This is a genomic window from Flavobacterium rhamnosiphilum (genome assembly GCF_004349195.1).
Taxonomy (GTDB): domain Bacteria; phylum Bacteroidota; class Bacteroidia; order Flavobacteriales; family Flavobacteriaceae; genus Flavobacterium; species Flavobacterium rhamnosiphilum.
This window is the reverse complement of sequence record NZ_SMLG01000002.1, coordinates 230,687-335,441: the sequence shown is the minus strand read 5'-3', so window position 1 is coordinate 335,441 and position 104,755 is coordinate 230,687. Positions and strand designations below refer to the sequence as shown.

Here is a 104,755-nt window from a genome sequence, read left to right as displayed (position 1 = left end):
ATGGCTTTCCCGAAGTATCGGGAGGAAAGTTGATTTTGTATTTGGGATGATTTGCTTCGCCTGTTCGCTATCGCTCGGGTGGCAAATCCGAATAATGGGCTTAATTTAGCCCCAAACCCGCTGTAGCAGATGGGCATTATGTGCAGTTTAAACCAAATTAGTCTTATAAAATATATGCTAAAAACACTAGAAAGACCAATCATAAAAAGATTTAATGAAACTGATTGGGAGTTTATCAATCCAGAATCATATGATAATGAAATTGTAGCTGACGAATTTTGGAAAGCGGTAGAAATATTGGACTATGATGACAAGAGGGCTGAAGATGTTTTCAAAAAATTAATCGAAAAATATCCATTTTACATTGATGCCTATGTCCATTTAAGTATTGCTTTTAGAAATCAGAAAAAGACATTTGAAAGTTTATTGACTGCAGAAAAAGCATATAATATTTCAAGAGAATGCCTTCCTAAAGAGTTCAATTCAAAAAAACATAAAATAATATGGTCTTGGCTAGAAAACAGACCATTTTTAAGAGCATATCTGAACTACGCTTTAGAAAGTATTGAACACAAAAATTATGAAATTGCAATTTCGGTATTAAAAGACATTTTGAACTTTAATGAAAATGATAATCAAGGTATACGATATACTCTACTTGAAACATATTTAAAACTAAAGAATTTCGATAAAGCAAAAAAAATAATAAAGAAATATAAAGACGACTTTTCTATAGAGTTCAAATTTGGAGAAGTTGCTTTAGCTGTGTTAGATGGAAATACAAAAAAAGCAGATATCCTTTTAAAGGAAGCGATACAAACGAATAATTTTTTTATAGACGAAATAAAAAAAGAAAAGCATATAAAACCAGCACCTTATCGAATTCCAGGTGAGCCATTTTTTGACGCAGGAATTCCTATTGGTTCTGTCCAACAAGCATATGAATATTGGAGCAGAAACAAAGATTTGTACAAAAACAAAAAAATAATTGAGTATTTTAAGTACAAATAAAAACCTGCACATAAGAGCTAAGAGTTTCGTTGCGTGCGTAACACGAACAATGAAACTCGTGTTAAGCGGAAGTGGAGGTAGTTTTAATAAGAAAGATAATTGTAGTTTAAATCATATATATTTACTTCTAAATAACAAAATAAAGTTCGTTTGGAGGTTTTTAGACGAACTGACGTTGTGCGTCATGCAGGGAACATTAAAAAACATTGAGCATATCAAAATTTTAAAACAGTAAAAATTATAATTATGGCATTGAACAAAATATTACTTTTTAGCTTTTTGACAATTTTTACTTCCTGCAACGGACAAGAAAAAACAAACACACTTAAAGACCCAAATACTTCCAAACCAAGTCCAACAGTAATAAGAAACTTTAAGGCAGTTGGTATGGCTCCCGATTTTGACACTACCTTAGTCAGTCAATATATCCGAAGTATTTTTCAGGATTCGAAAGGGAATTTATGGTTTGGTACCTTAGGCGAAGGCGTAGTGAGGTATGATGTAAAAACGTTGACCTACTTTTCCAATCCTGATGGTTTTAATAACAACACTGTTTATGCTATTAACGAAGATAAAAATGGTAATCTTTGGTTTGGGACTGACCAGGGCGTTTATAAATATGATGGAAAAACCTTTAGAAATTATAATCAAAAAGATGGCCTGAGCCGTATAGATATAAGTCGAAAAAGCATCCTTGTTGACAAATCGGGTACTATTTGGGTAGGCACCCATGGTGGCGTTTTCCGATATGACCCATCTGCCGATAGCAAAGGTGGTCAAAGTTTTTCATTATTTCAACAGCTTCCTCCTATTAATGTTGCTGGCATCATGGAAGACAAAAGTGGAAACATTTGGTTTGCTTCTTCTGAAAATGGTGTCTTTCGCTATGACCCTTCGGCTTCACTCATGGCGGGTGGAAAAACAATTACCAATATTGCAGAAAAGGAAGGTTTGGGAGAGAACTATGCGGGAGGTATAGCACAGGATAAAGCTGGGAATATGTGGTTTACTATGAAAAACGGCATTTGCAAATATGATGGAAAAACTTTAACTGAATACACCGCCAAAGACGGATTAGGTGGAACTGAATTTTGGGGCATATATATAGAACAGTCGGGTATTATTTGGGTTACAGCCCGAGGCAGTACTACGAGATTTGACCCTTCTATCGACATTTTAAATCCACAAGCATTTACCGTGTTTACAGTAAAAGACGGGCTTAATTGTTGTGTTCAAAGTATGTATCAAGACAGGTCAGGAAATATGTGGTGGGGTACTGGACAAGGACTCTATCGATTTGATGGCAAACGCTTTTATCAAGTTAAACAGAATGGCCCGTGGTAGTATTAACAAAATGAAGTTCGTTTGATTGGTTTTTGGACTCAGCAAGTTTTTATCTCTGGAACCGTAAAACACCCTTTTCTATTTAGATTTAACATTTTCAATTCGTAATTTTATCTAAAGGAAAAAAAATAAAGTTATGGATGCTAAAATGATATGGGCAAACTTAGTCTCAACTGATTTAGATAAGACTGCTAAATTTTATACTGATTTAGGCTTTAAAGCAAATGGTAATTGCACCGATGAATCTGCAAGTTTCTTTTTTGGAAAGGATAATTTTGTAATCAATTTTTTCACTAAACAAAGGCTCGAAAATAAAGTCAATGGTAATCTTACAAATCCAAAAAATGGGAATGAGATTATATTCTCTCTGTCTGCAGAGAGCAAAGAAGAGGTAGACAAATGGTTTGAAAAAATAAAAGCATTAGGCGGAATGATATTTTGCGAGCCACAAAATTATGAGAAAGGTTATACTTTTGGCTTCGCGGATCCAGATGGACATAAATTCAATGTTTTATATTGGCCAGGGATGCAACTTTAATAAACATGTTGATAACAGCCAGGATTTCGTTGCGTGCGCAGCACGAACAATAAAACCTGTGTTGAACAGAACCAATTTAGTCAGTTATTGATAGGATATTATTTTAAAGTTGTTACAGATAATATAGGAGAATTTAACATCCTCATTTTTTGTAGCTTAGGTAAGTTTATATGAAAATCACAGTATGTAATTCGCGAATTATACACTGTGATTTTTGCTTTTGATAAAAAAGATAAATGTAGGAGCAGCTTGGGATTTGAAGCCGTTTAAGTCTGAATTTAAAGTATTCAATCCCAGAATTACACGCTGTTTTTTTTTAGTAGTGCTTTATTTTTGGCTCATAGGAGAAAATATTTTTGTGTTTTGTGAGAAATATTTAAATATGAAAATATTTTATTCGAGTATCATTCTTAAATAGAAAGTTCTGAAATGAATCGAGATTTTCACTATATTTGTTATCAAATAAATTTTATTATTATGAGTACAAAGAGGGCTTTTAGAAAAGACGTTTTGCAAACAAAATCTCTTGTGAAAGCAGGCAAGGTAAGTGCAACAAATGCCCTTCGTGCCTCTAGAGCTTTGGGTTTGACAGTATCTTTTATTGAGAATGGGGTGCTTTATGAAGAACTACCTGACGGCACTAAAATAATTATAGAAACGATAGCAACTGCTAAAGAGTCTCCATTTACTTTAACTAAAGGAATGGTATTGCATGCCAAGTAATAAAAAAATAAGAATATTTGCAGGACCTAATGGTTCCGGTAAAAGCACGTTATTTAAAGAATTTTCCAAGAACTACAACACAGGTTTTTTTATCAATGCCGATGAACTGGAACAAAAGCTTTCAGCATCTGGTTTGATAGATTTAAAAGAAATTGGACTTTCTGCTACCCAAGAAGATTTAGACCATTTTAAATTATTGCCATCTTCACAATCTCTTATCCAAAAAGCGGCTCTTGAAGGTCGCAACATCGATGTTTTTATCAAAGAAAATTTTATTGTTGATACTTCTAAAGTCACTCACAGCTATGAAGGCTCCTTTACCGCATCATTTATCAGGGATTTATTGATGAAACAAAGCAAATCTTTCAGTTTTGAAACCGTAATGAGTCATAAATCGAAGATTGATGAAATAAAAGCTATTGTTGCCCATGGTTATCATGCTTATTTATATTTTGTTTGTATTGATAGCCCTGAAGTGAATATTTCCAGAGTTTCCAACAGGGTGGATAAAGGGGGGCATTTTGTAGCTGAAGACAAAATTGAGAACAGGTATTACAGGACACTTGAGTTTTTACATGAAGCATTGCCTTTATGTTACAGAGCGTATCTATTTGATAATTCGGGTAAGAGTCAGGAGTTAGTAGCAGAGTTGTACAATGGTGCTATGGAATTAAAGACAGAAAATCCACCACATTGGTTTATTAAATATGTATTGCCTTATTATAACTAGTTTGTTTTGTGTATACAATCATCATTTTGGTTACGACAATTGATTGCTATAAGTGTAGAATTATTATAATTTCACTCCATTTGAGATTTCACTATTCGGTTTAAATAATTCCATTTCATCAATTACTTTTATCTAGGATTTTGGAATAATGTTATTTAGGAAAGATGCTGATGAGGTGTCTTTTTTTATTTTGTAGGTATACCGGATACTTATAAATTCGAAATTAAAACTTATCAAAAACGAGGAATTAATTTTATGCTAAAAGAGTAACTCTCTATATCATATAAAATTTTCGTTTTGCCCCGATCCGCCACGGCGGAAGCCGAAAATTGGGACGTTATTTTTTAATTTTTACCCAAACCCTAAAGGGAGAAATTAAAAAATGAGATAAAAAGAATTCGTTTTGCCCCAGCCCTAAAGGGAGCCGAAAATTATAGTTCAGGTCTTTTGCGTTAAATGAATAAAAACTCATTCCCAAAAAGAATTAATCTACTTAGTGATTTTTAATGTAATACCAAATGCAAATTATTATATTTGTTTCGTAATGATACTATTTAGTTAATAAAAAGGAAAAGGTCTCTCGACTGCGCTCGAGATGAAGTGCTTGAGAACACAAAACTTATACCAGTATTTTAACATCAATCCATGAGCCAATCCGAACATACCAATACCACGTGGCTGTTTGAAATAACACCTAAAAACAAATTCTTCTCGCTTAATCTTAAGGAAGTTTGGCAATACCGTGATTTGCTTATGCTTTTTGTCAAGAGAGACGTTGTGACCGTTTATAAACAAACCGTTTTGGGACCACTTTGGTATTTGATACAACCCTTGTTTACCTCGATTACTTTTACCATTATTTTTAATACTGTGGCTGGAATTGATACCGGAACGGTACCGCCTTTTTTGTTTAATCTGGCTGGAATCACGGTTTGGAATTACTTTACAGCCTGTCTCAATGGAACTTCAGATACGTTTAGAAGTAATGCAGGGATTTTTGGAAAAGTGTATTTCCCTCGCATTATAGTACCGCTGTCTATTGTAGTTTCTAATTTGTTAAAATTTGGAATTCAGTTTTTTATCTTTATTGTCTTTTATCTTTATTTTTACTTTCAAGGAGCTGCAGTAAGCTTAAACGGATCTATATTGTTTTTTCCTTTACTGATTGTTATGATGGGGGTTTTAGGATTGGGCTTGGGAATGTTGATTTCCTCTTTAGTAACTAAATACAGGGATTTTAGTAATCTAATCGGTTTTGGTGTGCAATTGTTGATGTATCTTTCGGCAGTAATGTATCCCATGGCATTAATCAAAGAAAAATTGCCCAGTTACGGTTGGCTTGTGGAATACAATCCGCTGGCTTATGTGATAGAAACTACGCGTTATATGTTGCTGAATGTAGGTCAGATTTCGGTATTAGGATTAGGCTATACTTTTTTGGTTACTATAGTGGTGTTTTTAGTGGGTGTGTTGATCTTTAATAGGACGGAGAAGAGTTTTATAGATACGGTTTAAAAAACAACAAAAATCAATGTCAATGTCAAAAATCAATAGTAATAATAGCAAATTCAAAACGGACCAATTAACCCATAACCTTCCTTGAAAGACATTATATTAAAAGCCGAGAATATTTCCAAACAATACCGCTTGGGTCAAGTGGGTACTGGGACTTTGAGCCATGACTTGAACCGTTGGTGGCATCAGGTGCGTGGTAAAGAAGATCCGTATTTGAAAATAGGCGACACCAATGATCGTAGTACCAAAGGCGAAAGTGATTACGTTTGGGCACTACAAGACATTAATTTTGAAGTAGAACGTGGTGAAATTTTAGGAATTATAGGTAAAAATGGAGCGGGGAAATCTACTTTGTTAAAAATTTTATCCCGGGTTACTGCACCCACCACAGGAAGTATTAAATTTGGTGGTCGTGTGGCTTCTTTACTTGAAGTGGGAACTGGTTTTAATGGCGAAATGACTGGGCGTGAAAACATCTATTTGAACGGTGCCATTTTAGGGATGACCAAAAAAGAAATCGACAGCAAGATTGATGAGATTATTGATTTCTCGGGATGTGAGCGGTATATTGATACTCCTGTGAAACGTTATAGCAGTGGCATGTATGTGCGATTGGCTTTTGCAGTGGCTGCTTTCTTGGAACCTGAAATTTTAATTGTTGATGAAGTTTTAGCTGTTGGTGATGCTGAGTTCCAGAAGAAAGCCATTGGCAAGATGCAGGATATTTCCAGAGGTCAAGGGAGGACGGTGTTGTTTGTGAGTCATAATATGGCGGCAGTGAAAAGTTTGTGTACAAGGGGAATTGTGATGGAGAATGGGAAGGTGAAATTAATTGGGGCAATTGATGAAATTGTTGATTATTATTTAAATTCTAATCAAGTTTATAAAGATTTAAATTTGTTGAAGCCTGGTTTTTTTGATATTAATGAAAATGTTAATAAAAAAAATAAAAATGAAGGGATATTGAATGTGGAAATATATTGCAATGGGCAAAGAACGAATTCGTTATTGACTGGAAAAAATGTAGAATTTAAATTTTCCTATTCAACAAAAGTAAAATATGAGGAGCCGGTTTTAGGGATTGTTATAAAAGATATTGATGAAATACCTATTTTAGGATTAAATAATAGAAATACAGGTGATAGTTTAAAACATAAAAATGAAGATGGAAATATTACTATAATTTTTCCTGTTTTTAGATTAATCAAATCAAAAAGTTATAGTGTAGATGTCTACTTTGGTGATAAAGAAAATAATATAGATACTATTTTAGATGCATTTTATTTTAATGTTCTTCCAGCTTTAGATGATAGAAAACCAATTCAAGAGAAATTAAATTATTATTATGATTCTGAAATTAAATTTTATTAAAATGGGCAATAAAAATATTAGATATGTACACGAGGAAATTGTACATAATTTTAAAGCAGCTAATGAAGTAGTTCCTTTTATTGTAAATTTATTAGATCCTAAATCTGTTGTTGATGTTGGTTGTGGAATTGGCACATGGCTGAAAGTTTTTAGGGATAATGGGATAAATGATATTTTAGGGGTAGATGGTGACTATGTTGATAAAAAATTACTGAAGATAAGTGTAGAAAACTTTATTGATTTTGATTTAGAAAAGTTATATAAATCAGAAAAAAAATATGATTTAGCAATTTCTTTAGAAGTTGCTGAACATTTAAGTTTTGAATCTTCAGATATATTTGTAAAAACTTTATGTGATTTAAGTGATACCATTATTTTTTCGGCTGCTATTCCTGATCAAGGAGGACAAAATCATATTAACGAGCAAGAGCCTAAATATTGGATTGAAAAATTTGAAAATGAAGGGTTTAGACTTTTTGATATTTTAAGACCTGTTTTTTGGGATAACCAAAACGTTGATTCATGGTATAGGCAAAATATGCTTTTGTTTACAAAGAATGTAGATTTAAAAGCAAAGTTAAATTCTTTAGAAAGTTTTACAGGCAAGCATCTGGTTCATCCAGTTTTATCAAAAGGGAAGGACGGTAGTTTAATCCATTATAAAAATCAATTGGAAAGAATTAATTCGGGAAATAAAGATGTTAGATTCTATTTGAATTTATTATTAAAAGTATTAAAAAGAAAGTTTAGATAATATTTCTCACATGGTTGATTTTAAATTTCCTAAAATAACAGTTTTAATGCCAGTCTACAACTGTGAATTGTACATCAAGGAGGCGGTTGATAGTATTTTGAGTCAAACTTTTGATGATTTTGAATTTTTGATTATTGATGATGCATCAACTGATAAAACTGTTGGTATTATTAAAACATATAATGATTCAAGAATCAAATTAATTGAAAAAATAGTAAATACGGGTTACACAAATAGTTTGAATTATGGTTTAACCATTGCTCATGGAGAGTATATTGCTCGAATGGATGGGGATGATATTAGCTTACCTACACGTTTTGAAAAGCAAGTTAATTTTCTTGATGCTAATACTGAAGTAGTGGTTTGTGGAACGCTATACAGCATAATTGGGAGTGGTAAAGTTGTTAAATATCCTGAAGCTCATGAACAAATTAAATTGGGAATGTTAAAAGAAAATTGTATTGTACATCCTTCAGTAATGATGAGAAAACAGCTGTTAGATGAGTTTTCTATTATTTATGATATTACAAAAGAACCCGCTGAAGATTATGATATGTGGGTACAATTAATTTCACTAGGGAAATTTTATAATATACAAGAGGCATTGTTAAATTATAGATTTCATGAATTTCAGGTTTCGGTAAAGCGGACAGACCAACAAAAAAAAGTAGCTATAGATACTAGGTTAAAGTTATTAATTGGCAGATGTGACGGGATAAAATTAGAGGAAGAAGAAGTTTTGAGAAAAATTTTAGCGAATGAGTTGTTATATGATTTTAACGAAATAGAAATATTTAATAAAGCAAAACAGAAGATAATTAAATCCAATGCACTATTTTTTTTCGAACCCAATGAACTTCATAAATATTTTTTTCAATTGGAAAAAAAAATTGTTAAAAACTATTTTTTGAGTAGAAAAAAATTCACGCATAGGGTTTATCTTGATTATTTTAAAATTAAAGAAAATTTAGCTTATAAAATTTCTGTAAAAGATGAAATTAAATTATTGGTCAAATCTTTTATTTATTGGAAAATTAAAGAAATTAGTTAAGTCATAGCTTTTTTTAATAAGCACTAATATGAAATTAAAAAAAATTTGTTTTGTAACCGATGAATACGACCATCCTGATTTTCATGCAACAGGAGGAATCGGCACATTCATAAAAAATTTAGCTTATCAATTAACTGAGAGGGGGTACGAAGTTCATATATTTACGTATTTATATGAACCTGGTAGAGAAAGTTTGATAATCGATAATGGAATAAAGATTCATACTATTAGTAGGGTTAATTTTTTAACTGAAAATCTAAAAAGATTAATTCATAAACTATCATTTTTAAAATCTAAAAGAAAATTGATAGATGCTTTTATTTACAAAGTTTCTTTCACTGTGCAATTGTATCTGTTTTCATTTAAAAATAAATTTGATTTATACGAGTTTAATGATTATTTAGGAGATTCTTGTTTTTTTTTCAAAAAGAATGTTGTTATTCGATGCCATGGCAATGCAAAAACATTACATGAGCATATGGGGTATCCTAGGAGTGATATTCCTGTTTTTTTTGAAAAAATTGCTTTCAAATTTCATAAAAACATCGTTTGTGTTTCCGAATATTGTAAAGATACAATTAGCGAATCATTTGATTTAAAAGTGAAGCCTCAAGTAATTTATAACTCTGTAAAGTCAGACTATTCTTTAATTGAGGATTTAGAAAGAGAAAATCGTATCACGAAGTCAATTTTTTTCTTCGGTTCGTTGCGAGAACGTAAAGGATTAAAAATTGCTTGTTTAGTGGTTAATAGACTTATTGAAAAATTTCCCGAAGTGAGTTTTCATATTATAGGGAAAAATGAAGCAAATAATTATGAAAATATCTGCCTGAATTTACTAAGTTCACAAGCTCAATTAAGGACTAAATATTATGGAGCAATGGAGCAATCTGAGGCTTTAAGAAATTTAAAAAATGCGCATGTCGTAATCTTTCCTTCGTTTGGAGAGAATTTTTCTTTAGCCCTATTAGAAACTATGGCGTTAGGTAAAATAGTCGTGACTTCAAATATTCCGTCTTTTAATGAGGTAATTGTGGATAATGAAAATGGTTTTCTTGCTAATTCTGAAGATGAATATGTACAATCTATACAGGAAATTTTTCTAGGGAAAAAAAATATTAATATTGAGCAGATTGAGATAAATGCATATAATACAATTGTTAATAATTTTGACAATAGGATATTAGTCAATGAGAATATAAAGTATTACGAAAGTATTTTGAATTGATAATTAATTTTTACGAATACCTTTTTAAATGATTAATCATGTTTCTGTAATTGTACCATGTTACAATCAAGCACAGTATTTAGATGAATGCTTGCAATCAGTCTTGGATCAAACCTATTTTGATTGGGAATGTATCATTGTCAATGATGGTAGTTCTGACCATACCGAAGCAATTGCCCAAAAATGGATTGCAAATGATACTCGGTTTAAATATGTTTACAAAGAAAATGGAGGTTTAAGTAGTGCCAGAAATGCAGGATTAAAAGTAATTAAAGGAGATTATATTCAGTTCTTAGATGCAGATGATATTTTGGATGTTAATAAATTGGAATTATCATTAGCAGAATGTGAAAAGGTTATTAATAGCAAAAGTAAAGTAGTGATTTCTAATTTTAGAATGTTTACTACTGATAAGAATTCATCAACAAATCCATTTTGTGAATTGAAACAAGAGTATTTTACTTTTAAAGAATTACTTTTTGGTTGGGATTATGAATTTAGTATTCCAATACACTGTGGTTTTTTTCAAAAAAGTCTTTTAGATGGTTTTAAATTTCCGGAAGAATTAAAAGCTAAAGAAGATTGGATAATGTGGTTAAGTATTTTTAAAAGAGAACCCTATGTTTTTTTTATAGATTCTACTTTAGCTTTTTATAGAATTCATGAATATAGTATGACAAAGGATTTAAAGCTTATGGAAGCTAATTCTTTGAGGGTAATAAAATGTATAAGAGAGGTTGTTTCGGAAAAATATTTTATTGATTATTTATGCTTTGTTTTAGAAAAAAAATATTCTGAAGTTATTGATCTTAGTTTGAAAATTTCGAAGATAGAGAATTCAAGAGGTTTTAAAATATTGAAAAAAATAAAAGAAACGAGTGTTATTAGATTTATTTTTAGTAATTCTAAATAAGAAAATTACAAGTATAATTAGCCAATATAAATTGTTTTTTGAAGAGGTATTGGTACTCTTGAACAGTCAAATTAATAAGTATAATGAGGTTAAATGAGAGATTTTAGTTTAATGTACTGATAAGAATTGAATAATTAATTTAGAAGTGTTTTTGGTAAATTGAGTGATAATTATCAAAAGATAATACAACTTAATTTTTTGTTTTTTTTAATTGTATAATGGGTTTAGGAAAGCAGTTTTGTTTATCTTTTTTTAATTTAAGGGAGTTTATATTAATTTAGAATATCGATTTAATGAAGTTTTTAGTTTCTATTATAATTCCCTGTTTTAATCAAGCCCAATATTTAGATGAGGCTTTACAATCCGTTTTGGATCAAACTTATGAAAATTGGGAGTGTATTATTGTCAATGATGGTAGTCCCGATAATACTGAAGCTATTGCCCAAAAATGGGTGAGAAAAGATAGCCGATTTATTTATTTATATAAAAAAAATGGAGGGGTCAGTAGTTCTAGGAATTTAGCGCTAGAAATGGTTAAGGGTGATTATATACAGTTTCTAGATTCTGATGACTTCTTGAATAAAGAAAAATTGGAATTATCATTGAATTTGATTAATGAAGGTCATGAAAATGATATAAAAATTATTGTTTCCGATTTCAGGAGGTTTATAAACAATCCTAATAAGACTTTAAATCCGTATTGTAATTTGAATAGTGAGTTATTGAATTTCGAGAGTTTGCTTTATTCATGGAACGCCACTTTTTCCATACCAATTCATTGTGGATTTTTCAAGGCTTCTCTATTCGAAAATATTAGATTTCCAGAAAACATGACAGCGCATGAAGATTGGATTGTTTGGGTTTCTATTTTTAAAACTGGTAGCAAAGCTCTTTTTTTAGATAAGATTTTGGCTCTTTATAGAATGAATCCTTCTAGCAGAGTGATGACCAAAAGTTTGTATGAAGATCAGATAAAAGCTTGTGAGTATTTTAAACATTATTTATCAGAGCAAGAATTTTATAAACTTTCAATGCTCTTAATTTCCAGATATTATAAATCAAATGATGATTTGAAATGCAGATTAAAAGCTACTAAAAATTCAAATAGCTATCAAACAGGTTTGATGATAAAAAAAATTTTAAAGACATTTGGTGTTTTGAAACTATCCAAAAGTTTATTTCCTATTATTTTAAAATTAAAATCTAAATAGGTTAATCCTTTTTTGCTTATGCTCGCTATAGTTATCCCATATTACAAACTCATATTTTTTGATGCAACCTTGCAATCGTTAGCCTATCAAACGGATAAACGTTTCAAGGTGTATATTGGTGATGATGCTAGTTCTGAAAATCCAACAGATTTATTAAATAAATATAAAGGAAAGTTTGATTTTGTTTATCATCGTTTTGAGAGTAATTTAGGGGGGGGGTCACTTATAAGACAATGGGAGCGTTGTATTGCTTTATCGAGTAATGAAGAGTGGATAATGATCTTGGGAGATGATGATATTTTGGGGAATAATCTGGTTGAGTCATTTTATAATCAATATAAAGAATTCAATGAGCTATGTAATGTTGTAAGGTTTGCATCTGTTGTATTAAATGAGCAAGATTATACTATTTCAGAAATCTATGAGCATCCCAGATTAGAAAAAGGAATAGATTTTTTTATCAGAAAATTAAAATGGGAAACAAGAAGTTCTTTGTCTGAATATTTTTTTAAAAGAGAAGTATATTTAAAATATCATTTCAAAGAATATCCTTCTGGCTTTTATAGTGATGATAGAGCTTGGATTGATTTCTCGGAGGATAAACCTATTTATACTATAAATGAGTCGGTTGTTACTATACGAATCTCAGATTCTAGTCTGTCAGGGACTGCAGATAAAGATATTCTTAAACAAGCAGAATATCTTTATTTGAAATATTTTTACGAAAATAAGTTGTCTTCTTTATTAAAGAAAAATAGACTTTTTGTTTTGAAAAAGATTGAGTTTTATTATTATTTTAGTCATACTGTCAATTTTAAGTCTTGGTTTTATTTATATACAAAGTATTGGAGTAATTTTGATATTCGTGAATTGTATAGGTTTCACAAAAGAATATTATTGAAGATATTAAAGAATTAATCTAAAAAAACAGAAGATGAAAAAAATACTCTTTATTATTCATGAAGCATCAGAAACAGGAGCGCCACTTGTAATCAATAATTTATTGAATACTAGCTATTCTAAGGGAAATAAGTGTTTCGTTTTGAGTATTTATGGAGGTAAAATAGAGGATAATTTAAGAAATAATGCACAGGTTTCTGTTCTTTATGTAAAGGGACAAAGCAATGGTTTTTTTCATAAAGTAATTAGGAAGTTTTTTAAGCCTAAAAATGATTATCTTAAAAAATTAGATAGCGGTTTTTTTGATTTGGTTTATATAAATAGCATAGCTAGTTTGACCAGATTGCCTTCATTGAAGTTTTTAAAAAAAAGCAAAACCGTTTTGCATATTCATGAAGGGCCAGTTCTTATAAGAAATTTAGATGCTGAAGTTTTACTTCAGAAAGAAATTAATAATTTTTCAAAATTGATTTTTGTTTCGGATTTTGTAAAAGAGGCAATAATTTCAGAACATAGGATTGATTCGTCAAAATTTGAAGTCATTCCTCCCGTAATTAGAGAGTTAAATAATTTCAATTCTGAATCAAATTTTTTAAAACTGGCTGAAAATTCATTTGTTGTTTGTTCTTCAGGTTCAATGAATCATACCAAAGGAGTTGATGTTTTTTTGCAGATAGCTAAAAATGTGATAAATAAAGCCAATGTAAATAGACCAATTTATTTTATATGGATTGGTACAAATGGCAGTGCTGAAATAAGAAACCATTTACTAGCTGACATAAAGAAAATGTGCCTTGAAGATAATGTGAAGATTTTACCTAATACGGAAGCTATTATTAGCTATTTTAATGAATCAGATGTTTTTTTATTGTCATCAAGAGAAGAATCGTATTCAATGGTTGCTATGGAAAATGCAATGTTAGGTAATCCTGTTGTTTGTTTTGATAAAGGTAACGGTACTAAGGAATTTATAAATAATGAAAATGGAGCTGTAGTGCCTTATTTAGATATTCAGGAAGCAGCAACAGCAATTTTGGAAATGTATGATAATCCTGCAGTTTTGAAACGAAAATCAGCGGCAATGAAAAAAAGTGCACTTGAGTTTTCAGCGGATAATGGTGCTGTAAGAATTTTCAATCTAATAGAAGAAGTTATATATGAGCGATAATAATTTAAAAATTTTAACTATTATAATAACGTATAATGGTAGTAAATGGATTAAAAAGTGCATTGACTCTTTACAAATTTCAACTATTTCTACAGCTATTTTTGTAGTTGATAATGCTAGCTCAGACGACACTGTTTCCATATTAGAAACCTTTAAAGATATTAAAATATATAGAAGTTCCGAAAATTTAGGGTTTGGGCAAGCCAATAATTTAGGTCTCAAATATGCATTAGATAATAAATATAATTATGTTTTTTTATTAAATCAAGATACCTGGATTGAAAAAAATACTATAGAGGTTTTATCAGTAGTTGCAGAAAAGAATAAGGAGTATGGTATTATATCTCCAATGCATTATTTTTCTGACGAAAAATCGCTGGAATATTTTTTTAGTACTAGAATTTCACCTCAATATTGCAAAGATATTCTTTCTGATTTTGTCATTAAAGGAGTTGAAAAAATGGAGGATATTTATCCATTAAATTTTATTAATGCAGCTTGCTGGTTAATTCCTCGAAAAACATTAGAGATTGTTGGCGGTTTCGATCCTATTTTTTTTCATTACGGAGAGGATAATAATTACTGCGATCGCGTTAATTATCATAATATGCAAGTAGGTATTGTGCCTGCTGTTAAAATTTATCATGATTGCTATAATGCAAATAACAAAAAGGAACAAGACATTAAGGAGCAACTGAGAAAATTTGAGTTAGATGCTAAAACAATCTATGCCAATATTAATTTAGATGTTAGCAAACGAGATATATTAGCTTTAGCATTTAAAAAACTTTTGTTTAGCTTATTGTTTATATTTCGTTTTAAATTTTTAGAGGCTAGAAAGTATTGGTTGTCAGCTAAAATAATATTTAAAAATTGTAACAAGATAATTGAAAGTAGAAGTAGGAATTTTATTCCAGGAGAAAACTATTTGATTAATGAAAATAAAAGTTAAGATTATAAAAAAAATATTTAAATTAATAACAATAGTTTATGCATATCGTAATCGAGATCTTAAAAGAATTAATACTTTTAAATGTCTATAAAGAAAATTAATATATTTAATAGAATCATATATTGGAATGAAATATTAATGGAAGTATCAATACTCATCGTAACTAAAAATAGACCCGATGAACTGGAAATCACATTAAACAAACTATTTGGTTTGCTTGATTTGTCTATTCACGAAGTTTTGGTTTTTATTGATGGGTGCAAAAAAACGGAAGTTTTAATTGCAAAATATCCATGGGTGCACTGGGAGAATTCAGCAATTAGTATTAGTGCTTCTCCGGCAAGAAATAAGTTGTATAAAAAAGCAAAAGGCAAAATTTTTATAGGATTAGACGATGATGCACATCCCCTGAATACCAACTTTATCACAATTTCGGAAAAACTTTTTAAAGAACTCCCCAAAGTTGGTATTCTTGCTTTTGAAGAAATAAAAGGTATTTTTAATTCTGATACCGATGTTTTGACTCTCAAGCAAGATGTTTTACAAGAGTATTTGTGTAGTGAATTCGTAGGTTGTGGTTTTGCTATTCGGAAAGATGTTTATGAGATAACTAATGGATTTCCCGTTTGGGTAGATATATATGGGGAAGAATCTTGCTTGTCAATGGAAGTACTGGCAAAAGGGTACGACATTCTTTATACTAATAGGATTACGGTAAATCATAGGATCAATAGAGCACAGCGAATGCAAACTAGAAGGAATTATTATAGATTCGGGAAACAATTAAAGAATACGACCTTTTATTATTTGGTTTATTATCCTTTTCCTTTATTTAAAATTGCAAAGTTATTTTGGCATAATTTCAAAAAGTATGCTTGTAGTGATTGGAAATATTTTAAAACTTATTTTAAAGCTTTGTTTGCCATAGTATTATTTTTGCCACGATTAATCCCATATAGAAATCCCATTGATGCCATAACTTTGGAAAAAATCAGTCAATTGCCCAATCCCAAATTTTAAAAATATTTTTAGTTTTTTACTAAAATGAAACAATCATTTTAAAAAGAACCAAATTAGTATATTTGGGTTCCAATTAAACAATCATGAAATGAAAAAAATAGGTATAATTCCGCTTCGTAAAGATTCCAAAGGAATTCCTGGGAAAAACAAAAAGAAAATGGTGGGGCGTCCCTTATTTTCATGGATACTTACTGAAGCTCTGTTTTCTGATTTGGATGTCGTTTATGTGTTTACTAACGATACTGAAATTATTGACTTTATAGAGAGAGAATATCATTGGACAACAAAGGTAAAGGCGATGCTCCGAAACGAAGAAAATGCCAATGATACTGCTTCAACCGAAAGTACGATGCTAGAGTTTTCTGAGAAAATCAATCATGAGTATGATATTTTGTGTTTGCTTCAAGCTACTTCCCCGTTAACATTGGCAACGGATATTAATAATGGATTGGAGAAAATCAGTAAAGAGAAGTATGATGCTTCATTGAGTGTAGTAAAAACGCATCGTTTTACTTGGAACGGAAACGGTACTCCTCAAAATTACGATGTGTTTAACAGGCCCAGAAGACAAGATTTTGAAGGATTGTTGATAGAAAATGGAGCGGTGTACTGTACTACAAAAGACAGCTTTCTTAAATCAAAAAATAGGGTGAGCGGAAACATTGGATTAGTCGAAATGCCAGAAGAAACCCTGATGGAAATAGACAGCCTTTCCGATTGGCAAATTGTAGAAAATCTATTGATGGAACGACAAAAATCGATGAAAAGCAATCAAAGAATCCAATACTTGGTTCTGGATGTGGACGGTGTTTTTACCGATGGAGGTATTTATTATAATGAAGAGGGAGAATTTGCCAAAAAGTTTGACATGCGAGACGGCATGGGATTGGAGATTTTAAGGCAAAATAATGTGGAAGTAGTGGTGCTGACTTCAGAAAATTCTAAACTGGTTGCACAACGTATGAAAAAACTTCAAATTCAAGATGCGTTTTTAGGGGTTAAGGATAAATATGCTTTTTTAAAACACTTTCTTGTGACTAAAAATAGTAGTTTTGAAGCCGTTGCTTATGTAGGGGATGATGTCAATGATTTGGCTAATATTTGTAGTTCGGGCTGGTCTTTTGCTCCAGCAAATGCAACCCCCATAGTGAAGTTAAATGCTGATTTTGTGCTTGGTGCTGCTTCAGGTGCAGGAGCGATTAGAGAAGTTTGTGAAACGATATTAAAGTATAATAAAAGATATGACTGAGTTTAAAAAGCCTTATGTAATTGCTGAAATTGGCTGCAATCACAAAGGAGATATAGCAATAGCAAAAGAACTGATAAAAATTGCTAAGATATTTTGTAATGTTGATGCGGTTAAGTTTCAAAAACGTAATAATAAAGAATTATTGACCGAAGCGCAATATAATGCGCCACATCCTAACACCAATAACTCTTATGGGGATACGTATGGTGCGCATAGGGAGTTTTTAGAATTTGATGTGAATCAACATCAAGAATTAAAGGATTATTGTGAGGAAATAGATATCGTTTATGCTACATCGGTTTGGGATACCACCTCGGCCAAGGAAATAGCTTCGCTTAATCCAGAATTTATTAAGATTCCTTCTGCTTGTAACAACAACTATGAAATGTTGGGATGGTTGTGCGCTAATTATAAAGGAGAAATTCATATTTCGACCGGGATGACCACTAAAGACGAAACAACTGATTTAGTAGCTTTTTTTGTGTCCAAAGGCAGAAATAAAGATTTAGTATTGTACAATTGTACCTCAGGTTATCCGGTTCCCTTTGAAGATGTCTGTTTATTAGATATTAATTTGCTCAAGCAAAAATATGGTGACACCGTAAAACATATTGGGTTTTCCGGGCATCATTTAGGCATAGCTGTAGATGTTGCAGCTTACACTTTGGGAGCCAATATCATCGAAAGACATTATACCATAGACAGGACTTGGAAAGGAACCGATCATGCTGCCTCATTAGAGCCTATGGGTTTGCGAAAACTAGCACGGGACTTAAACGCGGTCCATAGTGCTTTGACTTTTAAATTAATGGATATTTTGCCTATCGAGCAAGTACAAAGAGATAAGTTGAAGAATAGGAAAGGATAAGTCAAGTTATTTTGTCATTGCTTCGCCAGTTTGGGCGTAGCTCTTTTGTCCGAGGCAGGAGGAATCACATAATGAAGTAAATAGTATTAAAAGTCTAAGTTATGTATGAATTAAATGAAGGTTATCATACCTGCTACATTTATATTATTACGAATAGTTACAGAAGTACTTTTTATATTGGAATGACTAATAATTTGACAGAGCGATTGCAGCAACATCATCAGAATATAGTGGAAGCGAATAAAGCATTTGCGGCAAAATACAATTTGGTATGAAAAATTCACTTGGGTACAGCAGGCAATTCTTAGAGAAAAAGAGTTGAAAGGCTGGAGGAGAAGTAAGAAATTAGAATTGATTCGTTCTTTTAATTCTGATTTTGAATCTTTAAATTCTCGTTTTGTCAAAGAAGAAGATAATGTGATTCCTCCTACGTCGGAATGACACAAGGAAAAGTTTTTTTATCATCGTCCATTTTTTACTTTCAACAAAAAAGCAGTGTTTGTTTTTGTCATTGCTTCGCCAGTTATAGCTCTCTTGTCCGACATAGGAGGAATCACATGGAGTATATCATCGGGAACAGCTGGGGTATATTTTCACAAATTGAAGTTCTAATACTTAAAACTCCTTTTTTTTTCTCAAATTTGCCCTATAATGCTGTAGGAATAACATAATGCAAATTGGTGGGAAATGACTATAGGATATAAATATTCGAAATCATAATTACTACAATAGACGGATACTAAATTTATGAGTAAAAAAATATTTGTTTTTTTTCCCGATGGAGTGGGGTTGCGCAATTTTGCCTTTACACAATTTAAAGCATTGGGAGAGCAAAAAGGATACGAAATTGTATATTGGAATAATACTGTTTTTTCTCTAAAAGCAGCACTGGGTTATGATGAGGTTAAAATAGAAAATCATAGTATCCATCGCTTTACCCCAATCTATTCCCGAATTAGAAAACACATCGAACTTAATGTTTCTCAAAAGAAGTTCAATGATGATGTGTATCCGACCTATAAATTCCCTTTTAGCTGCAACGGAATAAAAAATACGGTAATAACGCTCTATACGAAGTTCTTAATAGGGTTTAATTCTTCTGAAAAAGGGATTGTCCGCATCCGTAAACGAATTAATAGTTTAGAACGGTCAACTGGAAAATACCAGTATTGTAAGGCACAGTTACAAGAGCATCAACCGGATTTGGTTTTTTGTACTACACAACGTGCTACGCAATCCATAAGCGCTTTATTGGCAGCCAAAGATTTAGGAATTCCTACCGTGGCTTTTGTATATTCCTGGGACAATGTGCCTAAGGCTATGCAAGTGGTGGAAACGGATTACTATTTTGTTTGGAGTGATTTAATGAAATCAGAAGTTTTAAAATACTACCCATTTGTCAATGAATCTCAAGTTATCGTGACAGGAACTCCTCAATTTGAACCGCATTATGATAAAAGCTTATTAGAAAAGAGAGAAGATTTTTTTGCGCAATATGGTTTAGATACCACTAAGAAATACATTTGCTATTCCGGTGATGATGAGACCACTTCGCCTTTGGATCATTATTATTTAGAAGATTTGGCTCATGTGGTACGAAGCTTAAATGCAAAAGGCAAAAATCTGGGAATTATTTACAGAAAATGTCCCGTTGATACTACAACCAGATATGATGCGGTTCTTGAAGCCAATACAGATATTATTGCTGTTTTAGATCCTATCTGGAAACCCTTGGGGAAGCAGTGGAATGAAATTTTGCCTACCAAAGAAGATTTGGCCATGTTGCACAATGTTTGTGCCCATTCTGAATTGGTGACCAATGTGTGTTCCTCTACTGTTTTTGATTTTCTGGCACAGGATAAATCCTGTATTTATTTCAATTACGAGCAACCCCAATTAAAAAAAGGCATTCGGGATATAGGACAAAATTATAAATACGTTCATTTTAGAAGTATGCCCAGTCAAAATGCAGCTGTGTTTTGTACGGATAAAAAAGATTTAGAACATTTGGTAAACCAAATCCTAGAAGGAAAATTATCGAATGTTCCAGACGGGAAAAAGTGGTATGAAATTGTGGCTGGTACAACTCCAACACAAGCTTCAGAGACTATTTGGTCTGCAATTGAAAATTGTATAAAAAAGTAGTATGTTTTTTAACTCCTTATCCTTCGCCCTTTTTCTACCCGCAGTATTTCTATTGTATTGGTTTGTTTTTAATAAAAACAAAAGCACTCAAAACCTGATTTTGATTCTAGCCAGTTATTATTTTTATTCCTGTTGGGATTGGCGTTTTTTGTTTCTGTTGGTTTTCTCCACTTTTTTGGATTATTATACCGGAATTCGAATTGAAAAGGCCAAGACTGTAACAGGTCGAAAATTTTGGTTTTGGTTGAGCATCGGTATAAATCTTGGTTTCCTGGGGATTTTTAAATATTATAATTTTTTTGTGGATTCTTTCTCCCAGTTATTGAATGGGTTTGGATTGCAAACCAGCCCCTTATTACTAAATGTGGTTTTGCCAGTAGGGATATCCTTCTATACCTTTCATGGTTTATCGTATGTTATTGATATTTACTTAAAAAGAATCAAGGCTGAATATAACTTCGTGGATTATTCCTTGTTTGTCAGTTATTTTCCATTGCTGGTCGCTGGACCCATAGAGAGAGCCACCCACTTGTTGCCACAAGTAAAAGTGAAACGCAGTTTTGATTTCGAAAAAGCTAAGGAAGGAATATATCAATTTGTTTGGGGATTGGTTAAAAAAGTGGTGATAGCCGATACCTGTGCGACCTATGCCAATGCTATTTTTGATAATTATGAATCCATGAATTCCCTGTCGTTGTTGTTGGGAGCAGTTTATTTTGCCTTTCAGATTTATGGTGATTTTTCAGGATATTCGGATATGGCATTGGGAATGTCAAAATTATTTGGTATCGATTTGTTACGCAATTTTAATTATCCCTATTTCTCTCGTGATATTGCTGAGTTTTGGCGTCGTTGGCACATTTCGCTGTCGTCCTGGTTCCGAGATTATCTGTACATCCCTTTGGGAGGAAGCAGTGGTGGAATGGCGATGAAAATCCGCAATACCTTTGTGATTTTTTTGGTCAGTGGTTTTTGGCATGGCGCCAATTGGACTTTTATTGCCTGGGGTTTCATCAATGCGTTGTATTTTTTACCGTTGTTGCTTCTCAAAAAAAACAGGTCTAATATGGAAACGGTTTCTTTGTATTGGAATTGGAGCTCCTTGAGAATAATTTTAAGCATGATTAGTACTTTTGCATTAACCTGTTTGGCTTGGGTATTTTTCAGGGCAAAATCGATAGAAGATGCTTTTGATTATATTGGACGTATTTTTACCAATCAAAGTTTTTTACCGCAGTATTTGGAAAATGAACGGTACAGTTATGAAATCATAATTCTGATAGTGGCTTTTATCTTGGTCGAATGGAATAGCCGAACTCAAGTGGAACCGATTTCAGGAAGATACAGTACCTTAAAACTAGCTTTAAGCATTGCAGCAATTATGGCGCTGGGAACCTATTCAGATTATAAAGAATTTATATATTTTCAGTTTTAAGGAGCAATTTTCGTTTTACCCCAGCCCTAAAGGGAGCCGAAAATTTTTAAATAAGTAGGATTATTTTGAATTAAAACTATTTTATAAGTTTATGGATAAGAATCCTCTTAAATCAGATGATATGTGGAAAGGAGCATCTCCACAGATTTTTTCAAATGCTAAAGAATTAAGAGAAAATTCAACAGAAGCTGAAGAAAAGCTGTGGTTAGCGGTAAGAAATAATCAGATAGAGGGATGTAAATTTAGGAGACAACATCCTCTTAGTATCTATGTTGCTGATTTTTATTGTCATGCCCTAAAGTTAGTAATTGAGATAGATGGAGGATATCATCTTGACGAGGAACAACGGCTTTTAGATGAAAAAAGAACAAGTGATATCGAATTTCAAGGATTAAAAGTAATTCGATTCACAAATGAGGAAATAATGTTGAAGTTGCCGGAAGTTATAGATAAAATTAAAACGGTTATTAAGATAGTATCGTAAATTTTCGTTTTTCCCAATCCTAAAGGAGCCAAAAATATAGAACAGTCTTTTAGTGTTGCGGCATAAATAATAATTAGAATGAATTCATAAATATAAAAGAGAATAAAATTACCATGAAGCAGTTTTTAATTTTTACAGTCAAAACCCTCTTGCTGCTGTTTTTACTGTTAGTCGTATTGGATTTTCTTTATACGACTGTTTATTTGCAGTCTTCGAATAGAGGAAAAATAGAGTATGTTTACAACTCAGAAGCCCGAAATTATGATGTAGTGATTTTAGGTTCTTCCAGAGCGAATAATCATTTTGTTGCTCCACTATTTGAAGAGAAGGGATTGAAAACCTTTAATTACGGGATGAGTGGAGGCCATTTATTTGAAGCGGCTCTCCTGTTGAAATTAATGGTAGCGCGTAAATACAACATAAAAAATGTAATACTCGAAGCTGATTTAAATTTGTCTAATGCCCATAGGGACGATGGTGTTTCTGCCAGATTTATGCCTTATATTTATGATTCGAAAATAATAAAAGATCATTTTTCCGGAGAAGAAGACTTTAAATCCTTGTATTATATTCCTTTTTATCGGTATGTGGCATTTGACTCTAAAATAGGGCTCAGGGAACTGTATAAAACAGTAACAAAAGAGCCCACTGCTTATTTAGCGCATTTAGGCTATTATCCTTTAAAGAAGAAAAAAGGAAACATGAAAAATGATATACGCGCTTTGAAGCCACTTCAAAACAAGTATTATGAAGAAATTAAGCAAATTTGTGCAGCCAATAATATCCATTTTATTGCAGTGATGACGCCCATGTGTACCAATACAAAAGGATTGGATTATTTTGAAAAAGTAAAACAAATTTATCCCGAAATTCATAATTATGAATCCATAGTAGAAGAGGATCAGTATTTTTCGTCCTGTGGGCACATGAATGATGAAGGGGCAAGAAAATTTACAGCAATTATTTTAAATGATTTTTTTAATAAGTAGAGAATGCATATAGCTTTTTTAACTCCCGAATATCCACATGCTAAAGTAAAGCATGCCGCTGGTTTAGGAACCAGTATAGGAAATCTTGTTTCGGCTTTAGTCAGGCAGGGTGTTTCGGTGACCGTAATTGTGTACGGTCAGGAAAAATCAGAAATTTTTACAGAAAACGGTATCACTTTTCATTTAATTGGCGATAAAAAATACCGTTTTGGTAAATGGTATTTCTACAGAAAGCATATTCAAAAGTATTGCAACAGGATTATAAAGGAAGAAAAAATTGATGTCCTGGAAGCTCCCGATTGGACTGGGATTACCGCCTTTATGAACTTTAGGATTCCATTAGTGATTCGGTTTCATGGCAGCGATACCTATTTCTGCCATCTCGAAAAAAGGAAGCAGAAATTGAAAAATTTTTGGTTCGAAAAACTGGCGGTTCAAAAAGCACAAGGCTACATTGCACCAACCGCCTTTGCGGGGAAACTATCTGCAGCATTGTTTGGGATTCAACCCGAAAAAATAAAAACAATACATCACGGATTGAAATTGGATCAATTTGAAAATGATTCCCCCAATCAATTTGAAAAAGGATTAATAGTATATATTGGAACTATTATTCGAAAAAAAGGAGTTTTGGAACTTCCTGCTATTTTTCATAAAGTGAGAGTAAAATGTCCCAATGCCAGATTGGTGCTTATAGGTTCGGATTCCTCTGATATTGCAACGGGAAAAACGTCTACTTGGGAATTGCTTCAACAAAAAATAACGCCAAACGACATGCCTTCTGTGGCATATTTAGGCAAAATCCCGTATAGCGAAGTGAAAAATTACATTCAAAAAGCGCATCTTTGTGTCTTTCCCACTTTTGCCGAAACATTAGGAATGGTAACTATTGAATCTATGGCGATGCAAAAACCGGTGGTCAACAGTAATATGGGCTGGGCACAGGAACTTATGGTAGATGGTGTAAGTGGTTATTTGGTAGATCCTAAGAATCATGAGGAATCTGCCCAAAAAATGATTCAAATACTTTCGAGCGAAAAATTGGCATCTAAAATGGGAGTAGCCGCCAGAAAACAGGTTCAAAATAAATTTGACATCAATGTAATTGTTAAGGAGAACATGGACTACTACGAAACTATTATTTCAAATTAATGTTAGTTATAGCACATAGCAACTATAAAGTAACGCACGTTACCATCAGTTCAATTGAAAACACGGAGTTTTTAGGTCAAAACATTGGATTTGTTATTCGTGCTATTGCTGAAAAATATCCGAACACAATTGTAGGTTGGTATGATGAGCAAGTTAAAGATTCGGTAAACTTTGAAAAAATACCGGAATTATTGAATTTGAAAAGAAAACTGATAAGCTATAATCCCAGTTCCAATTATTTTTCTCCCAGAATTGGGTATATAGAAGAATCGCCATTTATAAATGTAAATAAAAAGGTTACTTACCCCACTTGGCAAATGAGTAGTTGTGTAGGCGCTATTCATACCGACACTATATTACAATTTGATTTTAATTTTTTTAAGATTCAAAATTTTGATTACACACTCAATAGTATTGCCAAGCATTATCAACCGTTAGGATTGTTTTGCTATTCAGAACCACAATTGCTACACGGTGAAGTAAATTATAAAGCTGTTGAAGCGTCTAATTGCGTTTTGTTTCAGTTTGTGAAGCAGCATTATAAGTTTGTTTGGAAATATCTGTTGTTTTTGAATGTTTTATTAGATGAAAAAAAAATTGTATTGCTTCCTTTTTTAAAATCCTGTTTTATTAGAAAAATAAATTATAATACATTACTACAATTTGAAGAAGGTTTGACTGAAAGAATAGGTCTCAAGAATGAAACCATAGACGTGATAATTCCTACCATTGGAAGAAAAAAATACTTATATGACGTACTTTGCGATTTGCGAAATCAAACCCATTTGCCCAAAAACGTAATACTAGTGGAGCAAAACCCACTGGAAGGGAGTGTGTCAGAATTGAATTTTATTACTGCCGAAAAATGGCCATTTGTAATAAAACACAGTTTTACGCATCAGGCCGGAGCTTGTAATGCAAGGAATGTCGCATTGAATCAAGTTGAAAGTGAATGGGTTTTTCTAGCGGATGATGATATTCGGATCGAGAATAACTTTATTAAGGAAGTGTTTGTATCTATTTCTAATTATAGAACGAAATCAGTCTCAATTAGTTGTTTGCAAAAAGGGAAAGAACAAGTTTTTAAGAATGTTATTCAATGGGGAAGTTTCGGTTCCGGATGTAGCTTTGTTGCGACTGAAGTTTTAAATAATTGTAATTTTAATATGGGTTATGAATTTGGATATGGAGAAGACTCAGATTTTGGGATGCAATTGCGAAATCAAGGTTGTGATGTTTTGTATTTACCTGAACCTGAGATAATTCATTTGAAGGCTCCAATTGGAGGTTTTCGAACAAAACCAATTCTGCAATGGCAAATGGAATCTATACAACCCAAACCATCGCCGACCGTTATGTTGTACATCATTTCGCATAATTCAAAAGAACAACTTAAGGGGTATAAAACCACTTTGTTTTTTAAATATTATAAACATCAGAGGATTAAAAACCCATATGATTATTTTAAAATGTTTCAAAAAAAATGGAATCAAAGTGTTCTATGGGCAAATGAATTAAAAAAGGCATCATGAAATTTTCCTTAATAATTTGCACTTATATGCGTCCAGAACCCTTACTTCAACTGTTGCAATCGGTTCGGGAACAATCGCTATACCCTGACGAGGTTTTGATTGTTGATGGTTCAACCAATAGTGAAACGGAAATGATCTTAAATGAAAATCCATTCCATAATTTAAACTATTTTCTTGTCCCAAAGGAACAACGAGGTCTAACCAAACAGCGAAATTACGGTATTGAACGAATGGGGGATGAAACGGAGATAGTTTGTTTTCTTGACGATGATACCGTTTTAGGGAAAGATTACTTTGAGCAAATAATGAAAACCTACGAAGTTCATCCCGAAGCTTTGGGTGTAGGAGGGTATATCATTAATGAGTCTGAATGTGAATTTGTAGAAGACAATTACCAACCGAAAATTGATGAATATTATTTTGACGGTTGGAAACGAAAAGACGGCAGTCGATTTGTTTTGAGAAAAAAGTTAGGCTTGGATAGCGATTGTCCACCAGGGTATTCGTCTTTGTTTTCGCATGGGAGAAGTGTGGGTTTTTTACCACCCAGCGGTAAAATATATGAGGTCGAAATGCTGATGGGAGGCGTTTCGTCTTTTAGAAAAAAAGTATTTGAAACCATGCAATTTTCCACTTATTTTGAAGGCTATGGCTTGTATGAAGATGCCGATTTTACATTGCGGCTAGCCAAAACAGGCAAGCTATACGTGAATACTGCCGCACAGCTAAATCACTATCACAATCCATCAGGAAGACCCAACCAATACCAATACGGGAAAATGGTGGTGCGAAACGGTTGGTATGTTTGGAGGGTGAAGAACCCTAAGCCTTCCTTTAATGCAAAATTAAAATGGCATTCCATCACGATACTGTTGACAATAATCAGATTTAGCAATACATTTACAACAAGTAAAAGGACAGCAGCCTTTACAGAAGCTATGGGGCGAATGATGGGGTGGTGGAGCTTAATGATTGATAAACCAAAAATAACCCAATGAAAACAACAGAGGCTATTTTAGAAACCAATAAAAAGCAAAAGGAATTTTATAATAACAATAGTAAGCAGAATTTTTTTACCACAATCTGGGCGAAATTCAGAAACGGACTTCTCAATACGATTAGGAAAACCATTGGTATTCAAGACCAAGCCTATCTCTTGCATAAAGAATGGTTTGGTGATTTGTCCAATAAAAAAGTACTTGATTTGGGATGTTATTCAGGGAATTACTGGTCATTGTATCTTGCCGAAAATGCCAAAGGCTACCTGGGTATTGATTTGAGCGATGTGGCCATTGCAAAACTGAACGCAAGGTTGAAACCTTTCCCTCATGCTAAAGCCGAAGCCGTTGATTTCCTTTCCGATGATTTTACAGAGAAAGACTTTGACTTAATTTATGCTTATGGGGTATTGCATCATTTTGAAAACACCAACATTCTAATTGACAAATTGAATGAAAAATTAGCTCCAAAGGGTGAAATAATAAGTTATGATCCGCTGCAAACGAGTTGGCCCATAAAAATCATAAGAACCCTTTACCGTCCTTTTCAATCGGATGCGGCTTGGGAATGGCCATTTACTAAAAAAACATTTTACCAATACCAAAAAGCTTTTACAATCCTTGACAGACGCGGACTTTTAGGAAAATCCAAATGGAATGTATTTGTAGCTTTTTTGCCTATTTCTGAAGAAAAGAAAAAACAAATTGGGCAACAATGGCATCAGCACGATTGGGAAAAATCCAGAACTTCTAATCGAGTTTTATTCCGTTGCATGCATTTGACCATGCTAATGAAAAAGAAATAAAAGTAAGAATTATAACAAAACTTTCTAAATGAACCATAAATCCAAAACAGTCCTGTTTAAATGCCTTGATGTTTTGCCTAAACAATTTGGGTTTTATTTGTACCACAAATTGCAGGAGTTATTTGCCAAGGATACGATTGACTATAAGATCGAATCCACCAGGAAATCATTGGAAACTATTTCAAGAATACTTGACAGAAATGGATTTGAATTAAAAAACAAGCATATAATAGAGTTGGGATCCGGTTGGTTGCCCATACTTCCTTATTTGTTAAAGTATGATTCCAATGCCAATAGGGTTGACACTTATGATATTAACAAGCATTATAAGTTGTCTGAAATTGTAAAATTGAATGTGCTGTTTTCAAAAAAGTACGGAGTTCCATCAAGTGCCTTTGAAGGTGTTTTTCAATTGCCAAAGGACATACGCTATTTTCCGTATACCGACATTTGTAATGGCAATTTTATAAATGCAGATCTGGTGGTGTCCCGATTTGTATTAGAACATATACCTCTAGAAAGTATCATTAAAATTCATGAAACATTCAGAAAAAAATTAAAGAGCGGGAGTTATATAGTACATCTAATTTCACCAAGTGATCATAGAGCTTACTCGGATGACAGTATTTCTCTGTATGATTTCCTTAAATACAGCAATGAGGAATGGGACAGGATTCAAACGAAATTCGATTATCACAACAGACTTCGATTACCTCAGTACCTGCAACTTTTTGAAAAAGATTTTGAAATTGTTTCTCTTGAATTTGATAGCTGTAAAGAGGGAAGCGAGCAGCATAGAAAATTCAAGAAATTAAAGATTAACGAATTATATAAAAATTATTCTGATGAGGAATTAACCGCCGGAAGCATTGCTGTTTTATTAAAGGTTAGGTAATAATGCGAATCGGAATAAGGTGGAATTGCTTTCTCTAACTGTTATACCGTTTATAATTACAAATACGTCCGACATTTTTATATCGCATCGAGCGGAATGTTAATAAGGTTTCGTCAGTTCGTCCCGACGCTTCAGGAAAGTAATAATTTGCGATAGAAAATTTTTACGAACCCCGATAGCTATCGAGGGAGAATCTTTACGTTTTGAAGGCTTCTCGATACAATTTTGAACATTAAAGCTGTCGCATTAATGTTCAAAATCACTCGAAGTGACGATTAAAATAGCTTAACCTTAATGACATTGCGATTGAACTAATAACCAGATTGTTTCATAAATATAAATGGTATTCGTTGAAAATAATATACTTTGATTCAGATTAATAATTAACTTTCCGTAAATTTTTCAAACGAAATCATTTTTCATTTTAACCATAACATGACTTTTTTAATAATCACCCATGTTCCTCATAGCATTGAGCAAAAGAATTATTTTGCTTATGCACCTTATGTGGTCGAAATGAATATTTGGTCTAAGTATGCAGATGAATTGATTTTGGTCGCTCCAATAGCGCATTCTTCCAAAACTTCCATTGATATTGATTATAGACATAAAAAAATTCAATTTGTAGGTGTTGAGCCTATCGATTTATTGGGTCTGAAATCAGTTTTGAGAACGGTTGTAAAACTGCCTAAAATCAGTTGGCAAATTTACAGAGCGATGCAACAAACGGATCATATTCATTTGCGTTGCCCTGGAAATATAGGATTGTTGGGATGTCTGATTCAAATGCTTTTTCCAAATAAACCTAAAACAGCCAAATATGCCGGCAATTGGGATCCAAAATCGAAGCAACCTTGGAGCTATGGGTTACAAAAAAGAATACTAAGCAATACATTGGTGACTCGGAATATTCAGGTGTTGGTGTATGGGGAATGGGAAGGCAGGACTAAAAACATCAAACCCTTTTTTACCGCCACCTATACCGAAGCAGATAAATTGCCATTTATCCAAAAGGATTTAGAGGGAAAAATTAATTTTGTTTTTGTGGGGACTTTGGTCAAAGGGAAAAATCCTTTGTATGCTATACAGTTAGTAGAATCATTGTCAAAAAAAGGACTCGATGTAATGTTACGTTTATTTGGAGATGGAATAGAAAGAAACAAATTAGAAAACTATATTGCAAAAAATAATCTAGAAAAAATCATTTCATTGGAAGGAAATCAAACAAAAGAAATTTTAAAAACAGTCTATCAAAGCAGTCATTTTGTGCTATTGCCTTCGGATAGTGAAGGTTGGCCGAAAGCGATTGCCGAGGGGATGTTTTGGGGTTGTGTTCCCATTGCCACTGCAGTATCTTGTGTGCCTTTCATGTTGGATTATGGAAATAGAGGGGTTTTGTTGGAAATGCATTTAGAAAAAGATGTGGCACAGATAGAAATACTTTTAAGAAGTGAATCTGGTTTTTATGGCAAAAGAGTGAAAGCTTCGGACTGGTCCAGGAATTATACGTTGGATGTTTTTGAAGAAGCGATTAAGGAGTTGTTGGTTTCTAAATGATGAATGTATTATTATTATTATTATTATTATTAACCGATGGGTGTAATTGGTTTTTGATGATAATTTTCGTCAGTTCGAGTGGTTTTCGTCAGATCCCGAAGCTTCGGAGTATCGAGAACTAGAAAATTAGTATTAAAAACAGTTCTCGATACATTTTTTGTTCCGTTTTACTCCACAAAATACACTCGAACTGACGTTTTGAATATTACACCCAACGGGTTATTATTATTATTATTATTATGTGATTAATGAGCGATAGTGAATTGTTACACAATGACACTTTTGTAGTAACGACAGATGATATAAGATTTGTATTAATGATAAACTATGATGGGATTCCTTCTTCATCGGAATGACAAGTTTAGGGGAATGACAAGTTTCCAAGAATAATAAACAAAAAAGAAGATAAAAACAAAAATGCGTATCATTCAAATTATAGATTCCCTTGAGGCTGGTGGTGCCGAACGCATGGCGGTAAGTTATGCCAATGCTTTAGTGCAGTATGTTGAATTCTCCGGATTGGTAGTTAGCCGTAAAGAGGGGGCGCTTGTGAATCAGGTTGACGGGGGCGTTTCGTATTTGTTTTTGAACAGGAAAAAAGTTTTTGATTATAAAGCGCTTCTTATGTTGAGAAATTATGTGAAAGTAAATAAAGTGATGCTTGTTCACGCGCATGGTACCTCATTTTTTATTGCTGTTTTACTTAAAATTATCTATCCTAAAATAAAAATTATTTGGCACGAACATTACGGTGCACGGGTAAATCAATCTAGAATTAATAATGGTATATTGTTTTTTTCTTCTGTTTTTTTTTCTTCTGTTTTCGTTGTCAATCATCAACTAGAGACCTGGGCTAGCAAAAACTTATTGGTTAAAAAAGTGTCGTATATTTCCAATTTTGCAATATTTGAGTTGAATTATCCCAAAACTACTTTTTTAAGTGGAAATAATGGAAAGCGAATTATTTGTTTAGCCAATTTAAAAAATCCAAAAAACCATAGTGTAATACTTTCTGCTTTTAAAGAAATGAAGTTAAATGATTTCGGTTGGAGTTTGCATTTAATTGGAAAAGATTATAATGATAGTTATTCAATTCTTTTAAAAGATTTTATTAGAGAAAATAATTTAGAAAATTCTGTTTTTATTTATGGTTCTAAAAATGATGTTCAACATATTTTGGCACAAGCTACAATAGGAATATTGACATCGACTGCTGAGGGGTTTCCTGTAACCTTATTGGAATATGGATTAGCACAATTGCCTGTTGTCTCTACCAATGTGGGATTTTGTCCATTGATTATTAAGGATGATTTTAGTGGGTTGTTATTTGATCCTTTGAATGATTTACAGATACAGGAACAGCTGCAAAAAATAATTTCAGACAAATTACTAAGCGATAGATTTGGGTTAAATTTGCATGAATTGGTTTTGGAAAATTATTCAAAAGACAGTGTAATTAAGTTGTTATTGTCAAAATATAAAAGTTTATAAAAAACAAAATATTTGAAATGAAAAAAGAAGAACAGTACTATCTCTATTTAATACTATTTCATGTTTTTATTGGTGTATTGGTTTATGTCATTCCCTTTGCTTCTAAAATATACGGGTATTCTATTTTTGTTTTTGGCGTGTACTACATCATTAAAAAACAAAACCGGAATAACGAAGCCCTTATGGCTGCCGCTTATGTGGTGGGAAGTGAAGTTTTTTTGAGGATGACCGGCGGCAACCCATTGTATGAAATTTCTAAGTATGGTGTAATGGTCTTTCTTTTGATTGGGATGTACTATAGTGGTTTTTCTAAAGGCGCAACACCGTATTGGTTGTTTTTGTTATTGTTAGTTCCCAGTGTGGTTATTTCGACTTTTGCCTTGGATTTTGATACCAATATTCGAAAAGCCATCGCCTTTAATATTTCGGGTCCCGTCTGTTTGGGCTTGGCTTCCCTATATACGTTTAGGCGAAAAATTTCATTAGAACAAATAAATAGCGTCTTATTGAGTATGGGTTTGCCTATTATTAGCTGTATGGTCTACTTGACTTTGTATACCCCAAACATTCGTGATGTGATTACAGGTACCGATTCCAATTTTCAAACTTCAGGAGGCTATGGTCCCAATCAGGTAGCTACAGTCCTAGGTTTAGGGATGTTTATCTTTTTTTCCAGGATTATATTAGAGTCTTCAACTAAATTTATGTTATTAATAAATTTAATTGTTGCTCTAAATATTAGCTATCGTGGTATGCTAACGTTTTCAAGAGGCGGTATGGTCACTGGTTTTTTAATGATTGTTTTGTTGCTGTTTTTCTTGTATTTGAAATCCAATTATAGGGGAAAAGTAAAACTCAATTATACTATAGTGATGGTTGTTTTGGCTATGATGGCTACTTGGGGGTACACTTCGTTTCAAACTGGTGGGCTTATTGACAAACGCTATGCTAACCAAGATGCGAAAGGAAGGGTAAAAGAAAGTCGATTTACAGGTAGGGAAGAAGTCGCAATAAATGAAATAAACACTTTCTTGAAGAATCCTATTTTTGGGGTGGGGGTAGGAAAAGGTCAGGAAGTTCGGGAAGCTGAAACCGGTATTTTTATAGTGTCCCATGATGAAATCACCCGAATGCTTGCGGAACATGGTTCACTGGGGGTTCTAGGATTATTGATTCTGTTTTTTACACCGCTTGTTTTGTATCTGGAGAACAAGTTCAACATGTTTTTATTGTGTTTTGTTGCTTTTTGGTTTTTTACTATCAATCATGCTGCCATGCGTACCGCGGCGCCAGCCTTTGTGTACTCTCTGTCTTTGCTGAATGTGCAGTTGGGTTTTCTTAAAAGAAAGAAAGAGGATTAATTTGTTATTCTTTAATTTTATTAATGAAGTATGTTCTGAATCTATTTACCAATGACGTTTTTACTATATGGGCTTCTTCCTATAGTTATCGGAATACGCTCAGCCTGAGAGTTTGAATGTCATTTATATTGCTTTTTTTGTTTCATTATATTAATTAGATCTGAGTTGGTCACAGATTAATACGTTAAAAAGAAAATTTTGTTAAAAAAATTAACATATCTTAAATTTACTTCGACTCAAAAGTGTTAAATTGCATTCCTATACGTAAATATCACTCATGTTTTCAGTAGACAAGATTCATTTTGAAATATCAGAACGAAAGATGATTCTTCGCATTTTTGATGTGTTTTTTGTTTTGGGTTCTTTGTTTTTTGTTGGGAAAATATTTGATTTTGACTATTTTACTATGTCAACCAATAATTTATATTGGATGATTATCTTGGGAGTTTATATCAATCTTTTCGGAACTATTTTCGAAATGTATAATCTTCAGGTTGCCAGCAACCAATTTCTGGTACTGAAGAGTACCATTCTTACTGTTTCAACGACTGTTTTAGTGTATTTATTAACACCGTTTTATTCTCCGGTATTGCCCTCCAAAAGAATTCAGATTCTATTGTTTTATCTAGTTGTATTTTTGGCTTTGTTTTTATGGCGGATGTTTTACGTTACGTTTTTAGCCTCTAATCGGTTTCTTCAAAATGCAGTTTTAATATGTGATAAAGAACAAGTAGAAGAGTTGATTTCCGGATTAGAGCATATAGATCCCCATTATAAAATAATTGCGTTTGTCAATGCCGATGCTACTGAAGATGCAATAGCCGAATATCCTTATGTTAAAAATATAAAAAGAGAGGAGTTGTTTTTATTCGTGAAAGAAAACTCTATATCCGAAATTGTGATCGCTTCTCAAAAAACAGATGGAATTACTGCCGAGTTGTATCAGCAGCTACTTCGTTTACTGGAGTCGGGGAGTACAATTAGAGAGTATACCCAAGTGTATGAAAGTAAAACGCATCGTATTCCGGTACATTATATGTCCAGAGATTTTTACCGATTTTTTCCTTTTAGCAGAATCAATCACAATAAATTGTATTTATTAAGTGTCAGAATTTTTGAAATTGGTATCTCGATACTTGGATTATTCATTGGTCTGGTATTAATCCCAGTGCTGCTAATAGGAAATACAATAGGAAACCGAGGAAAGTTATTTTATACCCAAAAACGTGTTGGTAAAGATGGTGTGGTCTTTGAAATTTTAAAATTCAGGACTATGGTCAGCAATGCCGAATCTAACGGAGCTGTTTTTACCGCTACAAATGATTCGCGAGTAACAGTGTTCGGTAAATTTTTAAGAAAAACCAGAATTGATGAGTTTCCCCAATTTATAAATATCTTAAAAGGCGATATGGCCGTTATTGGTCCTCGTCCGGAACGTCCTTTTTTCGTAAAGGAAATTGCTGAAATAATGCCTTTCTACGAAACAAGACATATTATAAAACCGGGTCTTACGGGTTGGGCACAAGTAAATTATGCTTATGGAGCGACAATTGATGAAAGTTTGATAAAACTGCAATACGACTTGTATTATATCAAACACAGAAGTGTTTTTCTGGATTTGAGTATTGCTTTTAAAACAATTACCACCGTTTTGTTTTATAGAGGGCAATAGTATTATTTCCTGTTATCCCTATTATTATTATTATTATTATTATTTCAAAAAAAATATTTTAAATGATAATTGGAATGCGTTTTTTATTTTGAATTGCCAATCTGACCAAAATAATTCCGCTTGTAATTATTAATGGGAGTACCAATATCAAATGAGCTTTGTTGATTATAAAAAAGAAATAGATTCCTAACGACAGGATATTAAATAACGCCAGATTGTAAATTCCTTTTTTATTTTTTGTCCAATAAAAATAAAGCAACCCTAATAAGGTTGGATTAAACAGTAAAATATTATAGTTGTATCCTAATTCCAAATGTGACGAATAAAATCCGACAAACACAAAGAATATGCCTGTTACTGCCATTACGGTGAGGTAGAATAAATAGATACTTTTCTTTTTCATAAAAATAACAAAGCAAAGAAATACTATATACGTGTAGGGATTATTCCACCAAGAGAAGGGAACTTCATTTTCGAATTCCAGTATTGTTTTGTTTTCCTGCGCCAGCGGATGGTTCTGAAAAGAAACTTTCTTCAGGCTTTTTTGCAGTTCAAAAGGTAAAAATATTCGTGTCCCCAAACCATCCACTTTTTTACCAAAGATGATGCTGGTCCCTAATTTTTCGTAAAAGTGATTGTCAAAATACGGATAAAGGATGGTTCTGTAGGTGATGTCAGTATCTGCGTTTTTTACAATTGCGGTGATGCCTACTGTTTTATTGATGATGTCAACAACCATCGATGTGCAGTTTTTATCAATGAATTTATACGTATAATGACTTTCGCCCGAGGCCAATGAAGTATTCAGATTGTCAAAAAGTTTTTGTTTCAATGTAAAAGGAATATTCAATTCCTGCTCATAAACGGATCTTTTTTCATATTGGTATTGATTAATGAAATCAGGATAAGAGTGTGCTACGGCAAAATATTGTAAGTCCCCTTTTATGAATTTCATGACGAAATTCGGGGTGTTAAAATCAAAAGCACCATAATTGTATACCACATCAATTGCGTTGACTGTATCGCGTACCCGAATTGCGGTGTGTCCAAAAAGAGAATAGGATTCGTTACCCGTTCCGCAAGTAAGTACACTGACTTGTGTGTTTTTTGATAACTCGATGCTTTGACTAAAGCTATATAGGGATGAGAATAGTAGTGTGAAAAAAACTATTTTTTTTAAAGAAGATATATTCATTTGTTGTGGTATTGTTGTTTTTAAATTAATTTCTAAACATTCCCAAATCTACTTTAACCGAAAAAATATTGGAATACAAAGCGGCACTTTGGTCGCCCAAATCAGTTAGTGCATAATCAATCTGAATGCCTTTGTATTTGAATCCCAAACCGATATTAGGCTGAAAACCCACTTTTTCGGAATTGTCTAATTGTTGTACATTCTGGAAATTACCAACCCCTGCACGTACAAAGACCAAATCAGTATAGCCAAATTCAAGACCTAAAGCCGGATCGATACTGACAAAATCAGTCGAGATAAGATCATGGGTTTTAGTAAATCGCATATTCATGTTGGCTGCTGCCAAAATACTGTAATCGTATCGGATGATGAATTTTTTAGCGATTCCCAATTGTGCTTTTGGAGCCGTAATCTCAGTGCTCTCAGGTAATTCCTGGTTTTCTCCGGGTATGGAATTGGCAATTTTCTTGTATTCTTCTTCATCAATATTCCACACATTATAGGTTGTGGTTATATCCCGAAGCATTAGCCCAAATTGCCAGTTATTCTTTTCGAATTGCAATCCGACATCAAAACCAAAACCCCAGGAATTGGCAAATTTGCCAATAATTCGTCGGATAACTTTGGCGTTTACCCCATATTGAAACCCGGGAACAGGAAGTTTTCGAGCATAAGAAAAAGTGAAACCATAATCAGCCGTCGAAAAAAGACTGATTCTGTTGTAATCAATATTGCCTTGGCTGTCGATTAATTCCGTAGTATTTAAAATATCATCGACACCAAAACGGATTAATGAAATTCCCCAAGCACTCCTGTCATCTATAGGGCTTGCATAGGCCAAGTAATCGTATTGGGCAATATTAGCAAAATAATTAGCATGCATTAATGATACCTGATGATCCTCCAGATGAATCAGTCCTGCAGGGTTCCAATACCCGGAATTCACATCACCGGTAGCAGCTACAACGGTATTTGACATGCCTAATGCAGCCGCATCTACGCCGATATTCATAAACTCATTCGAGTATTTTCTAACGGCTTGACTGTAATTTAGAGTACTAACCAAAACCGCTGCTAATAGGAAGCTTTTTTTCAATGGGGTTATTTTTACAAACGAAAAGTCTGTTTAATTTTTATCAAAAATATAATTTTTTACTGAGCTTATTTCTTCCTTTGAGTAAATATATGCAAACAAGAAACCGCTATTAAAAAAACTCTATTAAAAACGTACTTCTCCTTGACTTATTATGCTAAATTTGCCAACTGTGGTTCACTAAATTTTACAACTATGACTATTAAAAAGCATATCCCCAATATCATTACTTTACTAAATCTTTTTTGCGGTTGTATCGCTTTGGTTTTTGCTTTTAACCAAGATTTTGAAATGGCATTTTATTTTGTTTGCTTAGGTATATTCTTGGATTTTTTTGATGGTTTTTTTGCCCGCTTATTCAAAGTTTCGAGTCCGCTTGGATTGCAGTTGGATTCTTTGGCAGACATGGTTACCAGCGGTGTTGTGCCGGGTTTAGTAATGTTTCAAATGATGATCGATCATTCATCAACTGCGCCAGTTGGTCATTTACAACTTTTTCCTTATTTAGGGTTTTTGATTGCCTTAGGTTCTTGTTACCGATTGGCAAATTTTAATATTGATACCCGTCAAACAGATTCTTTTATTGGTTTGCCAACGCCTGCCAATGCACTGTTTATTTTAAGTCTGCCTTTGGTTTTAAAATACACCGATTCTTTATTTATTGTCGAAATTTTGACAAATCAATGGGTTCTATTGGCAATAGCGTTATTAAGCGCTTACATCTTGAACGCTGAAATTCCTTTGTTCTCCTTAAAAATAAAAAAGTTCAATTTCAAGGATAATGTACTTCAAATTGTGTTTTTGATTTGTTCTCTTTTGTTATTGATTTTCCTCCAGTATTTAGGAATTCCTTTAGTCATTCTCTTTTATGTTTTGCTGTCAGTGGTGCATAATAAAATGCTGAAAAAGTAGTTTTTTTGAATGAAAAGAAAAACGGTCAGAAGAAAAACTACGGTAGTCCGTAAACCTAAAAAGAAAGCAACTGTTTTCTCCGGAAAGGTTTTGCGCTATTCTATTGTTGCTCTTTTTGTTGTACTGATAATTGCTGTTGGTTATCATTATCGAGATGGTTTAGCGTATTATTTTAGTTTTAAATCGGATAAAATTCTAAGAGAAGAAACAGAAGCCAAGCGCATTTCTGATGTTCGAAACTATCAGGTTTTAGAAAAACACGAAGAAAAAAGTATAGGTCTTGATGTTTCGGAATATCAAGGAAAAATCCGATGGACTTATGTAGATACTTTAGAAAATAAATATCCGCTGCATTTTGTGTTTATTCGCGCTACGGTTGGAAAAGACAGGAAAGACCGTCAGTTTAATAGGAATTGGCTTGGCGCCAAAGAAAATAAAATGATTCGCGGTGCCTATCATTACTATCGCCCCAACGAAAATTCATTGGAGCAAGCCAAGCTTTTTATAAAAACGGTAACCCTTCAAAAAGGAGATTTACCACCCGTTTTGGATATTGAAAAACTCCCGAAAAATCAGTCGATTGAAAATCTTAAATTAGGCTTGAAAAGATGGTTAAATGCTGTAGAATCGCATTACGGTGTAAAACCTATTATCTATACCGGCGAGCGGTATTATGATGATTTTTTGAAAGAAGAATTCAGTGATTATCTTTTTTGGATTGCCAATTATAATTTCTACAGGGAAGAAATAGCCGAAGATTGGTTGTTTTGGCAATTCACCGAAAAGGCATCAATCCCTGGGATAAAAGGAAATGTTGATGTCAATATTTATAATGGAGATTTGCAACAGTTGCGGTATATTACTGTGGAGTAGTTTTTTTAATGAGTAGTTTTTAGTGAATAGTGAAAAGAATTGTAGAATACTGATTACTTTTTTTAAACTGGACACTGACCCCTTTTTCTAAAACTCCAATTTTTTCTTTCTCAACTCGAAATTTTGTCCAAGATACACGCGACGTACCATTTCATCTTCTACTAATTCTTCCGGCATTCCCGCTTTTAGGATTCCACCTTCAAACATCAGATAGGTTTTGTCAGTAATAGCCAAGGTTTCCTGTACGTTGTGATCGGTAATAAGAATACCGATATTTTTATTTTTTAATTGCGCCACAATTCTCTGAATGTCTTCAACGGCAACAGGATCTACACCGGCAAATGGTTCATCCAGTAAAATGAATTTTGGATCTGTGGCCAAACAACGTGCAATTTCGGTACGACGGCGTTCCCCTCCCGAAAGTAAATCGCCACGATTGGTACGAATATGTTCTAAACTGAATTCTTCGATTAAACTTTCCATTTTAGCTTCTTGTTCAGCTTTGGTAAGTTTTGTCAATTGCAGTACACTTAATATGTTGTCTTCAATGCTTAATTTTCTAAAAACGGATGCTTCCTGTGCCAAGTAACCAATTCCCTGTTGTGCTCTTTTGTACATAGGATAATCGGTAATATTCAAATCATCCAGAAATATGTTGCCTGAATTTGGTTTAACCAATCCTACAATCATATAAAAAGAAGTTGTTTTTCCGGCACCGTTAGGCCCCAAAAGCCCTACGATTTCGCCTTGGTTTACTTCTACCGAAATGCCTTTTACAACACTGCGTCCTTTATAGGTTTTGATTAGATTTTCGGCTCTTAATTTCATACGTAGATAATATTTGTTTTTTATAGGAATATGGTATCGCTATTCTTTATTATTGTTTGTGATTTTGAATCATAGCGATTTCATATTCAGATTCTTCGATTTTTAGAAGGTTAGATTTTTAGACAAATAAACGAATAAACATATAACCAAAGTACCATTTAACAATTATTTCACAGCGGTTTCTTCTAGTGCTTCCCAGAATTCGTACGCTCTTCTTAAATGTGGTACCACGATAGTTCCGCCAACAAGTGTTGCAATTCCCATAGCTTCCATCATTTCCTCTTTGGTAACACCTTCTTTAAAGCTGGTTTCCAAATGATATTTTACACAATCATCACAACGTAAAACGGCCGAAGCTACTAATCCCAGTAATTCTTTGGTTTTTACATCCAGCGCTCCCGCTGCATAGGCATTGGTATCCAAATTAAAAATTCGCTTTACAATTTTATTATTGTCTGCCAATAATTTTTCGTTCATTTTAGAACGATACGCGTTGAATTCTTCAATTATATCAGCCATTTACCTTTTTTTGATTTTTTACTACTATTTTTGAAATTAAGATGCTTGCTTCATAGATTAACAACATCGGAATCGTTACAATTATTTGACTCACCACATCAGGCGGAGTAACTATCGCGGCAACTATCAGAATGATAATTACGGCATATTTCCAGTATTTTCTCAAAAAAACTGGAGTGACTAATCCTAATTTGGTTAAGAAATAGATAATAATCGGCAATTCAAAAAACAATCCACAAGCGATAACACTCGTCTTTACTAATCCAATGTAGGAATCAATACTAAACTGGTTTTTTACGACATCACTGATGGTAAACGTGGCGAAAAAGTTGACTGACATGGGCACAATTACAAAGTAGCCAAACAATACGCCCAAGAAGAAAAGCAAAGAAGACGAAAAAATAAAAAGTTTAGCATGTTTTTTCTCTGCTTCATATAAAGCAGGACTGATGAATTTCCAAACTTCCCATAGAATGAATGGAAAACCAAGAATAAAACCGGCTGTTACACACGTCCAAATCAAAACGTTAATCTGACCCTCCATATTCGTATTTTGAATGATGAAAGGCATTTCGGTTACGCAAATACTCTCAGCAAAACCCAAAGTGTGAGACAAATCACAAAAAAAACGGTAGGTAATAAAATTAGCATCTGTGGGGCCAAAAATGATGACATCAAAAATATAATCACTTATGAAAAAAGTGACGGTAGCCAAAATTAATATTGCAATTGTGCTTCGAACTAATAACCATCTTAATTCCTCAAGATGATCTAAAAACGACATTTCGTTTAGGTTTTTTTTTGCCATTATACTATTCCTTCTTTTAAAATATCGTGTAAATGTAATACCCCTTTGTACTCCCCATTATCTACAACAACTAATTGTGTGATGGAGAAGTCTTCCAAGATGTTCAAGGCATCTACAACCATAGCGGTAGATGGTATTAATTTGGGGTTTTTTGTCATAATATCTTTGGCGGTCAAATCAGCGAAAGAATCTCTATCGTTTAACATTCTTCGAATATCACCATCGGTAATAATACCGATAACTTTATCTTGATCGACAACCGCGGTTACGCCAAGACGCTTTTCCGAGATTTCGAAAATCACCTTTTTTATTGATGCATCTGGAGCAACCATAGGTTTTAGGGTGTGTTCTAACATGTCTTTCACACGCAACAATAATTTCTTGCCCAATGCACCGCCAGGATGGTAAATAGCAAAATCTTCGGCTTTGAAATCCCGCATTTCCATAAGGCAAACAGCAATTGCATCACCCATCACTAATTGTGCGGTTGTGCTGTTTGTTGGAGCAAGATTATTAGGACAAGCTTCAGCATCTACTGTGGTGTTCAAAACAAAATCAGAACCTTTAGCAAGAAAAGAAGTTGTATTTCCGGTTATTGCGATCAAAGTATTGCCAAAACGTTTTAAGAGTGGCACCAAAACTTTTATTTCAGGACTGTTGCCGCTTTTTGAAATGCAAATGACAATATCTTCATTTTGAACCATCCCTAAATCACCGTGAATAGCCTCTGAGGCATGAAGAAACAGCGATGGTGTTCCCGTAGAATTAAAGGAAGCTACCATTTTTTGGGCAATAATAGCACTTTTTCCTATCCCTGTAACCACAAGTCTCCCTTTGGAATTATAGATATTTTGTGTCGCTTCAATGAAGTTTTCATCAAGAAAATCAGTTAGTTTGGCAATAGATTGGCTTTCCGATAAAATAGTTTTTTTGGCGCTAGCCAATATATTTTCTTTAGATATCAAAACAGAATAATTAAAATTTGTATGTGTAAAAGAAATTTGTACCTTTAGGTGTTGCAAATTTATACAAAATACCACATAATAAAGAATGAATTCAAACGAAATTGACATACACAAAGAATTAAAGAAATATTTTGGCTTTAGCCAATTTAAGGGGCTACAGGAGCAAGTCATAAAAAGTATCCTAAACCAAGAGAATACATTTGTGATAATGCCCACAGGAGGAGGGAAATCACTTTGTTATCAATTACCCGCTTTGATTCAAGAGGGAACTGCTATTGTAGTTTCACCCCTTATTGCTTTAATGAAAAATCAAGTGGATGCCATCAGAAGTTTGTCTTCTGAAAATGGTGTTGCCCATGTTTTAAATTCCTCTCTTACTAAAACCGAAATTGCCCAGGTAAAAAAAGATATTACTTCAGGATTGACAAAGTTGCTGTATGTAGCACCCGAGTCTTTGACTAAGGAAGAATATGTGAACTTTCTGAAAAATGTTACCATATCTTTTGTGGCTATCGATGAAGCGCATTGTATTTCGGAGTGGGGACATGATTTTAGACCGGAATATCGGAATTTGAAACACATCATCAAGCAATTGGGCGATGTTCCTATTATTGGGCTTACCGCAACAGCTACGCCAAAAGTACAGGAAGATATTCTGAAAAACTTAGATATGTCTGATGCTACCACTTTCAAAGCATCATTCAACAGACCTAATTTGTATTACGAAGTACGTACTAAAACTAAAAATATAGAATCGGATATTATTCGTTTTATCAAACAACATAAAGGGAAATCAGGAATTATTTATTGCTTAAGCCGCAAAAAAGTAGAGGCTATTGCCGAAGTTTTGCAGGTTAATGGAATAAGTGCCGTTCCGTATCATGCGGGATTGGATGCTAAAACCCGTGCCAAACACCAGGATATGTTCCTGATGGAAGATGTAGATGTGGTGGTGGCAACCATTGCTTTTGGGATGGGAATTGACAAACCGGATGTGCGTTTTGTGATTCATCATGATATTCCAAAATCATTAGAAAGTTACTATCAGGAAACGGGTCGTGCGGGTCGTGACGGTGGTGAAGGACACTGTTTGGCGTACTACTCCTATAAAGATGTCGAGAAATTAGAAAAATTCATGTCGGGGAAACCCGTTGCCGAGCAGGAAATAGGATTTGCTTTGTTGCAGGAAGTTGTGGCTTACGCCGAAACGTCTATGTCCAGAAGGAGATTTCTACTTCATTATTTCGGAGAAGAATTTGATGATGTTAATGGCGAAGGCGCTGATATGGATGACAATGTTCGTAACCCAAAAACAAAAGTCGAAGCCATAGATGAAGTGGTGAAATTGCTGGAAGTGGTTCGAGATACCAAACATTTATACAAATCGAAAGAAGTTGTTTTTACGTTGATAGGCCGTGTCAATGCCGTTATCAAAGCGCATAGAACAGATACACAGTCCTTTTTTGGATGTGGTTCAGATCATGATGAAAAATACTGGATGGCCTTGTTGCGACAAGTTCTTGTTGCAGGGTTTTTATCGAAAGATATTGAAACCTATGGCATTGTGAAAATTACCAAGAAGGGATTGGATTTTATTAAAAACCGAGAATCCTTTATGATGTCCGAAGATCATGAATACAACGAATCTGAGGACGAAGCTATTGTAACCGCTTCCAAATCTACCGGAACTGCCGATGAATTATTGATGGGTATGCTGCGTGATTTGCGTAAAAAAGTCGCTAAGAAATTAGGCGTTCCCCCATTTGTGGTATTTCAAGATCCATCATTGGAAGATATGGCTTTGAAATATCCTGTTTCTCAAGAAGAATTGATTAATATTCATGGGGTTGGGGAAGGAAAAGCTAAAAAATACGGAAAAGAATTCTTAGAATTAATCAGCCGGTACGTAGCAGATAACGATATCATCCGTCCGGAGGATTTAGTGGTGAAATCTACAGGAGTAAATTCTGTAAATAAACTTTATATTATCCAAAATATCGACAGGAAATTATCCCTCGATGATATTGCTTCCGCAAAAGGATTGAAGATGGATGATTTAATCAAAGAAATGGAACAAATTGTCTATTCCGGAACCAAGCTGAATATAAAATATTGGATTGATGATATGCTTGATGATGATCAACAGGAGGAAATTCACGATTATTTTATGGAATCCGATTCGGATAATATAGAAAATGCACTCAAAGAATTTGATGGCGATTATGATATTGATGAATTGCGTTTGATGCGAATTAAATTCATTAGTGAAGTAGCTAATTAAAGAAGTGTTCAGTGTTCAGTTTTTTAGTGTTCAGTTGTTTATGTGTTAATTATGACTGATCACTAAAAAGCTGATTTCTGCAAACTAAAAAACTTCTCCTCGATGCGGTTTTAAAGCATCGCGAACCTGAATCATGTTTTCATCCGTTACCACCATAAAAGCGATGGCTAGCATTTCGCCTTGAATTTCAAATCCAGTTATATTCAACGGTAATTTTTCAATAGCGATGTATTCTTTCAAATGAATTTCATGGTGTTCCGCTGTTTTTGCAGCAGCCGGACCACGGAAATCCCATATCAGTTTTATTTTTCTGGACATTTTTCTCTAAGATTAATAGGTTAACTGTTTAATGGGTTAACTGTTTTGGAGGGACAAAGTTACAAAGTCTAATTCGAAAATAGGCCAATTTGAAAATTTGAAAATGGATTCTCCTTTCAATAACAAGAAGTCAGTACAAAATACTACTTTTGTACCTGGATTATTTTAGACATTTTTAAAAGTCAAATAATCTAAAAATCGAATAATCTAAAAAAATGCCCCAAGAACTCTTATTACAAGTATCACCGGAAATTGCAGCAAACGATATGTTGTTGAAAAATCATTTGTCGAAACAAATTAAGGTTTCTGTAAATGAAATTCAGCATGTTTCTGTCTTAAAAAGATCTATTGATGCACGTCAAAAAGCTATAAAAATCAATCTTAAGGTTGTAATCTATTTAAAAGGAGAGCCTTTTCAAGAGCAAAAAATACAACTTCCGGATTATGGTAATGTAGCCACGGCTCAAGAAGTAATCGTTGTTGGCGCAGGACCTGCGGGACTTTTTGCCGCATTGCAATTGATAGAATTGGGTTTGAAACCAGTAGTTATTGAACGTGGAAAAGACGTTAGAGGCAGAAGAAGAGATTTGAAAGCCATCAATGTGGATCATCTTGTGGATGAAGATTCTAATTATTGTTTTGGCGAAGGTGGAGCAGGAACGTATTCGGACGGGAAGTTATACACGCGTTCTAAAAAAAGAGGTGATGTAACGCGAGTTTTGGAATTATTTGTTGCTTTTGGAGCTTCAGAGGATATCTTAATTGAGGCGCATCCGCATATTGGAACGAATAAATTGCCTCAAATTATTCAGGATATTAGGGAGAAAATTATCGAATGTGGCGGACAAGTTTTGTTTGAAACCCGATTGACGGATATTTTAATAAAAAACAATGAAGTGCAAGGTGTCGTTACTCAAAAAGGGGACACGATTCTTGCCAATAAACTCATTTTAGCCACAGGGCATTCGGCTCGTGATATTTTCGAATTATTAGACCGAAAGCAAATTTTTATCGAGGCCAAACCTTTTGCCTTGGGAGTAAGGGCAGAGCATCCTCAATCTTTGATTGACAGTATTCAATACAGTTGTGATTATCGTGGAGACTTTTTACCTCCCGCTCCATATTCTATCGTGAAACAAGTAGGAGGAAGGGGAATGTATTCCTTTTGTATGTGTCCTGGCGGCGTGATTGCACCTTGTGCCACAAGCCCTGGTGAAGTGGTTACTAATGGTTGGTCGCCATCCAAAAGGGATCAGGCTACTGCCAATTCCGGAATTGTAATTGAATTGCAACTGGAAGATTTTAAACCTTTTGCTAAATTTGGTGCTTTGGCCGGAATGGAATTCCAAAAAAGTATCGAGCAAAAAGCATGGCATCTGGCTGGCGAAAGTCAAAAAGTTCCTGCACAACGTATGATTGATTTTACGCAAAGCAAAGTTTCCTCGGATATTCCGAAAACATCTTATGTTCCAGGAACGACTTCAGTAGAAATGGGACAGGTTTTTCCTGGATTTTTAACGCAAATATTGCGAGAAGGATTTACTGAATTTGGAAAATCGATGCGTGGTTATTTGACAAATGAAGCTATACTTCACGCACCAGAATCAAGAACGTCTTCGCCAGTGCGTATTCCCAGAGATCCACTGACGTATGAGCACGTTCAAATAAAAGGCTTGTATCCTTGTGGAGAAGGCGCGGGTTATGCCGGCGGAATTATATCTGCCGCTATTGATGGAGAAAAATGCGCGTTGAAGATAAAAGAGTGTATAGGAAATTAATTTCCGACCTACTTACATAAAACACACTTAGAATATCGTGTTACTATTGAAAAGACTCTACTAAAAGGCAGTCTAAAAATTTTAGGCAGTTGTTTTTGATTTGTCAATAAATTCAGGACTTTAGTAAACAAAGAGATTAAGAGTGATATTTAGTAAGTAACTCGATTAATTTTTCAGACGATACAACCCTTTGTTTTTAAAGAAGCAGCCTGAATAAGGGCTGCTTCTTTAGTGTTTTTTTAAAATAGGATTGGATTATTTTTTCTTGGCAGGTTTTATTTCTGTCACAACAATCTTGAATGTTGTAGTTCCTGTGTTTTTTGCCTTGTGCGTTACGGGTGGGAAATACAGTACGTCTCCTGCTTTGATATTGGATTCGGTTGCCGGCATGCCTTTTTCTGTGATCTGAATTTTACCACCGGTCAAAGCATACACGGTGTGATGAGGATGGCTATGCCATGGCATTGTTGCGCCTGGGGCAAATTCAGCCGACATGACCCTCACTTTATCATTCTCAAGGAGGATTTTTTTATACACTTTCGGACCAGCTTTCATAGGATCTTGTGCATACACACTTGAGCTCATCATCAGGAATAGTCCAATGAGCAGAGACATTAAAATCATTTTAATTGCTTTCATTTTATTTCATTTTTTTGATTATACATTAAGGTAGACAATGTTTTATTGTCCTTTTTTTTAAGAGCAGTTTTTATTTTAACTTCATTCTTGATGGATGTTGACTTCTGCCGAAACACCATTTTTAATTATGAATAAGAAATTCGATGACACCGTAACAAGTGCTTTTTAATTTATTGACAACTTCTATGCGGTTTTTTGCATGGCACGGTTCAATTAAAAAGGAAATGCCAATTCTTCTGGACGGTGCAAACTTTTGCATAGCGATTCATTTGGAATATCGAAGCGCGATAAATGGCTTTTTTGGGGAACCACTAATTTACAAAAAAAATAGATAAAATATTAAATAGAGACTCTTTTTTTTATTTAAATAACTGATATTTAGTGACTTATATTTAATAAGGGTTGATGGTGTGAAAAAATCATAGAAAAATCCGTTTCTAAAAATTTAAAAACGGATTTTGTATATCAATTAAAGCTAGATAAGATGTTTTTTACTTTGTTCCTGATGCTGTAGGAATCGTTTTGGCTTTATTGCATTCCATATTGTAAAATTCAACTACTTCTTCAATGTCATTTTTTGTATAGGTTTTGTTTTGTATTCTTTCAACAAGTACAGGGCAATCTTTAAAGAAATCGGAAGCTGCATTTTTGAAGTTTTTACTAATGTTACCAAATGAAGTTATTTTGAAAACTTCACTTTCTCCTTCATGATTGATGTAATAACTGGTTATATTTCCACCACCATAGGACATACCGCCAAAACCTCCAGCAGTATTCATTGCGCCTGGAGCATAATAAAACCCTGACGCGTCACTTTTATATAAATTAACTGTTCCTTCAATGATTACTTTTAACCATTGCTCAAAGTTGTTTTTTAACTTTTTGTATTTGTACGTTTCATTAGTTCCTTTTTCATTCATTTCGATTCTGTCAATCAGTGTTGCTTCATAAATAGTGCTTTCACTATCGCTATTTAATTTAAACTTGATATTTCCGTCAGTTTTAATTTTACCTAATCCAGTTATTGAAGTGTTGTCTTTTAAATAAATTGTACATCTTTGGCTTTGTGAAAATCCTATTGAAAAAACAAATAAAAATGATACTATGATTGCCTTTTTTAAATTGAAAACTAAGCTGTAGTTATTGTTCATGTACTTCTAATTTAATGAGATTTAGGGTTGTTTTTTCAAATGTAAAGATGTGCTTTCTACTTTTTTTGGATTGCAAAGAAAGAAAATAAAAGGATGAAATAGGATTTTGGTACTACAAAAAGTAAAGCGAAACTAACTTTTTATACCTCTAAATCTAATGGTCGTAACTGATTACTCTTGATATTTTCCATTGATTGTCTTTTTTCTTCCAAATCATAAGAAATTTAAAGGTTCCAATTTCTTCTTTTCCGTTTTCCATATGTCGGAATTCGTGTACGCCAATTTCAATCGCTCCATAGTCTTTAATCGGATGGACTTCCAGGCTTCCTTTAACCAATTTTCGGGTTAGTTTATTTTCGTTTTTAAACATATTCGAAAAATTGGTAAAAACGGTTTCATAGGTAAGTAATCCACCATTGTCTTGAAACCATTCTAAATCTTCGGTAAATAAAGATTTGAATTTTTCGAATTCTTTCTTATTGAACGCTTCAAACATAATCTCGTCCATTTGTTCGATTTCCTTATATAGTTCAGCTGAGGTTGGCGCTACTTTTTTTTCTTGTGCAGTTGCAGTATTAAAAAAAGCTAAGGCAAAAATTAGATTTAAAAAATAGTGAAGTTTAAATGTGTTCTGTTTCATAATGTTCAAAATATTTTGGAGGCGCACATGATTTCTGCAATCCTTATTATTATGGTTTTAACGTTTGTTTTCCTCAAATATTTATAAAAGAGTCTGATAGGGTAAAGTTGCATTTATTTTATTGAATAACAATTCTCTTTTTGAAGTTAATATTGCTTTAGTTATTTGAAGCTGTTTCGTTTCGCTTGGAATCGTTTTATTCGAATTAATGCCTTTTTTCAAATGATTGATGACAACCTCGTAATCATGCCATTTCCCAAGTAAATCGGATAAAATATTTTTGTCTGGCAATGATTGGTTTTGTGATGCGCAATTTAGGATTTTTTCATTGTATTGGTATGTTTTTAAGCGTTTGCGGAAAGTGTGCATTTGCGTTTTTTTAAAGTTGGTTTTGCACATTAATTTTTTAATTGCTCTTCTCCTTTCATCCATGTAGCGATTCATCTTTTTTTTACTTGTTTTAGCTAGCATGGGAATAATTTTGCGATACTTTTTTTTTAATTTTCGAACGAAGTTCTTATTAACAATAGAGAAGAAGCGCAGCAGTTCTTTGGTTTCGAGTTTTTGTAAACGATTTCTGTATGCTTGTAGCAAATGGGAATTGGGTTGTTCAGCAAGCAAGTATTCTTCTATTTGAAGTTCTCTTATTTTTCCTGCTTGTTTAAAAATAAGTCTAAAAGGTCTGTAAATTCTTTTGTGCTTAAATTTTTTGGAACAATAGTTTAGCAAATCAAATAAAGCGTTCATTTTCTTGATTTCTACTCGAAGGGTATGAAAAGTTTCCGGAGTAAAGGATTTTGGAGATTTTTCTAAAATAAGGTTTACGGCACTTTTTCGTATTTTAAAATATGTTCTAAGTGCTTTCATCTTTTATAAAATAGTTGTTTTAGAATAAAAAAAGGATGATAATTACAACAATGAATACGTTTAGAAAGACGTAAAGAAGTTTGTTTTTGGGTTTAATTTTTGTCAAAAAAATCTTCTTTTCTTCAAATTCTTCTTTTGTAATTTCTCCTCTTGCAAATCTTTTTTTAGAATATCCAATGGAGTTTCATTTTTTGTCCGTTAGGTGTGATTTAGTGTTTAAACGGTTGAAAAACAGTATAAATATATGAATTTTAGAGCAGTAAATCAATTTGTTATATTAGATTTTTTATGCAGATAGACAAAAAAACGTCTCATTGTAGTGAGACGTTTTGTAATTTTTTTATTTTGGAATTGACAATACTTCGGTAGTGCATTTGTTTTTTATAATCACTTACTTTTTTTAGTATCCATTTCCATATAATCGATAGTTAAATCTGACATTGCTTTCATCCCTAATACAAAACCACTTTCGTCAATATAAAAATCAGGAGTATGATGTGAGGCAGTTTCAGATGGATTTTTGCCTTTAGGCATTCCGCCAAGAAAAAAGAAAAGTCCTGGAACTTTGTCTTGGTAATACGAAAAGTCTTCAGCTCCAGTTGCTGCGGGTGTTAACACAACATTGTTTTTCCCTGCTACAGCTTCTAATGTTGGTACCATTTTTTCGGTCAATACTGGATCGTTGTAGGTTATAAGGGTCTGTTTTGTGATGCTCACTTCGGCAGTAGCTCCGGCACTTTCTGCAATATTAGTGGTTATTTGTTTTAATCTGTTGTGAATCATTTCTTGCACTTTACTATCAAGGGTACGAATGGTACCAGCCATTTCGAGTTCTTCAGGAATAATATTGCTTCTTACGCCGGCCGTAACTTTTCCGACACTAACCACAGCCGCAGATTCAGTAAGGTCTACATTGCGACTTACAATAGTTTGTAAACCCAATATTATTTGGGAAGCCGTAACGATAGGATCCACTGACTGCCATGGACTGGCACCGTGCGATTGTTTTCCTTTTATTTTTATTTTGAACCAGTCCGATGAAGCCATCGCTCCTTTTGGTCGGTAATTAATTTTGCCTACTTCGGTTTGTGCGCTGATATGCAAGCCAAAAATAACATCTACTTTTGGATTTTCAAGAACGCCTTCTTTTACCATTAGTGCGGCTCCGCCTTCTTCTCCTTCGGGCGCTCCTTCTTCTGCTGGTTGAAAGATAAACTTGACAGTTCCGTTTAATTCACTTTTGATAGAAGCTAAAATTTCAGCAGTTCCCATCAAAATAGCGATATGGGAATCATGCCCGCATGCATGCATGACGCCTACAGGCTGGCCGTTATATTCGCCTTCAGCTTTTGAAGCAAAAGGGATGTTTACTCTTTCTTTAACCGGTAAGCCATCCATGTCTGCCCTAAGAGCCACAACCGGACCGGGTTTTCCGCCTTTTAAAATCCCCACAACTCCAGTTTTAGCCACTCCGGTTTGTACCTCGATACCCAAAGAGCGTAAATGTGCCGCTATTTTTTCGGCAGTTTTAAATTCTCTATTTCCTAATTCCGGGTTTTGGTGAAAGTCTCTTCGCCAAGTAATAACCTTGGATTCTAAAGAAGCTGCCTTTTGAGCAATGGTAGCTTTTAGCGCTGTATTTTGAGCAGATGCAAAAATGGAGAAAGTAAATAGGCCTGCAAAAAGAATAATTTTTTTCATTAGTTGTGGTGTAAAGTTATGGTTCCATAATAGCAATTATTTCAAATGAAATTCAACCTATTTTTGGTATTCAATAAGGTCAGTTAAAAACAAATATAGCAAAATTATTTTGCCCTGCAGCAATTTAAATAGTAGCGTAAAGTGTCTTGCTTTAAGTAGGATATAAAAAAAACCGCCTTGTTTGCGGTAACAAGGCGGTAGCTTAATAATTTATTTTTTCTTCTTTAATCGGCTTTTAAAAAGCTTTTCGAATTTTTCCATTTTGGGTTGGATTACCATTTGACAATAAGGTTGATTTTTATTGTTGGCATAGTAATTCTGATGGTAGTCTTCAGCTTTGTAAAATTTAGTCAACGGTTCCAATGTTGTAACTATTGGATTGTCATAAATCCCAGCTTTTTTCATAGCATTAATAATCGTTTGCGCTGCTTTCTTTTGTGCTTCATTTTTATAAAAAATGGCTGAACGATATTGCGTTCCTACATCGGTACCTTGACGGTTAAGTGTAGTTGGGTCATGCACTGTAAAGAAAACTTTGAAAATCTCATCCAGATTTGTTACGTTTTGATCATAGGTAATCTGAACTACTTCGGCATAACCGGATCTTCCGGTAGAAACATCCTCATAAGTAGGATTAGCGATTTTTCCGCCTGCGTATCCTGATACCGCCGATTTTACTCCAATCAGATTCTCATAAACGGCCTCAACGCACCAATAACAACCACCGGCCAATGTAATGGTTTCAAAATTGGATTGTTTTTTTGTTTTATCAGTTGTGCTGTTTTGTCCAAACATGCCTAATGAAGTTAATAGTGCAATTAAAAATATATTTTTCATCTTATTTAGTATCAGGGATAAAATCAAGTGCGATAGAATTCATACAGTATCTTTTTCCGGTTGGTGCAGGGCCATCATCAAAAAGATGTCCTAAATGTCCGTTGCATCTTCCGCAAAGAGCTTCAATTCGTTCCATTCCAAGAGAATTGTCGGTTTTGTAAATAACACTGTTTTTGTTGTCTTGTTCGAAAAAGCTTGGCCAACCGCAGTTACTTGAAAATTTGGCGCCAGAACGAAATAGTTTGTTGCCACAGGCGGCACAATAATAGGTTCCTTTTTCATCCGTGTTCCAATATTTTCCTGTAAAAGGTCTCTCCGTGTCCGCATTACGGGTTACTTCATAAACATCTTCTGGTAAAACTTTTTTCCATTCGGCATCACTAACATTAAGTTTTGTCGTGTCTGTATTTGAATAATACGGATTTCCGGGTTTGTTGATGAGATTTTCCATTGTGATAGATTTTTTTGTACGGTCTTTTTTGTTTGTCGTTTGTCCACAAGCAGTGAACATGATTAATGGAAGCAAAAATAATACGCTTAAAAAACGGGTTGTTGTTCTCATGATTTTCTTTTTATAGTACAAATGTAAAGCGCTTTTGAATCGAAAAATGTCGACTACTTTGCAAATTAATAGTTATTTAAGTACGTTTTAACTATCGTTATTTACGGGTAAAAGGTATATTTGGATTTAGAATTAACAAAACCTTAATTAATATAAAATAGGTCTATCCGTATTCGTAATCAATACCAACAATAATTTTGCCACAGATTTCCACAGATTTTTTGTTTGTATAAATTGGTGTAATCGGAGTTTCATTTCATTAATAGCTCTGGAGCTCTGCCCCGAGGTAGTCTATTCTGTGCAAATCTTTTAAATCTGTGGCAGAAAAATAAAGTTTATCTACAAAGCTTACCGTCATATTTATACAATCATTCGCATGTTGACAAGGTGTTTTTTGAACCCTGCTTTCTCATACGCTTTAATTGCCGAAGAGTTGTCATTGTATACGTCCAGTCTAAGTTCAAATACATCCTGCAGGTTGCACCATTCTTTGAGCGCTTCAATAATTTTAGCGTTTACTCCTTTTCCTCTGTGATTAGCATCCGTGTACATGAATCCTAAATAGGCATAGTTCAGATGATTCAAATAAGGCTTCGCGGTCTCTATTCTAGCATATCCGGAGCCAACAAGCTCTGAATCAATTTCGGCTACCAATACTTCTATATGTGGTGCTGAAATCATTTTTTCAATATCATAATAATGTATTTTTTCTTCTTTTAAAGTAGGGTCAAAAGGACGTTCGGCAGTAATAATTCCCTGTTCGAATTCAAGAAGTTTTTCTAAATCGTTGCGATGTGCTTTTCGGATGGTTATAGTGTGCATGGTGCTATTTATAATTTGGTATAAAAATACAAAAGAATCTTTGAAAGTATGGCGTCACTTTTATTTGGACAGCCCTGAAATAATTCCGCTTCAACAAATCGAAACAGAACGTTAAAGCCCCCGTACCTAATTATCTTTTTTGTATTTTTGACCAGTAATAGATTTATATGTTAGAAGAAAACGTAATATTAGTTAATGAAAATGATGTGCAAATAGGGTTGATGCCTAAGCTTGAAGCACATGAAAAAGCGGTTTTGCATCGTGCTTTTTCAGTTTTTGTTTTAAGCAGTAAAAATGAAATCATGTTGCAGCAACGGGCACATCAAAAATACCATTCCCCTTTGCTTTGGACCAATACCTGTTGCAGTCATCAGCGCGAGGGAGAAACAAATATTCAAGCAGGAAGCCGAAGGTTATTTGAAGAAATGGGTTTTAAAACAGAACTCAAAGAGCTCTTTCATTTTATATACAAAGCTCCTTTTGATAATGGTTTGACGGAGCATGAACTCGATCATGTCATGATTGGTTATTATGATGAAGCGCCTGAAATAAATACTGAGGAAGTAGAAGACTGGAAGTGGATGAAAATTGAGGATGTGAAAATTGATATGGAAGTTCATCCGGAGTTGTATACCGTTTGGTTCAAAATTATCTTCGATGAGTTTTATCATTTCCTTGAGGAACATAAAATATAAGATTGCAAATAACGGTTCAAAAGTGTATTAACATAAAAAAATTTCAGATTTCGCAACTTTGAGAAATCTGATCCCGAAGCTTCGGGACTAAAATCTGAAATTATGAAAGTTACTATTTCACGGAAAGCCCATTTTAATGCGGCACATAGATTATACAGGAAAGATTGGACTTTCGAACAAAACGATGCTGTTTTCGGGAAGTGTAACAATCCTAATTTTCACGGGCATAACTATGAATTGACAGTAAGCGTAACCGGCGAAATTGATCCGGAAACGGGTTATGTAATGGATGTGAAATTCTTGAGTGATATTATTAAAGAGGATGTTGAGGATCAGTTTGATCATAAAAACCTGAATATTGACGTACCTGATTTTCAGGATTTGAATCCAACTGCCGAAAATATTGTTGTGGTAATTTGGAATAAAATCAGAAAAAGAATCAAGCCTGAGTTTGAATTAGAAGTTGTTCTTTACGAAACACCACGAAATTTTGTAACCTACAAAGGCGAATAATGGGACTAAAAGTAGGCGATACGATCCCCAATTTCAAAGCGAAAGATGCAAACGGCAATGATTTTGACAGTCAAAACATGGTGGGGCACAAGCCTCTCGTTATTTATTTTTATCCAAAAGACAATACGCCAGGCTGCACCGCTGAGGCATGCAGTTTTAGAGATCAATATGAAGACTTCACAGCCTTAGATGCTGAGGTAATAGGAATCAGCAGTGATAGCGTCAGTTCACATCAACAATTCAGTAAACAATTTAAACTGCCTTTTATTCTTTTGTCAGACAATGACAAGAAAATTAGAAACCTTTTTGGAGTTCCCTCTGGATTGTTTGGATTGCTTCCAGGAAGAGTGACGTATGTAACGGATAAAAATGGAGTTATTCAAATGATATTTGACAGCATGCTGGCCACCAAACATATTCCTAAAGCGCTCATAGCTATTAAAAAATTAGTTTCATAGAGTAGGTCAATCAGTTAAGTTGACAAAATTTGTAAATAAAAAAACATGAATCCAAAAATATACCCCTTACAATTTGAACCCATTTTAAAAGAAAGAATTTGGGGCGGTGAAAAACTAAAAACACTACTTAATAAACCAATTACGTCAACAATCACTGGCGAAAGTTGGGAGTTGTCTACAGTTGAAGATGACGTAAGTGTTGTGGCCAACGGAGAATGGAAAGGGAAATCATTGACGGCAATTATTAATGGGTTTCCTGACGAAATAGTAGGAACGGAAGTTCATGCCAGATTCGGAAAACAATTTCCGTTGCTTTTTAAATATTTAGATGCTCGCGAAGATTTGTCCATACAAGTGCATCCTAATGATGAGTTGGCTAAAAGACGCCACAATTCCTTTGGTAAAACCGAAATGTGGTACATCATGCAAGCTGATGATAATGCCAGAATTATTGTGGGTTTCAAAGAAAAATCGAATGCCGATGAATACTTAGAAAATCTAAAAAACAAAACCTTGCTTTCTATTCTTGATACTGTAAAAGTAAAATCAGGCGATGTTTTTTTCTTGGAAACTGGAACGGTTCATGCGATTGGTGCCGGATTAGTGGTTGCCGAGATTCAACAAACTTCTGATATTACCTATCGTCTCTATGATTTTGATAGAGTAGATGCCAATGGAAATACTAGAGAATTACATGTTGATTTGGCTTTAGACGCCATTAATTACAATAAAGTAGAAACTAAAAAAGAGTATACTAAGAACATAAACGATTCAAATGAAATTGTTGATTGTCCTTATTTTACGACGAATTTTATTCCGTTAGACGGAGAAATTTCGGTTTCTAAATCTGGAAAAACCTTTACGGTATATATGTGTACAGAAGGATCATTTGAACTGGAGTACAACAATTCAAAATTGCAATATAAAAAAGGAGATACTGTTTTGATTCCTGCCGCTATGAACGCATTCATTCTCAATGGAAAAGCTTCAATTTTAGAAATTTACATTTCATAGTCGGTAATAGAAAGATTATGTGTACTTTTGCAGACGCAAATTAAAATTCAAATTTTAAAAAAATAAAAATGGCAAACGTTAAGAATTTAAAAAAAGACATCAACTACGTTTTAGGAGATATTATTGAAGCAGTTTACTTGTTCGAAATTTCTACAACAGGAAAACCAACAACAGAAACTAATGATTTAATTGATGAAGCTATTGCTGCTTTTGACGCTTTAATCACTAAAGTGAACGCAAAAAAGGTAGAAGATAAAAAAGCACACTTCAAACAAATCAATGTTGAATTGGAACAAACTGCTAATCAATTGATTGCTAAAATCAACGAATTGTAGTCAAAAAAAAAGCGAAAAAAGTTTGAATTTGTTTTGGAAAATAGAAATTCAGACTTATATTTGCACCCGTAATGAGTCGCCAGCGTAGCTCAGTTGGCTAGAGCAGCTGATTTGTAATCAGCAGGTCGTGGGTTCGAGTCCCTCCGCCGGCTCTTTAATAAAACCACTTAACTTTTGTTAAGTGGTTTTTTGTTTTTGATAAAAATGAGAATTCAATTCCGTTTTAATTGAATGTCATAATTTTTTTGTTAAATTTGGTATCTAACCTAAAAAATAAATTATGGAAGAGCATTCAGTTATTGAGAATTTTGAAATGAAACTAAATGAGTCTGCAAAAGACTTTTTAAAAGAAACAGCAAAGTGGGCTTATTTTTTATCAATTCTTGGTTACATAGGAATTGGTTTTATTGTTTTTGCAGCTTTATTTGCCGGTACATTATTCTCAGCTATGGGGAAAATGAATCCAGCAATGGGAATGATGGGTTCTTCTTTTGGAATAGTGATGGCTGTCGTTTATTTGCTTATTGCGGCACTTTATTTCTTTCCGGTGTATTACTTGAATAAATTTGCATCTAATGCCAAAGCAGCGTTTAATAACAACGATTCCGAAACACTGACTACTTCTTTAGGATATTTAAAATCACATTACAAATTCATTGGAATTATGACACTGGTAATTTTCTCTCTGTATCTTTTAATGTTTGTAGGGATGATTGTTACCGGAATAGCTTTTAATAACGCTTAAACAGCTTTTATATATGGTAATGATGAGGTTTTGTTCGGCAGGCCTCAGGATTACTATTCTTCTTTATAAAATAAAAAAAAATCATCTTGTTATACAGCAAGATGATTTTTTTTATTCTAATTATGGAATAGAACGCAGCCTTTAGAACTGTTTACTTCTGGTTCTTGATGCTGGCAATATATTCCGTCAGTTTTTTGCCATAAAGCGATTGTGCTACTTTAGGTGACATTGATTTTTGAATTGTATCTAAATATTTGATATTGATATCATAGATTTCTGATAAGGCGATATAAGGCGCCACTTCGAATTTTCTGTTGTTTAATGCAAAATTAGTGGCGAACAAATACTTTCTTTTTATGTTTGAATCTTGTTTTGCACTCAGGCTATCAACTGCTTTTGTGTTTTGACTTTTGATAGCATTAAATTTTTGTTCAATCAAAGTAAGACTTTCATCTGTAAAACGGGTGTTAATCTTTTTATACTCTTCAAATATTTCGTGATTTTTTGACCCTTTAATTTTGGCATCAGACAAATAACGATCTAAACTCGTTTCAATAGTTATGTTTCCTGGCTCAGCAAAGAAGGATAAATTATTATCCAAGGAATTGCTCACGCCTCTGTCTAAGAACAAATAAAGCATTTCAGGTGATTTTAGGTCCAGATCACTTTCGAATGTAGAACTTCCGTCGATATTGATTGTGTCAATAGCTACCAGTGTAGTATCAACAATTCGCTGGATATACAAAGTCCCTTTTTTTAATCCTTTAATATTTCCGGTAATATGTAAATTAGTTTTTGATTCATTCTTGTCACAAGATGACAATAGGATGAGTGTAACGAATGCAATAATAGATTTTTTCATGTGAAGTTAAAATTTGATTTTTTGGAACATGGTATCGCCATTCTTTATTATGATTTGTCCCGTCCCGAAACTTCGGGATTAGGATTGAATCATGACGATTTCATTGGTGTTTATATTTTGGCGCAAAATAAAGAAAATTGTTGGAATGATTTTGGTAACGCGTTCAAATTTCACAAAAAAAATCCCAATTTATTTCTAAATTGGGATTTCCTGAATCATTTTTAAAATTATGCTTTTAACCAAGCTTCTTTCAAAGTTGTTTTTGAAGCATCAGTAGCTTTAAGACCTTCTTTTTCTTCATAAGGAAATTTTACCTTTCCTTTGATTACTTGTTCCTTACCGTCACGTTTTATTTTAACAGAGATAGCGTCGTTTTCTTTCCAGTTTTGGCTCTCCGTAATCATGTCATAAATGTTATCCAATGAGTACGGTTTTTCATTTATAGACATCAAAATGTCTCCTCCTTTAAGTCCTAAATTTGTATAAAAAACGTTTAGCTCCATATTAGGGATTACAATGATCTCTTTTGTTTGTTGATTCACCGTGATGTATGGTGATTGTCCTTTTAAGAATACATTACCGGGTACTTTTTCCATGGATTTAGTAACGCCAACTTTAGCCAAATAAGTCTCGTAAGGAATTGGAGTTGCTCCAGATACATAAGTAGCTAAAAAAGCTCCTACTTCAGGATAGGTAAATGAAGTTATTTTGGCAAAAAGTTCCGTATCATTAAATGGTTTTGAAACACCATATTCATTAGATAATTTTTGCATTAAATCAAGAATTCCTCTTTCGCCATTACTTTTTTCTCTGATAATAATGTCCAAACACATTCCAATAAGTGCTCCTTTTTCATATACGTTCAAGTATTGGGTTTTGTATGGTTCTGTCAACACATTAGCGCTCATTGTTGTAAAAGGCATCGTGTCATTCATGGCATTCGCATGTTCAATTTTTTCTAATATACGCGTATAAAACTCCTCTTCGGTGATTAATCCTTGATTAATTTGAAAAAGGTTAGCAAAGTATTCCGTCACCCCTTCGTACATCCATAAATGTTCTGACATTTTAGGCGTGTTGTAATCAAAATAATGAATCTCTTTAGAATGAATCGTTAAAGGAGTTACGATATGAAAAAATTCATGCGAAACCACATCTTTCATTGATTTAACCAATTCTTCTTTTAACATCATTTCAGGTAAAACAACAGTTGTTGCAGTAGGATGTTCCAGTGCTCCAAATCCTTTGGCATCAGTAGGTGTCATGCTTGATAAGTACAACAACACGCTGTATTTTTTTGTTGCATTGATTTTTCCTAAAAAAGTTTTTTGGGCAATCATCATGGTTTTCATCTCAGGAGTAATGCTTTCGGCAGTCACTTTCCCAGTAGGAGAATAAACACCAATCAGTATTTCCATACCATCTACTGTAAAAGTAGTATAGTCCGGTTTAGCATACATGATAGGATTTTCAACCAATTCAGCATAACGAGGTGTTGTAAACACATCATTCGTTGTGCTAGCATCTTGATCCGTCATTGAAGTGGCTCCCCAAAGTGTTTCTGAGTGTGCAATACTAACAGTATAGGGAAGGTCTTTTTTGTCTTGAAAATAGCCTACAAAACCATGCATGTTCAACATAAAGTTTTTTCCTGCATCAATGTTTGTTCCAGCTGGTGAAAAAATGTCGTTTTTGCCAAAACCGCCACCTTTTTCAGTATCAAATGTGTCGTTTACCAAATAGGTGATTTTTACCAATGTTTTGGCATTTTTAATATTCCAAGTATTGTCATCAGTTTTGGTAACTGGCAGTATATTTCCTTTGTAGTCAAATGCTTTTAAATCCTCAATGTATTTTCCATAATCATCCACAGAATAGGTTCCTGGAACAATTTTAGGAATGCTATACGTCACTTCATCCATACTGATTTTTGGGGATGTAATCGTGACAAGTACTTTGTCATCCTTTACATCATTCAAATTAACAGCAACTTTTACAACATCAGTAATAGATTTTGAATCATTAGTTGAAGTACTGGCAGTTTTACAGCTCCAAAGAACAGAAGCAAATGCTAGTGCAAAAAATATTCTTTTCATTTTGTGTGATTTTATTTTAAATGTTAGTCTCTGCACGAACACAATTGTTACATCTTAAAGTGATTTTACAAAGAGATTATTGGCGGGAATTTTTATTTTGGTTTAGTATCCATTTTGTAATTTCGTCTAATGCTGTCGGTGAAAAAGTCTGTTCGATTTCGGCATATTCATTTGGGGAACCCGTTTTGCATTCTTGAAATAAATGATTCAAGTTTGGAAACTCTTTTATTGTTACTTTTTTATTTCCACCCTTTTCAAGCGCATTTTTTATTGCGGTCAAATTTTCTTTCGGAGGAACTTGCAAGTCTTTTTCTCCATTCACTGCCAAAACGGGACATTTTACTTTTTCTAATGCTGTCGCGGGATTATATTTAATAAAATATTGATTCCAAGGACTTGTCATTTGATCCACTTGGGATTTAATATAATCATCTTTACTAATTTTTCCAATTTCTTCTGGTCCTTTTGAATTGGCTGCTTTAATGTATTCCGTCAATTCAATTTTTAATTGTTCTGAATTTGTTGATTTACTTATAATCCCAACAGCTCTTTTCATCGAGGCTATACTATTTTGTATATCAACTTCGCTTACTCCTGAAGCTCTACTCATTAATTCCTGTTGCAATAAAAGTAGTTGGTCTCCTGGAATTCCTGTCCCAGCCAGTAAAACAATACAATTCACGTCTTTCGATTTAGAGGCTACCATAGGCGCAATAATTCCGCCTTCACTATGTCCCACCAAGCCTATTTTATTTTTGTTGATTTCTTTTCTTGTTTTTAAATAAGCAATAGCACTTTCAACGTCTGATGCAAAATCTAACGAAGTTGCAGTTTTGAAATCTCCTTTCGATTGAGCAACTCCTCTGTCATCATATCTTAACACCGCTATTCCATTTTTTGTAAAATAGTCTGAAATTACGAGAAATGGTTTATGTCCCATTAATTCCTCATCTCTATTTTGAGGGCCACTTCCGCTTATTAGAATTACAACGGGATAATTACCTCCTTTTTTTGGTAAAGTTAAAGTTCCCGCTAAAACTATTTTATCTTTTTTGTTTTCGAAATTGATTTCTTCTGAATAGTAGGAATAGGGTTTGCTTGGTTCTTGAGGTCTTACAAGAACTTTTTTTTCTGTTTTTTCCCTAGATAAATCCATCGGAAAAGATTGTCCGTTTTGCATAAAAGTTCCAATTATAGCTTTTTCTTTTAGCTCTCCATTATATTCAATTCGTGCGTTGGCAACTTCTAATTTCAATTTTGAATTCTCAAATGCAGTTGTAGTAACGGGAATGCCTTTTGCGCCTTGGTCAGGACTGTCCATTGTAGCGCTAAAACCGTTTTCATTTTTCGTAATGTTAAAGACAAGTCTTAATTGAATGCCTTGAACTTTTAGAATTCCGTTCCATTGTCCAGTGATGTCTTGACTGTAAATAGTTAACGATGTAAAAACTGTAAGTAAAATCAGTATTAATTTTTTCATTTTATTTTGTGTTTAATAAGTTCATTATTTGTTCCGGATTTTCGACTTCAATGATCAGTTTATTGTAATAGGAATCTTTGAGTTCGACAATAATTGCTTTTTTTTTATTGCAAACATCCCAAAAATTGCGTTTTCCTTTTTTTATATAAGTTCCAGCTGTAATAACCCATGGTAATTGGGTACCGGGCATTTTCCAACCGATCCAAAAGGTAAATTCATCATTACTTTGATAGGCTCGGATTATTTTATCTTTCGGTACTCTAATCTTATTTTCGAAAGCCCAAAATTTATGACTTCTGAGAATATCAAAAACAAATTCATTCTCGTTTGATGTTACAGCTACCATGATTAATTAAGGGTTATGATTAGAATTTTTGAAAGAATCTCAGCAAAAATCAATGCGCCAATAAAAAACAGGGTGTGTTTTGTTTCTTTGGCATTAGTGGCGACTTTGAATCCGTTGTAAAGTAAAACGATGAGCCATATCAAAAAAAGAATTGTGGTCATTGAAACGACAAGAAGAACAGGTATATCCGTTATGACAAAATTGTGGATTTTTTCTGGGGCAATCATTGATAATATTCTTTTTGAAATGTTGTACATCAAATTATTGATATTAAAAAAGGAAAGAAAATAGAATGGAATTCTGGCAATCATACTAACTGAAAGAATATCAATAAATCGTGTCTTATTGTTGATCAGTTTTCCAACCGAAAATAATAAAATTGAGGAACAGAAGATGTCTATTGCAATGTCAAAAAGAGGTTGGTAAACGCTGACTTTTTCCACAAAATGCAAATCAATAACTCCATCAAAGCGGGCATTGAAAACGAAACCCAAATACCCGCCAATCAGGCTAAACAACAGGCCAAAAGCAATTAGGGTTCTATCTGAATATTTTTCGAATGGATTAAAAAGTAAAGTTTTCATCGATGAGATTAGAGGTTATGAGTTAAAGATTATGAGTTTTTGTGGTTTGTGAATAAAACCATTTTTTTATCCAGCTTCGGCTCCCTGTCATTCCGAGTTCCGATAGCTATCGGAACGAAGGGATCTAGAGAGGGTCCCGATAGCTATGGGGAGGGGGTGAGGTTTTTTATTTTTTGAATGATATCATCCAGCTTATTTCTCACGGTGGGGTAACTGTTTCCCATTTGCGAAGCCATTTCTTTTAGGCTGCCGCTGCTCAGGAAAAATTGAAGGATGAAATTTTGCTCTTCTTCGGAGATTTGAAGCAATAGCGGTAAGGAATAATTGCCGGAAACTATAGTTGAGCAATTCCCGCAGCTGAGCTGGGTTACCGAGAGTGCGTTTTCACAACTCGGACATTGTATAGGAAGTTTGGGTTGCATAATATTGGATTTACATTATGCGAAGTTAAACAATATTTAATTTACAATTAATAATATTTATTTAAAAATTAATATTGTTTAGTATCTACGCTAAAAACCTTGTGGTATAATTGCAGGTTTTTCGTTCGGGTACCTAACAAAAAAACTCCCGAATTTCAGGAGTTTTATTTTTAGTCTAATTTGTTTTTTATGTAATATTTTCCATCCAAATCTTCATCAAAATCATCTATTTTAACGGGTTTTGGTTTTGGTTTATTTGCAGTAGCTTTCTTTTTCCACATTTCAAATTTTTCTGCCGGCAGCTTCTTTTTCATAATCTCCAGAACTTCTTTTTCTGCTAAACCAAATTCTTTTTTTATGATTTCAAAAGGATTTTTTTCTTCTAAAGCCAATGTAACAAGTTTTTCTGTTTGCTCCCAGTTCAATTCTTTACGGTTACTCTTTTTCATCACGTGAAAATTAATTCAAATAAGTTGTTAATGATTAATAAATGGCATTTCTAATTTCATTCAATATTAAGAAAAAAAATAATTACTTTTTCTCAAAAGATCATTTTTTTTATACTTTTTAACTATTTTCCTTCAATGGTTGTTTTTGAAAGGGGATTTTTAATAAATTTTTTAATTCATTGTGCTCTTCAGGTTTCGGGTGTGTGTCGATACCGTAGATGATTTCTTCTTTTGGAAGCGTCATAAAGGTTCCAAAAAGCCGGTCCCAAATAGAAAATATATTTCCATAATTACTATCAGTATACGGTAAAACATAGTGATGGTGAACTTTATGCATATCAGGAGAAACGATAAAATAACTCAAAATAGTATCTAGTTTTTTAGGTAATGAAATGTTAGCGTGATTGAATTGAGTCGCCACAACGGATAATGTTTGGTAAAGGAAAACCATCCACATGGGACTTCCTACGATTAAAACGCCCAGTGTTGTAAAGGTAAACCGGATGACACTTTCTCCGGGATGATGCCTGTTTGCTGATGTGGTGTCAATCCAAGTATCGGTATGATGAATGAGATGGAAACGCCATAAAAATTTAGTTTTGTGTTCTACTAAATGTACCAGATAAGCGCCAATTAAATCCAGTAAAAGCAATCCGATAAGCGCATAAAGCCACAAAGGCATTTCAGGCAGCCATTGTAAAATTCCAAAATTAGCAGCAATAGTCCAATCGGCTGATTTTAATAAAATAAACGCCAAACAAAAATTGATTACAATAGTGGTGAAAGTCATAAAGATATTAATACCCGCATGATGCCATTTTTTGTACGTGAAGTTAAAAAGCGGAAAAGCATTTTCTATCAACCAAAAAAAAGTGATTCCCCCAACAAGAATTAAGCTTCTGTGTGAAGATGGAATTGTAGAAAAATAAGCAATAATATCATTCATAATTGGAGTATTTATTCCAAATTTAATGATTTTTATTGAAAATAATTATTTGATTACTCGAAAGGTACCATTTATTCTGGGGCCAATGGGTTTTGCGGTTTTTGGGATTTGGTGTTTCCAGTAATGCTGCGTTGTTCCTTTCATCAGTAATAAACTGCCGTGTTCCAAAACGATACTTTTTTTCTGGTCTTTGTAGAGATTATGTTTTAGTTGAAACGTACGTTCCGCACCAAAACTTACAGAAGCAATTATTGGGTTTATTCCTAATTCTTTTTCGTTATCGGCGTGCCAGCCGTTACTGTCTTTTCCGTCGCGATAGTAGTTGAGTAAAACGGTTGTGAAATTGTCATCGGAGACATTTTCGATTTTCGTTTTTAACTTTTGCAAAAGCAAATTCCAAGGATGCGTTTGCATTTTTATATTCGAATAAGAGTAGGGCTTTCCTTCATTTCCAAATAAAGCCGTCAATCGGGGTTGTAAATGCTTTTTGCCAAATACTGTAATTTCGTCCTGTTGCCATGGAATAGTATTCACTAATTCATTATAAATGGCATCAGCTTCCTTTTTATCAAAAAAAGCAGGATAATAAATGATTTCCGCATCAAGTAAATTAAGATGTATCGGTTCCGATTGAAAAAGTGAATTCATTTTACAAAAATAAAGAGAAAAATGTAACGTTGAAGCTACATTTTTCTCTTTAGAATAAATTATTCGGGTTATGCTTCTGAAGTATCCTGTAACAGATTTTTATATATAAATCCCGCCACAATGGCTCCCAGAATTGGCGCAAGCCAAAACAGCCATACTTGGGATAAAGGCTCGCCACCTACAAATAATGCCTGTGACAATGATCTTGCCGGATTTACGGAAGTATTGGTGATGGGAATACTGATTAAGTGAATTAAGGTTAGGGCAAAACCGATGGCAATCCCTGCGAATTTTCCGTTGGCAAACTTATCGGTTGCACCAAGGATAACCAATACGAAAAATAAAGTCAACACAAATTCAGCTATAAAAGCCGCTTGCATCGAATAACCGTCCGGAGATAAAGTACCAAATCCATTGGAAGCAAAAGCACCCGCTTTAGTATTGTCTATCATAAAACCTGCTTTCCCGGAAGCGATTGTGTATAAAGTTCCGGCTGCGGCAATGGCGCCAACACATTGCGCAATGATGTAGGGGACTAATTCTTTGGCAGAGAATCTACCGCCTGCCCATAATCCGAAAGAAACAGCGGGATTAAAATGACCTCCTGAAATATGGCCTACGGCATACGCCATGGTCAAAACTGTTAAACCAAAAGCCAGCGAAACTCCCGCAAATCCAATTCCTAAATCAGGAATTCCAGCAGCAAAAAGTGCGCTGCCACAACCGCCAAATACCAACCAATACGTTCCAAAAAATTCTGCAAATAGTTTTTTCATAATAGATAATTTAAAGTTAATTGTTGAATAATGTGTATTGAAAAGCCCAGTACATTAAAAATAATTGTAAAGGCATTCGAAGCAGTAAAACCCATTTAGGCAAGCCCATTCTTGCTTTCTCGTCAAAATACATATAGAGATGCGTTGGAAAAATGGCAATCAATAAGGCTATAATTCCCCAAGCAGCATAGTTTGAAAGTAAAGGAATGCAGAGCGCGATACCTAAAATTATTTCAGCTAAACCACTGATGTAGTTTAATAATTTTGGATTCGGGAAATAAGGAGGGATGATTTTTAAATAAAGACGAGGGTTTCTGAAATGATTAATTCCTGCTACTAGGAAAACAAAAGCCATTACATATAAATGCCAAGGTAAATTCATAACAAGAATGTTTGTTACGAATTTATAAAAATTTTAACAGGATTAACGCTATTGTATGGATAATTTTATCTTTAGATGGAAATCTAGGTAGTCTTCTTAAAGTTTACATTCATAATCACAATCGCCAGAATAATTAAAACAATTCCAAACCATTGGATTAGAGTCACGTTTTCACTCAAAAGAAAATACGCCATCAGTACTGATACGGGAAGTTCCAGTGCAGAAACAATACTTCCTAACCCAATCCCTGTAAGCGGAAAACCGGCATTGAACAATAAAGGCGGAATTATAGTCCCAAAAAGAGCCAGTATTATTCCCCATTTCATGAAAATGTCAAAATTGAAAGGGGTGGTTTGTGTCGCAATTGCAAATCCAGTGACAATAACTGCACCACCAAGAAGCATAAACAAACTGCGTTGTGCTGAGGAAATGTGCGTTGCCACACGATTAGCGGTAAACATAGTTGTGGTGAAGGAAGTCGCAGATAAAAGCCCTAAAACGATACCGCGCCAGTCTAATTCTACTTTGCTTTGAATAAGATTTGTGGCAAGTGCGGTTCCAATTAATACAATGACTACGGAAACTATTTTTTGAGTGGAAGGTCTTTTCTTTTCTAAAATCATTTCGAATAAAACGCCCATCCAAACGGTTTGCATCAGTAAAACGATAGCAATGGAAACAGGAATGTATTTGACCGCCAAATAATAAAAAATACTCGTCATTCCCAGAGAAGTTCCGGCAAGCATTAACTGAGTAATGTTTTTCTTGGAAGCTTTTACAACGTCATTCCCTTTTTTAGCTTTTTGAAAGGTATTAATAAGCAGCATTCCCAGGATTCCATATGCAAATTGAGCAATGGTAACTTCGGGTGTGGTGAACCCTTCGCCGTAGGCTATTTTTACAAAAGTAGCCAGCATTCCATAACTCGTTGCGCCTATACCTACTAAGAAAACTCCTTTTAATACACTATTCTTTATCATTTTTTTCAATTTTAAAAAGCGGGCAAAGGTAAGGTTTAGTTCTTAGTTATGAGTTATAAATTAGGAGTTAATATTTGAGACATTAATTCTGTTTTGATTCTTTAACAACTAAATCACTCAAATGCAATCGCAATGCATTTACGGAAATACTAATTTCCTAAAATGATAATCCTAACGAAACCGGTAAACTAAATACACTTAATCCCAAAAGATAAATCCCAGCCGTTTGCTGTTCCAAGAACAATAAAAGCAGCGCAAAAACGGATAAAAACAGACTTAAAACGCCTGCAATTTGCATATAGCGAATCAGTATCAACCGTAAATTTAGGTTTTTGATTTCCAATAAACGAGTTTCAATGGGGCGTTATTCTGAATAGAAATAAATCTTTTAGAAGAGCTGCTTTAGAAAATTATTTTCATTTCCAGTAACGTTTTGTTTCATAGCAAGACTAAATGGATAACACAAATGGAAACAATGAAAAAAAATCATTTACTGAGCATGCTGTTTTTAGGGGCGGTATTTACAATCACGGCTCAAGAAACACCCAATAAAGCAGTGGAATTGAATGAAGTTGCGATTGTAAAAACTAAAAAAGCAATAGAACAAAAAGCCGATAGAACCATATTTGATTTTTCTGACCAGCCCAGTTTGAATTCCGGATCTGTACTAGAAGGGATTAAAAAACTACCCGGACTTATCGCTTCTGATGTTGCTGGGATGTTGTATCAAGGCAAGCAGTTAGATGTTTTTATGGATGGAAGACCGTTGAATATTACTTCTAACGAGTTAAATTCTTTTTTGGAAGGAATGCCTGCAAATGCTATTGAAAAAATTGAAATCATAACACAACCAGGTGCTGAGTTTCCTGCTACTTCGGGTGGTGCAATTATGAATATTATCACCAATAAAAATGCCAAGAATTATTTAAGCGCGACGTACACGAACAGTACTAATTTTACGAGTTATGACCATTTGCGATGGAGAATCAATAATAGTTTGTTATTGAGTGCTAAGAATAAATATTTTGGATGGCAATTGAATGTTGGACAGAATTACAGAGAAACTGCGGTGTGGACTTCATTGACCAAAAAAGAGAATAATACGACCTCTTTACTTTCTGCTACCAATGCAGATCGTATCGGGCGAACTAATTTCGTGAAATCAGCAGTGACTTTTGATATTGGCAACGACCGATTATTATTTAATTACGATGTAAATTACAGCAACAATAATAGTAATACATTAGGAAATGGCCCTGGATTTAGTACCAATGATGATTCCTTTACGGATGCTTTGCGTCAGGATTTTGTCGTTACTTTCCAAAAGAAGTTCGAGAATAAAGCTAAAAAATTGGATTTTAGACTGAATTATAACAGCAATCAAAATGATTTCACACTCAATTCAAGAACTGATAATGTTGCAATATTAGATAATGCTTCAACGCAACGATTTTATAACGCTAAATTTGATTATTCTCAACCCATTGCATTTTCAGATGAAGGGAAAATAAGTTTTGGAGGTTTGTATGAAGCGCTTCTTTTTGAAACCCAAAATAAGGAAATTGTCAATCTGGATTATCAACGAAAAACGGCAGCAGCCTATGGAGAATTACAATCTAAATTTGATAAGTTCAATTTTGTTCTTGGCGGTAGAGCCGAGGACTATAATATTACCGGTAAAACCAACACAGCCAATTTAATTCCATTCAAACAGTTTCGCTTTTTTCCAAATGCGAGTGCCCAATATAATTTCAGTAATTCCGTTCATTTTAATGTCAATTACAACAAGAAAATCAGTTTACCAAGTACTTCCGCTTTAAATCCAAACAACACTAATTATCAAAATCCAAATGTGGATTACGCTGGAAATCCTAATTTGCAACCTACCATTTTCGATAATTACGAAGCAAAATTAAGTGCTTTTGATTACGCTTTCATCGGATATAATGTTAGCTCTGCCAAAAATCAGGTAATCAACAGAGTATTGCTTACAGATGACGTTGTTGTAAATACAAGTGTAAATGTCCCGCAAATTAAAATCCACAACTTTAATGTGGGAATGCCTATTCCGTATATGTTGTTTACAAAAGGACTCAAAGAAACCATGAAGATGAATGTTAATCCGGATAAGATGAACTTTTTGTATGTGTATACTGCCTATCAGTTTCATCAAATCCCGGAAATTACGACCAATGGTTTTTGGATGTTTAATTTGATGTCTCAAATTCTGTTGCCAAAAGACATCAAGTTTGTAGCCAACTTTAATTATATCATGTCTAAGGGAAATTATTTTTATTTTATTGCAGAGAAGCCTTTTAATAACACTTTGGACTTAACGTTTTCTAAAAAGTTTTTCAAGGATCAATTATCGGTTTCCATAAGTGCAGATGATGTGCTCAATTCAAATCGATTTGTTTTCAGCTCTTATAATACGCCGTTGTTATTGGCTAATAAAAACGATACACGTCGATTTGGGTTTAGTATAAATTACAAAATCCCGACCAAAAACAAACTGGCTAAAGAAGATCCTAATTTATTAAATAAAGAGAAAAAAGAAGAGGGAGGCCTTTTAAATCAATAACAGATTGTTTTTTTAGGACTAGACAAAATTGAAAAATCTACATTAATTCTTTAGCAATTCATTGATTTTTTCTTTCATTTTTTCAAATTCTTCAGGAGAGTATCCAATAGATGTATATACAATAATTCCGTTTTTATCAATAAGGTAATTCCTTGGGATATATTGTGTAGCAAATAAATTATAAACGGATTTGTCTTTATCGGCATAAATAGGAAAATCAAATTTCTTTTTATCTCGAAATAGGTTTACTTCCTCCGCTGAATGTCCTCTTCCGAAACTCATTAAAGCAAAATTTTTATTTTCTTTGTATTTGGTCCAAACTTCCTGTTGCAAAATTGGCATTTCGACCATACAAGGACCGCACCAAGTTGCGAAAAAATTTAGTAAAACGACTTTTCCTTTTAAGCTAGCAAGATTAATTGTTTTTCCTTTTTCTAATTTTATGGTAAAGTTTGGTGCTTGCTGCCCTTCTGATACTACATTACTTTTTTGATAATCTTGTCCATAAATATCGGCTAAACTCATAAATAAACAAACTAAAATAATTCTTTTTTTCATGTTTTTTTAATTTTTATTGTAGCTAATGTACAAAAAAACCTGCAACTTTATGCTTGCAGGTTGTTTGTAATCGATCCGATTCATATCTAATAATCCAAAACCGAATTCTCTATTTGGATGGAGGAGGAGGCATACAAGGCAAATCAGAATTAAAACAATCACGGAAAAGTTTCCATTTTCCATCTTCCATTTTCCATAATTCCAATGCCTTTCCACGGTCGACTTCTTTTCCGTCTTTATCGGTCATAGACCATTCTTCTTCCACGGTCAGCATCATTTCGTCGCCCCAAACTTCTACGGGTTTTATACTTAAATTAATCTCCCCGGCTTTAATATATCCTGCTATTGTTGTTTGGATGTTTTTTCTTCCGGATACCGCTTTCTGATTCGAAGGCATGAATTTGGCATCAGTAGCATAAGTCATGGCGGCTCCTATCGAGTCCCCTTTATTAAATGCGTCAGTAAAAATCTTGTTTTCTTTTGCAATCGCTTCCTTGGCAGCGATTTTGTCAAATGTGGTTTCTTTCTCTTTTTGGGAAGTATTACAACTAACCAATACCAATAATAGTGTTGTTACTGTGACAGACACAATTGTGGATTTAATAAAATTTAAACTTTTTCTCATGGTTGCATTTTTTTAGATTAAAAATTGATATTTCATAAAAAGCACCATAAAGATATTGATTATTTTAACATATTTAACATGAGTATCTTTATAATTATTTGAATAACAATTTGTTATAGTTTTAGATATATTGTGATACTATTTTTTGATTGTAACAAAATTGCAGTTTTGATAAGCAAAAAAACTTCAAGAATGAACTTGTATTTTACTGTGTTTTCGTTGTTAGTATTTTTGAATGCGGAGTTGGATGAGTTGTCAATTTGCAGTATCTCGGTACGTTTTTAAAATAATATAATTTTTTGGTAGGGTAAAGTGCTTTATAGTTGTCTTATCTATTGAAGTTAGAAATAAAAAAGATAGTAACTGTAACAAAAATTTATAATCATGAAAACAATTAAATCTTTACTGATCCTGTTTTTTTCGGGAACAATAGCAACAGTACATGCACAAGAAGCCAGTGTAAAAAGTGAAACAAGCATAAATGTCAATCCAGATAAAATTACTTATTATCAACAAAGGGGTAGTGAAGATGCCAATTATGAGTTGACATTTAAGGCTAAAACTAAAGCCGAAGAGAAAGCTTTTTGGGAAGAGCAAAAAGAGTACGAAAAGGAGTTAAAGAAAAAGAATAGAAAAGCGTATCAGGCCTATATTTCAAGTAAGGAAGATGTTTATACAGCGCATCATTCTCATTGTGATGTCCATTGTTATCACAGCGATTTCTTTTATGGACACGCAGGATTTTATTATTATGAATATGATCAAAGAAATTATCAAAGAAGACCAAGCAATACTTCGGTAAATACACAAATAGGCGTGCGAGCCCCCAGCGTACGATTAGGTATTTTTTAATATATTGAAGTTTGCAAAAAGCCGTTTTTTCTTGTTTAGAAAGAACGGCTTTATTTATTTTTATAGCAGTAATCGGATCGATGATCCTTCTAAATGAAATTACAAAAAATTTGATTTTGTTTATGGGCACGAGGTTTTTAATCTTATTGCATATCCACTTTAATCAGACAATATTTAAAAACAGAATCTCCTATTTTGGAATATTCTTTCCAATCTACTACGTACTCCTGCAATAAGTCTAACTTATAAAAATACTCTTTATTACAACTCCAATGTTTCTTTGATTGGATATTATTCCAAGTATTATCATTCTTATCGAAAGTGTATTTAGTTTCATCAAGACTTTCGTAATTCCAACTTTTGTCCAATCGATTTATTAATCCTCCGTGATGAAATGAAAAATACTTGTCAATATTATCTTTTTGAAAAACATTATTTTTTGAATATGCCTCGTCATTAGTAAGAATAAATACATATCCAACTTTGCAGTTTGAATATTTTGATTTATAGTTTTCAATTCTATAAATATCTTTTCTGAAACTAAATCGTCCAGAATCTGTTGCACTATGCTCAGCTAATAAATAGTTTTCTCCATCGAGATTAATATTAGCCTTTTTTGTTTTGTATTTTAATTCTATGGGAATAGTATTACCGTCTTTATCTATGATTAATATGTCAATTGGTGCTCGCACAACAGATTTTTTATTATTTCTATCAACCATCTCAATATCAACTGGTCTTTCTAGTCTAATCTGAAAATCAGGATTATTCTCTTTAAGTGCAATAGCAAATGCAAACTTTAAATCGTGTTCTGAATGAAATATCATTCTTTGATTTTTAATGCTTAATATTGATTTTTCAAAAAAATTCATTTATACGAATTTTTATTTATTTTACAGGTTTTTCTACAATGACGCACAACTCGTTTATGTATTACAAAATCATACTTATCTACCCGCTTTGGGTGTATATGTATGATAAGAGTCATGCTTTATGTTTTAGCCAATATATGAAAAAATATTATAAATCATCAAACATACTTTTTGTACATGTATAGTTTTTTAAAATTAGTTCTTTTTAAAATAAAAACGTTCTAAATAGCCCTGATGGCAATGAAAATCCCACGCTGTCATTGCGAGGAACGAAGTAATCAGCGTGGATTGCAATGTACAGCAGGACGAGGCGTTCTTATGAAAAACGGCTGTACTGCTCCTAAACAAAAAACCTGCAAGTTTACGCTTGCAGGTTTAGTCTAATAATCTAACGATCTAAAAGTCTAATGTTCTTATTTAATCATCTCAAAACTTCTTTTTACGAATGCCGTTAAAGCTTCGCCTTTTAATAGGTTTTGTGATAATTTAGCTAAGTCAAGCGCTTGTTTTACCAAACTTTCCTGAGCTGATTTGTCTTTGTTGTTTAGAATGCTTGTCGCCAATTCAGAATTGGTATTTACCACTAAATTGTACATTTCCGGCATATTTCCCATTCCGAACATTCCACCGCCGCCAGACTGACTCATTTCTTTCATTCTACGCATAAATTCCGGTTGCGTGATGATAAATGGGGAAGCATTACTGTCTAAAGCTTCCAGTTGTACGGAATAGGTTTGTTTAGGAACAATAGCTTCTAAAACTGTTTTCAAGTTGGTTTGTTCTTCCTCAGATAATTTAGAAATAGTAGTTTCCTCTTTCTTGATTAAATTATCAATATGGTCAGAATCGACACGCACAAAAGTCATGTTGCTGTTGTCGCCTTCAATTTTTTGAATTAAATGCGAGATAATCGGTGAATCCAGTAGCAATACTTCATATCCTTTGTCTTTTGCAATTTCGATATAAGAGTGTTGCGCTTCTTTATTTCCAGCATATAAAACAACTAATTTTCCGTCTTTGTCTGTTTGATTAGCAGCAAAATTTTCTTTTAATTCTTCTAATGTAAAATATTTGCCATCAACTGTTGGATACAAAACAAAAGCGCCTGCTTTTTCGTAGAATTTATCTTCAGAAAGCATTCCGTATTCTAAAACGATTTTGATGTCGTTCCATTTTTGTTCAAAATCTTCACGGTTTTCAGTGAACAAAGATTTTAATTTATCGGCTACTTTACGAGTGATGTAATTTGAGATTTTCTTCACCGCAGCATCAGCTTGTAATCCAGAACGAGAGACGTTCAATGGAATGTCCGGTGAATCAACAACACCTTTTAGCATCATTAAAAATTCAGGAACAATTCCTTCTACATTATCCGTTACATACACTTGATTTTGGTACAATTGGATTTTGTCTTTCTGAATTTGTAAATCCGAACCTAATTTTGGAAAATACAAAATACCGGTTAAGTTGAACGGATAATCTACATTTAAATGAATGTGGAATAACGGTTCTTCAAATTGCATCGGATACAATTCATGGTAGAAATTCTTATAATCCTCTGCTGATAATTCAGTTGGTTGTTTAGTCCAAGCCGGGTTTGGATTGTTGATGATGTTGTCTACTTCAACTTCCGTAAACGTTTCTTCTTTGTTTTCAGATTCAACAAACTCACCCTTTTTTTGCTCTATTTTTTCCTTTTTTGTTCCAAATTTAATTGGAATAGGCATGAACTTATTGTATTTATTTAACAGTTCTTTGATTTTGTATTCTTCCAAGAATTCCAAAGAATCTTCGGCGATATGCAAAATTATTTCTGTTCCACGCGTGGTTTTGTCAGCAGGTTCTAATGTAAATTCCGGGCTTCCGTCGCAAGTCCAGTGTGCAGCAGGTTCGTCTTTGAACGATTTAGTGATGATTTCCACTTTTTGGGCAACCATAAAAGCGGAATAAAAACCAAGACCAAAATGTCCAATGATTCCGGAATCTTTAGCGGAGTCTTTGTATTTGTCCAAAAATTCTTCTGCACCGGAAAATGCCACTTGGTTGATGTATTTTTCCACTTCATCCGCAGTCATTCCTAAACCTTGATCGATGATATGCAGTTTTTTGCCTTCCTTATCGATTTTTACTTCGATAATTGGGTTGCCGTATTCTACTTTGGCTTCGCCAATGCTTGTTAAATGTTTTAATTTTAAAGTAGCATCAGTACCATTAGAAATCAATTCACGCAAGAAAATTTCGTGATCACTGTATAAGAATTTCTTGATTAAGGGAAAGATGTTCTCTACCGAAACATTAATTTTACCTGTTGTCATATTTTGAATTTTTAAGTTTATTTTAATGGATATGATCCTTTCAAATAGAATACCAATTACAATTGAAGTGACAAATTGTCGTAGGCGTTAATTTTGATATAAAATAATTTAATTTTGAAACAATTTTCTTTTCATTGCATTGTATCTTTGTGTAAGTATTAATTCATTAAATTTAAGAAAATGAAAAAAATAATTTTATTATGCACGTTAGCTGTTTTGATGTTTGCCTGTAAGTCAACATCAGTGACAAGTACGAATACAGATAGAAAAACTCAAGTTGCAATGAAAGGAAATTGGGTAATTAGTTCCGTAACGTATCCAGGATCACAATATATCAAAGTGAATAGTTTTCAACTTGCGGATTCAGAATGTTTTGTAGGAAGTACATGGACATTTATTTCGAATAATAACAAAGGGAATATGGCTTTGACAAAAACAAATTGTGTGTCATTTAGCTCGCCAATTACTTGGTTTGTAAATAATGATGGTCAGTTTGTCCTAAAAATTCTTGATGCGGGTGAAAAAGCAAGAAAAGTTAGAGATGGATATATTTTATACGTAGCCAATCAAACAGTGTCTTCTTTTCAGTTGATTGATAAAATCGATGTTGGAGGAAAAATGACGAATGTAGTGTACCAATTTCAAAAAGTTAATTAATAAAAAATTCAGATATGAAAAAGATTTCAATAGTTGCAATGGCAACAATAATGATTATAGGTTCAATGTTCACCAGTTGTGAAGCAGTAAAAAACACGAATAAAACGCAAAGAGGAGCAGGAATAGGTGCTGTTGCAGGAGCTGTAATAGGAGGTGTTCTTGGGAACAATCTTGGTAAAGGCGGTAAAGGTGCAATGGGAGCAGTATTAGGTGGTGTTATTGGTGGAGTTGCCGGTGGCGTTATTGGTAACAAAATGGACAAACAAGCAAGAGAAATCGATGCTGCACTTCCGGGAGCTGAAGTAGTTCGTGTAGGAGAAGGGATTAAATTAGTTTTGAATGAAAATGCGGTGCGTTTTGATACTAATAAATCTACTTTGACTGCTAATGCAAAAGCAAATTTAGATAAATTGGTTCCTGTTTTTTCGGAATATCCAGATACTAATATTACGATTTACGGATATACAGACAGTACTGGTCCAGCGGATTATAACTTAAAACTTTCAGGAGAAAGAGCCGCGTCAGTTAGAAATTATTTAACTAGCAAAGGAGTTTCTTCCAGTAGATTTCAAGTAACTGGTTTAGGAATTGCTGATCCAATTGCATCAAACGAAACGGTTGACGGTAGAAGTCAAAACCGTCGTGTTGAGTTTGCTATTACTGCAAATGAAAAAATGATTCAAGATGCAAAATCGGAGGTTAAAAACTAAGCAAAAATACTATATAAACAAAGGCTGTTTCGTCAAGAAGCAGCCTTTTTTTGTGCCTAAATTTGAATTAAACATTGTAAATTTGCACTCTTAAATACAGATGATGCTCGAGATAAAAGATATTTCCTTCACTTACATTGATACCCCAGTTATTGAAAATGTTAGTTTTACTATTGCCAAAGGCCAAAACACCGCTATTATTGGCGAAAGTGGTTGCGGTAAAAGCACTTTATTAAAACTCATATACGGATTATATGATTTGGATAACGGAGCAATTACCTATAATGACAAACCCATTTTGGGACCCAAATACAATCTTGTTCCGGGAGAAGATTACATTAAATATTTAGCACAGGATTTCGATTTGATGCCCTACATAACTGTTGAAGAAAATGTGGGCAAGTTCTTGTCGAATATGTATCCTGACGATAAGAAAGCCCGTGTTCAAGAGTTATTAGAAATGGTAGAAATGACTGCTTTCGCAAAAGTAAAAGCGAAGTTCCTAAGTGGCGGACAGCAACAACGAGTGGCCTTGGCCAGAGTTTTGGCTTTGGAACCGGAAATTATTTTGCTGGACGAACCTTTTAGCCAAATTGATTCTTTCAGAAAGAATTCTTTGCGCCGAAATTTATTCCGTTACTTAAAAGACAAAGGCGTAACCTGTATTATTGCCACGCATGACAGCACCGATGCTTTGTCTTTCTCTGATGAAACGATTGTGGTTCAAAACGGAAAAGTAGTGGCAAAAGGAGACTCAAAAACCTTGTATGAAGATCCGGCTAATAAATACATTGCTTCTCTTTTTGGGGAAGTAAATGAGTTAAAATTGTCTCAATTAATAGATCTTGAGGATGACGAAGACGCAGCACTTTTATTGTATCCGCATCAATTAAAAGTGGTGGACAACGCAATTATGAAAGCAGTTGTGAAACAATGTTATTTCAAAGGAAGTCATTATTTGGTTAAAGCAGCTTTTGAAAGAAGAGCGATTTTCTTTGAACATGATTCAGCATTAGAATTCAATCAGGAAGTATACTTGATGTTATCTTAAAAATAGAAAAACCCCGAAATCATATTGATTTCGGGGTTTTGTTTTTTATGTGAAGTTTGAATTAATTCTTCAAATATTTTTCTAAGAACTGATCTTGTTCCCAAAGCAAATGCAAAATATTCTCTTTGGCTGCATAACCATGACTTTCTTTTGGAAGGATCACCATTCTTGCCGGAGCTCCTAAACCTTTCAAAGCCTGAAAATAACGTTCGGTTTGCAAGGTGAACGTTCCCGGATTATTATCTGCTTCACCGTGTACTAAAAGCATTGGTGTTTTCATTTTGTCAGCATTCATAAACGGCGACATCGTGTTATAAACCTCAGGAGTTTCCCAGTAATTGCGTTGCTCACTTTGGAATCCAAAAGGAGTTAACGTTCTGTTGTAGGCACCACTTCGAGCAATTCCACAAGCAAAAAGATTAGAGTGGGTCAATAAATTAGCTGTCATAAAAGCGCCGTATGAGTGACCTCCAACCGCTACTTTTTTTCTGTTGATATACCCCAAAGCATCTACCGCATTAATCGCCGCTTCTGCATTGTCTACTAATTGCGTCATGAAATTATCATTTGGCTCCGTTTTTCCTTCACCAATAATTGGAAAAGCAGCATCATCAAGAACCACATACCCTTTGGTTACCCAATATACGAAGGAACCATAATTAGGAAATGTAAATTCGTTTGGGTTTTGTGTGCTTTGTCCCGCTGAATTTTTGTCTTTGTATTCTGCTGGATAAGCCCAAATCAATAATGGCATTTTTTCTTTTTTTACCTTATCATAGCCAACAGGTAAATACAGCGTTCCGGATAATTCAACACCATCTTTACGTTTGTATTTAATCACTTCTTTACTCACGTTTTTGATGCTTTCAAAAGGGTTTTTGAATGCTGTGATTGGAGTCAGTTTGTTTTTTTGTTTGATGTTTCTAAGGTAATAATTTGGATACTCATTTTTAGACTGGATTTGTACCAAAACCGTTCCTTTCTTGAAGTCTTCAATCTCCAATAAATCCTCTTTTTTATCCGTGTAAGCTGAGGTATAAAGACGATTTGATTGTAGTGTTTTCAAATTATACGCTGTGATAAAAGGGAATTGTCCGTTTTTAGTAAATCCGTCCCCAATAAGAAATGCATTGTCATTTTCGATAGCCAAAACATATCTGTTGTATTGGTTTTTTCTGGTTTCAAAATTCCCTGGATCCGAATAAACATCCTGAGAGTTTCTGTCGAAAATTACTTTTGGAGCCTGACTTGGATTCGATGGATTGATTAAATAGGTTTTGGTATTACGCGTGTCATACCATTCATCTGAAACAACGGCAACATTGTCATTCCCCCAAATCATTCGGCTGTAGCGTTGCGGTGTTTTTACCAATGAAGTAGCTGCTGCGTCAAATGGTGCGTTCCAAAGAAAAACTTCGTCTCTGAATTCCACTTTATTTGCCGGGTCTCCAGCGTCTAAAGCTTCAGCATAAACTAATGTTGAAGGTTTGTCTGCTCTCCAGCTCATGTTTCTTTTTCCTTTACGAACCGCCATAAAGCCTTTAGGAATAATTTCAGTCAGTGGTACTTCATTCACAACTTTTACTTCGTTTCCAGCTTTGTCGTACACTACTGATTTTGACGGAAAACGGTTCAACGGAACGATGTATGAAAATGGTTTTTGAATGGTAGTCAGCATGATATAATTTCCATCAGGAGAGAAACTTTCTCCGGCATACATATCCGCATTTTTGAATAAAGTTGCCGTTCCGTTCAGGTTTATTTTATACAATTCAGAAGTGATGATATTTTCAAAATTGATTTCATCATTCTTATTTTTCAACATGTCCGGATAGGTTCTGTTTTGAGATTTAGCACCATCGGCATTTGAAATTATCGGGCCGGTTGGTAAATCTTTTTTCGCGTCCAAAAGTGCAGGTCTGTTTTTCGGTAACATTTTTACCAAAATAGTCTCGTTGTCATTCATCCAACTGAATGGATTGCCAAGATTAGCATTTACAGTAGCTTCTGTTAATCTGGTGGCTTTCGCCGAAGCTACATCGATAAACCAAAGTTCAACCCCGGAAGTTGTAGTATGGGAAAACAAGATTTTTGTATCATTTGGAGACCAAGAGATATTACTGATACGAGGATTTGTTGGTAAACCTACAACCTGTACTTCCTCTTTTTCTTTTATTTTACGTAATTTAAGATTGTTAATATATGTAACGGTACTCGAAATATTAGTGATTGGATTAATTCTCAATCCTCCTAAACGCAATTCATCTTGGTTTAAATCGTCCAGCGATTTATACGTATTTCTATACGTGAGTAACATGTATTCTTTTTTGGTATCCATTGATACCGAAGGTGCTCTTTCATAATCAGCCAAATCAGCGATCGATTTGGAAGGTTTTTGATAGGTTAAATTTTCTTGGGCAAAAGTGGTTAAACTCAAGCCCAGAAACAGGAAAAAAGGAATCTTTAACTTCATAGTTTGAATGATTTTAAATTATTTGGTATTCTGAATTATTGGTCTAAAATAATTCAATGTTGTTACATCTGGAAACAAATATTTCTTTTTAACGTTTATGCCTGGCCCAGATAAAAGTGGAAATCCTTTTCTTGTATCGTTTTTTAACGATACAAGAAAAGATTACTTCACTATATTTTTATTTTAATTGGAGTTCAGTGAATTTCATTTGTAGCGGATAGCTGGAAAAAGCTCCAAAAACCATTAAACTTGTAAATTGCTAAAAAAGTAGTAATTTGTGGGCTCATATTTTTAAGTATGTTTAAATTTGCATTCTTATTTTAATAAAATAACAATAGTATGTATCATTCAAAAATAGCAGGATTGGGTTATTATGTTCCCGAAAACGTGGTCACTAATGACGATTTATCAAAAATTATTGATACCAATGACGAATGGATTCAGGAACGAACAGGGATTCAGGAGAGAAGGCACATTATAAGAGGGGAAGATACCACGACTAGTATGGGGGTTAAAGCCGCTGAAATTGCAATTAAGCGTTCCGGAGTTGCAAAAGAGGATATTGATTTTGTGGTTTTTGCCACATTGAGTCCGGATTATTATTTTCCTGGCCCAGGAGTTTTAGTACAACGTGATTTGGGTTTAAGAACCGTTGGTGCATTAGATGTAAGAAATCAATGTTCCGGATTTATTTATGCTTTATCTGTTGCGGATCAATATATCAAGACCGGAATGTATAAAAACATATTGGTTATTGGATCTGAAGTACATTCCACAGGATTGGATATGACCACGCGTGGACGTGGCGTTTCGGTAATTTTTGGAGATGGAGCAGGAGCCGCTGTTTTGAGCAGAGAAGAAGATTTGACCAAAGGGATTTTATCCACACATTTACACTCCGAAGGGCAACATGCCGAGGAATTAATTGTAAAAGCTCCAGGAATGGGAGGCCGTTGGGTTACTGATATTTTGGCTGACAATAATCCGGATGACGAAAGTTATTTCCCGTATATGAATGGACAATTTGTATTTAAAAATGCCGTGGTTCGTTTCAGTGAGGTCATTAATGAAGGACTGCAAGCCAATAATCTGCAGGTTTCGGATATTGACATGTTGATTCCGCATCAGGCGAATTTGAGAATTTCTCAGTTTATTCAAAAGAAATTCAATTTAACGGATGATCAGGTCTATAATAATATTCAAAAATACGGAAATACTACCGCAGCCTCTATTCCAATTGCTTTAACCGAAGCTTGGGAAAAAGGAAAAATAAAATCAGGAGACACCGTTGTATTAGCTGCTTTTGGAAGTGGTTTTACGTGGGGAAGTGCTATTATTAAATGGTAGTGTGACTTTTATTTATCGATTGTAATCGCATTGTTTTTTATATGATGAAACCCGAAGTAAACTACTTCGGGTTTTTCTGTTTATGGTCTATTGTATGAATTTCATTATGGCTAAGAGATTTTAGATTGAAGATTAACGATTGCAGATTTCTGATTTGGTGTTGGTAAATAAGAAGATTGTTGATTTTACGGGGTCTGTCACATCTGAAATCAAAAATCGTTAATCAAAAATCAGCAATCATTTTATCAATTTTTCCTTAGCCTTAATGACATTCACTCGAACTGACAATAGGACTAATTTATAAACAGTAATGGTATTAAATCTAATTTCTCTGAATTATAACTATTTTCATATATTTGCTAAAACGATTTAGCAACTAATAAAAATGATGAAGATGAGCATAAAATTTTACCCATTACAGTTTGAACCCATTTTAAAAGAAAGAATTTGGGGCGGTGAAAAATTAAAAACAATACTCAATAAACCAATTGCATCAAAAATTACTGGGGAAAGCTGGGAGTTATCCACAGTTGAAGGCGATGTAAGTGTTGTTGCCAACGGGGAATTAAAAGGGAAATCATTAACCGCAATAATCAATGAATCGCCAAACGAAATTTTAGGAACGGAAGTTTATAAAAGATTCGGAAAACAATTTCCGTTGCTTTTTAAATATTTAGATGCTCGCGAAGACTTGTCCATACAAGTACATCCTAATGACGAATTGGCTAAAAAACGTCACAATTCTTTTGGTAAAACCGAAATGTGGTACATCATGCAGGCCGATGTTGATGCACGAATTATTGTAGGTTTCAAAGAAAACTCGAATGCCAGCGAATATTTAGAAAATCTAAAAAACAAAACCTTACTTACTTTACTGGAGGATGTAAAAGTAAAATCAGGAGATGTTTTCTTTTTAGAAACCGGAACCGTTCACGCAATTGGTGCCGGATTGGTGGTGGCCGAGATTCAACAAACCTCTGATATTACGTATCGTATTTATGACTTTGACAGGGTAGATACAAAAGGAAATACTAGAGAATTGCATGTTGATTTGGCTTTGGAGGCTATTAATTATAATAAAGTTGATACCTACAAACAATATGACAGAGCGCTCAATCAATCCAATCCTGTTGTGGATTGTCCTTATTTCACCACTAATTTTCTTCCATTGCAGGGGAAGATTACTATTAATAAAACAGGAAAGACATTTACGGTTTATATGTGCATCGACGGCATTTTTGAAATAGAGTATGATGGAACTCGTTTTCGATATAAAAAAGGAGATACGATTTTAATTCCCGCCGATATGGACACATTCATTCTGGAAGGAAATGCTTCAATATTAGAAGTATTTATTTCATAAGGAATCTAAGGCTCTGTTAAAAAATAACTGATACATTTTGTCTCGTTCTTTAGCTCTTTTTCTGCGTTGAAAATTCTTTAAATAGCGGTGCTATTAAAAAAATTTTCGCCTTGAAAAATAACAAAATAGCATCGCCAATTCTGCACCATTTATTTCTTAACAGATCCTATATTTTGGAAGAAATAGATTAATTTATCATGTTTACGATTAGTTCAGAGTTAAATTTTGAACTGATTTATTAATTAGTCAATTATAAGAATATCGCTGTATATAGTATTAATCACTCTGTTTTTAATGGTTTATTAACTTTAAAAAAACATTTTGTTTAAAAAAAATAATTACTAAAACGATTTTGTAACTGTTTTTATATATATTTGTGATATAATTAAGAGAAAATTGGCGCGCTAGATGAAAAAAATTACCATTAAAGATATTGCTATAGAGGCCAGAGTTTCAATCTCTACGGTATCTTTTGTACTTAATGACAAAGGAGGGAAAATGGGTATTAGCGCTGCCGTTATTAAAAAAGTACAAGATGTTGCTGAGAAGTTGCATTACAAACCTAATATGATTGCCAGCAGTCTTCGCACTGGAAAGACAAGATCTATTGGGCTTATTGTTGAAGACATTTCGAATCAGTTCTTTTCTGATTTAGCCAGAGTAATAGAAGATGAAGCAAAGAAGTTGGGATATAGAGTTTTTTATTGCAGTACAGGTGATGATGATGAAAGATCGGCTGAATTAATACAAAGCTTACTTCAGGCGAATGTGGATGGTTTTATCATAACTCCAACCGAAAAATTAGAAAAAAGTATTGATCATCTTGTGGCATTAAAAATGCCCGTGGTATTAATTGACAGGTATTTTCCGAATCAAAATGTTAGTCATGTTGTTATGGATAATTATAATGGAGCCAATATAGCGACAGAATTTTTCATAAAAAAAGGCTGCAAAAATATTGCTGTGGTTAATAATACTTCAGGAATGATTCAGATGAAATTACGAGAGGAAGGATATACTGATGCCATGAAAGAGGCAGGTCTTTATGATGAATCACTTATTCTTCATTTAGATTATCGCAGTAATGAAGAAAGTAAAATCACCGCTATTATCGACTTTTTTCAAAAGAAATCGGGTATAGATGCGGTACTTTTTTTAGCCAATTACATGGGTTTAGCCGGGTTGCAAGCTTTTAAAAGAATGGGTTTAAGGATTCCTGAGGATATTTCCATTATCAGTTATGACGACCACTATAGTTTTAAATTGCACTCTCCTTCTATTTCAGTTATTGAGCAGCCAATTGATGGGATAGCCGTAAAAGCAGTTCAATTACTTATGGATCAAATGACGAATGAAAATGATTTTGCGATAGAGAAGGTACTTCAAAAAGGAAAGTTGGTAATTAGAGAATCGGTATAATATAAAAAATGGATCATTTTAATAGATAATCTGTTTTTTTTATTAATTTACTAAATCGATTTAGATTATCTAGTTTCCGTTAATTGATAATTAAGAATTAAACAAAGATAATATTGAATTAATAAGTATGCTTTAGTCATTATATCTTTCGGTCTTTGTAGTAGCAAAAAATTAACAAAATTATCGATAGAGTTAACTCTTCAATCGAATGGGTAAAATAAAATTATTTCTAAAAGTGTAAAATTTACTGTTGACCTAAACTCTGAAATAGTTTATAGTATTAGGAGTTGCTAAATTGATGCTTTTATTTAATCCTGACTTGATGTCCTTAATGGACGAGGATCATAGATGGAAAAAGAAAAACTGATGATTCGATAATCGGTGTAATAGGATTTAGTAAGGTCTTAGTTATTTGTGAGCTTTAAATGGAGCTTGTTTTTTTTTATTTGATTGCTAAAACGATTTAGGTAGTTTGTTAAATGTTTAAGCTATTAGGAATGAAGGAGAAGGAGTCACTATGATTAATACATTTATTAAATCCTGAATTGATATATTTAATGGGCGAGAATTTATAGTTGAAAAAATAGAGAAAGGACCTATTTCAACAAGCAATAAATAAACATTTCATTATCAAGATTAAATTTCATTATTGTCTTATGAGACAGAACCATATAAGGTGCAATTATTTGATTCATTGGAAACAATGAAAACTAAATTTTATGAAAAACAAATTTGAATATTTTATTAACCAATTACAAATTATTTTATTAACCAATCACCAATTATTATTATGAGAAAACTGCTACATCAGTTGCTGCTAGTTTGTCTAGTGGCCATGTACTATCAAGATGTTAGTGCACAAGAGAAAAAAATGGTTTCAGGCACTGTTAGGGATTCCGATGGAGTTCCTGTAATGGCTGCAACTATTAAAGAAAGAGGAACTTCTAATGGCGTCGTTTCGGATGAGAATGGGACTTTCAAAATTTCAGTTAATCCCAATGCGGTTTTGGTCATTAGTTCAATAGGCATGAAAAGTCTAGAAGTAAAGACCGATAATAGTGGGATAGTAAACGTGCAACTGCAAACGTCAACAAATGAACTTGAAGGGGTAGTAGTAACGGCTTTGGGGGTATCCAAGAAATCAAGAGCTTTGGGTTATGCCAGCTCTACTATTAAAGCAGATGCTATTGTAAAAGCGGGTTCATCAAATTTTGCTTCAGCACTATATGGTAAAGCACCAGGGGTTCGTATTGCTACAGCACCAGGGGGCGCAACCAGTGCGGTAAATATCACCATTAGGGGTGTAAATTCAATTAGAGGTAGGAGCCAACCGCTGATAGTTTTAGATGGTATTCCTATTCGCGATGGTGAAGTAAAAAACAATGATTATTGGAATGACCAACGAATTCGAGGGAATGGTTTACTAGACATTAATCCAGAAGATATTGATAATATCTCTATTTTAAAAGGAGCTTCTGCAGCCGCCTTATATGGTTCAGAGGCAGTAAATGGGGTTGTACTTATAACTACAAAAAGCGGAAAAGGCAAGAAAGGACTTGGGGTAGATTTTAGTTCCAATTATAGCGTTGATGAAGTTGCATTCTTGCCAAGGTATCAAAATGTAAGAGGACAGGGGTATCAATTAAATTTTGCTAATGCTGGGCAGGATTCCGCGGGTTTTATTTATTATGATACTGATGGGGATGGTACAAAAGAAACAAGAGGATTAATAGGTACCAGTCTCAATTTTGGGCCAAAATTTGATGGCAAGCCTACTATGGCTTGGGATGGTATAATTAGACCCTACGAAGCTCAAAAGGGATATGCAAGTCTTTATCAAAAAGGTATAAATTCTAATGTAAACATTGCTATTTCCCAAAGTTCTGAAAATGCCAGCATGCGTTTTTCACTAACACGTCAAGACAATCAAGGGGTCAGTATAGGTTCTCAAAACACTAAAAATGTTGCTAATTTGAATACTACATTCAAATTAGGAAAAAAGCTTACTACTGATTTATTGATAAATTATGTGAATCAAAAAACCCATAATCGTCCGTATTCAAATGATAGAATGATCAATAACTTTACTGGTATGATGGGAAGGTTCGATGACGGAGCTTGGTATTTAAATAAATACAAAACAAGCTTAGGTTATAGATTTGTTACAGGTGCTAATACTCAAAGTTTAACGCCTTCGGAGAATATTATACGTAACGGATTCAGAGGAGATGTAGCTGATTATGTTTGGAGGGTAAAAGAAAATAACGAAGATGAATATAGCAATCGTGTTATTGCCAGTATGACCCATAATTACCAAATAGTTGATAATTTGAAACTTCGCGCTAGATTAGCCACTGATTTCACCTCAATGAGTACCGAAACTAGAAATTCTACAGAAATCCCTTTGGCTTTTGGTAATTCAGGATATTTTGGGTTAAATTCTGCACAGTATTCGATATTGTATGGGGATATTTTGCTTACCTATACTAAAAAGATCACTCCTGACCTCGAGTTAAGTGCTATGGGGGGCTATACTGCTTCTAAAGATAAAGGAACGAGTATAAGTAGAGGAACAAATGGAGGTTTGAGTGTTGAAAATTGGTTTGATTTGTCGGCCTCTAGGAATAACCCAAATAGCGATTCAAGAAGGACTTCATTGGTAAAGGATGCTTTTATGGGAACGTTAAATGCCAATTATAAAAACTATTTCTTCTTGGAAGGTACTATTAGAAAAGATAGAACATCTACGATGAACCCAAATAATAATAGTTTTGTATACCCTTCTGTAAATTCAAGTTTAGTAATCTCTGATTTATTTACGTTGCCAAGTGCTGTTAGTTATGCCAAAATTCGCGGTTCTTGGGGGATAGTTGGGAATTACCCAGATATGTATGAGGCTAATGTAGCTTACAATCAAAATACTTTGGGTGTTCAACAAAATGGTGGTAATCCCGTTTTATATACTGATACTAATTTTTCAAAATATGGCAATGATTTGATTAAGACTGAAACAAAACATGAAATTGAGTTTGGTTTGGAAGCTAAATTCCTAAATGGAAGACTTGGATTAGACGTTTCTTATTACAATGCACAAATCAGGGATCAAATATTGGATTTAACATTAGCACCAACTTCTGGAGCAAGTGCGATATTAGGGAATGTTGGAACATTAAGAAATAAAGGGATTGAGATAGGAATAACAGCTACTGCTATTAAAACCGCTAATTTTACATGGGAATCAACGTTAAATTTTGCCAAAAATAAAAATGTTGTCGAAAAATTAGCCAATGGTACAACTGAATTGTTGCATACTGATTTTGATGGGAATGCGGCACAATTGAGATCAACAGTAGGGCAACCAATGGGTGATTTTTATACGCACCCAATTGCTGTAAATGACAAGGGTGAGAAAGTGGTAACTTCTGACGGTTTGTACAAAATTGATAACGACAAGATGACGAAAGTAGGGAATGCCATGCCAAAAGTTACTGGTGGTTTTATAAACTCCTTTACTTATAAAAACGTTACTTTAGATGTGGTTACTGATTTCCGATTTGGTGGTCACGTAATGCCAACAGGTATTAATTGGATGATCAGCCGAGGTTTGACAGAAGAAAGTACTAAGTATATGGACAAAGCTAGCGGTGGTTTGAGTTATTACATGAATGGAGATCAAGGAGTGCAAACAACTGCTGCTGCCGGACCAAATGGAGAAGTCGTTTACAATGATGGGATGCTTATGGATGCTGTAAATGAAGATGGAAGTAAAAATACAAATGTTATTTCTCAAGCTTATTACTACTTTAACACTTATAACTGGGGTGGTCCACAATACAGTTCATCTCGTTATGAGTTATACGTACAAAAGAATTCTTATATAAAACTAAGAGAAGTTTCATTATCCTATAATTTGCCTTCGGAAGTTGCTAAAAAACTAGGGGCTACAAAACTGAGTGTTTCGGCATTTGGTAGAAATCTTCTATACTTTTACAGAACCATAAAAGACATGGATGCGGAACAAACCACAGCAGGTTCTAGATGGTCTCAGACACTTACCAATGCGGGAACGAATCCTTCCACTCGTACTTTGGGTTTAATGATAAGAGCAAGTTTTTAGGATTATTTTAAATTAAGCATAATTAAAAAATCATATTATGAAAAGAATATTTTATATTTTATCAGTAACAGTAGCAATGATTATTGTATCCTGTGATAAATCAGATTTCGAAGACAGTTATTCGGATCCTTCTAAAGTTGCTACTTCCTCGGTGGAAAAGCAATTTACGGGCTTCTTAGTCTCTAATAAGGACTATGTTTTGCCAAATTATTGGAATTATTTTGTTGTTTTAAGAACTACACTGACCCATTATACCCAAGCCGTTGGCTGGGTCAATTCACCCAATCAGTATATTCCTGGAGCAGCAGGAGTTAGTGACAGATGGACTGCTTACTATAAATTTTTGACTCAATATAGAGAGCTAGAAAAGGTATACGCATCGCTTAGTCCTGCACAGCAAGATGATATGCGTATTTACATGATTACAGCCTCTATTTATTTGTATGATCACACCCAAAAAGTGATTGATTTACACGGAGATATCCCTTTTCTAGATGCTGGAAAACTGAGCACAAATGGAGGGGATTACCAAAAATCATTGGCTAAATATGATAGCCCTGAAGCACTTTACACAAAAATGCTGGATGATTTAAAAGGCTTTTCTGATGAATTAAATAGCATTACAGTTAAATCTGTTATTAATACGAGTTTTAAGAATCAGGATATTGTTAATAAAGGTAATTTAGACCTTTGGAAAAAGTATTGCAACTCATTGCGATTAAGAATGCTAACTAGAGTGTCTAATACAACCAGTTTTCAAACTAGAGCAAATACAGAAATAGGAGCTATCTTAGCTAATTCTGCCAATTATCCTGTTGTTGCAAACAATGCTGATAATATACAAATCAATGTGTTTAACTTAGATTTTGGAGGGTTGGATTCTAAAGGTTTTAGAGAAGGTTTGGAAAGTGGCGGTGGTAATCTTGCCGGTAAAGCAATGATTGACCATATGAATACAAACAATGATCCACGCTTAAAAGCACTATTTGAGCCAGGTGAAAATGCTGCTGGTGCTTATGTAGGATTAGATCCAATGGCACTTACGGCTGTACAAGATGATCTTCTGTCTGATAGTAAAATAGCCTTTTATAACAGATCAACATTGAGTAGAAATCAGTTTTTTCCAGGGGTATTGATTAATGCAGCTGAAGTTAGTTTTTTGATGTCTGAGTATTATTTGAAATCAGGAAATAATGGTGCTGCAAAAACTGCTTATGAAAATGGAATAAAACAATCTACGGAATATTATGCCGCTATACGCGCCTTGAGCAACGATAACGCGGCAGGTAATTATACTGTGCCAACTGTTGTGCAAATTCAAACCTATATAGCTGGAATCAATGTAAACTGGGATTTGGCAATTACAACCCCTGATAAATTGAAATTAATTGCCACCCAAAAATGGATTCATTACAGTGTGGTGCAGCCAACTGAAAGCTGGGCTGAAAACAGAAGGCTTGATTTACCACAATTAAGTTTCCAAATAGGTACTGGTGAGCAAAAAACACCTCCTTATCGTTGGAATTACCCAACAAGCGAAGCTGTTTATAATACAGAAAATTATAATGCTGTGAAAAGCAAAGATAACTTGACTACAAAACTTTTCTGGGATGTAAATTAATTTTAGATTAAAATAATATGAAATGAGTCGGGTATGTTTATGTACCCGACTTATTTTATCACATGACGCTATTAATTTTAAGAATGAGCAAGAAAGTGTGAAAGGCTTTAGGATTACTGTTTTTAATCTCTTTTTTTCGCAGAAGACAAAATTGTTCTCTGCTGAAAAAAATGGAATTATAAGCAACTATCTTTTAAAACCAATCTAAAAAAGCTTCATTTGTTGCGAATACTTTTATATTGATGTTAGTTTTGCCCTTAGTAAGTATAAAAAGTGCTAGGTTTATATTTGATCTTCAACGTATATTTCATATAGAATATGCTTTTAGAAAAATGAAAGTGCTTTTCATTAAATAAAAAAATCAATTTTTACTATGTATAGTATAATAAAATTGTTTTTTTAAGAGGTAATGTTTACTGATTTTTGTTAGTTATTCTGAAGGAACAGGACCTGAAAGGAGGGATGTTGTTACAAACGATACTCCCTCTTTTATTTTAAGAATGTATTTGTTTAAAATACTAATGAGAATTAAATTAGAAAAATTTTGGGTTCAAAAAAGAAAAATTTAACTTAAAATAAATCAGCACAGTACTAATTTTTAAAAATACCGAATCACAATGAAATGTAAGAAAGGCTTTTATTGGTTTGTTATCCTTTGTTTTGCAAACCTGTCCTTTGTGGCGAATGCCCAAAATAGTTCCGTAGTTTTAAAAAACGGCTGGCAATTTCGTCAGGAGAAAACGGTAAAATGGAATGCCGCTACAGTTCCGGGAGAAGTGCATACTGATTTGTTGAATAACAAACTCATTCCAGATCCATACTACCGTGACAATGAGAAAAAACTGCAGTGGATTGAGAAAAAAAACTGGGAATATAAAACGTCTTTTCAGATTAGTGCAGAAATTTTAAAGAGAAAAAATACGGAACTCGTTTTTGACGGGCTGGATACCTATGCAACCGTTTATTTGAATGGAAAATTAGTATTAAAAGCGAATAACATGTTTCGTCAATGGCGTGTTGATGTGAAAAAGTATTTGCATCCCGGTACGAATAAATTAGTGGTTGTCTTTCTATCGGCACAAAATGTAGTGGATTTACTTGCTAAAAAAGATTTGCCTTTTGTAATTCCAGATAATCCTCGTTTGTATGTTCGGAAAGCACAGTATCATTTTGGATGGGATTGGGGACCTAAATTTACGACTTGCGGTATTTGGAAAGAAGTACGATTGGAAACTTTCGATGAAAAAACACCAGAGAAACCGTATGTTCTCAATCGTAAAATAGAATTGGTACAACAACCGGACAGTCTTGGAAAATCATTTTATTTTAAAATTGACGACAAGCCAGTGTATATGAAAGGAGCGAATTATATTCCATCGGATGCTTTTCTTTCGAGAGTTACCAAAAAGGAATATGAAAAAGTAATTTCTATGGCGAAAGATGCCAACATGAATATGCTTCGTGTTTGGGGCGGCGGAATTTATGAAGACGATTATTTCTATGATTTATGTGATAAATACGGAATCAATGTTTGGCAGGATTTCATGTTTGCCGGAACAATGGTTCCAGGAGACAAAGCCTTTTTTGACAATGTAAAAGAAGAAGTGCAATACCAAGTAAAGCGTTTGCGTCATCATCCGAGTATTGTTTTGTGGTGTGGGAATAATGAATCTGATGAAGCATTTAAAAACTGGGGCTGGCAAAAATCGATGAATATGTCAAAACAGGATTCCACTCGTTTGTGGAAAGATTATGTTCGCTTGTTTCAGGACAGTATTCCAAAATGGGTAAAAGAAGTAGATAATAAAAGACCGTATATCAGCAGCTCGCCATTATTTGGTTGGGGTAAAGAGAAAAGCATTACTGAAGGCGATAGCCATTATTGGGGAACTTGGTGGGGACTGGAAGATATTGAAGTGGTTAAAAATAAAACAGGACGTTTCGTTAGTGAATACGGAATGCAAGCGATGCCGAATTATTCTTCAATAGAAAAATTTACGTCACCTGAAGATCGTTATTTATTTTCGGATGTATTAAAAGCACATCAAAAAGCAGGGAAAGGTTTTACAAAGTTAAACTCCTACTTGAACCGTTATTTTATTGATTCCACCAAAGTGAAAAATATGAAAGTGGCCGATTATACTTATCTTACGCAGTGTTTGCAGCATTATTCACTAAAGAATATTATTGGGATTCACCGTTCCAAAGCGCCTTATAATATGGGAACTTTAGTTTGGCAATTGAATGATTGTTGGCCTGTGGCGAGTTGGAGCGTAACCGATTATTATAACCGACAACCCAAAGCAGCTTGGTATGCCATGCGGGAAGCCTATCGGGATGATAAAACACCTGAAATAGACCTGACGCGTCCTATAGATTTGAAATTGGAAAATCCTAAAATTACCTGGACAATTAAAGGAAATGAAATAATCATTAAAGCCCTGAAACCAGCCAAATATGTATATGTGGAAATTAAGGGATACGAAGGAAAACTAACTGATAATTATATGGATTTGAAAGCTGGGGAAGAAATGAAACTTTCGTTCGAAGGAAAAATAACAAAGCCAATTATAACAGTTATGTCATTGTATGATGTAATTAATCGATACAAGTAGAAACGAATTAAATTTTAGGTAAGTAACTGTCTTAAGTTGCCATTTCAATGTTGGTCAAGACAAACCTACAAGGTTTTATAAACCTTGCAGGAAAGCCAATCCTGCAAGGTCTCCAAGACCTTGTAGGTATAAATAGGTGACGAAAAAACATTGGTTGCTAATTGGTTAGCTTTAATTTAATTTTTAAAATAAAAAAATGATGTTTACAAAATATAGCAAAATAGCTTTTTCCGGAATTGTTGCGCTCAGCGTATTATTTGCTCAGCCAGTGGCATCACAAGTAAAGGCAAAAAAGAAGCAAAATTTAGATTACACTCAATTTGTAGATCCTCTGATTGGTTCTGCTGGTCACGGCCATGTTTTTGTGGGTGCCAATGTTCCTTTTGGAGCCGTTCAGTTAGGACCGGTAAATGTTTTTGAAGGTTGGGATTGGTGCAGTGGCTATAATTACGCGAGTAATACGATATTAGGATTTACACATACCCATTTGAGCGGAACCGGAATTGGAGATTTGAATGATATTCTGTTGTTGCCGGTATCAGGAAAAGTGCCGCTTACCAAAGGAACAAAGGAAGATATGGTTACCGGGTATGGCTCTTATTTTTCGCATGAAAATGAAATTACTAAGCCAGGATATTACAGCGTTTTACTAGATAAATACAAAATAAAGGCTGAATTAACGGCAACCGAAAGAGTTGGATTCCATAAATACACTTTTAATTCTGTTGACGATTCCCATATTTTACTTGATTTAGCCGATGGTGTGGGTTGGGATAAACCAATGAAAACATTCATAAAGAAAACAGGAGCTAAAACCATTGTTGGCTACCGTCATTCGAAAGGTTGGGCTGATGATCAAAGGCTATATTTTGCAATGGAATTTTCGGAACCTATTACGAATATTTCCTTGTATGACAATGTTTCAGCGGTGTTAGGAAATCAAGGAGAAGGAGTTCGAATGAAAGCGGTAATAGATTTTGCAACTTTAAAAAATAAACAGGTTTTAGTCAAAGTTGGTCTTTCTCCGGTGAGTTATGAGAATGCTTCCGCAAATATAAAAGCGGAGATTCCGAATTGGGATTTTGCAAAAACCGTGCAACAAGCCAAAACAAAATGGAATACCGAATTAAATAAAATTCAGATAAAGGCCGATGAAAAAACGATGAAAGTTTTTTACACTTCCTTGTACCATACGGCTTTTGCGCCTTCTATTTTTAATGATGTTAATGGCGATTACAGAGGAACAGATAAAAAGGTATATGGAAAAGCAAATTTCACGAATTATACCACTTTTTCGCTTTGGGATACGTACCGCGCTTTACATCCTTTGTACACGATTACGCAGCCCGATAAAATTAATGATATTGTTAAATCATTTTTGGCAATCTATCAGCAACAAGGAAGATTACCGGTTTGGCATTTGATGGGTAATGAAACCAATACCATGAATGGGAATCATTCGATTGCTGTTATTGTTGATGCTTATCTAAAAGGCTACCGCGATTACGATACGGCACTTGCGTACGAAGCCATCAAGAAAACGGCGATGCAAACCCGTGACGGAATGGATTATGTTCAAAAACTGCAATATATCCCTGCTGATACAATGTTAGAAACCGTTGGAAATGCTTTGGAGTATGCTATAGACGATTGGTGCGTGGCCCAGATGGCAAAAGCCTTGAACAAGACCGAGGATTATACTTATTTTTCAAAAAGAGCTAATTTGTATAAACTTTATTTTGATAAAGAAACAACGTTTATGAGAGGGAAATTAGCCAATGGAAACTGGAGAACGCCTTTTAATCCGCTTTCATCTGCTCATCGCAAAGACGATTATGTAGAAGGAAATGCTTGGCAATACACGTGGTTGGTGCCTCAAGATCCTTATGGTTTAATTGATTTATTTGGAAGTGAAGATAAATTTCTAGCCAAGTTAGACGCTTTGTTCCTAATAACTGACAAAGTGGAAGGCGAAGAAGCTTCTCCGGATATTAGCGGTTTGATCGGACAATATGCACAAGGAAACGAACCCAATCATCATATTCCCTATTTGTATGCCTATGCGGGGCAACCTTGGAAAACGGCAAAACTGATTCGGGAAATTGATGATAAATTCTATTCTACAAAACCGGATGGATTATGCGGTAACGAAGATTTGGGACAAATGTCAGCTTGGTATGTTTTCTCCGCTATGGGATTTTATTCGGTTAATCCAGCGAACGGGATTTATATTTTGGGAAGCCCTTTGGTAAATAATGCAACTGTAAAAAATAAGAACGGTATTTCATTTACATTGAAAGCAATAGATAACAGCAGCACTAATATTTACATTCAAAAAGCGGAATATAATGGAAAACCGTATACAAAATCCTATATCACTCACGATATGATTGTAAAAGGAGGGGAATTGAAATTATATATGGGAAGCAAACCTTCGGGAACTTGGGGAGTGAAAAAAGAAGATAGACCGCTGTAAAGGTTATGGGTTAAAGGTTTGAATTTAGAATAAATATACAGTCAACATTTTTATAAGGTATGAGAAAAATAATAATTATTTGCGGTTTGTTTTTCGTTTTTGTTACAACAAATGCACAGACCAAAGTTTTAGATCCAGTAGAATATGTAAATCCTTTAATGGGCACACAATCGGTGCACAGTCTTTCTAATGGGAATACGTATCCGGCGATTGCAAGACCTTGGGGAATGAATTTTTGGACACCGCAAACTGGTAAAATGGGAGACGGATGGATTTATACTTATACCGCTGAAAAAATTCGAGGATTCAAACAAACGCATCAACCCTCTCCGTGGATGAATGATTACGGACAGTTCTCCATTATGCCGGTTACCGGGAAATTAGTTTTTAAAGAAGAGGAAAGAGCCAGTTGGTTCAGTCATAAATCCGAAACTGTGAAGCCATATTATTACAGCGTTTATCTCGCTGATTATGATGTGACTACCGAATTAACCACTACCGAAAGAGCGGCACATTTTCAATTTACCTTTCCAGAAAATGAGCAATCTTCTATTGTAATTGATGCTTTTGATAAAGGGTCTTATGTTAAGATAATCCCATCTGAAAATAAAATTATAGGATACACGACTCGCAATAGCGGCGGCGTTCCGGCTAATTTCAAGAATTATTTTGTGCTGGTATTCGACAAGTCTTTTTCATCGAATTATACATGGAAAGACACTGTTTTGGAAAAAGATAAATTGGAAAGTTTAGCCAATCATGCAGGTGCTGTAGTGAGCTTTAAAACTAAAAAAGGAGAGAAAATAAATGTCAGAGTCGCTTCTTCATTTATAAGCATCGAGCAAGCCGAGCTAAATTTGAAAACGGAATTAGGAAATGCTTCTTTTGAAAAAACTGTTGCGGAATCAAAAGAAGAGTGGAATAAAGTTTTAGGTAAAGTGCAAGTGGAAGGTGGCAGTGATGAACAATTCAAAACTTTTTATTCTTGTTTGTATCGTACCGCTTGTTTTCCTCAAAAACATTATGAAATAGATGCCGCAGGAAAAATTATGCATTACAGCCCGTATAATGGCAAAGTGTTGCCGGGTTATATGTATGCCGGTACTGGTTTCTGGGACACCTTTCGAGCATTGTATCCTTTGCTGAATTTAGTATACCCTTCCATAAATAAAGAAATGCAGGAAGGTTTGATTAACGATTATAAAGAAGGCGGATTCTTACCGGAATGGTCCAGCCCGGGATTTAGAAATGTGATGGTGGGGAATAATTCGGCATCCGTAGTTTCAGATGCTTATGTGAAAGGGTTGCGCGATTATGATATTAATACTTTGTATGAAGCCTTGTTGCATGGAGCCAATAATGAAGGGCCAATGGATGCGGTAGGGAGAAAAGGCGCGGCGTATTACAATACGTTAGGCTATGTTCCGTATGATGTGAAAATCAATGAAAATGCAGCACGAACATTGGAATATGCTTATGATGATTTTGCTATTTGGAAATTGGCGAAAGCCTTAAACCGTCCCAAAAAAGAAATAAATTTGTTTGAAAAACGAATGATGAATTATAAAAATGTTTTTAATCCTTCGTTCCAATTGATGAGCGGAAGAAATAAAGACGGAAGTTTTCCTGCTGATTTCAATCCTTTCAAATGGGGAGATGCTTTTACCGAAGGCAACAGTTGGCATTACAGCTGGAGTGTTTTTCATGATGTGCAAGGCTTGGTTGATTTAATGGGTGGCGAAAAGGCATTCACTACTAAATTGGACGCTGTTTTTAGTATGCCTCCAGTTTTTGACGAAAGTTATTATGGCTCCGTTATTCATGAAATTCGGGAAATGCAAATCATGAATATGGGACAATATGCACACGGCAACCAGCCTATTCAGCACATGATTTATTTGTATAACTACGCTGGTCAGCCTTGGAAAACACAATATTGGTCCAGAGAAGTAATGAACCGTTTGTACAAACCAACGGCTGACGGATATTGTGGTGATGAAGATAACGGGCAAACTTCGGCTTGGTATGTTTTTTCGGCGATGGGGTTTTATCCTGTTTGTCCGGCTACAGAAGAGTATGTTCTTGGAGCGCCATTATTTAAGAAAGTAACGTTGCAATTAGAAAATGGAAAAGAAGTAATCATAAATGCTCCGGGTAATTCGGAAGATAATAAATATGTTCAGGAATTAAAATGGAATAATTCCACTTACACAAAGAACTATATCAATCATTTTGATTTGCTCAAAGGAACGGTATTGGATTTTGACATGAACAATACTCCTAATAATCAGAGAGGAACTTCGTCGAGTAGTTATCCATATTCTTATTCAACTTCAAAATAATACGATGCAAACACGTAGAAAATTTATAAAAAACACAGGAATTTTATCCGCAGGATTATTGGCAATTCAATCGGAAGTTTTTGCTTCTGAGTCCAATATTTTTAATTTTCCAATGAAGGATTTTGTCAGTAAACGTCCACCATTAGCCGAAAGAAAATTTACCAGTGAAGCGATTGAAGCGGCAATTGTACGCATCAAAAAACAAATAGCTAACCCTGAATTAGCATGGTTATTCGAAAACTGTTTCCCGAATACATTGGACACCACAGTCGATTTTGAAATTATCGATGGCAAACCGGATACATACGTAATCACAGGAGATATTGATGCGATGTGGTTGCGTGACAGTACAGCCCAAATTTGGCCGTACATTCCTTTTGTAAAGGAAGATGCAAAACTCGGGGAACTGGTAAAAGGAGTGATTAACCGCCAAACCAAATGCATTTTACTTGATCCGTATGCCAATGCTTTTTATAAAGATTTCAACCAGGTAAGCGAATGGAAAAATGATATTACCAAAATGCAACCGGGAATTCATGAGCGCAAATGGGAGATTGACAGTTTGTGTTATCCCATCCGATTGGCGCATGGCTATTGGAAAGAAACGGGCGATATAAGCTTGTTTGACAGCCAATGGAAAAAAGCCATGCTTTTGGTATTGCAAACGTTCAAAGAACAGCAACGTATGGATAATAAAGGTCCTTACACTTTTCAGCGTACTACCGCTTGGGCTACTGATGGTGTTCCATTGAGTGGTTACGGTTATCCGGTAAAACCTTGCGGGCTCATTGTTTCTACCTTTAGACCAAGTGATGACAGTACTTTGTTTGGGTATTTGATTCCAAGTAATATGTTTGCCATTGAAGTACTCGGCTATTTAATGGAGATTTTCTCTCTGCCGGAAATTAAGGATACTGATTTGGTTGCCAAAGCCAAAGAATTGCAAGAACAAGTGCAAAAAGGATTAAAAGAAAACGGAATTATCAAACACCCAAAGTTTGGAAAAATAATCGCTTTTGAAGTAAATGGATACGGAAGTTTTCACATGATGGATGATGCCAATGTACCATCTTTATTGTCATTACCGTATTTAGGAGCGATCCAACCGGATAGTAGTTTGTATCTTAATACCCGAAAAGTAGTCCTTTCAGAAAACAATCCATTTTTTTATAAAGGAAAAGCGGGTGAAGGTGTTGGAGGACCGCATACTGGCGCTGATACCATCTGGCCGATGAGTATAATTCTAAGAGCAATAACCAGTGTAGATGAAAAGGAAATAAGAAAGTGTATTAGCAATTTGATAAAAACACATGCCGATACTGGTTTTATGCACGAATCCTTTCATAAGGATGACGCAACAAAGTTTACCCGAAAATGGTTTGCATGGGCAAATACGCTTTTTGGAGAGTTGATTGTTCATACGAGTAACAAGTACCCTCAAATTTTAAGTGATAAGAATATTTAGGCAATATCAATGGCAATGGAAAAAATTAATACTAATTTAAAAATGAAGAGTATAAAATTCCTTTTTTTGTTACTTCTTGTCACTAATGGTATAGCAGCTCAGAGCAATAAAAATCTAGCTGTAATTGCATATTACACGGGTGATGATAAACTAATAAATGAGTTTGAGATAAATAAACTGACGCATATTATTTATAGTTTTTGTCATTTGAAAGAGGGTAAGTTAAATGTTGACACGGCTAAAGATTCTCTTACTATCAAATATCTAGTATCATTAAAAGCTAAAAACCCGCAGTTAAAAATCATGCTGTCATTAGGCGGTTGGGGTGGTTGTGCTCCTTGTTCCGATGTTTTTTCTACAGTAAAGGGAAGAGCAGTTTTTGCAAAGTCGGTACAAGAAGTCAATACTTATTTTAAGTGTGACGGAATAGATTTAGATTGGGAATATCCCACTATAGAAGGAGTTCCAGGGCATTTGTATCAACAAGCTGACAAAAAAAATTTTACGGAGCTTATCAAAATTCTTCGCAAAACCTTAGGGAATAAGAATGAACTTAGTTTTGCGGCTGGAGGATTCCAGAAATATTTAGACGAATCTGTCGAATGGAAAAAAATAATGCCATTGGTGGATCGCGTTAATATTATGAGTTACGATTTGGTAAACGGTTATTCAAAAGTAACGGGACATCATACGCCATTGTTTAGCACTAAAAAGGATGAAGAATCTACAGATAAAGCGGTAAGCTATTTATTAAAATTGGGAATACCTGCCAAAAAACTTGTTATTGGAGCAGCCTTTTATACCCGCATTTGGAAAGAAGTATCCAATATTAATAACGGTTTATATCAATCTGGTGAACCAACTGGTGGTGTAAATTTTAAAAAATATACCACTTCATTTACAGCGGTTGATGGTTGGAAATATTTTTGGGATAAAAAAGCAAAGGCACCTTACTGGTATAATGAAAAATTAAAATTATTTGCTACTGGTGATGATATTGCTTCTGTTAAGGCAAAAACGAGCTATGCAATACAAAAGAAGCTAGGAGGTATTATGTTTTGGGAACTGGTTTTAGACAGTCCGCGCAATGGGATGCTGGATGCGATAGATCAAATAAAAATAGCTAAATAATTCAATTTGGATATTTTATAATCAGTATTAATCCAGTTGAAAACAACAAATTAATTGATTAAGTAAGCGTTTATCAAAAACAACGAAAAAGTATATTATTTATAATTTGATAAAAAAATAAAATGAAGAAAATTGCAGTACTATTGTTGGTTTTTACAAGTGTTATTTCTAATGCACAACAAGCAGAAAACATCATCATCATAACAACAGATGGGTTTAGATGGCAGGAACTTTTTAAAGGAATGGATTCTTCCATTGCTAATAATCGAAAATTTAATCAGGGTGATAGCACTTATATTTTTAAAAAATATTGGAGTGATGATGATAAAGAACGCAGGGAAAAGCTAATACCTTTTATGTGGTCAGTAGTTGCTGAAAAAGGACAATTATATGGCAACAGAAATTATAACAATAAGGTAAATAATGCCAATCCACACTGGTTTAGTTATCCTGGGTATAGTGAAATAATGACCGGTTATGCTGATCCCGCAATCAATTCAAATGAGTATAAGCCGAATCCTCATGTTACTGTATTGGAGTTTTTAAACCAACAACCAAAGTTTAAGGGTAAAGTGGCTGCTTTTGGTGCTTGGGAAGCATTTGATAGAATCTTAAATGAAAAGCGAAGTGGTATCCCTGTAGCTTCGGCCTATGATAAAATTGGAGGAAATAAACCAACTGTCCAACAAAAATTGATCAATGATATGTTGGCTGATTCCTATAAGCCTTGGCATACAGATGAGTGTTTTGATGTTTTTACGCATTATGAAGCTTTGGAGGAATTAAAGACCAATAAGCCAAAAGTATTGTATATCGCCTATGGAGAAACAGATGAATGGGCACATGGAGGACAATATCGTTCCTATTTAGATGCTGCTCATCAAGTAGATGCATGGATTAAGCAAATATGGGATTTTGTGCAAAATGATCCACAGTATAAAAACAAAACTGCTTTAGTCTTTACAACGGATCATGGCCGTGGGGATAAAATTAAAGCAGAATGGACGAGTCATGGAAGTTCCATACAAGGCGCATCCGAAATATGGTTTGCTGCTATGGGACCTGGAATTACTGGCAAAGGAGAAATAAAAACGGAAGGACAATTCTATCAGGAACAATTTGCCCAGACTATTGCTAAATTACTAGGGTATACTTTTAAGGCCAGTCATCCGGTTGCTAAAGAAATAACAGAAGTATTGAAATAATAAACCCGTTTTCAAGTGATAGGCTTTGAGTAGTAGAAACCAGTTAAAACATGGAGGGGTGAGAATAGCTTCTTTTTAGATTATCAAAATAAAAATATAACCGATGAACAGTATAATAAAACAAACAGTTACGGCACTTAGAAGTTCAGTTCTATTATTTCTTTTATTAGCTCCAATGTTAGTAAATGCGCAGCAACAACCTTCTATTATTCCAAAACCCGTAGATCTTAAAATGGGGAATGGTAACTTTACAATTGATGGAAATACGACTATCCAATACAAAAAATCACAAAAAGAGTTAAAAGCAACTGCTGATTTTTTGGCATCCTATATTAAAAATATTTCAGGATTTTCTTTAAAATCAAATAAAGCTGCAGCGAAAAAAGTGGAGTTTGTAATTGAAAAAAGCATTCAAGATGAAGGATATCAGTTAACTGTATCACCAACTGCTATTGTGATTAAAGCGAGCAGCCCAAAAGGTGTTTTTTACGGCATACAATCGATATTGCAAACCTTACCGGCTATACGTACTAATGCGGCTTTGGAAGTGCCGGTTATGCAAGTGAATGATTATCCTCGTTTTAAATGGAGAGGAATGCATCTTGATGTAAGCCGTCATTTCTTTGGTCCCGATATGATAAAAGAATACATTGACTTGATGGCATCCTACAAAATTAATGTGTTTCACTGGCACCTTGTGGATGATCAAGGATGGAGAATTGAAATAAAAAAATATCCAAAACTTACAGAAATAGGGGCTTGGAGAGTAGATAATACTAATCTAAATTGGCGAGAAAGACCACAAGCTAAAGAGGGAGAAAAGCCAACTTACGGAGGTTTTTATACACAAGAACAAATTAAAGAAATTGTAAAATATGCTGCAGAGAGAAATATAACCATAGTTCCTGAAATTGAAATGCCGGGCCATGTAGCTTCTGCGATTGCTTCTTATCCGCAATTGAGTTGCACGCAACAACCGCAATTGCCTTTAACTGGAGGTAACTATACTAATATGTCCTCTAATTATTGTGCTGGAAATGAAGAGGTTTTCTCTTTTTTACAGGATGTACTTAGTGAGGTTTTGATACTTTTCCCTTCTACTTATATTCATTTAGGAGGGGATGAGGTAGACAAAGCACCTTGGAAAAAATGTCCCCGTTGTCAGGAAAGAATGAAAGCGGAAGGGCTGAAAAACGAAGATGAATTACAGAGTTATTTCATGAAAAGAATGGAGAAGTTTATCCTCAGCAACAACAGAAAAATGATTGGCTGGGATGAAATTTTAGAAGGAGGGCTTGCTCCGGAAGCTGCTGTTATGAGTTGGCGAGGTGAAGCAGGTGGAATCGAAGCGGCAAAAATGAAACACAATGTGGTAATGACTCCTGGTTCTCCGTGTTACTTTGACCATTATCAGGCAGGGCCAGAGGGAGAACCTTTCGCCATTGGAGGATTTAATACCGTTAAAAAAGTATATGATTATGAGCCTATTCCTAAAGAATTAAATGAGGAAGAAGGAAAATATGTGTTGGGTGCTCAGGGTAACGTATGGACCGAATTTATAACAACAACTGAACATCTGGAATATATGGTGCTTCCTCGTATGGCAGCGTTAGCAGAAGTGTTATGGTCTCCAAAAGAGAATAAAAACTGGGATGGTTTTAATGAACGATTGCAATATCACTTTAAAGGATATGCACAAAAAGGCTTGCATTATTCTCCGGGTAATTTCACGGTAAATATCAAGCCCTCTTCTCAAAACGGACAATTGATGGTAAGTTTTTATACTGAAGCATTGAATGGGCAGATTCGCTATACAACGGATGGTACGGAACCTACCATACAAAGCGAAAAATACGAAAAACCTATAGCTATTAAATCATCTCTTGTATTAAAAGCATCCACGGTTGTAGACGGACAAATAAAAGGACTGCAGGCTGCAAAGCAAAACTTTGTGATGCATAAAGCAGTTGGAAGTACTGTCAAATACACTAATCCGGTAAGTCAATATTACTTGGCCGATGGTCCAAACTCTTTAACGGATGGGGTTAGAGGTACTAATGCAGTAGGTAAATACTGGCATGGATTCAGCGGGAAAGATATGATTGCAACAGTCGATTTAGATGAAACAAAACCAATTAAAACTATTTCATTGGGTTGTTTGCAAAATTACAGTGACTGGATTTTTTTACCGCAATCAGTGAAATTTGAAGTTTCAACTGATGGAACAGTTTTTACTGAAATAAAAACGATTAACAACCCAATCGATACGAATCAGAAAACGGTATTATATGATTTTAGCGCAGCATTTGCACAGCAGTCAGTAAGGTATATCAGAGTAACGGCTAAAAATAATCTTTGTCCTCCGGGTCATAGTGGTGCAGGAAAACCAGGGTGGTTATTTGTAGATGAAATTATAGTAGAATAGGTCAGATGAAATTGCACAAAAAGTTATAAAATAACTTTTTTAACAAATAGTAAATACAAGAAAAAAATAAATGAATAAAGAATATGCATTAGGGTTAGATGTTGGAGGAACTCACATTACTGCAGCAGTTATAGATATTAATGAGATGAAAGTTCTTGATTTTTCGGTGCATAAGGAGTCTTTTGATTCTAATTTGCCAGTAGCTGAGGTTATGGCTATTTGGGAAAAAGCGATTCGAACTTCATGGAAGGATTCCGGGATAGAAAAGTTGGAAGGATTAGCAGTATGTATGCCGGGTCCATTTGATTATGAAAGTGGCACTTGTTGGATAAAAGGGCAGGCTAAATATGAACATTTTTATAGTTTAAATATCCGGGAATTAATTCAAGAAAGGCTTCATTTTTCTGATGATTTACCCATTCTTTTCGATAATGATGCCAATTGTTTTGGTAAAGGAGAATTTTTTAAAAATGCAGAAAATAGTTCAAAAAGAGTAATGGCAGTTACCCTTGGTACTGGTCTCGGGGCTTCTTTTATAGATAACGGTAAAGCAATAGATTCAGGAACTCAAGTGCCAACAGATGGCGAGTTATATAACCTCCCATTTAAAGAGGGAATGGCTGAAGATTATGTGTCAGCTCGAGGGCTTTTATCTCGTTATGAAGCTGTAAGTGGTATAAAAATCAGCAATGGTCTTGAACTTTTTAATCGTGCAAATGATGGAGATGTTTTGGCTATAAAAGTATTCGAGGAAGTAGGAGCTGATTTAGCCGAAATTGTACTTCCGTGGTTAAGGAGTTTTGAAGCAGATAGTTTTATAATTGGGGGTAAAATTGCAAATGCCAGTGTCTATTTCTTGCCGGCTTTTCAACAAAAAATTAAGGAGGCCGGGAGTGAAGTCACTATCTTAGTGTCCACTGATAATGAAATTTCGGCTTTACTGGGTGCTACA

Annotated in this window: 97 protein-coding genes and 1 tRNA gene (1 of these 98 only partly in view); 64 read left to right on the top strand and 34 right to left on the bottom strand. The window is 34.2% G+C overall.

The features are described 5' to 3' along the window. Nucleotides 1–174: 174 nt before the first annotated feature. The 33 genes from E0I26_RS05055 (at nucleotide 175) to E0I26_RS04900 (ending at nucleotide 35,063) form a co-directional block, all read left to right on the top strand. Nucleotides 175–1,011 carry a tetratricopeptide repeat protein gene (locus tag E0I26_RS05055; RefSeq protein ID WP_165929409.1) on the top strand — a complete coding sequence of 279 codons (837 nt, stop codon included), beginning with the start codon at nucleotides 175–177 and terminating at the stop codon, nucleotides 1,009–1,011. A gap of 246 nt (nucleotides 1,012–1,257) precedes the next feature. Further along, nucleotides 1,258–2,355 (top strand): ligand-binding sensor domain-containing protein, encoded by a 1,098-nt coding sequence (locus tag E0I26_RS05050; protein ID WP_131915403.1) that lies wholly within the window; start codon nucleotides 1,258–1,260, stop codon nucleotides 2,353–2,355. A gap of 136 nt (nucleotides 2,356–2,491) precedes the next feature. Further along, nucleotides 2,492–2,893 (top strand): VOC family protein, encoded by a 402-nt coding sequence (locus E0I26_RS05045; RefSeq protein ID WP_131915402.1) that lies wholly within the window; start codon nucleotides 2,492–2,494, stop codon nucleotides 2,891–2,893. A gap of 477 nt (nucleotides 2,894–3,370) precedes the next feature. Beyond that, on the top strand, nucleotides 3,371–3,616 hold the full coding sequence (locus E0I26_RS05040) for a hypothetical protein (RefSeq protein ID WP_131915401.1): 246 nt from the start codon (nucleotides 3,371–3,373) through the stop codon (nucleotides 3,614–3,616). Next, on the top strand, nucleotides 3,606–4,346 hold the full coding sequence (locus E0I26_RS05035; RefSeq protein ID WP_131915400.1) for a hypothetical protein: 741 nt from the start codon (nucleotides 3,606–3,608) through the stop codon (nucleotides 4,344–4,346). Before E0I26_RS05040 ends, E0I26_RS05035 begins: the two co-directional genes overlap by 11 nt. 645 nt (nucleotides 4,347–4,991) lie before the next feature. Beyond that, on the top strand, nucleotides 4,992–5,861 hold the full coding sequence (locus tag E0I26_RS05030) for an ABC transporter permease (protein WP_131915399.1): 870 nt from the start codon (nucleotides 4,992–4,994) through the stop codon (nucleotides 5,859–5,861). Between the two features lie 84 nt (nucleotides 5,862–5,945). Further along, nucleotides 5,946–7,232 carry an ABC transporter ATP-binding protein gene (locus E0I26_RS05025; protein WP_131915398.1) on the top strand — a complete coding sequence of 429 codons (1,287 nt, stop codon included), beginning with the start codon at nucleotides 5,946–5,948 and terminating at the stop codon, nucleotides 7,230–7,232. Nucleotide 7,233: 1 nt separating this feature from the next. After that, nucleotides 7,234–7,986 (top strand): class I SAM-dependent methyltransferase, encoded by a 753-nt coding sequence (locus tag E0I26_RS05020; RefSeq protein WP_165929408.1) that lies wholly within the window; start codon nucleotides 7,234–7,236, stop codon nucleotides 7,984–7,986. A 10-nt stretch (nucleotides 7,987–7,996) separates the two neighbouring features. Further along, nucleotides 7,997–9,037: a glycosyltransferase family 2 protein gene (locus E0I26_RS05015; RefSeq protein ID WP_131915396.1), complete on the top strand. Its 1,041-nt coding sequence runs from the start codon at nucleotides 7,997–7,999 to the stop codon at nucleotides 9,035–9,037. A 28-nt stretch (nucleotides 9,038–9,065) separates the two neighbouring features. Further along, nucleotides 9,066–10,265, top strand: a complete 1,200-nt coding sequence (locus E0I26_RS05010) for a glycosyltransferase family 4 protein (protein ID WP_131915395.1) — start codon at nucleotides 9,066–9,068, stop codon at nucleotides 10,263–10,265. A gap of 28 nt (nucleotides 10,266–10,293) precedes the next feature. After that, nucleotides 10,294–11,178 carry a glycosyltransferase family 2 protein gene (locus tag E0I26_RS05005; RefSeq protein ID WP_131915394.1) on the top strand — a complete coding sequence of 295 codons (885 nt, stop codon included), beginning with the start codon at nucleotides 10,294–10,296 and terminating at the stop codon, nucleotides 11,176–11,178. Nucleotides 11,179–11,471: 293 nt separating this feature from the next. After that, entirely contained in the window at nucleotides 11,472–12,389 is a 918-nt protein-coding gene (locus E0I26_RS05000) for a glycosyltransferase family 2 protein (protein WP_131915393.1), read from the top strand. Nucleotides 12,390–12,407: 18 nt separating this feature from the next. Continuing rightward, nucleotides 12,408–13,307: a glycosyltransferase family 2 protein gene (locus E0I26_RS04995; protein ID WP_131915392.1), complete on the top strand. Its 900-nt coding sequence runs from the start codon at nucleotides 12,408–12,410 to the stop codon at nucleotides 13,305–13,307. A gap of 16 nt (nucleotides 13,308–13,323) precedes the next feature. After that, on the top strand, nucleotides 13,324–14,457 hold the full coding sequence (locus tag E0I26_RS04990) for a glycosyltransferase family 4 protein (protein WP_131915391.1): 1,134 nt from the start codon (nucleotides 13,324–13,326) through the stop codon (nucleotides 14,455–14,457). Further along, nucleotides 14,447–15,409, top strand: a complete 963-nt coding sequence (locus tag E0I26_RS04985; RefSeq protein WP_131915390.1) for a glycosyltransferase family 2 protein — start codon at nucleotides 14,447–14,449, stop codon at nucleotides 15,407–15,409. The genes E0I26_RS04990 and E0I26_RS04985 overlap by 11 nt, the downstream gene beginning before the upstream one ends. Before the next feature lie 138 nt (nucleotides 15,410–15,547). Beyond that, complete coding sequence (locus tag E0I26_RS04980) at nucleotides 15,548–16,429, top strand: glycosyltransferase family 2 protein (protein ID WP_131915389.1); 882 nt, start codon at nucleotides 15,548–15,550, stop codon at nucleotides 16,427–16,429. Between the two features lie 88 nt (nucleotides 16,430–16,517). After that, a complete protein-coding gene (locus E0I26_RS04975; protein ID WP_131915388.1) occupies nucleotides 16,518–17,678 on the top strand; it encodes an acylneuraminate cytidylyltransferase in 1,161 nt (386 codons plus the stop codon). Beyond that, nucleotides 17,671–18,546 carry an N-acetylneuraminate synthase family protein gene (locus tag E0I26_RS04970; protein WP_131915387.1) on the top strand — a complete coding sequence of 292 codons (876 nt, stop codon included), beginning with the start codon at nucleotides 17,671–17,673 and terminating at the stop codon, nucleotides 18,544–18,546. Before E0I26_RS04975 ends, E0I26_RS04970 begins: the two co-directional genes overlap by 8 nt. Before the next feature lie 101 nt (nucleotides 18,547–18,647). Continuing rightward, on the top strand, nucleotides 18,648–18,821 hold the full coding sequence (locus tag E0I26_RS16695; protein WP_317126113.1) for a GIY-YIG nuclease family protein: 174 nt from the start codon (nucleotides 18,648–18,650) through the stop codon (nucleotides 18,819–18,821). Next, entirely contained in the window at nucleotides 18,796–18,987 is a 192-nt protein-coding gene (locus E0I26_RS16690; RefSeq protein ID WP_317126112.1) for a GIY-YIG nuclease family protein, read from the top strand. The genes E0I26_RS16695 and E0I26_RS16690 overlap by 26 nt, the downstream gene beginning before the upstream one ends. Nucleotides 18,988–19,293: 306 nt before the next feature. Next, nucleotides 19,294–20,691: a glycosyltransferase family protein gene (locus E0I26_RS04960; protein WP_131915386.1), complete on the top strand. Its 1,398-nt coding sequence runs from the start codon at nucleotides 19,294–19,296 to the stop codon at nucleotides 20,689–20,691. A 1-nt stretch (nucleotide 20,692) separates the two neighbouring features. Continuing rightward, a complete protein-coding gene (locus E0I26_RS04955; RefSeq protein WP_131915385.1) occupies nucleotides 20,693–22,126 on the top strand; it encodes an MBOAT family O-acyltransferase in 1,434 nt (477 codons plus the stop codon). A gap of 91 nt (nucleotides 22,127–22,217) precedes the next feature. Then, on the top strand, nucleotides 22,218–22,610 hold the full coding sequence (locus E0I26_RS04950) for an endonuclease domain-containing protein (protein ID WP_235831714.1): 393 nt from the start codon (nucleotides 22,218–22,220) through the stop codon (nucleotides 22,608–22,610). A 113-nt stretch (nucleotides 22,611–22,723) separates the two neighbouring features. Then, entirely contained in the window at nucleotides 22,724–23,599 is an 876-nt protein-coding gene (locus tag E0I26_RS04945) for a hypothetical protein (RefSeq protein WP_131915384.1), read from the top strand. 3 nt (nucleotides 23,600–23,602) lie between these two features. Further along, nucleotides 23,603–24,751 carry a glycosyltransferase family 4 protein gene (locus E0I26_RS04940; protein WP_131915383.1) on the top strand — a complete coding sequence of 383 codons (1,149 nt, stop codon included), beginning with the start codon at nucleotides 23,603–23,605 and terminating at the stop codon, nucleotides 24,749–24,751. Continuing rightward, the gene (locus tag E0I26_RS04935; protein WP_131915382.1) at nucleotides 24,751–26,283 is read left to right on the top strand and encodes a glycosyltransferase family 2 protein; all 1,533 of its coding nucleotides are present in this window, start codon (nucleotides 24,751–24,753) and stop codon (nucleotides 26,281–26,283) included. The genes E0I26_RS04940 and E0I26_RS04935 overlap by 1 nt, the downstream gene beginning before the upstream one ends. Then, nucleotides 26,280–27,281, top strand: coding sequence for a glycosyltransferase family 2 protein (locus E0I26_RS04930; protein WP_131915381.1), 1,002 nt, complete (start codon nucleotides 26,280–26,282; stop codon nucleotides 27,279–27,281). Before E0I26_RS04935 ends, E0I26_RS04930 begins: the two co-directional genes overlap by 4 nt. Then, the gene (locus E0I26_RS04925) at nucleotides 27,278–28,087 is read left to right on the top strand and encodes a class I SAM-dependent methyltransferase (RefSeq protein WP_131915380.1); all 810 of its coding nucleotides are present in this window, start codon (nucleotides 27,278–27,280) and stop codon (nucleotides 28,085–28,087) included. Before E0I26_RS04930 ends, E0I26_RS04925 begins: the two co-directional genes overlap by 4 nt. A 28-nt stretch (nucleotides 28,088–28,115) precedes the next feature. Then, nucleotides 28,116–28,982, top strand: coding sequence for a hypothetical protein (locus tag E0I26_RS04920; RefSeq protein ID WP_131915379.1), 867 nt, complete (start codon nucleotides 28,116–28,118; stop codon nucleotides 28,980–28,982). 435 nt (nucleotides 28,983–29,417) lie between these two features. After that, entirely contained in the window at nucleotides 29,418–30,539 is a 1,122-nt protein-coding gene (locus E0I26_RS04915; RefSeq protein ID WP_131915378.1) for a glycosyltransferase family 4 protein, read from the top strand. Nucleotides 30,540–30,956: 417 nt separating this feature from the next. Beyond that, nucleotides 30,957–32,030, top strand: a complete 1,074-nt coding sequence (locus E0I26_RS04910; RefSeq protein WP_131915377.1) for a glycosyltransferase — start codon at nucleotides 30,957–30,959, stop codon at nucleotides 32,028–32,030. A gap of 17 nt (nucleotides 32,031–32,047) precedes the next feature. Continuing rightward, on the top strand, nucleotides 32,048–33,391 hold the full coding sequence (locus E0I26_RS04905; RefSeq protein ID WP_131915376.1) for an O-antigen ligase family protein: 1,344 nt from the start codon (nucleotides 32,048–32,050) through the stop codon (nucleotides 33,389–33,391). A gap of 277 nt (nucleotides 33,392–33,668) precedes the next feature. Further along, a complete protein-coding gene (locus tag E0I26_RS04900) occupies nucleotides 33,669–35,063 on the top strand; it encodes an exopolysaccharide biosynthesis polyprenyl glycosylphosphotransferase (protein ID WP_131915375.1) in 1,395 nt (464 codons plus the stop codon). A gap of 58 nt (nucleotides 35,064–35,121) precedes the next feature. Here the strand turns inward: E0I26_RS04900 and E0I26_RS04895 are convergent, their stop codons facing one another. Both E0I26_RS04895 and E0I26_RS04890 read right to left on the bottom strand, forming a co-directional pair. Further along, complete coding sequence (locus E0I26_RS04895) at nucleotides 35,122–36,258, bottom strand: lipoprotein N-acyltransferase Lnb domain-containing protein (RefSeq protein ID WP_131915374.1); 1,137 nt, start codon at nucleotides 36,256–36,258, stop codon at nucleotides 35,122–35,124. A gap of 25 nt (nucleotides 36,259–36,283) precedes the next feature. Next, on the bottom strand, nucleotides 36,284–37,354 hold the full coding sequence (locus tag E0I26_RS04890) for a putative type IX sorting system protein PorV2 (protein WP_449404232.1): 1,071 nt from the start codon (nucleotides 37,352–37,354) through the stop codon (nucleotides 36,284–36,286). Between the two features lie 192 nt (nucleotides 37,355–37,546). On the opposite strand from E0I26_RS04890, the gene E0I26_RS04885 reads away from it, so the two are divergent. Together E0I26_RS04885 and E0I26_RS04880 are read left to right on the top strand one after the other, a co-directional pair. Beyond that, on the top strand, nucleotides 37,547–38,263 hold the full coding sequence (locus tag E0I26_RS04885; RefSeq protein ID WP_131915373.1) for a CDP-alcohol phosphatidyltransferase family protein: 717 nt from the start codon (nucleotides 37,547–37,549) through the stop codon (nucleotides 38,261–38,263). Nucleotides 38,264–38,272: 9 nt separating this feature from the next. Continuing rightward, nucleotides 38,273–39,136, top strand: a complete 864-nt coding sequence (locus E0I26_RS04880; protein WP_131915372.1) for a glycoside hydrolase family 25 protein — start codon at nucleotides 38,273–38,275, stop codon at nucleotides 39,134–39,136. Between the two features lie 87 nt (nucleotides 39,137–39,223). Here E0I26_RS04880 and lptB read toward each other — a convergent pair whose 3' ends face one another. The 4 genes from lptB to E0I26_RS04860 all read right to left on the bottom strand — a co-directional run bounded on the left by lptB (nucleotide 39,224) and on the right by E0I26_RS04860 (nucleotide 42,256). Then, nucleotides 39,224–39,964 carry an LPS export ABC transporter ATP-binding protein gene (lptB, locus tag E0I26_RS04875; protein ID WP_131915371.1) on the bottom strand — a complete coding sequence of 247 codons (741 nt, stop codon included), beginning with the start codon at nucleotides 39,962–39,964 and terminating at the stop codon, nucleotides 39,224–39,226. 165 nt (nucleotides 39,965–40,129) lie between these two features. Continuing rightward, entirely contained in the window at nucleotides 40,130–40,483 is a 354-nt protein-coding gene (locus tag E0I26_RS04870) for a carboxymuconolactone decarboxylase family protein (RefSeq protein ID WP_131915370.1), read from the bottom strand. Further along, nucleotides 40,476–41,291 carry a twin-arginine translocase subunit TatC gene (tatC, locus tag E0I26_RS04865; protein ID WP_131915369.1) on the bottom strand — a complete coding sequence of 272 codons (816 nt, stop codon included), beginning with the start codon at nucleotides 41,289–41,291 and terminating at the stop codon, nucleotides 40,476–40,478. The genes E0I26_RS04870 and tatC overlap by 8 nt, the downstream gene beginning before the upstream one ends. Continuing rightward, nucleotides 41,291–42,256: a KpsF/GutQ family sugar-phosphate isomerase gene (locus E0I26_RS04860; protein WP_165929406.1), complete on the bottom strand. Its 966-nt coding sequence runs from the start codon at nucleotides 42,254–42,256 to the stop codon at nucleotides 41,291–41,293. Before E0I26_RS04860 ends, tatC begins: the two co-directional genes overlap by 1 nt. An 85-nt stretch (nucleotides 42,257–42,341) precedes the next feature. On the opposite strand from E0I26_RS04860, the gene recQ reads away from it, so the two are divergent. Then, nucleotides 42,342–44,537, top strand: coding sequence for a DNA helicase RecQ (gene recQ, locus E0I26_RS04855; protein WP_131915368.1), 2,196 nt, complete (start codon nucleotides 42,342–42,344; stop codon nucleotides 44,535–44,537). Nucleotides 44,538–44,621: 84 nt separating this feature from the next. Here recQ and E0I26_RS04850 read toward each other — a convergent pair whose 3' ends face one another. Next, on the bottom strand, nucleotides 44,622–44,855 hold the full coding sequence (locus E0I26_RS04850) for a hypothetical protein (protein WP_131915367.1): 234 nt from the start codon (nucleotides 44,853–44,855) through the stop codon (nucleotides 44,622–44,624). A 215-nt stretch (nucleotides 44,856–45,070) separates the two neighbouring features. On the opposite strand from E0I26_RS04850, the gene E0I26_RS04845 reads away from it, so the two are divergent. After that, entirely contained in the window at nucleotides 45,071–46,633 is a 1,563-nt protein-coding gene (locus E0I26_RS04845) for an NAD(P)/FAD-dependent oxidoreductase (protein WP_131915366.1), read from the top strand. 255 nt (nucleotides 46,634–46,888) lie between these two features. On the opposite strand, the gene E0I26_RS04840 is transcribed toward E0I26_RS04845, so the two are convergent. From E0I26_RS04840 to E0I26_RS04800, 9 genes are all read right to left on the bottom strand, one after another. Continuing rightward, nucleotides 46,889–47,272, bottom strand: a complete 384-nt coding sequence (locus tag E0I26_RS04840; RefSeq protein ID WP_131915365.1) for a cupin domain-containing protein — start codon at nucleotides 47,270–47,272, stop codon at nucleotides 46,889–46,891. A gap of 491 nt (nucleotides 47,273–47,763) precedes the next feature. Beyond that, nucleotides 47,764–48,423, bottom strand: coding sequence for a hypothetical protein (locus E0I26_RS04835; protein ID WP_131915364.1), 660 nt, complete (start codon nucleotides 48,421–48,423; stop codon nucleotides 47,764–47,766). Nucleotides 48,424–48,577: 154 nt separating this feature from the next. Next, the gene (locus tag E0I26_RS04830) at nucleotides 48,578–49,063 is read right to left on the bottom strand and encodes a nuclear transport factor 2 family protein (protein WP_131915363.1); all 486 of its coding nucleotides are present in this window, start codon (nucleotides 49,061–49,063) and stop codon (nucleotides 48,578–48,580) included. Between the two features lie 81 nt (nucleotides 49,064–49,144). After that, on the bottom strand, nucleotides 49,145–49,930 hold the full coding sequence (locus tag E0I26_RS04825) for a CHAD domain-containing protein (RefSeq protein WP_131915362.1): 786 nt from the start codon (nucleotides 49,928–49,930) through the stop codon (nucleotides 49,145–49,147). 19 nt (nucleotides 49,931–49,949) lie between these two features. Then, the gene (locus E0I26_RS16715; RefSeq protein WP_131915410.1) at nucleotides 49,950–50,108 is read right to left on the bottom strand and encodes an SHOCT domain-containing protein; all 159 of its coding nucleotides are present in this window, start codon (nucleotides 50,106–50,108) and stop codon (nucleotides 49,950–49,952) included. Between the two features lie 209 nt (nucleotides 50,109–50,317). Further along, entirely contained in the window at nucleotides 50,318–51,631 is a 1,314-nt protein-coding gene (locus E0I26_RS04815) for an amidohydrolase (RefSeq protein WP_131915361.1), read from the bottom strand. A gap of 210 nt (nucleotides 51,632–51,841) precedes the next feature. Beyond that, on the bottom strand, nucleotides 51,842–52,468 hold the full coding sequence (msrA, locus tag E0I26_RS04810) for a peptide-methionine (S)-S-oxide reductase MsrA (RefSeq protein WP_131915360.1): 627 nt from the start codon (nucleotides 52,466–52,468) through the stop codon (nucleotides 51,842–51,844). A 1-nt stretch (nucleotide 52,469) separates the two neighbouring features. Next, entirely contained in the window at nucleotides 52,470–53,030 is a 561-nt protein-coding gene (msrB, locus tag E0I26_RS04805) for a peptide-methionine (R)-S-oxide reductase MsrB (protein ID WP_131915359.1), read from the bottom strand. A 360-nt stretch (nucleotides 53,031–53,390) separates the two neighbouring features. Further along, nucleotides 53,391–53,852 carry a GNAT family N-acetyltransferase gene (locus E0I26_RS04800; RefSeq protein ID WP_131915358.1) on the bottom strand — a complete coding sequence of 154 codons (462 nt, stop codon included), beginning with the start codon at nucleotides 53,850–53,852 and terminating at the stop codon, nucleotides 53,391–53,393. Nucleotides 53,853–54,019: 167 nt separating this feature from the next. On the opposite strand from E0I26_RS04800, the gene idi reads away from it, so the two are divergent. From idi to E0I26_RS04765, 7 genes are all read left to right on the top strand, one after another. Continuing rightward, entirely contained in the window at nucleotides 54,020–54,547 is a 528-nt protein-coding gene (gene idi / locus E0I26_RS04795) for an isopentenyl-diphosphate Delta-isomerase (protein WP_131915357.1), read from the top strand. Nucleotides 54,548–54,649: 102 nt separating this feature from the next. After that, on the top strand, nucleotides 54,650–55,060 hold the full coding sequence (locus E0I26_RS04790) for a 6-pyruvoyl trahydropterin synthase family protein (protein WP_131915356.1): 411 nt from the start codon (nucleotides 54,650–54,652) through the stop codon (nucleotides 55,058–55,060). Then, entirely contained in the window at nucleotides 55,060–55,518 is a 459-nt protein-coding gene (locus tag E0I26_RS04785) for a peroxiredoxin (RefSeq protein ID WP_131915355.1), read from the top strand. The genes E0I26_RS04790 and E0I26_RS04785 overlap by 1 nt, the downstream gene beginning before the upstream one ends. A gap of 45 nt (nucleotides 55,519–55,563) precedes the next feature. Then, nucleotides 55,564–56,532, top strand: coding sequence for a type I phosphomannose isomerase catalytic subunit (locus E0I26_RS04780; protein WP_131915354.1), 969 nt, complete (start codon nucleotides 55,564–55,566; stop codon nucleotides 56,530–56,532). A gap of 68 nt (nucleotides 56,533–56,600) precedes the next feature. Beyond that, the gene (locus E0I26_RS04775) at nucleotides 56,601–56,867 is read left to right on the top strand and encodes a hypothetical protein (protein ID WP_029286506.1); all 267 of its coding nucleotides are present in this window, start codon (nucleotides 56,601–56,603) and stop codon (nucleotides 56,865–56,867) included. A gap of 78 nt (nucleotides 56,868–56,945) precedes the next feature. Further along, nucleotides 56,946–57,019, top strand: a tRNA-Thr gene (locus tag E0I26_RS04770). Between the two features lie 128 nt (nucleotides 57,020–57,147). Beyond that, nucleotides 57,148–57,612 carry a hypothetical protein gene (locus E0I26_RS04765; protein ID WP_131915353.1) on the top strand — a complete coding sequence of 155 codons (465 nt, stop codon included), beginning with the start codon at nucleotides 57,148–57,150 and terminating at the stop codon, nucleotides 57,610–57,612. A 151-nt stretch (nucleotides 57,613–57,763) separates the two neighbouring features. Here the strand turns inward: E0I26_RS04765 and E0I26_RS04760 are convergent, their stop codons facing one another. Further along, nucleotides 57,764–58,474 carry a DUF4369 domain-containing protein gene (locus tag E0I26_RS04760; RefSeq protein ID WP_131915352.1) on the bottom strand — a complete coding sequence of 237 codons (711 nt, stop codon included), beginning with the start codon at nucleotides 58,472–58,474 and terminating at the stop codon, nucleotides 57,764–57,766. A gap of 21 nt (nucleotides 58,475–58,495) precedes the next feature. Here E0I26_RS04760 and E0I26_RS04755 point away from each other — a divergent pair, with 21 nt between their 5' ends. Further along, nucleotides 58,496–58,699, top strand: a complete 204-nt coding sequence (locus tag E0I26_RS04755) for a hypothetical protein (protein WP_131915351.1) — start codon at nucleotides 58,496–58,498, stop codon at nucleotides 58,697–58,699. A 2-nt stretch (nucleotides 58,700–58,701) separates the two neighbouring features. On the opposite strand, the gene E0I26_RS04750 is transcribed toward E0I26_RS04755, so the two are convergent. The 12 genes from E0I26_RS04750 to E0I26_RS04695 all read right to left on the bottom strand — a co-directional run bounded on the left by E0I26_RS04750 (nucleotide 58,702) and on the right by E0I26_RS04695 (nucleotide 67,926). After that, the gene (locus E0I26_RS04750; RefSeq protein WP_131915350.1) at nucleotides 58,702–60,570 is read right to left on the bottom strand and encodes a M61 family metallopeptidase; all 1,869 of its coding nucleotides are present in this window, start codon (nucleotides 60,568–60,570) and stop codon (nucleotides 58,702–58,704) included. 76 nt (nucleotides 60,571–60,646) lie between these two features. Further along, the gene (locus E0I26_RS04745) at nucleotides 60,647–62,050 is read right to left on the bottom strand and encodes an alpha/beta hydrolase family protein (protein ID WP_131915349.1); all 1,404 of its coding nucleotides are present in this window, start codon (nucleotides 62,048–62,050) and stop codon (nucleotides 60,647–60,649) included. Nucleotide 62,051: 1 nt separating this feature from the next. Beyond that, on the bottom strand, nucleotides 62,052–62,396 hold the full coding sequence (locus tag E0I26_RS04740; protein WP_131915348.1) for a hypothetical protein: 345 nt from the start codon (nucleotides 62,394–62,396) through the stop codon (nucleotides 62,052–62,054). Nucleotides 62,397–62,398: 2 nt separating this feature from the next. Beyond that, complete coding sequence (locus E0I26_RS04735) at nucleotides 62,399–62,980, bottom strand: YIP1 family protein (protein ID WP_131915347.1); 582 nt, start codon at nucleotides 62,978–62,980, stop codon at nucleotides 62,399–62,401. 143 nt (nucleotides 62,981–63,123) lie between these two features. Further along, the gene (locus E0I26_RS04730) at nucleotides 63,124–63,402 is read right to left on the bottom strand and encodes a DUF2089 family protein (RefSeq protein WP_131915346.1); all 279 of its coding nucleotides are present in this window, start codon (nucleotides 63,400–63,402) and stop codon (nucleotides 63,124–63,126) included. Between the two features lie 170 nt (nucleotides 63,403–63,572). Beyond that, nucleotides 63,573–63,851, bottom strand: a complete 279-nt coding sequence (locus tag E0I26_RS04725; protein WP_131915345.1) for a DUF2805 domain-containing protein — start codon at nucleotides 63,849–63,851, stop codon at nucleotides 63,573–63,575. 118 nt (nucleotides 63,852–63,969) lie between these two features. Then, a complete protein-coding gene (locus tag E0I26_RS04720; protein WP_131915344.1) occupies nucleotides 63,970–64,797 on the bottom strand; it encodes a sterol desaturase family protein in 828 nt (275 codons plus the stop codon). 45 nt (nucleotides 64,798–64,842) lie between these two features. After that, a complete protein-coding gene (locus tag E0I26_RS04715; RefSeq protein ID WP_131915343.1) occupies nucleotides 64,843–65,445 on the bottom strand; it encodes an alpha-ketoglutarate-dependent dioxygenase AlkB family protein in 603 nt (200 codons plus the stop codon). Between the two features lie 68 nt (nucleotides 65,446–65,513). Further along, complete coding sequence (aqpZ, locus tag E0I26_RS04710) at nucleotides 65,514–66,221, bottom strand: aquaporin Z (RefSeq protein ID WP_131915342.1); 708 nt, start codon at nucleotides 66,219–66,221, stop codon at nucleotides 65,514–65,516. 16 nt (nucleotides 66,222–66,237) lie between these two features. After that, complete coding sequence (locus E0I26_RS04705; RefSeq protein ID WP_131915341.1) at nucleotides 66,238–66,603, bottom strand: DoxX family protein; 366 nt, start codon at nucleotides 66,601–66,603, stop codon at nucleotides 66,238–66,240. A gap of 83 nt (nucleotides 66,604–66,686) precedes the next feature. Beyond that, the gene (locus tag E0I26_RS04700) at nucleotides 66,687–67,583 is read right to left on the bottom strand and encodes an EamA family transporter (protein WP_131915340.1); all 897 of its coding nucleotides are present in this window, start codon (nucleotides 67,581–67,583) and stop codon (nucleotides 66,687–66,689) included. Between the two features lie 157 nt (nucleotides 67,584–67,740). Continuing rightward, complete coding sequence (locus tag E0I26_RS04695; RefSeq protein WP_235831713.1) at nucleotides 67,741–67,926, bottom strand: DUF2721 domain-containing protein; 186 nt, start codon at nucleotides 67,924–67,926, stop codon at nucleotides 67,741–67,743. Nucleotides 67,927–68,058: 132 nt separating this feature from the next. Here E0I26_RS04695 and E0I26_RS04690 point away from each other — a divergent pair, with 132 nt between their 5' ends. Next, entirely contained in the window at nucleotides 68,059–70,164 is a 2,106-nt protein-coding gene (locus E0I26_RS04690; RefSeq protein ID WP_131915339.1) for a TonB-dependent receptor domain-containing protein, read from the top strand. A 42-nt stretch (nucleotides 70,165–70,206) separates the two neighbouring features. Here E0I26_RS04690 and E0I26_RS04685 read toward each other — a convergent pair whose 3' ends face one another. Beyond that, complete coding sequence (locus E0I26_RS04685; protein ID WP_131915338.1) at nucleotides 70,207–70,722, bottom strand: TlpA family protein disulfide reductase; 516 nt, start codon at nucleotides 70,720–70,722, stop codon at nucleotides 70,207–70,209. A 109-nt stretch (nucleotides 70,723–70,831) separates the two neighbouring features. Beyond that, nucleotides 70,832–71,347: a YybH family protein gene (locus E0I26_RS04680; protein WP_131915337.1), complete on the bottom strand. Its 516-nt coding sequence runs from the start codon at nucleotides 71,345–71,347 to the stop codon at nucleotides 70,832–70,834. Nucleotides 71,348–71,731: 384 nt separating this feature from the next. Between E0I26_RS04680 and E0I26_RS04675 the strand changes: the two genes are divergently transcribed. Then, nucleotides 71,732–72,199, top strand: coding sequence for a hypothetical protein (locus E0I26_RS04675; protein ID WP_131915336.1), 468 nt, complete (start codon nucleotides 71,732–71,734; stop codon nucleotides 72,197–72,199). A 143-nt stretch (nucleotides 72,200–72,342) separates the two neighbouring features. Here E0I26_RS04675 and E0I26_RS04670 read toward each other — a convergent pair whose 3' ends face one another. Then, nucleotides 72,343–73,026, bottom strand: a complete 684-nt coding sequence (locus E0I26_RS04670; RefSeq protein WP_131915335.1) for a hypothetical protein — start codon at nucleotides 73,024–73,026, stop codon at nucleotides 72,343–72,345. 285 nt (nucleotides 73,027–73,311) lie between these two features. On the opposite strand from E0I26_RS04670, the gene E0I26_RS16460 reads away from it, so the two are divergent. Next, the gene (locus tag E0I26_RS16460) at nucleotides 73,312–73,455 is read left to right on the top strand and encodes a hypothetical protein (RefSeq protein ID WP_165929405.1); all 144 of its coding nucleotides are present in this window, start codon (nucleotides 73,312–73,314) and stop codon (nucleotides 73,453–73,455) included. A gap of 29 nt (nucleotides 73,456–73,484) precedes the next feature. On the opposite strand, the gene htpG is transcribed toward E0I26_RS16460, so the two are convergent. Further along, complete coding sequence (gene htpG, locus E0I26_RS04665; RefSeq protein WP_131915334.1) at nucleotides 73,485–75,386, bottom strand: molecular chaperone HtpG; 1,902 nt, start codon at nucleotides 75,384–75,386, stop codon at nucleotides 73,485–73,487. Between the two features lie 180 nt (nucleotides 75,387–75,566). On the opposite strand from htpG, the gene E0I26_RS04660 reads away from it, so the two are divergent. The 3 genes from E0I26_RS04660 (at nucleotide 75,567) to E0I26_RS04650 (ending at nucleotide 77,804) form a co-directional block, all read left to right on the top strand. Continuing rightward, a complete protein-coding gene (locus E0I26_RS04660) occupies nucleotides 75,567–76,043 on the top strand; it encodes a lipocalin family protein (RefSeq protein WP_131915333.1) in 477 nt (158 codons plus the stop codon). Between the two features lie 14 nt (nucleotides 76,044–76,057). Then, nucleotides 76,058–76,753, top strand: a complete 696-nt coding sequence (locus tag E0I26_RS04655; RefSeq protein ID WP_131915332.1) for an OmpA family protein — start codon at nucleotides 76,058–76,060, stop codon at nucleotides 76,751–76,753. 103 nt (nucleotides 76,754–76,856) lie between these two features. Then, the gene (locus E0I26_RS04650) at nucleotides 76,857–77,804 is read left to right on the top strand and encodes an ABC transporter ATP-binding protein (protein ID WP_131915331.1); all 948 of its coding nucleotides are present in this window, start codon (nucleotides 76,857–76,859) and stop codon (nucleotides 77,802–77,804) included. A 61-nt stretch (nucleotides 77,805–77,865) separates the two neighbouring features. Here E0I26_RS04650 and E0I26_RS04645 read toward each other — a convergent pair whose 3' ends face one another. Then, the gene (locus E0I26_RS04645; RefSeq protein ID WP_131915330.1) at nucleotides 77,866–80,277 is read right to left on the bottom strand and encodes a S9 family peptidase; all 2,412 of its coding nucleotides are present in this window, start codon (nucleotides 80,275–80,277) and stop codon (nucleotides 77,866–77,868) included. Between the two features lie 339 nt (nucleotides 80,278–80,616). Here E0I26_RS04645 and E0I26_RS04640 point away from each other — a divergent pair, with 339 nt between their 5' ends. From E0I26_RS04640 to E0I26_RS04580, 13 genes are all read left to right on the top strand, one after another. Next, nucleotides 80,617–81,624: a 3-oxoacyl-ACP synthase III family protein gene (locus E0I26_RS04640; RefSeq protein WP_131915329.1), complete on the top strand. Its 1,008-nt coding sequence runs from the start codon at nucleotides 80,617–80,619 to the stop codon at nucleotides 81,622–81,624. Nucleotides 81,625–82,018: 394 nt separating this feature from the next. Continuing rightward, nucleotides 82,019–82,987: a type I phosphomannose isomerase catalytic subunit gene (locus tag E0I26_RS04635; protein WP_131915328.1), complete on the top strand. Its 969-nt coding sequence runs from the start codon at nucleotides 82,019–82,021 to the stop codon at nucleotides 82,985–82,987. 408 nt (nucleotides 82,988–83,395) lie between these two features. Then, a complete protein-coding gene (locus E0I26_RS04630) occupies nucleotides 83,396–84,406 on the top strand; it encodes a LacI family DNA-binding transcriptional regulator (protein ID WP_131915327.1) in 1,011 nt (336 codons plus the stop codon). A gap of 790 nt (nucleotides 84,407–85,196) precedes the next feature. Continuing rightward, nucleotides 85,197–88,523 (top strand): SusC/RagA family TonB-linked outer membrane protein, encoded by a 3,327-nt coding sequence (locus tag E0I26_RS04625; RefSeq protein WP_131915326.1) that lies wholly within the window; start codon nucleotides 85,197–85,199, stop codon nucleotides 88,521–88,523. Nucleotides 88,524–88,560: 37 nt separating this feature from the next. Continuing rightward, on the top strand, nucleotides 88,561–90,144 hold the full coding sequence (locus E0I26_RS04620; RefSeq protein ID WP_131915325.1) for a SusD/RagB family nutrient-binding outer membrane lipoprotein: 1,584 nt from the start codon (nucleotides 88,561–88,563) through the stop codon (nucleotides 90,142–90,144). A gap of 617 nt (nucleotides 90,145–90,761) precedes the next feature. Further along, nucleotides 90,762–92,759: a beta-mannosidase gene (locus E0I26_RS04615; protein ID WP_131915324.1), complete on the top strand. Its 1,998-nt coding sequence runs from the start codon at nucleotides 90,762–90,764 to the stop codon at nucleotides 92,757–92,759. A gap of 196 nt (nucleotides 92,760–92,955) precedes the next feature. Next, nucleotides 92,956–95,235 (top strand): GH92 family glycosyl hydrolase, encoded by a 2,280-nt coding sequence (locus E0I26_RS04610; protein ID WP_235831712.1) that lies wholly within the window; start codon nucleotides 92,956–92,958, stop codon nucleotides 95,233–95,235. 59 nt (nucleotides 95,236–95,294) lie between these two features. Beyond that, a complete protein-coding gene (locus E0I26_RS04605) occupies nucleotides 95,295–97,577 on the top strand; it encodes a GH92 family glycosyl hydrolase (RefSeq protein WP_131915323.1) in 2,283 nt (760 codons plus the stop codon). 4 nt (nucleotides 97,578–97,581) lie between these two features. Beyond that, a complete protein-coding gene (locus tag E0I26_RS04600) occupies nucleotides 97,582–99,042 on the top strand; it encodes a glycoside hydrolase family 125 protein (protein ID WP_131915322.1) in 1,461 nt (486 codons plus the stop codon). A gap of 42 nt (nucleotides 99,043–99,084) precedes the next feature. After that, nucleotides 99,085–100,173, top strand: a complete 1,089-nt coding sequence (locus E0I26_RS04595) for a glycoside hydrolase family 18 protein (protein ID WP_131915321.1) — start codon at nucleotides 99,085–99,087, stop codon at nucleotides 100,171–100,173. A 122-nt stretch (nucleotides 100,174–100,295) separates the two neighbouring features. Next, nucleotides 100,296–101,378, top strand: a complete 1,083-nt coding sequence (locus E0I26_RS04590) for a sulfatase-like hydrolase/transferase (RefSeq protein ID WP_131915320.1) — start codon at nucleotides 100,296–100,298, stop codon at nucleotides 101,376–101,378. Between the two features lie 103 nt (nucleotides 101,379–101,481). After that, the gene (locus E0I26_RS04585) at nucleotides 101,482–103,803 is read left to right on the top strand and encodes a glycoside hydrolase family 20 protein (RefSeq protein ID WP_131915319.1); all 2,322 of its coding nucleotides are present in this window, start codon (nucleotides 101,482–101,484) and stop codon (nucleotides 103,801–103,803) included. A 70-nt stretch (nucleotides 103,804–103,873) separates the two neighbouring features. Further along, a protein-coding gene (locus tag E0I26_RS04580) for an ROK family protein (protein ID WP_131915318.1) crosses the window boundary here: on the top strand, nucleotides 103,874–104,755 show its 5' portion. The gene runs 21 nt beyond the window's last position; the window shows 882 of its 903 coding nt (coding positions 1–882); its start codon is at nucleotides 103,874–103,876; its stop codon lies off the right edge, out of view.

Bases quoted from the DNA above. Each gene is read 5' to 3' on its own strand.
- E0I26_RS05055 (WP_165929409.1), top strand. From the start codon at position 175: ATGCTAAAAACACTAGAAAGACCAATCATAAAAAGATTTAATGAAACT.
- E0I26_RS05050 (WP_131915403.1), top strand. From the start codon at position 1,258: ATGGCATTGAACAAAATATTACTTTTTAGCTTTTTGACAATTTTTACT.
- E0I26_RS05045 (WP_131915402.1), top strand. From the start codon at position 2,492: ATGGATGCTAAAATGATATGGGCAAACTTAGTCTCAACTGATTTAGAT.
- E0I26_RS05040 (WP_131915401.1), top strand. From the start codon at position 3,371: ATGAGTACAAAGAGGGCTTTTAGAAAAGACGTTTTGCAAACAAAATCT.
- E0I26_RS05035 (WP_131915400.1), top strand. From the start codon at position 3,606: ATGCCAAGTAATAAAAAAATAAGAATATTTGCAGGACCTAATGGTTCC.
- E0I26_RS05030 (WP_131915399.1), top strand. From the start codon at position 4,992: ATGAGCCAATCCGAACATACCAATACCACGTGGCTGTTTGAAATAACA.
- E0I26_RS05020 (WP_165929408.1), top strand. From the start codon at position 7,234: ATGGGCAATAAAAATATTAGATATGTACACGAGGAAATTGTACATAAT.
- E0I26_RS05015 (WP_131915396.1), top strand. From the start codon at position 7,997: ATGGTTGATTTTAAATTTCCTAAAATAACAGTTTTAATGCCAGTCTAC.
- E0I26_RS05010 (WP_131915395.1), top strand. From the start codon at position 9,066: ATGAAATTAAAAAAAATTTGTTTTGTAACCGATGAATACGACCATCCT.
- E0I26_RS05005 (WP_131915394.1), top strand. From the start codon at position 10,294: ATGATTAATCATGTTTCTGTAATTGTACCATGTTACAATCAAGCACAG.
- E0I26_RS05000 (WP_131915393.1), top strand. From the start codon at position 11,472: ATGAAGTTTTTAGTTTCTATTATAATTCCCTGTTTTAATCAAGCCCAA.
- E0I26_RS04995 (WP_131915392.1), top strand. From the start codon at position 12,408: ATGCTCGCTATAGTTATCCCATATTACAAACTCATATTTTTTGATGCA.
- E0I26_RS04990 (WP_131915391.1), top strand. From the start codon at position 13,324: ATGAAAAAAATACTCTTTATTATTCATGAAGCATCAGAAACAGGAGCG.
- E0I26_RS04985 (WP_131915390.1), top strand. From the start codon at position 14,447: ATGAGCGATAATAATTTAAAAATTTTAACTATTATAATAACGTATAAT.
- E0I26_RS04980 (WP_131915389.1), top strand. From the start codon at position 15,548: ATGGAAGTATCAATACTCATCGTAACTAAAAATAGACCCGATGAACTG.
- E0I26_RS04975 (WP_131915388.1), top strand. From the start codon at position 16,518: ATGAAAAAAATAGGTATAATTCCGCTTCGTAAAGATTCCAAAGGAATT.
- E0I26_RS04970 (WP_131915387.1), top strand. From the start codon at position 17,671: ATGACTGAGTTTAAAAAGCCTTATGTAATTGCTGAAATTGGCTGCAAT.
- E0I26_RS16695 (WP_317126113.1), top strand. From the start codon at position 18,648: ATGTATGAATTAAATGAAGGTTATCATACCTGCTACATTTATATTATT.
- E0I26_RS04960 (WP_131915386.1), top strand. From the start codon at position 19,294: ATGAGTAAAAAAATATTTGTTTTTTTTCCCGATGGAGTGGGGTTGCGC.
- E0I26_RS04955 (WP_131915385.1), top strand. From the start codon at position 20,693: ATGTTTTTTAACTCCTTATCCTTCGCCCTTTTTCTACCCGCAGTATTT.
- E0I26_RS04950 (WP_235831714.1), top strand. From the start codon at position 22,218: ATGGATAAGAATCCTCTTAAATCAGATGATATGTGGAAAGGAGCATCT.
- E0I26_RS04945 (WP_131915384.1), top strand. From the start codon at position 22,724: ATGAAGCAGTTTTTAATTTTTACAGTCAAAACCCTCTTGCTGCTGTTT.
- E0I26_RS04940 (WP_131915383.1), top strand. From the start codon at position 23,603: ATGCATATAGCTTTTTTAACTCCCGAATATCCACATGCTAAAGTAAAG.
- E0I26_RS04935 (WP_131915382.1), top strand. From the start codon at position 24,751: ATGTTAGTTATAGCACATAGCAACTATAAAGTAACGCACGTTACCATC.
- E0I26_RS04930 (WP_131915381.1), top strand. From the start codon at position 26,280: ATGAAATTTTCCTTAATAATTTGCACTTATATGCGTCCAGAACCCTTA.
- E0I26_RS04925 (WP_131915380.1), top strand. From the start codon at position 27,278: ATGAAAACAACAGAGGCTATTTTAGAAACCAATAAAAAGCAAAAGGAA.
- E0I26_RS04920 (WP_131915379.1), top strand. From the start codon at position 28,116: ATGAACCATAAATCCAAAACAGTCCTGTTTAAATGCCTTGATGTTTTG.
- E0I26_RS04915 (WP_131915378.1), top strand. From the start codon at position 29,418: ATGACTTTTTTAATAATCACCCATGTTCCTCATAGCATTGAGCAAAAG.
- E0I26_RS04910 (WP_131915377.1), top strand. From the start codon at position 30,957: ATGCGTATCATTCAAATTATAGATTCCCTTGAGGCTGGTGGTGCCGAA.
- E0I26_RS04905 (WP_131915376.1), top strand. From the start codon at position 32,048: ATGAAAAAAGAAGAACAGTACTATCTCTATTTAATACTATTTCATGTT.
- E0I26_RS04900 (WP_131915375.1), top strand. From the start codon at position 33,669: ATGTTTTCAGTAGACAAGATTCATTTTGAAATATCAGAACGAAAGATG.
- E0I26_RS04895 (WP_131915374.1), bottom strand. From the start codon at position 36,258: ATGAATATATCTTCTTTAAAAAAAATAGTTTTTTTCACACTACTATTC.
- E0I26_RS04885 (WP_131915373.1), top strand. From the start codon at position 37,547: ATGACTATTAAAAAGCATATCCCCAATATCATTACTTTACTAAATCTT.
- E0I26_RS04880 (WP_131915372.1), top strand. From the start codon at position 38,273: ATGAAAAGAAAAACGGTCAGAAGAAAAACTACGGTAGTCCGTAAACCT.
- lptB (WP_131915371.1), bottom strand. From the start codon at position 39,964: ATGAAATTAAGAGCCGAAAATCTAATCAAAACCTATAAAGGACGCAGT.
- E0I26_RS04870 (WP_131915370.1), bottom strand. From the start codon at position 40,483: ATGGCTGATATAATTGAAGAATTCAACGCGTATCGTTCTAAAATGAAC.
- tatC (WP_131915369.1), bottom strand. From the start codon at position 41,291: ATGGCAAAAAAAAACCTAAACGAAATGTCGTTTTTAGATCATCTTGAG.
- recQ (WP_131915368.1), top strand. From the start codon at position 42,342: ATGAATTCAAACGAAATTGACATACACAAAGAATTAAAGAAATATTTT.
- E0I26_RS04850 (WP_131915367.1), bottom strand. From the start codon at position 44,855: ATGTCCAGAAAAATAAAACTGATATGGGATTTCCGTGGTCCGGCTGCT.
- E0I26_RS04845 (WP_131915366.1), top strand. From the start codon at position 45,071: ATGCCCCAAGAACTCTTATTACAAGTATCACCGGAAATTGCAGCAAAC.
- E0I26_RS04840 (WP_131915365.1), bottom strand. From the start codon at position 47,272: ATGAAAGCAATTAAAATGATTTTAATGTCTCTGCTCATTGGACTATTC.
- E0I26_RS04835 (WP_131915364.1), bottom strand. From the start codon at position 48,423: ATGAACAATAACTACAGCTTAGTTTTCAATTTAAAAAAGGCAATCATA.
- E0I26_RS04830 (WP_131915363.1), bottom strand. From the start codon at position 49,063: ATGAAACAGAACACATTTAAACTTCACTATTTTTTAAATCTAATTTTT.
- E0I26_RS04825 (WP_131915362.1), bottom strand. From the start codon at position 49,930: ATGAAAGCACTTAGAACATATTTTAAAATACGAAAAAGTGCCGTAAAC.
- E0I26_RS04815 (WP_131915361.1), bottom strand. From the start codon at position 51,631: ATGAAAAAAATTATTCTTTTTGCAGGCCTATTTACTTTCTCCATTTTT.
- msrA (WP_131915360.1), bottom strand. From the start codon at position 52,468: ATGAAAAATATATTTTTAATTGCACTATTAACTTCATTAGGCATGTTT.
- msrB (WP_131915359.1), bottom strand. From the start codon at position 53,030: ATGAGAACAACAACCCGTTTTTTAAGCGTATTATTTTTGCTTCCATTA.
- E0I26_RS04800 (WP_131915358.1), bottom strand. From the start codon at position 53,852: ATGCACACTATAACCATCCGAAAAGCACATCGCAACGATTTAGAAAAA.
- idi (WP_131915357.1), top strand. From the start codon at position 54,020: ATGTTAGAAGAAAACGTAATATTAGTTAATGAAAATGATGTGCAAATA.
- E0I26_RS04790 (WP_131915356.1), top strand. From the start codon at position 54,650: ATGAAAGTTACTATTTCACGGAAAGCCCATTTTAATGCGGCACATAGA.
- E0I26_RS04785 (WP_131915355.1), top strand. From the start codon at position 55,060: ATGGGACTAAAAGTAGGCGATACGATCCCCAATTTCAAAGCGAAAGAT.
- E0I26_RS04780 (WP_131915354.1), top strand. From the start codon at position 55,564: ATGAATCCAAAAATATACCCCTTACAATTTGAACCCATTTTAAAAGAA.
- E0I26_RS04775 (WP_029286506.1), top strand. From the start codon at position 56,601: ATGGCAAACGTTAAGAATTTAAAAAAAGACATCAACTACGTTTTAGGA.
- E0I26_RS04765 (WP_131915353.1), top strand. From the start codon at position 57,148: ATGGAAGAGCATTCAGTTATTGAGAATTTTGAAATGAAACTAAATGAG.
- E0I26_RS04760 (WP_131915352.1), bottom strand. From the start codon at position 58,474: ATGAAAAAATCTATTATTGCATTCGTTACACTCATCCTATTGTCATCT.
- E0I26_RS04750 (WP_131915350.1), bottom strand. From the start codon at position 60,570: ATGAAAAGAATATTTTTTGCACTAGCATTTGCTTCTGTTCTTTGGAGC.
- E0I26_RS04745 (WP_131915349.1), bottom strand. From the start codon at position 62,050: ATGAAAAAATTAATACTGATTTTACTTACAGTTTTTACATCGTTAACT.
- E0I26_RS04740 (WP_131915348.1), bottom strand. From the start codon at position 62,396: ATGGTAGCTGTAACATCAAACGAGAATGAATTTGTTTTTGATATTCTC.
- E0I26_RS04735 (WP_131915347.1), bottom strand. From the start codon at position 62,980: ATGAAAACTTTACTTTTTAATCCATTCGAAAAATATTCAGATAGAACC.
- E0I26_RS04730 (WP_131915346.1), bottom strand. From the start codon at position 63,402: ATGCAACCCAAACTTCCTATACAATGTCCGAGTTGTGAAAACGCACTC.
- E0I26_RS04725 (WP_131915345.1), bottom strand. From the start codon at position 63,851: ATGAAAAAGAGTAACCGTAAAGAATTGAACTGGGAGCAAACAGAAAAA.
- E0I26_RS04720 (WP_131915344.1), bottom strand. From the start codon at position 64,797: ATGAATGATATTATTGCTTATTTTTCTACAATTCCATCTTCACACAGA.
- E0I26_RS04715 (WP_131915343.1), bottom strand. From the start codon at position 65,445: ATGAATTCACTTTTTCAATCGGAACCGATACATCTTAATTTACTTGAT.
- aqpZ (WP_131915342.1), bottom strand. From the start codon at position 66,221: ATGAAAAAACTATTTGCAGAATTTTTTGGAACGTATTGGTTGGTATTT.
- E0I26_RS04705 (WP_131915341.1), bottom strand. From the start codon at position 66,603: ATGAATTTACCTTGGCATTTATATGTAATGGCTTTTGTTTTCCTAGTA.
- E0I26_RS04700 (WP_131915340.1), bottom strand. From the start codon at position 67,583: ATGATAAAGAATAGTGTATTAAAAGGAGTTTTCTTAGTAGGTATAGGC.
- E0I26_RS04690 (WP_131915339.1), top strand. From the start codon at position 68,059: ATGAAAAAAAATCATTTACTGAGCATGCTGTTTTTAGGGGCGGTATTT.
- E0I26_RS04685 (WP_131915338.1), bottom strand. From the start codon at position 70,722: ATGAAAAAAAGAATTATTTTAGTTTGTTTATTTATGAGTTTAGCCGAT.
- E0I26_RS04680 (WP_131915337.1), bottom strand. From the start codon at position 71,347: ATGAGAAAAAGTTTAAATTTTATTAAATCCACAATTGTGTCTGTCACA.
- E0I26_RS04675 (WP_131915336.1), top strand. From the start codon at position 71,732: ATGAAAACAATTAAATCTTTACTGATCCTGTTTTTTTCGGGAACAATA.
- E0I26_RS04670 (WP_131915335.1), bottom strand. From the start codon at position 73,026: ATGATATTTCATTCAGAACACGATTTAAAGTTTGCATTTGCTATTGCA.
- E0I26_RS16460 (WP_165929405.1), top strand. From the start codon at position 73,312: ATGAAAATCCCACGCTGTCATTGCGAGGAACGAAGTAATCAGCGTGGA.
- htpG (WP_131915334.1), bottom strand. From the start codon at position 75,386: ATGACAACAGGTAAAATTAATGTTTCGGTAGAGAACATCTTTCCCTTA.
- E0I26_RS04660 (WP_131915333.1), top strand. From the start codon at position 75,567: ATGAAAAAAATAATTTTATTATGCACGTTAGCTGTTTTGATGTTTGCC.
- E0I26_RS04655 (WP_131915332.1), top strand. From the start codon at position 76,058: ATGAAAAAGATTTCAATAGTTGCAATGGCAACAATAATGATTATAGGT.
- E0I26_RS04650 (WP_131915331.1), top strand. From the start codon at position 76,857: ATGCTCGAGATAAAAGATATTTCCTTCACTTACATTGATACCCCAGTT.
- E0I26_RS04645 (WP_131915330.1), bottom strand. From the start codon at position 80,277: ATGAAGTTAAAGATTCCTTTTTTCCTGTTTCTGGGCTTGAGTTTAACC.
- E0I26_RS04640 (WP_131915329.1), top strand. From the start codon at position 80,617: ATGTATCATTCAAAAATAGCAGGATTGGGTTATTATGTTCCCGAAAAC.
- E0I26_RS04635 (WP_131915328.1), top strand. From the start codon at position 82,019: ATGAGCATAAAATTTTACCCATTACAGTTTGAACCCATTTTAAAAGAA.
- E0I26_RS04630 (WP_131915327.1), top strand. From the start codon at position 83,396: ATGAAAAAAATTACCATTAAAGATATTGCTATAGAGGCCAGAGTTTCA.
- E0I26_RS04625 (WP_131915326.1), top strand. From the start codon at position 85,197: ATGAGAAAACTGCTACATCAGTTGCTGCTAGTTTGTCTAGTGGCCATG.
- E0I26_RS04620 (WP_131915325.1), top strand. From the start codon at position 88,561: ATGAAAAGAATATTTTATATTTTATCAGTAACAGTAGCAATGATTATT.
- E0I26_RS04615 (WP_131915324.1), top strand. From the start codon at position 90,762: ATGAAATGTAAGAAAGGCTTTTATTGGTTTGTTATCCTTTGTTTTGCA.
- E0I26_RS04610 (WP_235831712.1), top strand. From the start codon at position 92,956: ATGATGTTTACAAAATATAGCAAAATAGCTTTTTCCGGAATTGTTGCG.
- E0I26_RS04605 (WP_131915323.1), top strand. From the start codon at position 95,295: ATGAGAAAAATAATAATTATTTGCGGTTTGTTTTTCGTTTTTGTTACA.
- E0I26_RS04600 (WP_131915322.1), top strand. From the start codon at position 97,582: ATGCAAACACGTAGAAAATTTATAAAAAACACAGGAATTTTATCCGCA.
- E0I26_RS04595 (WP_131915321.1), top strand. From the start codon at position 99,085: ATGAAGAGTATAAAATTCCTTTTTTTGTTACTTCTTGTCACTAATGGT.
- E0I26_RS04590 (WP_131915320.1), top strand. From the start codon at position 100,296: ATGAAGAAAATTGCAGTACTATTGTTGGTTTTTACAAGTGTTATTTCT.
- E0I26_RS04585 (WP_131915319.1), top strand. From the start codon at position 101,482: ATGAACAGTATAATAAAACAAACAGTTACGGCACTTAGAAGTTCAGTT.